This is a genomic window from Kitasatospora sp. NPDC127035 (assembly GCF_042726075.1).
Taxonomy (GTDB): domain Bacteria; phylum Actinomycetota; class Actinomycetes; order Streptomycetales; family Streptomycetaceae; genus Kitasatospora.
In genome coordinates this window covers 1-94590 of the sequence record NZ_JBHXDN010000035.1, presented here as the reverse complement: position 1 = coordinate 94590, position 94590 = coordinate 1, and the positions used below count along the sequence as shown (strand labels likewise).

79 protein-coding genes, 2 tRNA genes and 2 pseudogenes are annotated in these 94590 nt (G+C 72.3%); 32 read left to right on the top strand and 51 right to left on the bottom strand.

All coding sequences use genetic code 11. The annotated features are described in order from the left end of the window. Positions 1-290 precede the first annotated feature (290 nt). Both ACFWIC_RS23735 and ACFWIC_RS23730 read left to right on the top strand, forming a co-directional pair. The gene (locus tag ACFWIC_RS23735; RefSeq protein ID WP_380519972.1) at positions 291-1487 is read left to right on the top strand and encodes a hypothetical protein; all 1197 of its coding nucleotides are present in this window, start codon (positions 291-293) and stop codon (positions 1485-1487) included. A 337-nt stretch (positions 1488-1824) separates the two neighbouring features. Continuing rightward, a complete protein-coding gene (locus ACFWIC_RS23730; protein WP_329883489.1) occupies positions 1825-2256 on the top strand; it encodes a peptidase inhibitor family I36 protein in 432 nt (143 codons plus the stop codon). Positions 2257-2335: 79 nt separating this feature from the next. On the opposite strand, the gene ACFWIC_RS23725 is transcribed toward ACFWIC_RS23730, so the two are convergent. Next, entirely contained in the window at positions 2336-2530 is a 195-nt protein-coding gene (locus ACFWIC_RS23725) for a hypothetical protein (RefSeq protein ID WP_380519971.1), read from the bottom strand. Positions 2531-2876: 346 nt separating this feature from the next. Between ACFWIC_RS23725 and ACFWIC_RS23720 the strand changes: the two genes are divergently transcribed. After that, on the top strand, positions 2877-4067 hold the full coding sequence (locus tag ACFWIC_RS23720; RefSeq protein WP_380519970.1) for an MFS transporter: 1191 nt from the start codon (positions 2877-2879) through the stop codon (positions 4065-4067). A 132-nt stretch (positions 4068-4199) separates the two neighbouring features. Here ACFWIC_RS23720 and ACFWIC_RS23715 read toward each other — a convergent pair whose 3' ends face one another. After that, positions 4200-4382, bottom strand: coding sequence for a hypothetical protein (locus tag ACFWIC_RS23715; RefSeq protein ID WP_380519969.1), 183 nt, complete (start codon positions 4380-4382; stop codon positions 4200-4202). Between ACFWIC_RS23715 and ACFWIC_RS23710 the strand changes: the two genes are divergently transcribed. After that, complete coding sequence (locus tag ACFWIC_RS23710; protein WP_380519968.1) at positions 4372-4548, top strand: hypothetical protein; 177 nt, start codon at positions 4372-4374, stop codon at positions 4546-4548. The genes ACFWIC_RS23715 and ACFWIC_RS23710 overlap by 11 nt on opposite strands. Positions 4549-4577: 29 nt before the next feature. Here ACFWIC_RS23710 and ACFWIC_RS23705 read toward each other — a convergent pair whose 3' ends face one another. Beyond that, positions 4578-5405 carry a serine protease gene (locus ACFWIC_RS23705; protein WP_355403311.1) on the bottom strand — a complete coding sequence of 276 codons (828 nt, stop codon included), beginning with the start codon at positions 5403-5405 and terminating at the stop codon, positions 4578-4580. 152 nt (positions 5406-5557) lie between these two features. After that, positions 5558-5683: a hypothetical protein gene (locus ACFWIC_RS23700; protein WP_380519967.1), complete on the bottom strand. Its 126-nt coding sequence runs from the start codon at positions 5681-5683 to the stop codon at positions 5558-5560. A 937-nt stretch (positions 5684-6620) separates the two neighbouring features. Here ACFWIC_RS23700 and ACFWIC_RS23695 point away from each other — a divergent pair. After that, the gene (locus ACFWIC_RS23695; protein WP_380519966.1) at positions 6621-7442 is read left to right on the top strand and encodes a CPBP family intramembrane glutamic endopeptidase; all 822 of its coding nucleotides are present in this window, start codon (positions 6621-6623) and stop codon (positions 7440-7442) included. A gap of 355 nt (positions 7443-7797) precedes the next feature. Here the strand turns inward: ACFWIC_RS23695 and ACFWIC_RS23690 are convergent, their stop codons facing one another. Then, positions 7798-8532, bottom strand: coding sequence for a hypothetical protein (locus ACFWIC_RS23690; RefSeq protein WP_380519965.1), 735 nt, complete (start codon positions 8530-8532; stop codon positions 7798-7800). Between the two features lie 542 nt (positions 8533-9074). Here ACFWIC_RS23690 and ACFWIC_RS23685 point away from each other — a divergent pair. Both ACFWIC_RS23685 and ACFWIC_RS23680 read left to right on the top strand, forming a co-directional pair. Beyond that, the gene (locus tag ACFWIC_RS23685) at positions 9075-10238 is read left to right on the top strand and encodes a heparin lyase I family protein (protein WP_380519964.1); all 1164 of its coding nucleotides are present in this window, start codon (positions 9075-9077) and stop codon (positions 10236-10238) included. 169 nt (positions 10239-10407) lie between these two features. Continuing rightward, positions 10408-10797 carry a roadblock/LC7 domain-containing protein gene (locus tag ACFWIC_RS23680; RefSeq protein ID WP_380519963.1) on the top strand — a complete coding sequence of 130 codons (390 nt, stop codon included), beginning with the start codon at positions 10408-10410 and terminating at the stop codon, positions 10795-10797. Between the two features lie 196 nt (positions 10798-10993). Here the strand turns inward: ACFWIC_RS23680 and ACFWIC_RS23675 are convergent, their stop codons facing one another. Both ACFWIC_RS23675 and ACFWIC_RS23670 read right to left on the bottom strand, forming a co-directional pair. Further along, on the bottom strand, positions 10994-11671 hold the full coding sequence (locus tag ACFWIC_RS23675) for an NUDIX domain-containing protein (RefSeq protein WP_380519962.1): 678 nt from the start codon (positions 11669-11671) through the stop codon (positions 10994-10996). Then, complete coding sequence (locus tag ACFWIC_RS23670; protein WP_380519961.1) at positions 11668-12051, bottom strand: DUF4406 domain-containing protein; 384 nt, start codon at positions 12049-12051, stop codon at positions 11668-11670. The genes ACFWIC_RS23675 and ACFWIC_RS23670 overlap by 4 nt, the downstream gene beginning before the upstream one ends. A gap of 48 nt (positions 12052-12099) precedes the next feature. On the opposite strand from ACFWIC_RS23670, the gene ACFWIC_RS23665 reads away from it, so the two are divergent. After that, on the top strand, positions 12100-12858 hold the full coding sequence (locus ACFWIC_RS23665; RefSeq protein WP_380519960.1) for a DeoR/GlpR family DNA-binding transcription regulator: 759 nt from the start codon (positions 12100-12102) through the stop codon (positions 12856-12858). Positions 12859-13111: 253 nt separating this feature from the next. Here ACFWIC_RS23665 and ACFWIC_RS23660 read toward each other — a convergent pair whose 3' ends face one another. The 7 genes from ACFWIC_RS23660 to ACFWIC_RS23630 all read right to left on the bottom strand — a co-directional run bounded on the left by ACFWIC_RS23660 (position 13112) and on the right by ACFWIC_RS23630 (position 20437). Further along, on the bottom strand, positions 13112-13876 hold the full coding sequence (locus tag ACFWIC_RS23660; RefSeq protein ID WP_380519959.1) for a hypothetical protein: 765 nt from the start codon (positions 13874-13876) through the stop codon (positions 13112-13114). 276 nt (positions 13877-14152) lie between these two features. Beyond that, positions 14153-14389, bottom strand: coding sequence for a hypothetical protein (locus tag ACFWIC_RS23655; protein ID WP_355403343.1), 237 nt, complete (start codon positions 14387-14389; stop codon positions 14153-14155). 507 nt (positions 14390-14896) lie between these two features. Beyond that, entirely contained in the window at positions 14897-15727 is an 831-nt protein-coding gene (locus ACFWIC_RS23650; RefSeq protein ID WP_329952417.1) for a PIG-L family deacetylase, read from the bottom strand. A gap of 5 nt (positions 15728-15732) precedes the next feature. After that, the gene (locus ACFWIC_RS23645; protein ID WP_380519958.1) at positions 15733-16488 is read right to left on the bottom strand and encodes a hypothetical protein; all 756 of its coding nucleotides are present in this window, start codon (positions 16486-16488) and stop codon (positions 15733-15735) included. A gap of 326 nt (positions 16489-16814) precedes the next feature. Then, positions 16815-18134 carry a UDP-glucose/GDP-mannose dehydrogenase family protein gene (locus ACFWIC_RS23640; RefSeq protein ID WP_355403348.1) on the bottom strand — a complete coding sequence of 440 codons (1320 nt, stop codon included), beginning with the start codon at positions 18132-18134 and terminating at the stop codon, positions 16815-16817. Between the two features lie 67 nt (positions 18135-18201). Beyond that, a complete protein-coding gene (locus tag ACFWIC_RS23635) occupies positions 18202-18642 on the bottom strand; it encodes an NUDIX domain-containing protein (RefSeq protein WP_380519957.1) in 441 nt (146 codons plus the stop codon). 28 nt (positions 18643-18670) lie between these two features. Then, entirely contained in the window at positions 18671-20437 is a 1767-nt protein-coding gene (locus ACFWIC_RS23630; protein WP_380361579.1) for an asparagine synthetase B family protein, read from the bottom strand. A 270-nt stretch (positions 20438-20707) separates the two neighbouring features. Here ACFWIC_RS23630 and ACFWIC_RS23625 point away from each other — a divergent pair, with 270 nt between their 5' ends. Beyond that, positions 20708-22099 carry a sporulation protein gene (locus tag ACFWIC_RS23625; RefSeq protein ID WP_380519956.1) on the top strand — a complete coding sequence of 464 codons (1392 nt, stop codon included), beginning with the start codon at positions 20708-20710 and terminating at the stop codon, positions 22097-22099. Between the two features lie 92 nt (positions 22100-22191). Continuing rightward, positions 22192-22827 (top strand): hypothetical protein, encoded by a 636-nt coding sequence (locus ACFWIC_RS23620; RefSeq protein ID WP_380519955.1) that lies wholly within the window; start codon positions 22192-22194, stop codon positions 22825-22827. Between the two features lie 34 nt (positions 22828-22861). Here ACFWIC_RS23620 and ACFWIC_RS23615 read toward each other — a convergent pair whose 3' ends face one another. The 3 genes from ACFWIC_RS23615 to ACFWIC_RS23605 all read right to left on the bottom strand — a co-directional run bounded on the left by ACFWIC_RS23615 (position 22862) and on the right by ACFWIC_RS23605 (position 28517). Further along, a complete protein-coding gene (locus ACFWIC_RS23615; protein WP_380519954.1) occupies positions 22862-25579 on the bottom strand; it encodes a cation-translocating P-type ATPase in 2718 nt (905 codons plus the stop codon). A 53-nt stretch (positions 25580-25632) separates the two neighbouring features. Then, positions 25633-26574, bottom strand: a complete 942-nt coding sequence (locus ACFWIC_RS23610) for a polyphosphate kinase 2 family protein (protein WP_329883509.1) — start codon at positions 26572-26574, stop codon at positions 25633-25635. Positions 26575-26774: 200 nt separating this feature from the next. Continuing rightward, positions 26775-28517 carry a SulP family inorganic anion transporter gene (locus tag ACFWIC_RS23605; RefSeq protein WP_380519953.1) on the bottom strand — a complete coding sequence of 581 codons (1743 nt, stop codon included), beginning with the start codon at positions 28515-28517 and terminating at the stop codon, positions 26775-26777. Positions 28518-29126: 609 nt separating this feature from the next. Between ACFWIC_RS23605 and ACFWIC_RS23600 the strand changes: the two genes are divergently transcribed. Further along, positions 29127-31499: a discoidin domain-containing protein gene (locus ACFWIC_RS23600; RefSeq protein WP_380519952.1), complete on the top strand. Its 2373-nt coding sequence runs from the start codon at positions 29127-29129 to the stop codon at positions 31497-31499. A 144-nt stretch (positions 31500-31643) separates the two neighbouring features. Here the strand turns inward: ACFWIC_RS23600 and ACFWIC_RS23595 are convergent, their stop codons facing one another. The 3 genes from ACFWIC_RS23595 to ACFWIC_RS23585 all read right to left on the bottom strand — a co-directional run bounded on the left by ACFWIC_RS23595 (position 31644) and on the right by ACFWIC_RS23585 (position 33369). Next, positions 31644-31904 carry a hypothetical protein gene (locus ACFWIC_RS23595; protein WP_380519951.1) on the bottom strand — a complete coding sequence of 87 codons (261 nt, stop codon included), beginning with the start codon at positions 31902-31904 and terminating at the stop codon, positions 31644-31646. Continuing rightward, a complete protein-coding gene (locus tag ACFWIC_RS23590) occupies positions 31901-32263 on the bottom strand; it encodes a hypothetical protein (RefSeq protein ID WP_329952428.1) in 363 nt (120 codons plus the stop codon). Before ACFWIC_RS23590 ends, ACFWIC_RS23595 begins: the two co-directional genes overlap by 4 nt. Positions 32264-32733: 470 nt before the next feature. Beyond that, positions 32734-33369 (bottom strand): TetR/AcrR family transcriptional regulator, encoded by a 636-nt coding sequence (locus tag ACFWIC_RS23585; protein ID WP_380519950.1) that lies wholly within the window; start codon positions 33367-33369, stop codon positions 32734-32736. A 110-nt stretch (positions 33370-33479) separates the two neighbouring features. Between ACFWIC_RS23585 and ACFWIC_RS23580 the strand changes: the two genes are divergently transcribed. Together ACFWIC_RS23580 and ACFWIC_RS23575 are read left to right on the top strand one after the other, a co-directional pair. Beyond that, positions 33480-34442, top strand: coding sequence for a zinc-binding dehydrogenase (locus ACFWIC_RS23580; protein WP_355403370.1), 963 nt, complete (start codon positions 33480-33482; stop codon positions 34440-34442). A gap of 166 nt (positions 34443-34608) precedes the next feature. Beyond that, entirely contained in the window at positions 34609-35439 is an 831-nt protein-coding gene (locus ACFWIC_RS23575) for a DUF4279 domain-containing protein (protein ID WP_380519949.1), read from the top strand. 233 nt (positions 35440-35672) lie between these two features. Here ACFWIC_RS23575 and ACFWIC_RS23570 read toward each other — a convergent pair whose 3' ends face one another. Continuing rightward, entirely contained in the window at positions 35673-35990 is a 318-nt protein-coding gene (locus ACFWIC_RS23570) for a hypothetical protein (RefSeq protein WP_380519948.1), read from the bottom strand. Between the two features lie 277 nt (positions 35991-36267). Here ACFWIC_RS23570 and ACFWIC_RS23565 point away from each other — a divergent pair, with 277 nt between their 5' ends. After that, a complete protein-coding gene (locus ACFWIC_RS23565; RefSeq protein WP_380519947.1) occupies positions 36268-37977 on the top strand; it encodes an FAD-dependent oxidoreductase in 1710 nt (569 codons plus the stop codon). Here the strand turns inward: ACFWIC_RS23565 and ACFWIC_RS23560 are convergent. Beyond that, complete coding sequence (locus ACFWIC_RS23560) at positions 37961-39025, bottom strand: polyprenyl synthetase family protein (protein WP_380519946.1); 1065 nt, start codon at positions 39023-39025, stop codon at positions 37961-37963. The genes ACFWIC_RS23565 and ACFWIC_RS23560 overlap by 17 nt on opposite strands. 219 nt (positions 39026-39244) lie before the next feature. Beyond that, the gene (locus tag ACFWIC_RS23555; protein WP_380519945.1) at positions 39245-40339 is read right to left on the bottom strand and encodes a hypothetical protein; all 1095 of its coding nucleotides are present in this window, start codon (positions 40337-40339) and stop codon (positions 39245-39247) included. 380 nt (positions 40340-40719) lie between these two features. Here ACFWIC_RS23555 and ACFWIC_RS23550 point away from each other — a divergent pair, with 380 nt between their 5' ends. Next, entirely contained in the window at positions 40720-41268 is a 549-nt protein-coding gene (locus ACFWIC_RS23550) for an LURP-one-related/scramblase family protein (RefSeq protein WP_380519944.1), read from the top strand. Positions 41269-41438: 170 nt separating this feature from the next. Here the strand turns inward: ACFWIC_RS23550 and ACFWIC_RS23545 are convergent, their stop codons facing one another. Then, positions 41439-41807: a recombinase family protein gene (locus ACFWIC_RS23545; protein ID WP_380363126.1), complete on the bottom strand. Its 369-nt coding sequence runs from the start codon at positions 41805-41807 to the stop codon at positions 41439-41441. Positions 41808-42301: 494 nt separating this feature from the next. Between ACFWIC_RS23545 and ACFWIC_RS23540 the strand changes: the two genes are divergently transcribed. After that, the gene (locus ACFWIC_RS23540; RefSeq protein WP_380519943.1) at positions 42302-42445 is read left to right on the top strand and encodes a hypothetical protein; all 144 of its coding nucleotides are present in this window, start codon (positions 42302-42304) and stop codon (positions 42443-42445) included. Between the two features lie 44 nt (positions 42446-42489). Here the strand turns inward: ACFWIC_RS23540 and ACFWIC_RS23535 are convergent, their stop codons facing one another. The 4 genes and pseudogenes from ACFWIC_RS23535 to ACFWIC_RS23520 form a co-directional block, all read right to left on the bottom strand. Continuing rightward, a complete protein-coding gene (locus tag ACFWIC_RS23535) occupies positions 42490-42645 on the bottom strand; it encodes a hypothetical protein (RefSeq protein ID WP_380519973.1) in 156 nt (51 codons plus the stop codon). A gap of 155 nt (positions 42646-42800) precedes the next feature. Continuing rightward, positions 42801-42929, bottom strand: a pseudogene (locus ACFWIC_RS23530) (DUF4259 domain-containing protein); the annotation flags it as partial. A 56-nt stretch (positions 42930-42985) separates the two neighbouring features. Continuing rightward, on the bottom strand, positions 42986-43453 hold the full coding sequence (locus tag ACFWIC_RS23525) for a hypothetical protein (protein ID WP_380519942.1): 468 nt from the start codon (positions 43451-43453) through the stop codon (positions 42986-42988). Positions 43454-43891: 438 nt separating this feature from the next. Then, positions 43892-44725, bottom strand: a complete 834-nt coding sequence (locus ACFWIC_RS23520) for an SDR family oxidoreductase (RefSeq protein ID WP_380519941.1) — start codon at positions 44723-44725, stop codon at positions 43892-43894. A gap of 735 nt (positions 44726-45460) precedes the next feature. Here ACFWIC_RS23520 and ACFWIC_RS23515 point away from each other — a divergent pair. Then, entirely contained in the window at positions 45461-45991 is a 531-nt protein-coding gene (locus ACFWIC_RS23515) for a DUF6245 family protein (protein WP_355403393.1), read from the top strand. Between the two features lie 154 nt (positions 45992-46145). On the opposite strand, the gene ACFWIC_RS23510 is transcribed toward ACFWIC_RS23515, so the two are convergent. After that, on the bottom strand, positions 46146-46976 hold the full coding sequence (locus tag ACFWIC_RS23510; RefSeq protein ID WP_380519940.1) for a MerR family transcriptional regulator: 831 nt from the start codon (positions 46974-46976) through the stop codon (positions 46146-46148). Positions 46977-47327: 351 nt separating this feature from the next. On the opposite strand from ACFWIC_RS23510, the gene ACFWIC_RS23505 reads away from it, so the two are divergent. Next, on the top strand, positions 47328-47963 hold the full coding sequence (locus tag ACFWIC_RS23505; protein ID WP_380519939.1) for a sigma-70 family RNA polymerase sigma factor: 636 nt from the start codon (positions 47328-47330) through the stop codon (positions 47961-47963). Further along, positions 47960-48730, top strand: coding sequence for a hypothetical protein (locus ACFWIC_RS23500; RefSeq protein WP_380519938.1), 771 nt, complete (start codon positions 47960-47962; stop codon positions 48728-48730). The genes ACFWIC_RS23505 and ACFWIC_RS23500 overlap by 4 nt, the downstream gene beginning before the upstream one ends. A 443-nt stretch (positions 48731-49173) precedes the next feature. Here ACFWIC_RS23500 and ACFWIC_RS23495 read toward each other — a convergent pair whose 3' ends face one another. From ACFWIC_RS23495 to ACFWIC_RS23485, 3 genes are read right to left on the bottom strand one after another with little or no spacing between them, the layout of a single operon-like run. Then, positions 49174-49851, bottom strand: a complete 678-nt coding sequence (locus tag ACFWIC_RS23495) for a pentapeptide repeat-containing protein (protein WP_380519937.1) — start codon at positions 49849-49851, stop codon at positions 49174-49176. Between the two features lie 19 nt (positions 49852-49870). Next, positions 49871-50167, bottom strand: coding sequence for a hypothetical protein (locus tag ACFWIC_RS23490; protein ID WP_380519936.1), 297 nt, complete (start codon positions 50165-50167; stop codon positions 49871-49873). Continuing rightward, on the bottom strand, positions 50164-50634 hold the full coding sequence (locus tag ACFWIC_RS23485; RefSeq protein ID WP_380519935.1) for a DUF6313 family protein: 471 nt from the start codon (positions 50632-50634) through the stop codon (positions 50164-50166). The genes ACFWIC_RS23490 and ACFWIC_RS23485 overlap by 4 nt, the downstream gene beginning before the upstream one ends. Positions 50635-51078: 444 nt before the next feature. Between ACFWIC_RS23485 and ACFWIC_RS23480 the strand changes: the two genes are divergently transcribed. The 3 genes from ACFWIC_RS23480 (at position 51079) to ACFWIC_RS23470 (ending at position 53527) form a co-directional block, all read left to right on the top strand. Beyond that, a complete protein-coding gene (locus ACFWIC_RS23480) occupies positions 51079-51477 on the top strand; it encodes a hypothetical protein (protein ID WP_380519934.1) in 399 nt (132 codons plus the stop codon). A 151-nt stretch (positions 51478-51628) separates the two neighbouring features. Then, complete coding sequence (locus tag ACFWIC_RS23475; protein ID WP_380519933.1) at positions 51629-53083, top strand: NF041680 family putative transposase; 1455 nt, start codon at positions 51629-51631, stop codon at positions 53081-53083. A 48-nt stretch (positions 53084-53131) separates the two neighbouring features. After that, a complete protein-coding gene (locus ACFWIC_RS23470) occupies positions 53132-53527 on the top strand; it encodes a contact-dependent growth inhibition system immunity protein (RefSeq protein ID WP_380519932.1) in 396 nt (131 codons plus the stop codon). Positions 53528-53667: 140 nt separating this feature from the next. Here the strand turns inward: ACFWIC_RS23470 and ACFWIC_RS23465 are convergent, their stop codons facing one another. From ACFWIC_RS23465 to ACFWIC_RS23425, 9 genes and pseudogenes are all read right to left on the bottom strand, one after another. After that, complete coding sequence (locus ACFWIC_RS23465; RefSeq protein ID WP_380519931.1) at positions 53668-54213, bottom strand: transposase; 546 nt, start codon at positions 54211-54213, stop codon at positions 53668-53670. A gap of 76 nt (positions 54214-54289) precedes the next feature. Then, positions 54290-54904: an SMI1/KNR4 family protein gene (locus ACFWIC_RS23460; protein WP_380519930.1), complete on the bottom strand. Its 615-nt coding sequence runs from the start codon at positions 54902-54904 to the stop codon at positions 54290-54292. A 25-nt stretch (positions 54905-54929) separates the two neighbouring features. Beyond that, positions 54930-56069 carry a tyrosine-type recombinase/integrase gene (locus ACFWIC_RS23455; protein WP_380519929.1) on the bottom strand — a complete coding sequence of 380 codons (1140 nt, stop codon included), beginning with the start codon at positions 56067-56069 and terminating at the stop codon, positions 54930-54932. 17 nt (positions 56070-56086) lie between these two features. Next, entirely contained in the window at positions 56087-57289 is a 1203-nt protein-coding gene (locus tag ACFWIC_RS23450; protein WP_380519928.1) for a hypothetical protein, read from the bottom strand. Beyond that, entirely contained in the window at positions 57286-58356 is a 1071-nt protein-coding gene (locus ACFWIC_RS23445; protein ID WP_380519927.1) for a tyrosine-type recombinase/integrase, read from the bottom strand. The genes ACFWIC_RS23450 and ACFWIC_RS23445 overlap by 4 nt, the downstream gene beginning before the upstream one ends. A gap of 79 nt (positions 58357-58435) precedes the next feature. Further along, positions 58436-58624: pseudogene (locus ACFWIC_RS23440) on the bottom strand (transposase); the annotation flags it as partial. Positions 58625-58704: 80 nt separating this feature from the next. Beyond that, entirely contained in the window at positions 58705-59937 is a 1233-nt protein-coding gene (locus ACFWIC_RS23435; RefSeq protein ID WP_380519926.1) for a sensor histidine kinase, read from the bottom strand. Between the two features lie 190 nt (positions 59938-60127). Beyond that, positions 60128-60928 carry a DUF817 domain-containing protein gene (locus ACFWIC_RS23430; protein ID WP_380519925.1) on the bottom strand — a complete coding sequence of 267 codons (801 nt, stop codon included), beginning with the start codon at positions 60926-60928 and terminating at the stop codon, positions 60128-60130. 472 nt (positions 60929-61400) lie between these two features. After that, positions 61401-64262, bottom strand: coding sequence for an ATP-binding protein (locus ACFWIC_RS23425; protein ID WP_380519924.1), 2862 nt, complete (start codon positions 64260-64262; stop codon positions 61401-61403). A gap of 448 nt (positions 64263-64710) precedes the next feature. Between ACFWIC_RS23425 and ACFWIC_RS23420 the strand changes: the two genes are divergently transcribed. The 4 genes from ACFWIC_RS23420 to ACFWIC_RS23405 all read left to right on the top strand — a co-directional run bounded on the left by ACFWIC_RS23420 (position 64711) and on the right by ACFWIC_RS23405 (position 67405). Next, positions 64711-64783: transfer RNA gene (locus tag ACFWIC_RS23420), tRNA-Met, on the top strand. Next, positions 64784-64856: transfer RNA gene (locus ACFWIC_RS23415), tRNA-Trp, on the top strand. Positions 64857-65124: 268 nt separating this feature from the next. Then, the gene (locus ACFWIC_RS23410; protein ID WP_380519923.1) at positions 65125-66159 is read left to right on the top strand and encodes a hypothetical protein; all 1035 of its coding nucleotides are present in this window, start codon (positions 65125-65127) and stop codon (positions 66157-66159) included. Between the two features lie 409 nt (positions 66160-66568). Then, complete coding sequence (locus ACFWIC_RS23405) at positions 66569-67405, top strand: hypothetical protein (protein ID WP_355405971.1); 837 nt, start codon at positions 66569-66571, stop codon at positions 67403-67405. 59 nt (positions 67406-67464) lie between these two features. Here ACFWIC_RS23405 and ACFWIC_RS23400 read toward each other — a convergent pair whose 3' ends face one another. Together ACFWIC_RS23400 and ACFWIC_RS23395 are read right to left on the bottom strand one after the other, a co-directional pair. Further along, positions 67465-67974 carry an NUDIX domain-containing protein gene (locus ACFWIC_RS23400; RefSeq protein ID WP_355405970.1) on the bottom strand — a complete coding sequence of 170 codons (510 nt, stop codon included), beginning with the start codon at positions 67972-67974 and terminating at the stop codon, positions 67465-67467. A gap of 204 nt (positions 67975-68178) precedes the next feature. After that, positions 68179-69078, bottom strand: a complete 900-nt coding sequence (locus tag ACFWIC_RS23395; RefSeq protein WP_380519922.1) for a MerR family transcriptional regulator — start codon at positions 69076-69078, stop codon at positions 68179-68181. Between the two features lie 1151 nt (positions 69079-70229). On the opposite strand from ACFWIC_RS23395, the gene ACFWIC_RS23390 reads away from it, so the two are divergent. From ACFWIC_RS23390 to ACFWIC_RS23380, 3 genes are all read left to right on the top strand, one after another. After that, the gene (locus tag ACFWIC_RS23390) at positions 70230-72749 is read left to right on the top strand and encodes a BTAD domain-containing putative transcriptional regulator (RefSeq protein ID WP_380519921.1); all 2520 of its coding nucleotides are present in this window, start codon (positions 70230-70232) and stop codon (positions 72747-72749) included. Between the two features lie 103 nt (positions 72750-72852). Further along, positions 72853-73518 (top strand): O-methyltransferase, encoded by a 666-nt coding sequence (locus tag ACFWIC_RS23385; protein WP_380519920.1) that lies wholly within the window; start codon positions 72853-72855, stop codon positions 73516-73518. 234 nt (positions 73519-73752) lie between these two features. Further along, positions 73753-74871, top strand: a complete 1119-nt coding sequence (locus tag ACFWIC_RS23380; protein WP_380519919.1) for a LuxR C-terminal-related transcriptional regulator — start codon at positions 73753-73755, stop codon at positions 74869-74871. 538 nt (positions 74872-75409) lie between these two features. Here the strand turns inward: ACFWIC_RS23380 and ACFWIC_RS23375 are convergent. After that, positions 75410-75949, bottom strand: coding sequence for a hypothetical protein (locus tag ACFWIC_RS23375; RefSeq protein ID WP_329875229.1), 540 nt, complete (start codon positions 75947-75949; stop codon positions 75410-75412). A gap of 159 nt (positions 75950-76108) precedes the next feature. Between ACFWIC_RS23375 and ACFWIC_RS23370 the strand changes: the two genes are divergently transcribed. Beyond that, a complete protein-coding gene (locus tag ACFWIC_RS23370) occupies positions 76109-78187 on the top strand; it encodes a BTAD domain-containing putative transcriptional regulator (protein ID WP_380519918.1) in 2079 nt (692 codons plus the stop codon). Between the two features lie 139 nt (positions 78188-78326). Here the strand turns inward: ACFWIC_RS23370 and ACFWIC_RS23365 are convergent, their stop codons facing one another. After that, on the bottom strand, positions 78327-79070 hold the full coding sequence (locus tag ACFWIC_RS23365) for a thioesterase II family protein (RefSeq protein ID WP_380519917.1): 744 nt from the start codon (positions 79068-79070) through the stop codon (positions 78327-78329). 361 nt (positions 79071-79431) lie between these two features. Between ACFWIC_RS23365 and ACFWIC_RS23360 the strand changes: the two genes are divergently transcribed. Both ACFWIC_RS23360 and ACFWIC_RS23355 read left to right on the top strand, forming a co-directional pair. Next, on the top strand, positions 79432-81366 hold the full coding sequence (locus ACFWIC_RS23360; protein ID WP_380519916.1) for a BTAD domain-containing putative transcriptional regulator: 1935 nt from the start codon (positions 79432-79434) through the stop codon (positions 81364-81366). Between the two features lie 94 nt (positions 81367-81460). Then, the gene (locus ACFWIC_RS23355; RefSeq protein ID WP_380360018.1) at positions 81461-82126 is read left to right on the top strand and encodes an O-methyltransferase; all 666 of its coding nucleotides are present in this window, start codon (positions 81461-81463) and stop codon (positions 82124-82126) included. A gap of 73 nt (positions 82127-82199) precedes the next feature. On the opposite strand, the gene ACFWIC_RS23350 is transcribed toward ACFWIC_RS23355, so the two are convergent. From ACFWIC_RS23350 to ACFWIC_RS23325, 6 genes are all read right to left on the bottom strand, one after another. After that, entirely contained in the window at positions 82200-83321 is a 1122-nt protein-coding gene (locus tag ACFWIC_RS23350) for an HAD-IIIC family phosphatase (protein ID WP_380519915.1), read from the bottom strand. After that, positions 83318-84439 carry an acyl-CoA dehydrogenase family protein gene (locus ACFWIC_RS23345; protein WP_380519914.1) on the bottom strand — a complete coding sequence of 374 codons (1122 nt, stop codon included), beginning with the start codon at positions 84437-84439 and terminating at the stop codon, positions 83318-83320. Before ACFWIC_RS23345 ends, ACFWIC_RS23350 begins: the two co-directional genes overlap by 4 nt. Next, positions 84432-84722 (bottom strand): acyl carrier protein, encoded by a 291-nt coding sequence (locus tag ACFWIC_RS23340; RefSeq protein WP_355405959.1) that lies wholly within the window; start codon positions 84720-84722, stop codon positions 84432-84434. The genes ACFWIC_RS23345 and ACFWIC_RS23340 overlap by 8 nt, the downstream gene beginning before the upstream one ends. Further along, positions 84722-85591 carry a 3-hydroxyacyl-CoA dehydrogenase family protein gene (locus tag ACFWIC_RS23335; protein ID WP_355405958.1) on the bottom strand — a complete coding sequence of 290 codons (870 nt, stop codon included), beginning with the start codon at positions 85589-85591 and terminating at the stop codon, positions 84722-84724. Before ACFWIC_RS23335 ends, ACFWIC_RS23340 begins: the two co-directional genes overlap by 1 nt. Next, positions 85588-92007: a type I polyketide synthase gene (locus ACFWIC_RS23330; RefSeq protein ID WP_380519913.1), complete on the bottom strand. Its 6420-nt coding sequence runs from the start codon at positions 92005-92007 to the stop codon at positions 85588-85590. The genes ACFWIC_RS23335 and ACFWIC_RS23330 overlap by 4 nt, the downstream gene beginning before the upstream one ends. A gap of 109 nt (positions 92008-92116) precedes the next feature. Continuing rightward, a partial coding sequence (locus ACFWIC_RS23325; RefSeq protein WP_380519912.1) for a type I polyketide synthase occupies positions 92117-94590 on the bottom strand: 2474 nt, incomplete at its 5' end.

Here is a 94590-nt window from a genome sequence, read left to right as displayed (position 1 = left end):
GGGCCCCGGGAATCCCCGGCGCGTCGCGCGACGCGCCGGGGATTCCCGGGGCCCGGGCTGCCGCCGCGCTGCCACAGGTGTGCGGGCAGACCGGTGCGGGGCATCGCCGACACGGCTGTCGGGTCGGGTGCGGCGGTCCCGTTCGCGCCAGGCCGGTGCGCGCGGAGGCCGCGCCGGAAGGCCGACGGCCCTGACGGCTCGTCTGTCGGTGGCTGCGTCTAGGGTGCTGGCGACGATGGCGAGTCCGGGTCCTGTCCCACGTACCTCGCCGCGAGGATCTGGAGACCGGTGTGCGTTCTTTCGTGGTGGCGGATGTTCCCGAGACGGACGACGCGGAGGCGTGGCTCGCCTACGCGGACGTGCTGACCGCGGCCGGCGACCCGCGGGGAGCGGCGATCCGTCTGGAGCACGCGTGCGACGCCGAGGGTGGGGCCGCGGGTGGGGACCGGGCCCGGCTCGCCGGGCTCTACGCGGAGGTGGAACGGCGGCTCGGTCTCGGCGGGCTGCGCACGGACGGCTCCTGGCGGTTCACCTGGAGGCGGGGCTTCCTCGACGAGGCGCGGTTCGCCCTGGCCGAGGACACCGGGGCGGGGCGTCGGGCGCTGGTCGAGGGGCTGTTGGCGGACCACCCGTGGGCCGCGGCCGTCGATCTCACCGACCCCGAGCGCTGGGAGGGGGCGCTGATCGACGCGGTGCTGTCCCACCCCCTGGCCCACCGGCTGCGCGTGCTGGAGCTGCGCCTGACCGACTACCACCACTCCGCCGAGCACTCCGTCCGCTCGCTCGCCGGCGCTCCGCGTCCCCGGCTGGAGCACCTGTCCTTCGGCTACGGGTTCGAGTTCCTCTACGAGGACGGCAGGACGTCGACGGGCGGCCGGATCGATCCCATGGACTACCACGGCGACGGGCTCGTGCGGACGGCTCCGTGGGATTCGCTGCCCGCCCTGCGCACCCTCGAACTCCAGGGGGCGTTCCTCTTCGGCTCGATCCTCCACGACGGCCTGACGCGCCTTCGCGTCCGTGGTCCCGCGACCGGCGACGGGGCCTACTTCGACCTCGGGTCGACGCGGGGTGTGGAGTCGCTGGTGGTGGAGGCCGAGTGCGACGTCTTCGGAGGGTGCTGTCCTGTCGAGCAGCTCGACGAGCTGACCACGGCGGGGCTCCCGGCGCTGAAGCACCTCGACCTGGGCGGGTCGGAGTTCGACGCGACCTCGTTCCAGTTGTTCTCGGCGCTCGCCGAATCGCCGATCCTCCCTCAGCTGGAGAGCCTCACCCTTCCCGACCTGCGGATCGGGCGGTCGGACTGCGAGGGCGAGCCGCTGGCCTTCCTGGCCCGGTGTGCACCGAGCTTCGCCCATCTCGCTCTGGGGGTGCGGGGCACGGTCGACGTCGAGGGGGCCGACGGGCCGGAGGTCGGCCGGTTCTTCCCCGGAATCGGCGCCGGTTCGCGCGCGATCGGCACCTCTGTGGAGCGAGAGGGCGACTGACGTCCGGCCGGGTCGGCCGTCCGGCTCCCGTAATCGACCACCGACCACCGACCATCCGACTCCGGTTCCCGGGTCGGGAATGGCTGTGTCTCTCTCGACCGAATCGAGCGGCCGACCGATGCCTGTCGGCCCCGTGTTCGAGGAAAGAGCCTCGTAGGTAACCCTTTCGTGTGAACTCGCGCAGTCGGCCGCATGCGGAAACGATTCGGCTGGACAGGCCCTCTGTAGCCCCTCCGCATCTGCCGACGAGCGCGGTGCCGTGTGCCACTGGTCCGCCGCCCGTTCGGCCCGACGCGTCATCACCCCCTCGCACGGAGAACTACGAAGGGAACATCGCATGCGCAGCATATGTGCCCGTACGACGTTGGCGGTCGCCGGCGCGACCGTGGCCCTGGCCACGGTGCTGACCGGTACCTCGCCCGCTCAGGCCGATTCCGGCAGCAGCGCGGCCGTCGCGCGGCCCCGGGACAAGATCGCCTGTCCCCGTGGGTTCGTGTGCATCTACCCGGACATCGACTTCGTCGGCCAGCCGTACGTCAAACGCGCCGTCGACGGGAGTGTCCGGCACCTGCCGGACTACATCCGAGGGGCGGGGAGCTCGGTGATCAACAACAGCGGCCGGACCGCACGGGTCTACCAGAAGGACAACTACTTCGGGCGGCACGTGTGCGTGGGGAGCGAGGGCGGCTCGATCCACGACCTGCGCTCGTACCAGCTCAACGACGTCACGCACTCACTGAGGATCAACAACACTCCCTGCGGCGCCTGATACCTCTCGTCGACGCGCACGTCGGGCATGATCACCGTGCCGTCGCCCACCTCGGCCCGCACATCGCGCAGCGCTGTGTTCAGCACGCCGTCCGGGTCGAGCCCCGGGTCCCCTCCGCGTCGTACTCGACCGGAGTCCCGAGAATCGTCACGCCGCCGACGCCCGCTTCCGTGGCTTCGACGACCGCCTTGCGCAGCGAGTCACGGGTGTGGTGGACCACGCCGGGCATCGAGGTGATGGGGATCGGCTCGACGGCGCCTTCCTTGACGGACATCGGCAGCACCAGCTGACGCGGCTCCAGGCTGCCCTGCGGCGACCGGTCGCCGCAGGGCAGGGGTTCGCCGAAGCCCTCGCGGGCGCTGTTCCGGAAACACCGACGTCCTCCGCGATGCCGTACGCACGCGATGACAGGTCCTTCCGGACCGCTGGTTGGCGTAGATACCCTTCGGGTTGTCAGAAGGCCGTGCTTTCAGGTCCGGAACCCGCCACAGTCACTCGATCGAGAGTCCGGTTCGACCACCAACCCTCATGATCGGAACGACAACAGCCACTTGGGGAGATCGAAGGCTCCGAGCGCGTCTACCGCCTGGGCTCATGACCGGACATGAGGGAGTGAATCTGTGCGGACCGAGTTGGAACCCGAGACCGAGACCACCGAGACCACCGACAAGCGCTCCTTGCGGTACGCGCTGTTGATCGCGCTGGCGAACGGGATCGGCTACATGCCGTTCGCGCTGACCATCCCGGTCCTGCCCGGCTACGTCACGGGTCGGTTGCACGGTGGTCCGGCGGAGGTCGGCGCGGTCATCAGCGGGTACGCGCTGACCGCGTTGCTGTCCCGCCCGGTGTCGGGCGCGCTGATGAACCGCCTCGGCACCCGGGCCCTGACCATCGGCGGAACGGTGCTGACCACGCTCGCCACCGTCTGCTACCCGCTCGCCGGATCGATCTCCGAGCTGATCGGCCTGCGGATGCTGGTGGGCGTCGGCATGGGCGTGATGCTGGCCGCGGCCGGGGTCTGGCCGGTGCAACTGGTCGCCAGGGACCGGCAGAGCTGGGCGCTGGGGCTGGGCGGCACCGTCAACTACGTGGCCATCGGCTTGGGCGCTCCGCTGGGTAGCCTGATCGATCACCTGGTGGGCCCGGCGGCCGCGTTCGTGATCGCCGGGCTGATCGCCCTGCTCGTCATCCCGATCGCCCTGTGCGTCCCCGAGGTGCGCTTCCCGCCGAAGACGGAGCGGACCGGCACCGACAAGGGCCGGGCCCTGCTCGGCACCGCGCTGCCCGGCGTCGCGCTGATCTTCACCGCGTTCGGCTTCGCGGCCGTCTCCAGCTTCGCGGTCGCGAAGTTCGACGACCTAGGCATCGCCGGGGGAGCGGCGGTGGTCACCGCGTACTCCCTGACCGTGGTGCTGTTGCGGGTGGCGGGCACCTGGATCCGCTGGGAGGCCACACGGCCGGTGGCACTGGCCGGCCTGTTCCTCGTCGAGGCTCTGGGGATCGCACTCCTCGGGGTGGCGGACGGCCTTGCCGTGGGGGTGATCGGCGGTGTCCTCATCGGTGTGGGCATGTGGCAGATCTACCCGGTGCTGGGGCTGTTCGTGGTGCGCTCGGTCAGTGAACGCCAGCGCGCCACGGCGCTGTCCACCTTCGGGGCCTGCTTCACCGCGGGCCTCGCCGCCGGGAGCGGCGCCCTCGGGCTGGTGGCCCGGGCCGCCGGGTACCAGACGATGTTCCTCGTTTGCGCGGCCTGTGTCGGTCTGGGACTGCTGGTGGCAGTGGCCGCGGCCCGCGTCGCCCGGATCGACTGACGGCCTCCCGACGACGGGGTGTCCTCGGCGCGTGGTGAGTGCCTGTGAAGGAAGCCTGCACGTCAAGTTCGGCTCGGATGGGCGGCTCTACCCTGGCCTGGTGATGGGAGAGGCGGGTGTACAGCGGTGTCCTCAGTGCGGTGACCGGCTCGTGGTCGGGGCGCGGGTCGAGGCGAGGTTCTGCTCGGGGCGGTGCAGGTCGGCGCACTGGCGGGGTGTGCGGCGCTCGCGGGCGCGGGTAGCGGCGATCCAGGAGGGCCGGCGGGCGGTGTGTCCGGTGTGCGGGGTGTCGTGGACGGTGGGGGTGGAGCGCACCCTGTCCTGGCTGATCCGGGCCCGCAGCAACGTGCGGGACCACGAGCGCCTGCCCGAACACAGCGAAGCCCACCTCAACCGGGCGGCGGTCGCGCTGATGACCCGTCGGCTCGCGCGCCGCCAAGCCGGGGCCGCCATGGCCCTGCCCGCGGCAGCGGCCGCCTGAGGTGCCCGGCGTGGCCGCTCGGCGTTCGGTCAGATGCCGGTCTTGGCGGTGATCCAGGCCCGGTAGGCGCCGACGTTGGTGTACACGGAGGGATAGGCGCCGCTGCAGGTGCTGACGCCCCAGCTGACGATGCCGATCAGCCGGCCGTTCTGGGCGAGCGGGCCGCCGCTGTCGCCCATGCAGGCGGAGATGCCGGAGCCCTTGTCGTAGGTGCAGACGTGGGTGAGGTTGATGTTCTGGCCGTACCAGCGCAGTTGGCACTCGCCCAGGGTCAGGGTGGTGACGGTGGCCTGCTGGAGGGTGTTCGATCCGTCGCCGCTGCCGCTGAGCTGTCCCCAGCCGGTGAGTGTCGCGGGGCCGCCGAGGAGGTCGGGCAGCAGGGGCAGGGCGATCGGCTGGATCTGTGGGGTGTAGGTGATCGCGGTGGCGAGCTTCAGTACGGCGATGTCGTTCGGCTTGCCGGCGGCGTTGCCGTTGTAGTTCTCGTGCAGGCGGTACTCCTGCGCCGGGTAGAGGGTGCCGGTGGGGAGGATGGTGTTCGACCCGGCCGCCACCCGGATCTGGCTGGCGGCCCGGCCTTCCAGGCAGTGGGCGGCGGTCAGCACCCACTGCTGGCCGATGACCGACCCGCCGCAGATGTGGTACCAGCCTCCGGATGCCTGGTAATGCAGCGAGACCTGGTACGGGTAGGCGCCCGCCGGTGCGTCCGTCCCGCCGACCACCGCGGCAACCGGACCCGCCGGGCCGCCGACTGCGGCCGCCGGTCCCGCCGCGCCCACGAGCAGGCCGGCCGCCGCCAGCATCACCCCCAGCACCGCCGCCAGTGCCCGCCTGTACCGGCTCCGCCCTCGCGTCATGGCCCCGCCCCTCACCTTGTCCCGCACCCCGGGCGGGTGCGGCTTCTGGGGAGCCTCCCGGTCGCGGGCACACTCCCGCAAGCGTCGAACCGGCCGTTCCCGATCATCGGGAACGGCCGGTCCGCGGCCGGTGGTGCCGGTGGTGTGCCGGGTCAGGCGCCGATGCCGATGCCCAGGTGGAAGATCCCCGGGACGGAGGTCCCGAAGGTCAGCAGCGCGGTGGAGCCGAGCAGGGCGAGCGCGGTGGCCACTGTCACGGCGCGGCGGGCAGTGTTCACGAGGGGGCCCTTCCGGTGGCGTGGACGGTGGGGTGGTCAGAGCGGGGTGATGAGGGGGCCGAGGGCGTTGATCAGGCCGATGATCGCCTGGGTCAGGGTCACGGGATGCTCCTGCACGTTGCGGTTGCGGTTGCGGGATCGGGGTCGGGCGCGGTCGGGCGCAGTGGCAGGCCGGCCGTGCCGGGTGTTGCTGTTCGAGGTGGCGCAGGCGGAGGGAGAGTTCCTGGACGGCGGCGATCAGGACGCCGTTGGCGTCGACGACGTCGATGGTGGTCTCTCGGCGGCCGTAGCCGAAGGCGGCCCGCCAGTCCTGGGCCATCGGGCCGATGTGCAGGGTGTCGGGATCCCAGTCGTAGCGCCACTCGCTGACGGGCAGCTCGTCCAGGAGGGCGAGGATCTGCGCGCGGGTGAGGGGCTGCTCCCGTTCGGTCCGGGGCGGCCGGGGCGCGAGGAACGTCGAGGCCATCCCCCGGAGCAGGGCGGTGAAGCGCACCGATCCTCCGGTCCGTCGTGGTGGGCGGGTCAGGAGATCGGCTTGATGTCGTGCTTCACGTCACGGTTGCTCGTGATCAGGGGGATGACGATGGGTTCGAGGGCGGTGACGATCTTCAGGACGTCGGCCAGCCAGTTCACGGGAACTCCACGGTGCGCGAAGGGATAGCGGTCGCCGGTCATTCCATCAGCCCGGACCGCCCGTGCGCGGGGGAAGATCGAAAGTGACCGCGCCTGCCGCATTCGATCACGCCCGCGAGGGTGCGCGGCGCTGACCCGACCTGCCGGACCGTCGCCGCGAAGGCGCCGGACCCTGGGCCCTTCACCGAGCCGTGTCCGTTTAGCTACTTTTGGGAGACCTTCATAGATTTTCCTTATCTATGGGATTATTTGTCCGCCCGTCCTCGTTCGGGCACCCTTCCCCCCGCCCCTGAGGAGTTGCCCCGTGTCCGCACAGCCGCCCCCCGCCCCGGCCGGGCGCACGCTCACCTGGCCCTGGTTCTTGGCCGTGGTCGTCGTCTACCTCGCGATCCTCCAGGGCCTCGGCTCGCTGATCAGCGTCGACCGGGGCAGCGGCGACAGCCAGTTCCCCACCACCGAGTCCGTGGTCCGCAACGGCGTGATCCCCATCGGCCTGTCGGTCCTGTTCGGCGCCTGCGTGGTGACCTGGCTCGGCTGGTGGGGCAGCGTCCTGAACTACCGCGTGCCGGTGCGGCGCTGGGTCCGCTTCGTCCCCGTCTCGATGCTGGTGGTCGCCGTCCTGGCGGTGAACTACCCCAACCTCGCCGACCAGCCGGCCTCTCTGGTGCTCGCCCTGGTCGCCATGACCGCGCTGGTGGGCATCGGCGAGGAACTGATGTTCCGTGGCATCGGCGTCCAGGTCTTCAAGCGCGCCGGCCTCAGCGAGGGCAACGTCGCCCTGTGGTCCTCGGTTGTCTTCGGCGTCGTCCACGTCAGCAACGCCTTCGGTGAAGGCGCCCAGGCCATCCTCCAGGCCGTCATCGTCTCCACCTCCGGCTACTTCTTCTACCTCTGCCTGCGCGTCGGCGGAGTGCTCCTGCTGCCGATGCTGGTCCATGGCCTGTGGGACTTCAGCCTCGTCTCCAACGCGGTCGGCACCGACCCCAAGACCTCCCCCGGGATGATCCTGCCGATCGTCCTCCAGGTCGTCCTGATCGTCCTGGTGATCGTCAAGCGCCGCACCATCGAACCACCGGTCCACACCGGGGCCGGCACCCCGCCCGCCCACCGCACCGTCGGGCACTGACGCAGCCAATCCACCAGCGATGCCTCCGCCCACCCGGGCGGGGGCATCTTCCGTTCGCACGGGGCAAGCCGGACAATGTCGCCTCGCCCGCAGGGCCACATTGCCATGATGATCTTGAAGGCGGCTTGCGTGGCTCGTCACCCCCTGCCAACTCAAGACCCCCGACCGCGTCAACCACCGACCTTCCCTCTCGGTCCGCGGCCCTTGCGCGAAGAGCCGTTCGGTTCTCCGTCACTGTGACGGAGAACCGAACGGCTCCATCCCGTCGAGATCGCTGGCAAGGCCCTGGACAGGCACTACGGGTTCAGACACGGGCACCGAGCGGCAGGCGGACACCCCGCCCCGGGAAGGGGCGTCAGCCGGCCGGCCGGGGGCGCCAGGTGATCGTGGTGATGGAGGCGGTCATGAGGAGCCAGCCGAGCACGGGAACGGCCAGGGTGGCGGCGAGGGGCAGCTGGGACGAGATGAGGGTGAGGCAGCCGAACAACGCCATGGCGGCGACGAAGACGGCCATGGCGACGTAGAAGGGGGTCGCTTGCGCGCCGGTGCGTGACCAGGTCAGTCCGTGGGCGGTGAGTGCCGATCCCAGGGCGGCCAGGAGGGCGATCTCGAGGGAGATCAGCCAGGGCGTGCCCGCGTTCTGGGCGCGGTGCCCCTGGTAGGAGACCTCGGCGACCCGCCCTCGGAAGACCGTCAGGTCCACGTCCGCGCCGGCCTTCGTGGCGTTGTAGAAGGCCGAGTCGACCGTGTAGCTGTGCCTGGGAGCCTCGTCGTGTACGGCCGTCTCGCGCGCCACGGTCAGCGTGTAGATGGTCGAGTCGCCGCTGGTGGCGGCGTACCTGGCCGTCACCCTGCCACTCGCGCGCTGTGCGCAGTCCGTGCCGGGCGTGTGTTCGGCCGTGCCGCAGATCGGGGCGTTGCGGTAGGCGCTCGCCGCGTCGTTGGCGTCGACGAACCAGCCGAAGCCGAGAACCGTGGCGGCCAGTCCTGCCAGAAGGAACAGGCCCTGCGTCAGTGCGCGGGCGACCGCTCCCGGGGGCCGGGACCGGGGCCGGGCCGGCGGTCTCGTGTCCCTGATCCGAGCGTTCATCGCAACCCCCATCGATCGCGTCCACGAGCACCTCCCCGATGCCCTTCGGGAATGATTCCAGGGAAGTGCCCGGCCGGGTGAGTAACCCGTCGTCCTTGTAGCGAAGTTGTGGATATTCCGGCCCGACGGGATCGCCCGAACCTTTTCCCGGTCGACTCGTCGGGGACGAAGTGTTGTCCGGTTGGATTCGTTGGAACGGCCTCCTCCCGGTTCGCGCGGACGACATTCCGGGCCTCCTTGGGCTGGGCCGTGCCGGGCCGGGCCGGGGAAGGACGGCGCGCCCTCCACGGTCGGAAGTGTGGCGGATGGATGCCGCCGGCTGCGTCGGCCGAGCCCGTTCTCACCCCGGAGACGGCCTCCCGGCTTCCGTAACGAGTGGATGTCGGACCAGGACGGAGAAGCAGTGCGGGACTCGGTTACTTGCAACCGGCTCCCGTCGCGCTCGGCACACGCAGGAGGGCCGGTACCTCCCTCAAGACCCTTGCCGTGGACCACGGCATCGGCGAGAGGTCCGCCGTCGCTCCTCCACGCCAGGATGGTTCATGTTCCAGCATCACAGCCACGGCCGTCGGGTCGGTGCGCTCCTGGCCGCCGCGGTGGCGGTGGGAGCCGCGTCCGTCGGCCCTGCCGCCGCTGCGGCGGCCACCACCGTTCCCTTCAGCGACGGGTTCGAGTCCGGCGACACCGGCATGTGGCCCCGCAAGGGGATTGCCGGCAACGGTACGGTGGGCGTCGTGGCGGCGCCCGGCCCTGGCACCGGCAGGGCCGGCCGGTTCACCCTGGCCGACGACGGGAACTCCTTCCGCGCCGAGATCGCCACCAGCCACCTGCCGTACGGCAGTTACCGTTACTCCTTCTCCAACTACCTGCCGAATGACTGGATCCCCTACAGGTACGGGACCTTCGTGTCCCAGTGGCACGGCGGGGCGGCCACCGGGCCGCCGATCGTCCTCATGGTCAGGGCGGACCGGTGGATTCTGTTCGTCACCGTGAGCGGAGCCCAGTACGACCTCGGTCCCGTGCGGCTCGGCCGCTGGAACCGGTGGACGATCGACATCACCTGGTCCACCCCGACCACGCCCGGCTCCGTCCTCGCCAGGCTGGACGGCGCCGAGGTGGGTTCCCACCAGGGGAGAAACAACTTCGAGAAGGAAACCGTCCCGTACCACAAGATCGGCATGTACCGACCGAACTGGCAAGCTTCCAAGGGGCACGTGGGCAGCGGGTTGCCGCCGGTGGTGCTCTACTACGACGACATCTCCATCACCCCGATCCCGCCGGGCACGGGAAACCCGACGGCCGCCGCACCGTCCTCCGCCGCCGTACCGTCCCCCACCTCCCCGGCGCCCGCCGCGCCCGCCGCGCCACCCTCCGGCACGTCCGCGAAAGCCGTGACGCCGCCCCCGCCGGCCCGGCCCTCCGCAGCGGCACCGACGCCCGCGCCGTCGGCGGCGCGGGTTTCCGCCGCCGCTACCGCAGCGGTGGCGCCCTCCTCCGCCCCCGCGGTCATGGAGGACGTACCGATGGAGGCGGACACCGGCACGGACGATGACGCACGCCGTCCGGCGGTGGCGCGCTCCTCCGCCCCCTCGTCGTTCGTCCTCGCCACGGGTGGCGCGCTGCTGTCCGCCGGGCTCGTCCTCACCCACCGCCTCCGCAGGAGCAGCGCCCGGCGCCGGGCTCAGCACGCCCGGACCCTGCCCTGACACAAGGGCCGCCCGTCCGACGGGCAATCCTGCCAGGTGCCGGACCGCAGGCAGCCTGCCTCCCGACCCGACCGGCCGCCCGGCCGGTCCGAGGAAGCGCAGGCCGCTTCCGCCGGCCCATCGAACGCTCGCCGCACCGAGCGAGCCGGTCGACAGAGAAGAGCACGAAATGAGCAGACAGATACCGACCGCCGTGCTGGTCGACGAACTGAAGGCGCTCCGCGACGAGGTCACGGGCGTCTCGGAGAGCCTCATCTCCACGGCGGACGGCCTCCTGGTGGCCGCCGACACGGACACCGTCCACCCCGAGTCGGCCGCGGCGCTGTCGGCGGCCATGCTCGGCCTCGGCCGGCACGCCGCGGCCGAGGCGGGCGTGGGCGGCCTGTGCGACATCGTCACCCGCTGCCACGGTGGCTACGTGGTGGTGATGGCGATCGGCGAGCAGGCCTTGCTGACGGTCATGGGCGACGAGGGCCTCGACCTCGCCACCCTGTACCAGGGCTCGCCCACCACGCTTCGCCGACTGGGCGAGCTGCTCGGGGTGGTCCCCGTGCCCTGAGACGCGGCCCGGGCCGGTGGAGCGCGGCTGTCCGGGGCAGCGGACGCCGCTGCCGGACCACTCGCGCGCGGCACGACGGGGACCCTGACCCGGCAGGCAGGTAGTCGCACGGCACCGCGGATCGGCCAGGACAGCACTGCGGGTGCCCGGTTCGGTTCCGGGCCACCGGGCAGGGAAGGTCAGCGGGCAGGGAAGGTCAGCGGCCGCCCGCGGCGGGGGCGAAGGGCCCGTCGAGTGCTGCCCATTGCAGGAGCAGGATGGTCTTCCCGTCGGCGATGCGTCCGTCGCGGGTCATGGCGAGGGCCTCGGCGAAGGGCAGTTCGAGGACCTCGATGTCCTCGCCGTCCTCCTCGAGTCCGCCGCCGCTCCCGGTCCGGGCGGCCGGGGTGTAGGGGGCGGCGAAGAAGTGGAGGCGTTCGGTGACGGATCCGGGGCTCATGTAGGCGTCGAGGACGTGGGTGAGCGGGCCGAGGGCGACGCCCAGTTCCTCGGCGCTCTCGCGTCGGACGGCGGTGGGCGGGTCGTCCGCGTCGAGCAGTCCTGCGGCGGCTTCGACGAGCATGCCGTCCGGGTGGTCGTTGACGTAGGCGGGGTAGCGGAACTGGCGGGTGAGCAGGACGCGACCGCGTTCGGTGTCGTAGGGCAGGACGACGGCGCCGTTGCCGCGGTCGTAGGTCTCGCGCTGCTGGGTCTCCCAGCGTCCGTCGCGGCGGCGGTAGTCGAAGGTGGTGCGGCGTAGGACGTGCCAGCCCCGGGAGGTGAGCTCGACGTCGCGGACCAGGATGTCGGGGTTGCGGTCCAGACCGCGTCCGGCCCGGTCGAGGCCGGTGCGGCCGCGGTGGTCGGGGGTGTCGATACCCGGGTGGCCGGTCACGCGGTCTCCTGCGGGGTGAGGCGGGGGATCTCGGCCACGTCGTGGTAGATGGGGAGGCCGCGTCGGCGGGCGATGGCGACGTCCTGGTCCGCTCCGGTGGAGTCGCCGGGCAGGCGCAGTACGGCGTCGCAACGGGCGAGGAGGCGCTCGGCCGTGGGGTAGAGGACCTGGTCGGCGAGGGGGTCGGTGGGGCCCGCGCCGGCGGAGCGCAGGACGGGCAGGGCGATCCACTCGCCGATCGCGGGGAGGTGGCCGGCGGCGAAGACGGGCCAGGCGGCGGCTTCGAGGCGGGCGAGGTTGGCGGCCATGGCCTGCGGGTCGCCGTCGGTGCCGGATCGGTAGGGGCCGGCGATGAGGATGAGCATGGGCTTGTCGGTCATGGGCGCTACACTACATGCAGAAACGTGCAAGAACAGGAGAGAATGCGGATGCTGGCTGCCGAACGGCGCGACCACCTGCTCGGTCTGCTCGCCCGCGAGGGCAAGGTCGTCGCCAAGGAGGTCTCCGCCCGACTGGGCATCTCCGAGGACAGCGTGCGGCGCGACCTGCGCGACCTCGCCGCCGAGGGACTCTGTCAGCGGGTCTACGGCGGCGCCCTGCCCGCTTCGCCGGCGGTGGTCGACTACGCCGCCCGGCAGAGCGTGGCCCCGGACGGCAAGCGGAAGGTCGCCGCGGCGGCTGCCGCTCTGGTACGACCGGGCAGCACGCTGATCCTCGACGGCGGCACCACCGCCCTCGCCGTCGCCCACGCGCTCCCGCGTGATCTCGTCTGCACCGTGATCACGCACAGCCCGACGATCGCCGCGGCCCTGCTCGACCACCCGCAGGCGGAGCTCTTCCTGATCGGGGGGCGCGTCTTCAAGCACTCGGCCGTCACCTGCGGCGCCGCCGCGGTCGAGGCCGCGCAGAACGTCTCCGCCGACCTGTGCCTGCTCGGTGTCACCGGTGTGCACCCCGAAGCGGGACTGACCACCGCGGACGCCGATGAGGCCGCGATGAAGCGCGCCCTGGCCGCGCGGGCCGCGGACACCTACATCCTGGCCTCCTCCGAGAAGATCGGCACGGCTTCGCGGTTCCGCGTCCTGCCCTGGGAGAAGGTCAGCGGCCTGATCACCGACGCCGACCCCCACGACACGGTCGTCGAGCAACTCAGGGCGCTCGGAGTGGAGATCCTGGCGGCCGGCTGACGGCCACGACGTTCGACCGCGGTAGCCGTCGGCAGGCGCAGTATGCGGAGCGGGCACGGAGTGGGCCTGCGGCCGGTCGAGTGGGGTGTGGGAGGTGACGCCTCTCCCCGGCGGGTACGGCCCGGCCGCAGGCGCAAAGGGCCTGCGGCCGGCGGCCGGTGAAACGGAGCGTGCACCGAGCCCGCCGCCCGCGCAGGGCCGGTCTTGCGCACCGACCCCGACGGGGTTCGGGCAGCGGGCCGCTTCCGGAACCTCAGCCCGCGGTCTCGCTCCGGGCGGGCACCACGGTGTACAGGCCGCGTCCGGGGCGCTGCGCGCGACCGGCCTTGGCGAGGCGTTCCAGCTTGGTGCGGATGGTGTTGATGTTCCCCTGAAGGGTGTCCAGGCCCAGCCGTTCGGTCACCTCGCGGGCTCGCAGGGGCTCCGCGGCCTGGGCCAGCACCGTCAGGACGCTGTCCGCTTCGACCTCCTGGCGCCGCCCGGCCACCGTGGGCTCGGCCGGTTCGGCTGTTGTCCGGCCGGCGGGCGCCGCCTTCTTGGGCGCTGCGGGCGTGGCCGTGGACGCCCGCTTTGCCGCGGCGGGCCCGGTGTCCTTCGCCACCTTCTTCGCGATCTTCTTCGCGCGGGGGACGGAGGCCTTGGCCTCCTGCACGGGTGCGGCCGCAGCCTTCGGGACGGCCGGCTTCCGGACGGCGGCCTTCCTCGGGGTCCGGGCCGCAGGGATCGGCGGGACCGGCTGGGCCGCGGGGACCGGGGTGGGTTCCGCCTCCGGGGTGTCCGCCGTCGCCGCATTGTCGTGGCCGTCAGCCGCGGCCTCGGCCGGGCCAGGGGTCAACTCGTCGGCGAGCGGCTCTCGTTGCCCGCCGAGTGGCGTTCCGGCCAGAAGGCGCAACCCCTCAAGTGCCTTGGTGATGGCCTCCTCTTCCCGCACGGCGGCTGCGACGTCCTCCTCCGCTCGGCGACGCCGTTCCAACACGGCGGGCAGTCGCTCCTCAAGCAGGGCGATCGTCGATCCCACACCGTTTTCCGTAGCGAAGGCGCTCTCGATTCCCACAACACTCCCACCGTCTCAGCCGTCAGTCGTTGCAGTAATCTACGGCTCGCCGCGCCGGTTGTGGGGGGATTGGCCGAATGTCACCCGGCAGGGGTGCCGGGGCGGGGCAGACGAACCCTGCGACGACTCCGCACCTCATCCTGAAACGATCGGTCGCAGGGGGTTCGAATCCCTTCTCCACCACGTCGAACGACGGTGGGCCGCCGGCCGTGCGGCCCACCGTCAGTGCGTTCCTGCGGCTCAGTAGAGGACCACGGAGAGCCGCGCCGGGCCGGTCTCGGTGGTGGTGTCACAGAAGTAGACGACGGCCTGGTGGTTGTTCACGTAGGCCTGGCCGGCCGCGTGGCAGGAGGCGGCGGTCGGGTAGATGCCGATGTAGGTGTAGGTGGCCGCCTGGGCGGTCGGGGCGGCGATGAGGGCGCCGCCGGCCACGATCCCGGCCACGGCCGCGGTGGAGAATGCCTTGCGAAGCGACATGGTGGTCTTCCTCCCATTGGTGAGCGCCGGGGTTCCGTGCCCCTGCGCTTCGCCGAGGAGCCTCCTCCGAATGTGTCGGCGAGGCAATGGTAGAGACCAATTCCGACCGGAAGCAGTGTGGTGTTTCTGTGACGGTGCAGGTCACGGGCTTGCCTGGCGGGCTGACGATCATCTTCCGGACAGTTTTTGCACTGTCCGGAAGATGACAGTCCGCCAGTGACGGCTCTCCGTGGACCACGGTGCACCGGCCGGGGCGGTGACGCCCCGGGGGTGTGGTCGAGGTGTGGGGCGGTTCTCAGGGCTGCCGGCCGGGTGCGGTGTCCTCGTGCGCTCGCTGGTCGCAGCTCAGCGAGAAGGATCCAGCAGCATCGACCCGGCGCAGCCGGCGTAACGGATCGCCACCGCCGCCGGGTCGGTGCTGCTGTGGACACCACGCGGTGTCGCGGGGCGCCGCCGGGGTCTGGAGGGTCCCGCCGGGGTCTGAAGGGCTCCGCCGACCGGAGCGGCTCAGCGCAGGCCGGCGAAGAGGTCGTTCTCGGGGAGCTCCGCGCCGGTGGTGTCGTGGACGCGGAGGAAGGTCTCGACACCCATCAGCTGGGTGAACTTCTCCTTGCCCATCTTCAGGAAGAAGATGTTCTCGCCCTGGCTGGCGTGCGCGGCCAGCGCGTCGAACTTCTGGCCTCCGAACCCGGTGGTGTCCACCCAGGTGGTGATCTCCTCGTCGGGGAGGCCGATCTCGGGCATCTCCGACTCCTCGGAGCCCGGCTCCTCCCATTCCCCGCCGAGCTCGCGCATGACCTCCCCGAACCGCGCCATCATCGAACGCGGGGCCGTCGTCCAGTACACCTTCGGTGCCGTGCCGGCCAGCTCCAGCGCCCTCGACGTGATGCGGTTGGCCTGGATGTGGTCGGGGTGGCCGTAGAAGCCGTTCTCGTCGTAGGTCACGACGACGTCGGGCCGGTACTGCCGCACCAGGTCGGCGAGGCGGGCGGCCGCCTCGTCCACCGGTGTCGTCCAGAACGAGCCGGGCGCGTCGTTGGCGGCCCAGCCCATCATCCCGGAGTCCCCGTAGTCGAGCATTTCGAGGTGGCTGACCTTGAGGACCTCGCAGCTGGCCTCCAGCTCCTGACGGCGCATCGCGGCGACGGCGGCCGGGTCGTGTCCCGCCTCGCCGGGCTTGACTCCTCCCGGTCCGTCTCCGCAGGCGCCGTCGGTACAGGTGACCAGCACCGTCCGGATGCCCTCGGCCGCGTAGCGGGCGAGCACACCTCCCGTACCGGTGGCTTCGTCGTCGGGGTGGGCGTGCACGGCCATGAGGGTCAAGGGCCGGTCGGTCATGGGGCTCATCCTTCGGTCTGCCGAGTGTTCGGCCTCAGTGTGCGGCACGGGTCTGACAGTGAACGGTTCACCGTGTCCCTGAATCGACTGTTGGAAACGACGGGGGAGCCGAGTCCTATTCCGGTGTGCTCGCGCCACGAGCCGCCGCCGGTGGTTGGTGGGTCGCCACCCACGAGGCACGACGGATCCCGCAGAGCACCGGCCGGTTTCTGCGTCTTGCGCGCGTGCCCGTGCACGCACGGGCAACACCGCGGTCGCGCCGCTCGGTAGGCTCGGTTTCGGGCTTCCGGGCACCGCGCGGGGGCGGGCGTGGGAGACGTCCGGCCTCCCCGCCGGTGCCACGCCCCTACCGCTCCGCACATCGACGGGTCGTCGCCGTCGCGGCGGCAGAAGGGAGCGACCGGGCAGAACCACGACACCCACGCCCCGCGTCCGCCACGTCCGGAGGCGGATCGGCTCAGATTCTTCCGGCGGGCCGGGTCGAGCTCGGCCAGGTCGAAGAAGTAGCCGACGTCGAACGCGGCAACGTGATCGCGAAGGCGGTTGATCGTCTCGATCCAGAGGTAGTTCAACGCGGCGTCGAAGAGTCCGACCGAGCCCGCCATGATCATCTTGGCGAGATAGGGGGCCTTCGACCTCGCTTCATCGCTCATCCCTTCGAGAATGACGTCGGGCGTGTTCCTGAGCAGGGTTTCGCGCTGCCGTGCGCTGACGATGATGCTGTCCGTCGGCAGACCCCAGGAGTCCAGCACTGTGAACATGAGGCTTTCGAAGGCCTCCAGTTCCGCTCCCCGCGGCCTGAGCCGCTGCCCGCGAGGCCCACGGGCGCCGGCAGGTTCTGTGGGACTTCCTGAAAGCCTCAGTAGGACACCCGTCCTCATGGCCGACTACTAGCCTCACGTCCTGTCGGCGGGCCCGTCAACTCGGGGAGATGCAGCAGCATTTCGGCGGCGCTAGGCGTCCCTGCCGTGCTTTGCTGCTGGGTTTCCCAAGCGCGGTTCGACTGGCCTGTGATCTACGTCGGGGCCCCCCCCCCCCGCGGGGGGGGCCCCCCGACGCTTCGTGACCGCCCGCGGAGGCCCTGGTGTCAGGGGCGACCGAGGGCGCGGTAGGTCCAGCCGGCGGCCCGCCAGCGGTCGGGGTCGAGGGTGCTGCGGCCGTCGATGACGCGGGGAACGGCGACGCGGGCGGCGACGGCCTTGGGGTCAAGGCGTGCGAACTCGGGCCACTCGGTCAGGTGAAGCAGCAGGTCGGCGTCGCAGACGGCGCCGAGCGGATGGTCGGTGAATTCGAGCTGTGGGTGGGCCTTGCGGGCGTTGTCCAGAGCCTTGGGGTCGAAGACGGTGACGGTCGCGCCGAGTTGGTGCAGTTTCTGCGCGACGGCGAGGGCCGGGGAGTCGCGGATGTCGTCGGTGTCGGGCTTGAAGGCGGCGCCCCAGACGGCGATGTTCTTGCCGTTGATGACGCCGCCGCACTGTTCGCGGGCGAGGTCGATCATGCGCTCGCGGCGACGGTTGTTGATCGCGTCGACCTCGCGCAGGAAGGTCAGGGCCTGGTCGGCTCCGAGTTCGCCGGCGCGGGCCATGAAGCCGCGGATGTCCTTGGGCAGGCAGCCGCCGCCGAACCCGAGTCCGGGCCGCATGCCGCGGCGGCCGATCCGGGCATCGTGGCCGAGGGCCTCGGCCAACAGCTGGACGTCGGCGCCGGAGGTCTCGCAGACCTCGGCCATGGCGTTGATGAAGGAAATCTTGGTGGCGAGGAAGGCGTTCGCGGCGGACTTCACCAGCTCGGCGGTGGCCAGGTCGGTGACGATGACCGGGGTTCCGGACTCGATGATCTTGCCGTAGGCCTGGCGGATCACTGACTCCGCGCGCGTGCCCTGGCCGGTGAAGCCGAGGACGATCCGGTCGGGGTGGAGGGTGTCCTCGACCGCGTAGGACTCGCGCAGGAACTCGGGGTTCCAGCAGACGTCGACCTGGTCACCGGCCGGGGCGAACTCGCGCAGGATGTCGATCACCTGGGGGGCGGTGCCGACCGGGATGGTGCACTTGCCGACGATCACGGCGGGGCCGGTCAGGCGGGGGGCGAGCCGGCGGACGGCCGAGAAGAGGTGGCTGAGGTCGTAGGCCATCTCTCCGGGCTTCTGCGGGGTGCCGACGCCGATGAAGTGCAAGTCGGCGAAGGCGGCGGTCTCCGCGTAGGACGTGGTGAACCGCAGCTGCCCGGTGGCGGTGTGCTTGGCCAGGAGGTCGTCCAGGTCGCGTTCGAAGAACGGGGCCCGGCCGGCGTTGAGGGAGACGACCTTGTCGGGGTCGATGTCCATGCCGAGGACCTGGTGGCCGAGTTCGGCCATGGCTGCGGCGTGGGTCGCGCCGAGGTAGCCGCAGCCGATGACGGTGAGCTTCACGAACGTGTCCTTCCGGAAGGGGTGGGGCCGCCCGGCCGGCGCCCCCGACCCTCTGGAGGGCGGGGCGTCAGGCGGGCCGGGCGGCGAGGTAGCGGTGGATGCCGTGGCGGATGAACGGCGGGACGGTCAGGACGGGCAGGTGCTCGGGGGCGAAGAACTGGAGCTTGACGCCCTCCGCGAGGGGCAGCGCCTGTTCGTCGCCGTCCCAGGAGGCGGCGAAGAAGGTGATGATCTGGCCGGAGCCGACGGTGTCCTTCGTCTCGAAGAGCTCTTCCAGGTCGTCGACGGCCAGGCCCGCCTCTTCGTCGAGTTCGCGGACGATCGCGATGGCCTGGTCCTCGCCGGGGTCGCAGCCGCCGCCCAGCAGGCTCCAGTGGCCGGGCCAGGCGATGCCGGTGATGTCGTCGCGCAGGTGCAGGAGGAGTTCGCCGAGCCCGTTGGTGATGATCGCGACCGCTCCGCGCGGTTCGGCGGCGGACGGCTCGTCGGGGAGAGTCTGGGAGTCCATCCCCTCACCGTAGTGAGCTGACGGGCCGTCATGCCGCTGTCTCCACCGGCTGGTCGTTGAACCAGGCGGCCGCCATCAGGGACTGCATCCGAGTGCGGTCGAACCGCCCGCCGGGCCTCAGGCCGCCGGCCAGCAGCGGTCGCAGCGAGCGCGGCGCCTGGTTCAGGGCGGCACTGATCTGGGCGGTCGCCCAGGGCTCCAGTGGGCCGGTCAGCCAGCTCGGGACCGGGGAGGCGAAACCGAGCTTGTCCCGGCTGCCCCAGACCTCCGGCGGAAGCCCGAGCGCCTTCGCGGCGTCCCGCAGGATCCGCTTGCCGGCCGCCGGGTCACCAATCTTGTGCTCGACCGGCAGCCGGTAGCAGAATTCGACCAGGTCCCGGGCCAGGAAGGGCGAGCGCCGCTCCAGCGCGAACGCCGACGCCAGCTTGTCGCTCGTCATCACCAGCGGGCGCCAGGCGGTGGCCAGGTCCGCCAGCGTTAGCCCGCGCGCCAAGTCCCCGCCAGCCCGCCGGAGCGCGTCGGCAACGACCTCGCGCATGCGCCCGTCCGGGTCCGAGCCCCGCAGGATCAGCTTCACGATCGCCTCGGCCGGATCCAGCGGGCCGCCCGCCGCGTTCAGGAGCTTGGAGGCCAGCGGCCGGTAGGCCTCCAGCCCGGCGTCCAGCACCGCCTGTGGACCGAACAGGACGAGCGCGTGGCGGACGTAGCCCATCAGGAACTCGTCCGGACCCAGCCCCCCGACCACGACCCGGAGCCCTCGCTCGGCGATCGCCCGGTAGGCCATGTGCTCGGAGAAGGTGGCTGCGTTGCCCATCGGGTAGTCCAGCGCGTGCATGATCTCCGGCAGGCAGCGGGCGAAGTCGGCGGCGGTCGGCTCGATGACGACCAGCTCGGCGCCGATGTCCCGCGCGACGACGGCCGCCGTCGCGGACTCGTCCAGCCGGTCCTGGCCCTGGTAGCGGACCGTGACGCAGACCTGCGGCCGCATCAGGTAGGCCAGCACCGAGGAGTCCAACCCGCCCGAGAGCAGGAGTGCGAAGTCCGAGCCGGGGGCTCGCAGGGGGACGCTATCGGCCAACAGGGTCGAGAACCGGGCGAGTGCCGTGCGGTAGTCGCCCTTCCAGGGCTCCAGGCCCTCCAACTGCCACCAGGTCCGCTGGACGAGCGATCCGGTGGCGATCTCGAAGGCCAGCAGGCCGGCCGGCGGCAGGAGCTGGATACCTTGGAACGGGGTGTCGACGCCGGTCGGCGTCTCGATGGACAGCATCTCCGGTCGGACGACCAGGGGTGCGGTGCCGTAGCCGGTCAGGGTGGTGACCTCGGAGGCGAACGCGAGGCGGCCACCGTCCAAGCGCCAGTAGAGGGGCTTCTCGCCGAGCCGGTCCCGGGCGAGGAAGAGCCGGCCCTCACGGGGGTCGTAGGCGGCGACCGCGAACATGCCGTCCAGGCCGGCCAGGCAGCCGGGGCCGAGCTTGACCCAGGCCCGCAGGACCAGGTGGGCGTCCGTCTCGCCCGCCTCCAGCTGGATGCCCCAACCGGCTGCCGCCTGACGGTAGTTGTAGATCTCGCCGTTGAAGGTGAGGACGACACCGCTGGCCGGGTCCTGGTAGGGGCCGGGCTGGGCGGTGGTGTCGACGATCAGCAGGGTGTTCATGGACAGCACCGCCCGGCCGTCGGCCGAGGTGAGGTGGCGGGTGCCGTCGGGGCCGCGGTGGTGCTGAGCGAGCCCCATCGCGGCGACGGTCGTGTGGTGGCGGACGGCGTCAGCGCCGGCCAGTCCTGCGAGTCCGCACATCTGGTTGTCACCCCCGAGCGTGAATCGGTGGAGGCCCCCGCCGGAGGGTCTGTGGCCCGGTCCGGCGGACGCCCGGGGCATCAGACAACCGCGTCCGGTCAGGCCGGGGCAGGGCTCGCAGGGGGGCTCACAACTCGCGAAAGCGGTTCACTGCGTGCAGCGAAGGCAATACCCTCGGTGATCCGGCGTCAGGTGCCGGGTGTACGAATTCTCGTGCCCGGTCGAGTACGACTCCCCGTGCCCAGTCGGGGACCGATTGAGGGGGACGCTGTGGCGTCGACCACGCGCCGGGCCAAGCCGCCGAACGGCGCTCTGGCCCGGATGATCGACAAGTGCGAGGGCGCCAGCAACAAGTCGCTGGCCCTCCGCGTGAACCAGCTCGCCCGCGAAGCCGGGCTGACCACGACATATACGCATACCTCGGTCGCGAACTGGTGCCGCCGCGGCATGGTCCCCGAGTGGCCGGTGCCCAAGCTCCTGGCCCAGGCCATCAGCGAACGCCTCGGCCGGCCTGTGCAGTTGGCGGAGATCGGTATGGCGGATGCGGAGACACCGGACTCCGCGGTGGGGTTGGATTTCCCGCGAGACCCCGCCGACGCCGTGCGCGTCGCCACTTCGTTCTGGAGCACTGTGGACCGCCGCGACTTCCTCACCGGAACGGGCTTCGCCATCTCCGCGTTCACCACCCCGGTCACCCGCTGGCTGGTCACGCCCGCCGATGACGCTGCCGCCCACCGAGGCCGCGGCCGGGTCGGTGCCGCGGACCTCGCCGAGCTGCGGGAGGCTGCCGATGATGCTCGGCGGTGGGACTCGAAGTATGGCGGCGGGAACTGGAAGGCCACCTCCGTCACGGCCTGCCTGCAGGAACGCGCGGTGCCGCTGCTGAACGGTTCGTTCAGCGACGGGGTGGGTCGCGAGCTGTTCTCGGTGACCGCCGAGTTGTCCCGTCTGGCCGGCTGGACCGCCTTCGACGTCGGCCAGCACGACGCCGCCCAGCGGCACTTCATCCAGGCCCTCCGTCTCGCGCGGGCCGGCGGTGACATCGAGCTCGGCTGCTATGTGCTGACGACCATGGCGATGCAGACCTTGCTGCGGGGTTTCGCCAGCGAGGCTATCGACATGACTCAGGGCGCCTTCCAGCGTGCCAAGGGCCAGGCCGCCCCCAGGGTGCTGGCCTTCACCAAGCTCATCGAGGCCCGGGCCCATGCCCGGGACAGCAACGCCAAGGCGGCTTCCGCCGCGCTGACCGCCTCCGAGACGCTTCTCGACCAGGCCCGCGGCGGCGCCGACGAACCGGCTTGGATCGACTTCTATCACCACGCCCGGCTCTCGGCGGACGCCGCCGAAGTCTTCCGCGACCTGGGGAGGCCGAAGGAGGCTCTCGTCTGGAACGCGCAGGCCGCAGCCATGCAGCCGGGCGTGTTCACCCGCTCAGTGGGGATGCGTCTGGCCATCGTGGGGACCGCCCATCTCCAGGGTCGCAACCTCGACCAAGGCCTCGCGCTCGGAAACCAGGCCGTCGAGATCCTTGCCCGCGTGCAGTCCTCCCGGGCTCTGGACTACGTCCGCGAGTTCACCGCCGCCCTCGCCCCCTGGCGCCGGGAGACGGCCGTTCGGGAGTTCGTCCACCGAACGCGTCAGGAGCTCAGGGTCGCTGCCTGACCTGGCCTGACGCCGGGAGAACGCTAGGCTCTCGCTGCCAGATCCATGATCAGTACGGATGTTCGGGTGCGGCCCGGGGTGAGGGATGACCGATGAACGAGGCAAGCGAGTCCGATCCTGCGGGATCGGATGCGGAGGTCAGGCCGACGGAGGCCGCCGGGCCGGTCGCGGCGCCCGAGAGTCCTGCGGGCAGGCGCTGGGGGCGTTGGTGGCTGCTCGGCGGCGCCGCCGCGCTGTCGGCGGCCCTTGTGGCGACAGTGTTGGTGCTCGGTGAGGACGAGTCGGTGGTCGAGCAGTCGATCTGCGGGTTGGAACGGGCGGCCGGCACTCCGCTGAGCACCCTGTTGCCGCCCGGTCGTCCCGGCCTGGGGGAATGGGCGGTGGAACCGCGGGGCGACGAGGGGCGGATCCGCTGGTCCTGCCAGATCACGGTGGACGGTCAGGAGGCCCTCTCGATCTCGATGTTCGAGATGACCGGAGTCGAACCCGATCAGCCCGAGAGTGACCTGTCCCTGGAAGACCTGGTCGGACGTACGGTAGTCAGCTCCAGTGGGTCGTCGGCGATCGAGTACTGCTCCGACGACCGCACCCGGGTGGCGGGCTCTTTCGTGTACGAGAACATGGATCTGCTTCCGACGGACAGGGCGAAGCAGGACAGCCACGCCCGCGCGATGGCCGACGTGGCGGAGGCCGTACTCGCCGGGCGGGGACGGGATGTCTGCCGGTGACGGCAGAACGGGCAACGCCGGCCCCGGCCTGGTGTCACAGTGCGGACCGGCCCCGCCGGGCCGCGACCTTGCCCAGCTCCCACAGGAGCAGCAGGGCGAGGGGGGCGAGCAGCGCCCAGCCGAACTGGGCGAGGGTGAGCTCGGTCGTGCCGAGGATGCGCCGGAAGGCGTCCGTCTGTGTCACCAGGACCGCGAGGACGAATTCGCCCAGGGCCGCCAGGTTCATCGGCCTGCTGTCGAAGGTGCTGGTGCTCAGGACGGTGGCGCGTTCGCTGCGGCATTCGTAAGCCGCCACGATCAGGCAGAGCGCGAACGCGGTGAAGGCGATCGAGCTGCCGGTCTTCAGGCTTCCGTAGTGGTGTTCACCCAGTTTGATCAGCAGGAGCAGGGCCACGGTGACGGCGAGTCCGCTGAGTCCGACGGTGAGCATGACGGACCGGGTGAGCAGCGATTCGCCGCGCGGGCGCGGGGTGCGCCGCATCAGGCCGGGGCTGGCCAGGTCGAAACCGAGGGCGAAGCCGAAGGGCGCGTTGACGACGAAGTGGATCCACAGCACCTGCGGCGGGGTGAACGGTTCGCCGGCGGCGATGTTGAAGACCGTCGCTCCGAGGAAGGTCAGGACGAAGGTGACCAGGAGCATCAGGACGAACCGGATGTATTTGGTGAGGTTGTCGTAGAGCTTGCGCCCCTCCTCGACGGCGTACACGATGGTGGCGAAGTTGTCGTCGGAGAGGATCATCCGGCCGGCGTTCTTGGCCACGTCGGTGCCGCTGCCCATGGCGATGCCGATGTCGGCGGCCTTGATGGCGGGTGCGTCGTTGACGCCGTCGCCGGTCATCGCGACGACGTCGCCCTTCTTCTTGAGCGTGTCGGCGAGCAGGACCTTGTGTTCGGGCGCGACGCGGCCGACCACCCCGATGTCGTCGATCCGGGCGAGCCGTTCGTGCTCCGGCATCGCGGCGAAGTCCGCTCCGAGGATCGCGGCGCCGGGGATGCCGAGCTGCCGCGCGATGGCCTCCCCGGTGGTGACGTCGTCGCCGGTCACCATGCGGACCCGGATGTGGGCGGCCTGGGCGCTGGCCACGGCGTCCCTCGACTCCGCGCGGGGCGGGTCGACCATGCCGACCAGGCTGGTCATCCGCAGATCGGTGACGAGTGCGAGCAGATCCCCGTTCGCGTCGAACTCCGCCGGGTCGAGATCGCGCTCGGCCGCTGCCATCACCCGGCGGCCCTCGCCCCCCATCCGTTCGGACGCCGCGTCGGCACGGGCGCTCGGCGCGCCGTGCCACGGGACGGTCCGGCCGTCGGCGAGCGCGGTGCCGGCGCGGGCCATGACGGCGGGCGCGGCTCCCTTGACGAAGCAGCGCACGACTGGCCGGCCCGTCGCGTCCACGGCCGAGGTGAAGGTGGCCATCAGCTTGTACTCGGGGTCGAAGGGCAGTGTGGCGAGCCTGGGGTAGCGCTCCCGGGTCGCGTCGATGTCCAGGCCTGCCTTGTGGCCGAGGACGAGCAGCGCACCCTCGGTCGGGTCGCCGACCACCGTGCCGTCCACCAGCCTGGCGTCGCTGGCGATCAGGTACGGCAGGACGGCCTCCTCGACGCCCGCCGAGGATCCGGCCGCGTGGTGGATCCGTCCCTCCAGGCCGTAGCCGCTGCCCGAGACCGTGTAGCGGTCGGTGGGGGTGAGGACCTCGACGACGGTCATCTGGTTCATCGTCAGGGTGCCGGTCTTGTCGGAGTTGATGGCCGAGGTGAAGCCCAGGGTCTCCACGGACGGCAGTTCCTTGACGATGGCGTTTCGCTTGGCGAGGTTCAGGCTGCCCACGGAGAGGATCACCTGGGTGACGGTGGGCAGGGCCTCGGGGATGGCGGCGACGGCCAGCGACACGGCGCTGACGAACAGGGCGTCCCAGGCCTGGTCGCGGCTGCGGCCGAGGGCGAACATCACGACCATGGTCAGGCCGGCCGCCGCCGCGATCCACAGCGTCAGGGTGTTCAGCTCCCGGGTGAGCGGCGTCTGCTCCTTCTCGGTCGCCGAGAGCATCCCGGCGATCTTGCCGAGCTCCGTCCCGGCGCCCGTGCCGGTGATGATCAGCACACCGCTGCCGTGGGTGACCGGGGTGTTCATGAACGCCATGGTGGACTGGTCGCCCGGGCCGAGCCGGTCGCCCGTCAGGGTTCCCGCTCCCTTCACCGCCGGCACGCTCTCGCCCGTCAGCGCAGACTCGTCGATCTGCAGCGAACTGGCCCAGACGATCCGCCCGTCCGCGGGGACGGTGTTGCCGGCGGCGATGAGCACGACGTCGCCGACCACCAGCTGTTCGGCGGGGATCTCCGCCTCGGCCCCGTCCCGCCGGACCCGGGCGGTGGTCTTCATCATCGACCGCAGCGCGTTCATCGCGCTCTCGGCCTTGCCCTCCTGCCTCAGGCCGACGACCGCGTTGAACAGCGTCAGGACGATCAGCAGGACCGCGGTGCTCCACTCCTTGATCGCCAGTGCCACCACGGCGGAGGCGACCAGGATGATCTGCATGTAGCTGCGGTACTGGTCGAGGAATCGCAGCCAGCCCGGCCGCGCACTCTCCTCCGGCAGCGCGTTCGGGCCGTCCGCGGCCAGCAGTTCCGCCGCCCGGGCCGCGGGCAGTCCGACCTCCGGATCCACGCCGAGCCGTGCCGCCACCTCGTCCGGCGGTGTCGCGTACCAGGGCCGCATGGCCGGGCCCGTGTCGGACCGGTCAGCTTGCGGCGCCATGTCCGTACCTCCGAACCATCCCGTTCGTCGCGGAGGCGAGGCCCCTCCGGCGTTCAGTCACGGTGCTCGGCCTCGTACGGGTCGCGCTCGGCGCCTTCGGGGGCCTGCTGCTCCAGGAGCCTTTTGGCGGCCCGCAGTTCCTTGCGGGCCTTCTTGCCGACGGTCGGGTACCGGGGGTCGATCTCCATCAGCGTGTGCGCGAGGACCGCGGCGGCGCAGATGCGCGCGAACCACTTGCGGTCGGCCGGCACGACGTACCACGGCGCCCACGGCGTACTCGTGGCGGAGAGCATCTCGGAGAAGGCGTGCTGGTAGTCGTCCCAGCGCTCGCGCTCGCGCAGGTCCGCCGCGGAGAACTTCCAGTTCTTCTCCGGCAGGTCGATCCGCTTCAGGAAGCGTGTGCGCTGCTCCTCCTCGGAGAGGTTCAGGAAGATCTTCACGATCCTGAACCCGTTGTCGCAGAGGTAGCGCTCCCAGTCGTTGATCTCGCGGTAGCGGCGGTCCCAGACGTCCGGACCCTTCGCCGACCCGGGCAGCCTCTGCCGGTCGAGGTTCTCGGGATGGACCCGCACCACGAGGACCTCCTCGTAGTGCGACCGGTTGAAGATCGCGATGTCCCCGCGGGCCGGCAGGCGCCGCGCGTAGCGCCACAGGTAGTCGTGGTCGAGCTCCTCGGTGGAGGGCACCTTGAAGCTGCTGACGTGGACGCCCTGCGGGTTGACCCCGCTCATCACGTGGCGGATCGTCCCGTCCTTCCCGCCCGCGTCGATCGCCTGGAGGCAGAGCAGTACTCCGTAGCTGTCCTGCGCGGCCAGCTTCGCCTGGTACTCCGCCAGCAGGCCGACGCCGGTCCGGAGTAGCTCGACGCCGTCCCGCTTCTTCATCCGGGCCTTGTAGCGGGGGTCGAAGTCCTCGGCGAGGTCCACGCGTGAGCCCGGTTCCACGCGTAGCGGCTCGATGAACTTCGCGATCCGCCTGGCCTGCTTGTGTGTCATCGCCGACACCGCCTCCTCCAGGTCACGGTCACGGGTTCGGATCGTCCGTCCGGTGCGGGCACCGGGCCCGGCGCGTGCCGGTGCGCCGACGCCGGCACGGCGACCCGGCCGGCCGGCCGGTGGGGCACCGGTACCTGTCACCCTCCGGCGGGCCGGAGGGCCTGTCCAACCGGGCGCCGCCGTCCGGGCAGCCGCCCGCCTCACGGCCGGTCGGTGGTCCGCGGCCCGGGGTCGCCGCCGGAGGCCCAGACACGGTAGGCGGTGACGGCGGTGGGAAGCGTGGGGAAGATCCGGTCCGTGCCGACGGAGTCGGTCAGCCCGTACGCGTCCAGGTCGGCCCGCAGGTCCTGCTTGACCCGGGCCAGGGCGAAGACGACGCCGCGTCCGGTCAGCTCGGCCCGGAGCGCTTCCAGCGAGTCGAGTGCGGTGATGTCGACCTCCACGTTGGCCTCCGTGTTGAGGACGAACCAGTGGACGGTCCCGGCCTCCTGGGCGACCGCGGCCAGCGCCCGGCTGCGGAAGTCCTCCGCGTTGGCGAAGAACAGCGGCGAGTCGTAGCGGTAGACGACCAGACCCGGGACCGTGTGCGCCTGCGGGTAGTCGTCGATGTCGTGCATCCCGGGAACACCGGGCACCATTCCCTGGACGGCGTCGTGCGGGCGGGCCACCCGGCTCAGCAGCTCCGCCACCGAAAGCCCCACGGCCACCAGCACCCCGTACAGGATGTCGAGCGCGAGCACCCCGACCAGGCATCCGACGGCCAGCAGGAACTCCCGGCGCCGGAACCCCTTCAGCCGGCGCAGCCCCGCCACGTCGATCATCCGGATCGCGGCGAAGACGACCAGCGCGCCCAGCACGGCCGCCGGCGTGTACGTCAGCAGCGGGCTCAGGAACAGCAGCACGGCGAGCACCGCGACGCCGGCCGCCAGTGCGTACGCCTGGGTGCGCCCGCCCGCCGACTGGGCGAGCGCGGTGCGGCTGGCACTGCTGCTCACCGGGAAGCCGTGCAGGAGTCCGGCGCCGAGGTTGGCCCCGCCGAGGGCGAGCAGCTCCTGGTTGGCGTCCAGCTGCTCGCCCTCGGCGCGGGACTCGAAGGCCCGCGCGGTGAGGATCACGTCGGTGTAGCCGACGAGCAGCACCCCGAGCGCGGGCAGCACGAGGCGGTGCACCTCGCCCAGGTCCGGCAGGGAGGGACTGGGCAGCCCGGCCGGGATCTCGCCGATCACGGCGATTCCGTGGTCCTGCAGTCCGAACGCCGCCACCACCGCGGTGCCGGCGACCACGGCCAGCAGTGGCCCGGGGAAGCGGGGAACGAAGCGGTCGAGGGCGAAGAGGAAGAGCAGTGCCGCCGCGCTGAAGACCATGGTGGCGGTGTCCGCCTGCGAGAGGTGTCCCACGAAGTAGTTCAGCTGCGGACCGAACCCCTCGCCCTCCACCTCGACGCCGGTGAGCTTGGACAGCTGGTCCACCATCATGATCAGCGCCACCCCGGCCAGGTAGCCGATCAGGACCGGCCGCGAGAGGAGGTCGGCGACGAATCCCAGCCGCGCCAGCCACGCCAGCGCGAACAGCACGCCGACCACCACGGCGAGCGTGGCGGCCAGCGCCGCGTAGCGGTCCGCGTCGCCGCCGGCCAGCGGGCCGACCACGGTGGCGGTCATCAGTGCGGTCGTCGACTCGGGCCCCACCGACAGCAGCCGGGAGGATCCGAGGAGGGCGTACACGGCCAGCGCCGGGAGGATCGCCCAGAGCCCTGCGACCGGTGGCAGTCCCGCGACGCCCGCGTAGGCCATGACCTGCGGCACGAGGTACGCCGCGACGGTGCCGCCGGCCAGCAGGTCACCGCGCAGCCAGCCGCGCCGGTAGCCCCTGAGCACGGCGAGCCCGGGGAGTGCAGGTGCCGAGGGGCGCCGTCCGCCGCTCCGTGGACCAGGCTGCGGCATGAATCTCCCTCCGTGACCCGTTCATGATGCGGCAGAGCTTCGTGGATCTGCGGCAAGGCTCCCGCCCAGCGCGTCCGCGCCGGAGGCCGGAACCTTCCGACGTCCTCCTGACGGCCCACCGCGGAGGGCCGTACCACCGAGGCGTCGCCCACGCCGGGCTCCGGTGAACGGTGCAACTCGACAATGCGCATGACCACGCAGTGGATTGCTCAAAGTTGCTCGTAATGATTTGGATTTTATCAACTCTTGACAGATTGCCTGCGGGGGCGCTGTAGTTGCCCCACCCACTCCCGCTCTAGCTCTTCTGGAGCTCGCATGATGTCTTCATGGCGTGGGGGGATGCGGGCGGCCTCGGTCGGCACGGTCCTGGTGCTCGCCCTTGCCGGTCCCCCTCTGAAAGCGGCGGCTGTCGACATGCCGTCCGACCCCGTCTACTCGTCAGCCTCGGGTGTGCTCTTCCCCGGTGTCACACCGGGGCCGGCCACCGGGGCGGCGTCCCCGTCCGGATTCACGCTGTCGAACAACGCTCTTTCGGCCTCGTGGGCGGTGAACGGGAGCAGGGTCTCACTCTCCTCGTTCACGAACTCCGCGAACGGAACTCCCAACAGCGTGCCGGCGGCGATCGGTGAACTGTTCTCGTTCACCCTCGCCGACTCCACCGTCATCAAGTCCTCCCAGTCCACACTCACCTCCGCCCCGACCCTGAGCGCCCTGGCGGCCGATCCCTCTGCGGCCCGCCTTTCCCAGAATGTCGCCGGCAAGGCGGTCGGCATGAGGTTCCGCTGGACATCGGGCGGCAAGGTCCTGGACGTGACATGGAGAGCCGAACTGCGCGACGGCGCGAACAGCGTCCTGCAAAGGTTCACCATCACCCCGGTCAGCGGAACCTTCGACGTCACCAGGCTCCAGCTGATCGACATGACCCTGCCCGACAGCAGGGTGGGCGGCGGCGATGACGGCAGCCCGGTGGTCGCGGGCCCGCCCGGAGCGGAGACACTCTTCCTCGGTGTCGAGAACCCCATGGCCAAGCCCACGGTCAGCGGGGCGAACGTGACCATCGGCCTCACCCGGGCGGGCGATCTCACCCCCGGGAAGTCCTACGAGTACACCGCCTCCCTCGGCGTCTCCCCGGCCGGCGGTCTGCGGCGCTCCTTCCAGTACTACCTGGCACGCGAACGCGTCCACAGCCGCCACACCTTCCTGCACTACCAGAGCTGGTTCGACCTCAAGCCGCCGGGACTGGTCATCAACTCCTCCGAACTCACCTCCGCCATCAACCTCTTCGGCAGCGAGCTGACCAAACGCGGAGCCAACATCGACAGCTTCTGGGTCGACGACGGCTGGGACTACCTGCGTTCCCCCAAGAAGGCGGACGAGTCGAACCTCAACGTCTGGTCCTTCGACCCCACCCAGTTCCCCACCGGGTTCGGCCCCCAGAAGAGCGCCGCCGCCCAGTACGGCGGAGCGTCGCTGTCGGTGTGGATGTCACCCTTCGGCGGCTACGGAACCAGCGCGGACGCACGAAACCAGCTGAACAGGAGCAAGCCGGCCGCACAACAGTACGAAACCCACAGCGGCGGCAGGTTCAAACTCAGCGACCCCGACTACTACGCCCGCTTCCGCGCGGTGGCCTTCGACATGATGGACAATCAGGGCGTCAGAGGCTTCAAGTTCGACGGCATCGGCGGGGGACTCAACCAGTCCGGCCCCAACAGCAATTACCTCACCGACTACGAAGCCCTGCTCGATCTCACCACCGATCTCCGCGGCCGCAACAAGGACGTCTGGGTCAACGCCACCGTCGGAACCTGGGGATCCCCCTACTGGCTGTGGTACGTCGACTCCATCTGGCGCGACGGCGAGGACGCGGGCCAGACCGGCGACGGCTCCCCCCGGGAGAAGTACGTCAACTACCGCGACTCCCAGACCTTCCGGAACATCGCCACCCAGAACCCCCTCTTCCCCGTCCCCTCCGTGATGAACCACGGCATCGTCTTCTCCGACCGGGCCCCACAGTTCGGCGCCGACCACGACCTCTCGAAGCAGTCGGTCCGCAACGAGGTCTCCAACGACATCCGCTCCTACTTCGCGCAGGGAATGGGACTGCAAGAACTCTACGTCCGCAACACACTGGTACGCCCCGAGCTTCCGGGAGCACCCTGGTTCTGGGACACCCTGGCCGCCAACGCCAAGTGGGCCCGCACCAACCAGGACCTGCTCACCGACGTCCACTGGATCGGCGGCGACGCAGCAGCCGGCGACATCTACGGCACCGCCGCCTGGAACTCCACCGCCGGCACGTCCAAGGGCATGCTGATGCTGCGCAATCCCTCAGCCACGGCCAAGACCTTCACGGTGGACCCGCAGCAGATCTTCGAGCTGCCCGGCGGCACCCAGGGCGCGTACCGCTTCACCGAGAAGGACGGCCTGCGCGCCGCCTTCACCGCTCAACGCGGCACACCGACCGGCATCACGCTGCAGCCACACGACGTGGTGGTGTTCGAGGCCGCGCCCACCACCGGCACCGCCGCCTACACCGCCATCCCGCGCGACGGCTGGACAGCCACCGCCGACAGCACCGAGACCGTACGGGAGAACGGCCAGGCCGCCAACGCCATCGACGGAAAAAACTCCACCATCTGGCACACGCAGTACGGCACCGACATCACCCCCATGCCGCACTGGATCGACATCGACCTGGGCCGCTCCCGCACCGTGGGAAGGCTCGACTACCTCCCGCGCGAGGACGGCGGCACCAACGGCACCATGGCCGACTACCAGATCCTGACCAGTACGGACGGAAACAACTGGACCGCCGTGGCGAGCGGCACCTTCCCGCCCGGCCCGGGCATCAAGAACATCACCTTCCCCGACACCACCACCCGCCACATCCGACTGAAGACCACACGAGCCGCCAACGGCGCCGGCTACGCCTCAGCCGCTGAGATCAGCCTCTACCAGCGACAGGCCACCGCGCGATGACCGTGCCGGTACCGGCAACACCATCAGCATGACCGGAAGGCCGACCCACCCCATGGTGGGTCGGCCCCTGCCCGGGCCCACACGGTGCGCGCCCAAGAACCAGAGCGTTCCAGGAGCCCCGACCGAGCCGCCCGGGCGAGCGCCTCACGCGCATTCCACGCCGGGTGCGGCGGGCGGCGCGTGCGCGGGTGGGCGGGCGGCCGGCGGGTGGGCGGCGTGGACGCACGGGCCCGGCGGTGTGTGGTGCCGGGTGATCCGGTGTACGGTCCCGCGGGCGTCCACGGCCCACAGCACGTCCGCGGCGACCTCGCGCCGGGCCATGCGGACGATTCCGGGGCCGCCGTCGGGCAGGTCGACCGTGCGCCCCACCCAGCGGGACCAGGCCGGATCCGAGCTCGTGATCACCGCCCCCACCCCCACTGGGCGATCAGCGCAGACGCCGGGAGTTCGATCACACGGTTTCCCGAACTGGTGAGTTGGGACCAGATCGAGCGCGCTTCGAGGTCGGAGAGGGAGAAGACGAACGGGCCCGGGACGAGCACCGCGCGGAAGGCGCCCGCGGTCAGCAGCCCGATCAGACGCTGGAGGGCGGGGAGCGGGCCCCGGGAGCGGCAGCCGTTGTCGAGGAACACGGCCGGAGGCGCGAACCCGAGCTCGTTCGCGAGGTGCCGCAGTGCGTGCAGGTGCGTTCCCATCCCGCTCGGGTCGAAGGGGTAGCAGCGCAGGTAGACGGCTGCGGAAGTATCGGTACGAACCGGTTTCATGTGTCACGCCCCGGGAATCCGGATAATCCGGGACAGTGCCCCGGAATCGGTCATGACGACAGGAAACCGCTCGGCGACCCGCCGGGCCAGCCCCACCGGTTATCGTTCTCGTCACGGTTCGGCCGAGGAACGGGGCGATCGACGCGCACCGGGAGCGGGATCCGTCCCGCCCGATGCGCCCCGGCGGGCCATGGGGCGACCGGGAATCACGCGTCCTGGCGGTGCGGCGGTCCTTCGGTCCCGCTGTAGCTACCCAGAGTAACCGTCAGTCCAAGGATGCTTCGACGACATCACCACAGCCGATCCGGCGAGCTTTCAACAGGTGGCGCGGATCCGCGGCGAGGAACCTCCCGAGGCCACAGTGCACAACTTCTCGGCGAAGTACGTCGACCGATTCGGTGAGCGCACCCTTCAGACCTCGGAGAGCCGGGAGAAGTCGGGAAGGCCCGGGGGCCGACTGTGCTGCCACCCTACGTCGGTGTACGGGTCCGCAGGTGCGGCGCCGGCGGCAGAGGTACGGGTGCTTCCGTTTCGGGTGCGGCGCGGAACGCCTCGATCACGTAGGCGGCGAAGCGGCGGGAGGCCGTGAGCCGGGCAGGGCCCGGAGCATCGTGGAGGCCCCGGTGGGCCATGAGCATGAGGATCAGGTCGTCGACGACGAAGTCGGCGCGGAGCCGGCCGGTCTGTTGGGCGCGGCGGGCCAGTTCCGCGATGGCACGCTCGGCCTGCTCGCGGTCGGCGGCGAAGTCCGCGGCGTCGGGATTGGCGGCTATGAAGGCGTCGGCGAATCCCCGGCTGTACGCGTGGAGTTCGCAGATCCGCTCGATCAGGCTCCGGAGTCCGTGCCACGGGTCGGGGTCCGTGAGGGCGTCGCGGACGGCGGTGCGGCAGGCCCGGCGTTGCTCGGTGAAGGTCTGGGCGATCAGCGCCTGCTTGGTCGGGAAGTGCCGGTAGAGCGTGGCGTGGCCGACTTCCGCGTGCCGGGCGATGTCGCGCATGGGTGCGCCCAGGCCGCTCTCGCCGAACACGGTGCGGGCGGCGGCCAGGATGCGGGCCCGGTTGTCACGCGCGTCGGAGCGTGCAGCCCGAGACAAGTGGCCGGTCATCGTCTCTCATTTCGGTCGGGCGGACGGATCCGTCCGTTACGTTCCGATGGCGGTGCTGCCTCACGGTCGCAGCAGCGGTGTCCCTCCGTCCAACGGCCCGAGGAGCAGAGATGAAAGCCGTCGTCATCGAGAGGTTCGGAGACCCCAGTGGTCTGGAGGTCGTCGACCTGCCCGTGCCCGCACCCGCTCCGGGGCAGGTGCTGGTCGCCACGGAGGCGGTCGGGGTGGGTGGTGTGGACGCCGTTATCCGCCGGGGCGCGCTCGCCGCCTACGGCTTCCGGGCGGGCCATGTCCTGGGCAGTGAGGCCGCGGGGCCTGTCATCGCCGTGGGTGAGGGCGTGGACCGTGAGTGGATCGGGCGGCGTGTGTGGGCGTTCACCGGTCTGTCCGGCGGGTACGCCGAGCAGTCCGTCGCCTCGGTCGACGACGTTCTCGAACTTCCCGACGGCCTGACCGGCGTCGACGCGGTCGCCCTCGGCGGCTCCGGGGTGGTCGCCCATTTCGCGCTGGAGCGGGCCCGCTTCGTTGCCGGGGAGACGGTCCTCGTGCGGGGTGCGGCCGGCAGCATCGGGATCACGGCGGTTCAGCTTGCCGCCAGGGGCGGCGCGGGTACGGTGGCGGTCACCGCCTCGTCGGCCGGGCGCGGCGAGCGGCTGAAGGACCTGGGAGCCACGTACGTCCTGGACCGCGCGGGTGAGGGCGGCCCGGACACGCCGGCGGGCTTCGACGTCGTTGTCGACGTGGTGGGAGGCCCCCAACTGCCTCGGTTCCTGGACAGGTTGAACCCCAACGGGCGGTACGTGGCCGTCGGTGTGGTCGGAGGGCAGCCTCCGGCGGACTTCGGCATGCGCCTGATGGACGCCTTCCGCAGGTCGCTGTCGTTCGCCACCTTCAGCTCCGACACCGTGCCCGGCCCCGACCGGCAGGCCGTTCGGGCCGCCCAGTTCGCCGACGCCGCGCGCGGGGACCTGCGCACGGTCGTGCACGAGGTGCTGCCGCTGGACGAGGCGGCCCGGGCCCACCGCGCGATGGACGCGGGAGAGGTGTTCGGGAGGGTCGTCCTGGCGCCCTGAACCCGCACGGGGCGGCGGCGCTCACGTCTTGATCCGGGCCACGGGGCGTCGACGGCACCGGGCCGTCGTCCGCCGCCGTCACGGCCCTCCCGGCCGCACGCCGTCAGGACGGCGCCGACCAAGAAACCTGCTGGCCAGGTGCACGGTGACCTGTCATGGTGTCGCCGTGCCTGACGAACCGATGGAGCTACCGCCGATGCCGCCCTCGAAGTGGTCGGCCGGATCCCTGCGGATCACCAGCTGGACCATCTGTGCGAGTGAGATCTCGGTGCGGCTGGGCATCAGCCCCGACAGCGAGTACGAGCGGGGAAGCCTCTCAAGTCCACGGAACCCGCTCAGCCAGCGGCGTGAGGCCGCCGTCTGGATTCTCGCGAGTGGCCTGGACAACGACCGATGGCCCGAGGAGCACGTGGCCGAACTCCTCCGACGTCTGGCCGGCAAGCACGACGCGGTGGCGAGCCTGGCCGCCGACTGCAAGCTGGAGCTGTTCCTCGGCTTCGGCAGTGAGAACGGCCAGGGCGGATGCGCTCTCCCCTCCGCTCTCCTCCGAGAGGCCGGAGACCTCGGCCTCGACATCGCGCTCGACCTGTACCCGCGGGCACCCGACGACCACGCCGGGCCCGACGCCGCGACCGACGACCCTGATCGGCCCGACACCGAGGCGGGGTGGGACGGCCCCTACTATCGAGTCCGCAACGACGACTTCGAGGTCCGCTTCCTCCTGGATCCGTACGAGGATCTCGACGGCGTCTGCAACGCCGATGCCGAAGTCCTCCTCCCCGACGGATCACGGTGGGGCGCGACGATCCTGACCGTCGACGAAGTCGGCCGGCTGATGAACCGGTGGGACGGCACCGGAGAAGCACTGGGCGGCCGGTACTTCTCGTGCTCCGACGGCGTGATCGTCCGTTCCGCAGGCATAGCGGGGATGGTGGATGTGATCGTTGGGCTGCTGGAGACGGGAGAGCTCCGGCACACCCTCGAACGACTGGACTGATCGGCGTGACGGCTACCGAGCCTTCGACCTCCGTGTTCGCTCGGCCACACCCGTCGTGCGTCGGACGGTTCGCGGATCCGTAGGCGGAAAGCGTCCTGCGGTCACTGGGCCTCGCGCGGCGCGGATCATCTCCAGGTCCGTGTACGGGTCCGGTTCCCGGTAGCGGCGCCGCTTAGCCGAATTGATCGTAGGTCGGCTCGGGGTTTCAGAAGGAGCAGGAGCCCGGCCGCTCACTACGAGGTCTCCTGCTCGAACGGCTCGTCGCTCCAGCGGAACCAGGCACGGTCACCGTCGACATGGAGCAGGAACTCGGCCACCGGGCCTGTCGGGGCGGCCAGCTCCAGGGTCCGGCGGATCTCATCGGTGACGGCTTCCCACTCGCCGATGTCCTCCTCTTCGGCCAGCACGAGCTCGCGATCGAACAGCGGCTTCACCGCGGCGAAGCCGGGAGCGGGCAGGAACCGGCCTGACACCCAGGGGAAGTCGACGTCCTCGATCACGATCTCGCCGACAACCTCACCCTGCTTCCGCAGCTGCCAGATCTCGCCCATCAGCAACACAATCGTCGCCTCTCCCACGAACCGGAACCGTCCGAAGAAGCCTTTCACACAGCTCTGACACCCGCTGAGCACCAGGGACGGCGGCCTGACGGCCGGAAGAGGCGCCCCCGCCTGCCCCGGCACCCGCACTCCCACGCGAGCGCGTCCACTCACCCCGCCGTGCCCGCCGGTCGCGGACCGGGCGGACGGCTGACGAACCGTCTGCTCTATCGTTCCCGTACGGGTCGGGTGGGGCCGGTGAGCGGTGGTCGGCCGGAAGGGGTGCGGGGTGTCGGGGGGTTCGGGGCGGACGGTCGTGGTGCTGGGTGGTGGGGTGGCCGGGCTGACGGCGGCCATGGAGCTGGCGGAGCGCGGCTTCGAGGTGACCGTGGTGGAGCCCTCCGGGTGGGGCGGCAAGGCCCGTAGCGCCTCGGTCCCCGGGACGGGGACCGGCGGGCGGCTCGACCTGCCCAGCGAGCACGGGTTCCGGTTCTTCCCCGGCTTCTACCGGAGCCTGCCCGACACGATGCGGCGGATCCCCCTGGAGGGCTCGTCCTCGGGCGTGGAGGGCAACCTGCGGGAAGCGCCGCAGATGCTGTCCGCACGGTCGGGGCGGATCGGCGAGACGGTCGCCGACGTGTCCCTGGCCACCGGCCCGAGGACACCCCTGCAGATCCTCCGCGCCCGGGGCATGAGGCTGGGCGCCGAGGGCGAGCTGAACGAGGAACTGCTGTACTTCGCCAACCGCATGCTGGTCTACATGACCAGCAGCGCCGAGCGGCGGCTGGGACAGTGGGAACGGACCTCCTGGTGGGACTTCACGGCCGCGGACGGCGCCTCCGAGGAGTACCGCAAGGTGTGCGTCGTCGGGGCGACCCGCACGGTGGTGGCGGCCAGGGCTGAGGTGTGCAGCGCGCACACCGTCGGGGGGTTCCTGGAGGCCTTCGGCTACGGCTTCCTGGGCCGGGGCGAGGCCCAGGCCGCCGACCGGGTCCTGAACGCGCCGACCAGCACGGCCTGGATCGACCCCTGGGTGCGGCACCTGGAGCGGCTCGGGGTGCGGCTCGAACTCGGCTGGCGGGTGGAGCGCCTGAGGGTGCGGGGGCGCGCCGTAGTCGGCGCGGTGCTGCGCGGCCCGGGCACCCGGCGGCGGGAGGTGGACGCCGACTGGTACGTGTGCGCGCTCCCCGTCGACCGGATCGGGGCGCTGCTGGAACGCGGCCTGGCCGAGGCCGACCCCGAGCTCAAGAAGACGGCGGGCCTGCGTACCGACTGGATGGTCGGCCTGCAGTTCTACCTCACCGAACCCACCCCGATCACCCGCGGTCACGTCATCTACCAGGACTCCCCGTGGGCGCTGACCTCCATCAGCCAGGCCCAGTTCTGGGACACCGACTTCCGCGCCACCTACGGCGACGGGACGGTCGCCGACTGCCTGTCGGTCGACATCTCCTCCTGGGACACCCCCGGCATCCTCTACGGCAAGCCGGCCCGCGAGTGCACCCGGGCCGAGGTCGTCGCCGAGGTCTGGGCCCAGCTCACCGACGCCCTCGACGACGGGCGTCGGCGGACCCTCCACGAGGGTCTGCTCCACTCCTGGCACCTGGACCCGGCCGTCAGGAACCTCGACGGCCCCGGGCCCGCCACCAACGACGAGGCCCTGCTGATCAACACCACCGGTTCCTGGGAGCTGCGCCCGACGGCGGAGACGGCCGCGGCGAACCTGTTCATGGCCGGCGACTTCGTCCGCTGCCCGGTCAACCTGGCCACGATGGAGGGCGCGAACCAGAGCGGCCGGGCGGCGACGAACGCGCTGCTGCGGGCCGCCGGCCACGGCGGCGAGCCGGCCGTCGTCCACGCCCTGTACGAGGCGGAGGAGCTCCGCCGGCTGAAGGAGGTGGACGCCGCGCTCTACCGGCAGGGCAGGGCGCACATCCTCGACACCCCGCCGCCGTGGTCCTCCCGCACGGGGGACAGCCGCTTCAGTACGACCGGTTGACGATCAGTTCGCAGAGCGCGTCGAGGTCGTCTACGGCTCCGGGTACCGTGCCCGGTTCGTCGATGAGCTGCCGCAGCCGGCGCCGGGCCTCCTCCGCGTGCCCGGCGGCGCGCTCCACCGTCCAGTGCCGGCCGCCGGCTTCCTCCACCAGCAGGGCCAGCGCCGCCTCCTCGGCGCGGTCCGGGGCGGCCGGCAGGGAGTAGCGGCGGGCCAGTTCGTCACCTGCCGCGGTGTCCGAGGCCATCGCGGCGACCACCGGTACCGAGAGCTTGCGCGCCCGCAGGTCCGCGAAGACCGGCTTTCCGGTGACCGCATCGTCGCCCCAGATCCCCAGCACGTCGTCCACCAGCTGGAACGCCATCCCCAGGTCGTGGCCGAACGCGGCCAGGGCCTCGACCTGCGCCGGCCCGCCGCCGCCGTAGAGGGCGCCCAGCCGGCAGGCACAGGAGATCAGGGACGCCGTCTTGCCCGACACCATCTCCAGGCACTCGGGCAGTCCGATGCGCGGCTCACCCTCGAACAGCACGTCCAGGCCCTCACCCACCGCGAGCTGGACGAGCGTGTCCAACAGGGCCGCCGTGGCCTCGCCCGCGACCGCCTCGCCTGAGAACGCCCCGCCCGCGACCGCTTCGCCGCCGGGGCCTGCGAGCACCTCGAACGCCACCATCAGCAGCGCGTCGGCCGACCTGGTCGCGGCGGCAGGACCGAACACCTCCCAGGCGGAGGCGCGGTGGCGACGGACCGCATCGCCGTCCAGGACGTCGTCGTACAGCAGCGACAGGTTGTGCACCATCTCCACCGCCACGGCGGCGGGTGCCGCGAGGTCCGGCTCCCCGCCCACCGCCCGGGCACAGCTCAGGGTCAGGGCCGCCCGGACGTTCTTGCCGCCGCGCCCCCCAGCCGGGGACCCGCCGGACCATCCGAAGTGGTACGCCGCCACCTCCCCGAGCGCACCGCCCAACTGCCCGACCCAGTGCCGCAACTGCGGTTCGCAGGTGGCCGCCGCGCCCCGCAGCAGCGACTCGGCCCGCGTACGATCCGACAACACCCAGCCCACCCCGTTCCCCCGGCCGTCCCCGCCCCGGGCGGCACCCGGGCGGCACCCGGGCGAGCCTACGCGACCGCCCGGGCGTGCCGCCCCTCGCCGAGCAGGCCGGCCCGGTGCCCGGCGCTCCCGCCTCGCCCGGGGACACCGCCCCCGGTGTCGTCAGCGACCGGACGACCGGACGACCGCGCGCCGGGCGGACCCGGCGCGCGGCCGCTCGGCTCAGTGGCGCGGACGGCGCCGGGAGGCGAGGACCACGGCACCGCCGACCACCAGCAGGAACGCCGAGGCGCCTGCGACCCGGGGGAGACCGGGCCCGGCTCCGGTCTCCGGCAGTTCCCCGCTCGGAGACGGATGCGGGACCCGGGTCGGGGTAGGGGTGGGAGCCGGTGTCGGCGTCGGACGGGGAGTGGGCGACCCGGAGGGGGACGGCGACGGAGACGGTGTGGGTGTCGGTGTGGGGGACGGGCTGGGCGTGGGCGTGGGCGAGGGAGACGGCGTGGGCGTGGGGGACGGGCTCGGCGACGGCGTCGGGGTGGGTGAGGGCGTGCCCGCCCGGCAGCTGACCTCGACCTCGCCCAGGCGCAGGTTCGTCACCTCCCCCTGGTAGAGCTGGTTGCCGCCGGTGTCGTTGAGCGTGCCCCGGACGTCGATGTCGAGCCAGGCCTCCGCGGTGTCCTGCCGGTTCTGTGCGGCCGGGTCCTGGTGGGGCGCGACGGTCACGGTGAGGGTGCTGGGTCCGATCTCGGGCCTGTCGAGGTCGGCGCCGGTGACGGCGAGGGTGGAGGTGCCGATGGGGACGAGCTGCCCGAGGACGGTGATCTGGCCGGCGTCCGTCCGGTTGTAGGCCAGGGCGTAGGGCCCGACGGGCGGCGGCACGCACTCGGCGTAGGAGTCCATGGAGGCGACCGTGCCGCTGGGCGCGATGCGGATCAGGTCCTTGCTGCCGAGCCGGACGACGAGGTCGGTGAGCTGGGCCTGGGCGTAGTACTTCGCGGCGTCGGCGGCGGTCCGGGTCGTCATGGTGCTGATGGTGATGCGGCTGAGCATGCCGTCCGGGTCGCTGAAGTCCCCGTCGTCGGTGTCGCCGACGAACGTGCTGAGCGCCGTGCCGTAGGTCCCGCTGTACGGGGTGAAGCCCAGGGGCGGCACCGAGGGGGTGGTCAGCTGCACCAGCTTCGCGCCGGCGAGCGTGCCCGGTGGGAGCACTGCCGCTGCGGGGGTCTGGCCCTGTCCGAGGAGCACCACGCTGGCGAGGCCGGCGGCCGTGACCGCCCCGGCGACGGGGAACGCCGCCCTGCGTACGAAATCGTCCATGCGGCAGCAGTAACAGCCCCGCGGCGAACCGCCGGACAGGCTCGGCGTCCCGAACCCGTTCGGCCGCCGGAGCTCCCACCGGCGGCCTAACCAGGCGCGGGCCCGCGTCGGCCCGGCCCCCTTCTCCTGGCGCCCTCCCCGTCCGCCTCGCGCCCCGGAGGCCGGACGCCGCCCCGCCGGGACCGGCCGGGCCCCGGTCCATGTGCACGCCGTTCACCTGTACGGCGCAGCGCGCCCGGCCGTCGGTGGCCCGGCCGGTCCCGGCGGGGTGCGATGGCAGTACCGGAAGGACCTGCCGGCCGGCGGGGGCGAGCGGCCGTTGATCACGACCGGCGCCGAGGCGGGGTGAACCGCCCGCCCACCGGGGAAGGGAGCCGAGGATGTTCGGCGAACGACGGGCCCGCCACCGGGCCAACAACGCCTTCGACGACGGCGAGGGCGTCACCCGCTACCGCATGCAGCAGAAGGTCTTCTCCATCGGGGACGACTACTGGATCGACGACGAGGCCGGTGACCACGTCTACAAGGTCAACGGAAAGGCAATGCGCCTGCGCCGGACGTGGGCCATCGAGGACCGCGAGGGCCACCGCGTCGCCGCCGTGCAGAGCCGGCCGATGCGGATCAAGGACTCGATGGAGATCGAGGACGCCGACGGCCACCGGATCGCGCTGGTCAAGAAGGGCCTGGTGGGGCCGGTGCGGGACCACTGGCGGATCAAGCAGGAGGAGGGCGGCGACCTGACCGTCCACGGCAACATCGTCGACCACGAGTACACGATCGAACGGGACGGCTACAAGGTCGCCGAGGTCTCCAAGAGGTGGTTCCGGCTGCGCGACACCTACGGTCTCGGCATCGGTCCCGACACCGATCACGCCACCGTTCTGGCAGCCGCGATCGCCATCGACGCCATGGCCCACCCCGGCGACTGACCGCCCGCGGCCGAGGACGCTCCGAACGGCTCGGCGCGGGCGAAGAAGATCAGGGTCCGGTCGGTCGCAGCCGCCGGCGTGCGGGTCGCGCGAACGGATCACCGAAAGGGTTCGGGACGTGTTCAGAGGGGGTTCCAGGGCGCCCCCGAAGTCTCCTCCGGGCGGTGCGGTCAGGCGCGGGCTTCGGCGCGGGTCCGGCGCCGGGGGAGTTCCACGACCTGGGTGCCGGCCGCACGGAGGAACTGTGCGACGGAGTCCGCGGTGGCACCCTCCAGGGAGAAGACCCAGAGGCCGGGCACCAGCACGGTGTCGACCAGACCCTTGGAGGCCCGGGCGAGCAGGATGCGCAGCTGGGGGCGCAGCGCGGAGGACGAGGTGCCGTTGTCCAGGTAGAGCCTGGGGGTTCCGAGGCCGAGCTGCTGGGCGTGGTCCTCCAGCGCCCACCGGTGAGCGGCCATGTCCCAGTGGTCGTAGGGGTAGCAGCGCAGGTAGACCGCGCTGCTCCCGATCAGGGTGGGCTGCTCGTGGGTGATGGTCATCGTCGCTCCTCGCCGGTACGGCAGGCGTGTGGCGCACGCCGCCGGGCGGTGCCCTGGACGGCTCGGTGCGCGATGGCCGCGCATTCGTCCGGGGTGGGATCGGCTACGGCCAGGTGTCACACGGTGGCTTCGGGTGAGGATGGCGACGGGGTGTGTGCGACCTCGGGAAGTGCCTTCCATCATGGAGCGGCGGAGCGGATATGTCTATACCAATGGGGCATGCACGGAACGGTCGGTGCACACCGGTCCCGCTCCGCAGCCGCCGGCCCCCTACTGCCCGCCGGTCCATCGGCGCGGCACGCCGTCCTGACCGGACCGGCACACCCCACCCCCGGCGCGGACGCTGACATTCTCCTTCGTCCCGACCTGCTCACAGACGGGGGAGGGCCGTACCCCGGCCGGCTCGTCGTACCGGGTACTTCTGCTGTTCGGGGTGCAGCGGTGGACGGCCCCCAGGTCGGATCGCCCGAGTCCAGGGCTGTGACGAAGCAGCGGTGCGCAAGCACGCGGAGGTCCTGGCCGTCGTCGCCGCGCCGAAGCTCCTGCCGGCTGTCGGCGGACTGACCCCGCACGCCGGGCCCGACCCGTACAAGGGCCTGGCCGAGAGGCTGCTGCGCGAGCGCCGCCTCGGCATCTGACCGACGAGTTGGGCCCGGCGTGCGGGGTTTGGCATCACCCAACGTCACTCCGAGGCGGTGTCCGCCTCGTCCAGCGCAGCAGCACGCTTCTCCTCCTCCTTCTCGGAGAGGGCGTAGTCGTTGGTCGGCTTGACGATGGTGTGCGTGATGATCTGCCCGCTGATCTGCTTGGTCTCCAGCCTCTGCTGACCTTCTGCCATGTCCTCACTCCTTCTGCCGTGTCCGGTACGTCTGTCCTCCGGCATGTTCCCACCCGGGAGCACTGCGTAACGAGATGATGACGAGACACCGGTGAACCCGTCGGCTCGAACCGATCACCCGAACCGTCCGCGCAGACCGGCATCAGATAGCCGCGGGCCTCGACGGCGCGGTTCTGCGTGCTGCGGATGAGGTTCTCGCGTTCGTCCAGGGCCGTCTCGTCGAGGGTGTCGGCGAAATCCGCCGCCGTGTCGTCCTCGAAAGGGCCGATGCCCCAGGTGCCCATGCCGGTCTCCTCGTGTCGCCGTTCTGCGATCCGATCCGGCGGCCGGCGGCCGGCCGTCACGCGGTGCGGATGGCGGCCGCGGGGTGTCGCGGTGTCCGGACGAGGGTAGCGGCGGCTGCGGCGATGTAGAGGATCTGGAGGAGGGTGCGCGGGCCGAGGGGGTCTCCCTGGGCGGTGTTCCTGCGGGCGGCGGAGACGTTGGCAGGGAACACGGCGATCATGAGGGCGATGAGTCCGCCGGCGGCCCATCGCGCGGTGGCGGGGATGATCAGGCCGATCGCTCCGGCGGCTTCGAGCAGGCCGGTGATCGTCACGAGCAGGCCGGCGCGGGGCATCCACGGCGGGACCATGTCGACGAGGTCGGGCCGCAGGGCAGGGGCGAAGTGCGCGATCGAGGTGAGCAGGAACATGGCCACCAGCCCTGCCCGCAGGGCGGGCTGCCAGCCGGCGAGCGCGTCCGCTCCCAGTAGACCCGCCAGTCGGGCTGCAGTGAACCCGACGACCAGCGCGATCAATGGCTCCACCGGAGCGCTCCTTCCAGCAGGTGCTTCCCGGCGACGCGCGCCCGCCCGCTTCGTCCGTCCTCCAGTCCACCACCGGGCACGCACGCCCGCCACCGAGAGCGCGCCCGGCGCGTCGGCCGTGGTTGTTCGTCCCCGCGGTGCCGCGCTGGTCGAACATCACCAGGCGGTAGTCCTTGAGAACGGGCTCCAGCCTGATTGCCGCCCGCTTGATCGCGGGGATGCTTCTTCCGGGGCCGCCTCTTGATGACGCGCGGCTCATGTTGGTAGCGAGGGAGTAATGAGGGCGGCGAGGTGGCGCACCTTCCTTTGCGGCGAGCCCGAGGCGACCTGGCTCGAACGCGCACCGAACGCGCACCGAACGCCGAGGACGTCCTCAAGGCTCACACCGAGGTCGTAGCCCCGGCTGAGTACAGATGAACGGGGCCAGGACCGGGCGGCTCAACGGAAGGCGGAGGCATTCTCTGAAACCCACTGACGGAATGGCTTGGCCGGGGAGCCGGTCACCCGCGAGACCGTGTCGCGCACCTTCAGCAGCTCGTCGTTGACGTCCCCGCCCGTCACATCGAGCACCGCATCGGCGGCCTCGTCTCCCAGGAACGCGGCCATGTGACGGTGGGCCTCCTCCCTGTTGATCTCAACGAACGGCACCTCCCGTTCCAGTACTGCCGCGATGACCTCCACCTGCTGACGGGCGGTCACCCGCTCCGGACCGGTCAGGGCGTACGTCCGGCTCTGGTGGCCGGACTCGATCAGTGCCACCCGTGCCACCGACGCGATGTCCGCGGGGTGGATCGTGGGGAGCCCGATGTCCGCGTACGGCACCCTGACCGGTTGGTGCTCGCGGATGGACGCCGCCCACCACAGGGCGTTCGAGGCGAACTGCGTCGGCCGCAGAATCGTCCAGGCCATGCCGCCGTCCTTGAGCAGTCGCTCGACAGCCAGGTTCTCCTCGGCGGGGCCCAGGTGCGGATGGGTCTGGACGGTGATGGACGACACGAGCACCACGTGCTCCACACCTGCCTGCCAGGCGGCGTCGAGGATGTCGGCATCTGGGCCCATACGCGACACGAGGAACAGCGAGCGCGCCCCCTCCAGTGCAGGCTTGAGCGAAGCAGGTTCGGCGAAGTCGCCCTCAACGGCCTCGACCCCTTCGGGGAACGAGGCCCGCGCGGCATCGCGAGTGAGACCTCTCAACGGCCCGGCGCCGCACGCGTGCAGATCCTTCAGCAGAGCACTTCCTATGTTCCCGGTGGCTCCCGTGACGAGGATCATGAGCGCCTTCTCCCGTCGTCAGATGATCAGCTGGAGGACACGCTAGAAGCTCAATCGCACTTCAGGTCAAGGAGAGTCCTGACAGATTCGTGCTGCCGGGCACAGGCATGCGGGTCTCGGTACTCGGCTGGGCACTTCACCGAGGACGCCGGCCGTCCACCGTCCCGATGGACGGCCGACCCAGGAGACCACCGGACGAGCTCACCTGCCCGAGGTCCTCCGAGCCCGGCGCCACCTCGACCGGCTCACCCGTCGTCGCGACCATAGAATCCAGCACGCCTTCGACCTCGCCTGGTAGATCATCGACGAGTGGTCCGCCGGTGGCATGCCGTGAGAACTCGGGCGGTGGTGGACCCGCCGTCCTGACCACATCGAGCTCCACTCCGCCGGCACGAAGACCCCCTTCGAGGACCTCTTCGCCCGGTATCCTTCCCCGGGACCGCGGTGCTGACGGACGTGATCCTCGACCCGCCGACGGAGGCCGTCGATCCCGAGGAGCTCTATCTGGCCGCGACGGCAGAGCCGAGCTGAGCCGGGGATTCGTGCGGATCTGCACCACCCGCCGCCAGGACCCGCTCTGCCTGCGCTTCTGCCGGCCCCACAGAGCCCGGAAAGGCTCCCGATCAGCCGTCGGACTCGTGACGAGCTCGCTGCCAGGCACTGATTGTCCTTACTTCGGCCCCCGCGTCCGGCCCGGGCGGGTAGCTTGCCGGTATGACGAGTGATGACATTCCCGTGACGGTAGAACAGATCGGCGCTGCCCTGGCCGCGTTGGGCGTCTACGAGGGCAACAACACGCCGGTCGAGCACGCCGAAAGGGCCGCGCAGTTCGCCAGCCCCGACGTCTACCGGCTGCGTCTGCTCAACACCCTGCTGGGCGCGGTGCAGGGACAGGCGAAGCTCGCCGACGAGGCGGAGGAGGACGGCGAGGACCTCTTCACCGCATGGTTGGAGCAGCTGAACGGGGCTGGAGCCGGGGACGACCCGGTCAGGCAGATATCGTTCCTGGGCTGGCAGGTCCGGCGGGTGGGTATCCCGCTCTTCCTCCTCGCCAACGATCCGGACACCGGGGCCATCGTGGACGCGGCCGCGAAGGCTGCCGAGGCGCTGCACATCATGCTGGGCGTGATCGGCACACTTGAGGAGGCGGACCCGGCCGTCGACTTCGTCAACATCATCAACCAGGGCGGGATGCTGAGGGCGGGCCGAGAGCTACTGGTAACCGCTCTCGACAACACCGACACCGCGCTGGACACGTTCAAGTAGGTCGGCCCGTAGCGGCCCATGCCCATGCCCAGGCCCATGCCCATGCCCAGGCCCCGGCCCCGGTCGGCCGGGGCCGCCTCCGGCGGCTCGCCCCGGACCAGGTCCGGGGCGGCCGTGGCCGGGCCGTCCACGGGCCCGGAGGTCGCCCGGGTCCCTACGCGGCGGGGCCCGGGTGGAAAGGTGCGGCGACGTCCATGACGTGCTCGCCCGGCTCGGCGGTTGCCCAGTTCGGGTAGTAGACCTCCCGGTTGGAGGCGCTGCGGGTGTGCCCGTGGCCGGTGAGCCAGGCACCGACGGCGTCGTGGACGGCGGCGCCCGACGCGGGAGCGTCGTCGCGCTTCGTCAGTGCGGTGTACGCCTCGCGGTGCGCGGCCTCGATGCGAACCCCGATGTGCCCTGCCGGTTCGACCGGACCGTCGGTGGGGGCGCAGACTTCGACCGGGCCTTCGGAGTCGACGTCCACCAGTCCGTGGTAGACGGCGAAGAGCGGTCCGGACAGGCAGGCGTTGGCATGCCGCAGGTGGGTGAGGAGCAGTTCGGCCGCTTCGGCGAGGAAGACCGGCAGGTGCGCGGCGTTCACGTGGCGTTGGATGCTGAGCACCTTCTGCTCGGGGAGGTCCCGTTCGGCGATCTCGTACATGGTCTGCGGCCTTCCTGCCAGGACCGCCCGGGTGTAGGTCACCGTGTCGCGGCGGGTTGCGTGCGTGCGCGCCTGTTCGTGCCAGTACGCGTCGAGCAGGGGGACGCGATCCGCTGCGCCCGCGTCGAGTACTGCGGCGATCCGGGCCAGTGGCATCCCCAAGGCGCGCAGCAGCGCGATGTGGCGGGCGCGTTCCACCTGGGTGGGGCCGTAGCGGCGAAGCCCGGTGCGCGGGTTGACGTGGGCGGGCGGCAGCAGCCCCCGTGCGTCGTAGAGCCGCAGCGCCTTGGGGCTGAGCCGGGTCGCGGCGGCGAGTTCCCCGATGGTGATCGTCTGTTCCTGCACGCGGACCACTGTGCCCCCTGCCCCAGGGGCAGGAGCAAGTCCACCATCGGGCGCGGCGTCCCCTCGGCTCCGGACGCCCGGGTCGGGAGGCGGAGGCGTGGGATGCGGCCCCGGACGCGGGGCGTCGCCGGGCACGCTCCCAGGGGCAGGGCAGGGCAGGACGCTTGGTGACCGAATGATCGGGCTGAATGCCGGGCAGCCGGTCAAGGTGCGTGCTCTTGCGGCAGATCCGGTCAACTTCTGGCCGGCCTGCAGATCCACGGTGCCCAGCCGGTTTCCTGGTCCCGAACAGGCCACGAGGCCGGGGCCGACCGTCGGCCCAGGCTTCCGGGGCGGGAGGACGGACGCCACATGGTCGGCATCGACGGCGGCGGTCGCGCTGATGCGCACGATGACGCCCCGATCCCTCAGGATCACCAGGACCCTCCCGAGCAGGTACCCGAGGGCGGGGACCTCGTACCGAAGACCTCCCTGCCCAACGACCTGGTCGCCCTGATGGTGATGCACGGCGAGGCGTACTGGGAGTACGCGCGCCTGCACCTCGGCGATCCCGACGCCGCCGACGCGCTGGTCGACGACGTCTTCGCGGACCTCGCCGCCAACTGGGACCTGGTGCTGCGCCAGGAGAACGCGGGGCAGTTCTGCTGGGGTGTGCTGCGGGCGACGGTCGACGACACGCCGGAGCGTGTCGTCCGGCCGTCGGCCTTCACCTCCGCCGCGTTCGCGTTCGCCATGGCCGACGCCCGGGAGGCGTTCCGGGCGCTGGAGAGCGGGATCGGCCTGTTCGCGGCGATCGGCGACCTGCCGGACAGGCAGCACGACGTGGTCGTACTGACCTACGTGCTCGGCTATCCGGTCGTCACCGCTGCACGGATCATGGGTATCACCAAGAGCGGGGTGTACAGCCTGCGCCGCGATGCCCGCCGCCGGCTCGCCTCGGCGCTGGGTCTGGACGAACAGAGCGCCGAGACGGCGGAAGAGCAGTGATCGACATCCACGGCGCCGTCGACGCGCAGTCCGGCGCCGTCCGCGAGGCCTCGGACCCGGGCCCGGCCTGGTCGCCGCTCGCGGCAGTGCGTCTGCCGCAGCCCGAGGCCAGGGGCCGGGCCTCCGCCTGTCTCGACGGCGCGCCGGCCAGGGTCGCGGCGCGCCTGGCGGCGCGGACGCGGGCCTCGCAGCGGCCTTTACCGTCGGTCGCGGTCCGTCTGGACCGGGCCGGGTTCGAGCTGCTGGCGCTGTGTCACCTGGTGCTGGAGGACGCCCGGTCGCCGGGGTGGATCGCGGCGCTGACGGACGCGCCGGAGATCGAGCCGTACGGGGCGCTCGTTCTCGGAGCGCTGTGCCACCTGGCTGTCCACGAGGGGGAGGACGAGGACGGCGCGGTCATGCGCCGGGCGCTGGCGGACGGGCCGCGGACGTGGTGGCAGCTCGGGGCCGGGGCAGGATGCTTCCAGGCCGCCTACGCCCTCGCCTGTCTGTGTGCCGGGAGGGGGGACCAGCGCGAGGCGCGGCACTGGCAGGACCAGGCCCGCCGGTTGGCGGGGGTGCGGGACGTGCGTTCGGCGGTCCTGGCCGCCTTCGCCGGGTTCCGGCCCGGCCACGGCCTGTGCGCCGACATCCGCCAGGCCCTGGCGGCCCTGCCCACCAGCCACGACCCGGACTTCGGGCGCACACCCGCGATCGATCCCGAGGCGCTGGCCGCGGCACTCCGCCGGCACCGCACCGGCGCTTGCTGCCGACCCGCGCTGCCGTAGCGGGCTGAGGAGGACGTCTGGGCGGCGTTGCACGCGGTGACGCTGGCCGACCTGCCGTCCTGGTCGCGAAGCAGACCCTGAAGGTACCCGCCGACGGCGCCTCGTTCGTCAGCACCGCGACGTACACCGACTTCGGCCCCGCGGGATCTTCGCCGCGCCGATCGACGTCGACTGACCCGCCCCTACCGGGCGGGAATCCCCCGGGTGTGACTGGTCGAGGGTCGAGGGTGGATCCTGTCCCGGGGCGGGTCAGTTGATCTGGTCCGGCACACTGGCGCCAACGCCGAGGGAGGAGGCCAGATGATGCACCTGCACCCGGCGATCGTTCGCCTGACCCGGATGGTTTCGATCTCAGCTTGTGCTTTAACCAGCGATCACATCGCAGTCTGCCCTGGGCAGTTCGATGTCGTTGCACCAGCGCGAGCGGGTGCGGCCCGCCCTGGTCACACCGGCACTGCGCTGCGGTCCGGCGACGAGCCTCCTCGGACGCGGTACACGCCGGGCGCGATCTCGTCCGATTCGGCGAGCATCTGTTCGGCGATCTCTGCGGGCCACACGGTGCTGTGAAGGCTCCAGACCACCGAAGTCAGGTTGGCCCCGGTCAGGTTGGCCCCGGTCAGGTCGGCCGAAGTCAGGTTGACCCCGAACAGGCTGGCCCCGAACAGGCTGGCCCCGAACAGGTTGGCTCCGGTCAGGCTGGCCCCACCCAGGTCGGCCCCGGTCAGGTTGGCCTCGGTCAGGTTGGCCTCGGTCAGGCGGGCTCCGATCAGGCGGGCCTCGAACAGGTTGGCCCCGGTCAGGTCGGCCCCGGCCAGGTCAGCCACGGTCAAGCGGGCTCCGATCAGGCGGGCCCCGGCCAGTCGGGCCCTGCTCAGGTCGGCCCTGCTCAGGTCGGCCCCGGCCAGGCGGGCGTTCTCCAGGTTCAATCGTTCACCGGGAGCGCGAGGAAGTGTGAGGCTGACTGCGGGGGCGGGGGCCTCCTGCGGTGCTTCCTGTTCGGCGCGTTCGACGATCGCGCGCGCCGTCTCCGTCAGGGCAGCGGCGGGAGCGTCCGGGCACGCGAGGAACAGCACGCCGCGCAGTACCTCGCTCGCTCGTGTCATCTCGTCGTCGTCCACCACGGTCTCCACGGTAGGGCGGTCATGTCAGGCCTGCACAGATCGGGCACTGCGAGCCGGGGGTGCGCTCCCAGGTGAGCAGAAGGCCAAGTCCGGAGTTCTCGGTGAAGCGGAGTCTCTGCTCCGGGGTCTGCTTCTTTTTCGGTGCGGCGTTGTTCAGCAGGTAGGTCAGGAGCCGTCGCCAGTGGTCTTCGGCGCGTTCCCAGTCCGGCACCGGGCCGGGGCCCGTCGCCGTCCCGGGCGGGTGCAGGTCGCCGAAGGCCAGGACGGCCTTCTCGACGTCGCCGCCGCGCTTGTGCAGTTCGTGGAGGCTGATCACGGGTTGCTCCCGCCCGGCGGCGGGGGCGCGGGCATGGAGAGCTCACGGACGCGGTCGAGGACCTGCTCCATCGGCAGGGCCTGGCGGGCCTGGATCTGCGCGGTGACGAGATACCCGGCCATGCCCCCGACGAACGACGGGATCGCGGCCCAACCGGTCACCGCCAGCAGCCACGCACACCACTGCGGCCGCACCGCGGCGGGCGACGTGATGCCCACCATCACGTTGTACGCGTTCACCCACCCCGTCAGGAAGCCGTTCAGCACGAACAGCGCCACGCACAGGGCCAGCACCCAGCTCGCCCGTGTCAGCAGCCAGTAGGGCAGCCGGCCCAGCGCGTGCCGCTGCGCCCACCAGTCGCGCAGCTTCCGGGCTCGGCTCGGGGCCGGTGGGCCGGGTCTCTGAGGGGGAACGGGCGGGGCCGCAGGCGGTGGTGCGGGCGGCGGTGGTGGTGTCGGCGCGGGCACGCCCACACGCTAGCCCTTGCTGGGCCGCCCGCGCGGCCTAACCGGAGGATCCGCCAGTGCGCGCGACGGGCCCCGGCCGGGGCGCGATCCACCAGATGCGGTGGGGGTAGGGGAGGTAGACCTTCCAGGCACCGGTGCTGCGCTCGCGCCAGTACGGGGGCCGGCCGGGGTCGCCGGCGTGGTCAATGATCCGCAGCAGGGTCCGGCCGATGTCGGGGCCGGGGCGGTGGGTCCAGGCGGTGGCGGAGCGGTGGAACTGGCTGCTTGTGCGACCTAACGGCTTGGTCCTCGTCAGCCTGCCCATCAGCCCTTAGCTTGTGATCTATCCATCGGCGTCCTGGCCCACTGAAGTTGGGCCACTGCATGGTTGGTGCCACTTGACCTTGAACCGCCCAGACCAGGGCCTGACGGGGCAGTGTCAGTATCGTGCTGGATGATCCGGCCATGCTGATTGCGACCAACGAGCGTGGCCACGTGGTGAAGCACGCCACCAAGCCCGCCATCGGGACGATGCTGGCCAACCTGCGGCGAGGCAACGCCCACATGGTCGTGGAGCGGGTGGACGGGGAACGGTCCGGCGACTGGTACATCCAGGTCCTGCTGTGCGAGAACAACACCTACCAGCTCGAATACCGGAACGGAGTGGCCGAGCAGCACTTCCAGACCCTGACCGTGTCCCAGGAGAAGGTGCTCACGGCGTTGCTTGGCTGGGCTGCCGCGAAGCCGGGCTGGCAGGACGGCTTCATGTGGAACAACATCGGCGAGCAGTTCAGCTCCAAGGGCCACGCAGCGCCGGAGTCGACCGACGGCATGAAGCAGGCAGCGAAGCCCAGAGCCGTCTGACCAGGGCGGTCAAGATCCGGTGGCACGAGACGAGCGGCCTTGAACAGGTCGATCTGGCAATCACTCGTCCGGGTGTTTTCGGGACAGCGGAACGGTCCTCGCGTGACCCTGAACTCGACCAAGAGTTTCGGGACTTGAGGCAAAGGCCGCGATGGTGAGTCTGGTGGAACAGGGCTGGGTGGACGAGCCGTTCGCCGCAGCGTCTCACTTCCGGGAGGACTTCTACGGCTGTCTCACTGCCCGCCGGGACGAGCTGTTCGAGCTGACGGACGCGTTGCTGTGTGCGGACGGTCCGGTGACGTCGCCGGTGGAGCTGACGCTGGTGGCCGAGCACCGGCGTGGGCACGGGGCGCTGTACGACGCGCTCAACCACGGCAGCCTCGACGTGGTGCGGCTGCGGAGCACGCTGGCCGCGCTGCCCCAGCCGAAATCCGCCGACGGCCGGCTCGTCTTGGCCGTCGACGTGAGCAACTGGCTGCGGCCGGACGCCGAGTGCAGCCCAGACCGGCTGTTCTGCCACACCTTCGGCCGCGGCCGCGACCATCACCTGATGATCCCGGGCTGGCCGTACTCGTTCGTCGCCGCCCTGGAGGCAGGCCGCACCTCCTGGTGCCAGCTTCTCGACGCTGTCCGCCTTGGCCCCGCGGACGACGTCGCCGAGGTCACCGCGGTCCAGGTCCGCCGCGTGGTCGAGAACGTCATCGCCGCAGGGCGCTGGGGTGAGGGCGATCCGGATGTCCTAGTGGTCTTCGACGCCGGCTACGACGCCCCACGCCTAGCCCACCTGCTGAAGGATCTGCCGGTGGAAGTGCTGGGCCGGATGCGCTCCGATCGGGTCATGCGACGGCCGACACCCACACAGTTGGAGTACTCCCTGGCCTATCCCCAGGGCGGGCGCCCCCCGAAGCACGGCAAGGAGTTCCGCTTCGCCAAGCCCGAAACCTGGGGCGCACCCGACACCGTGACCGTCCAGGTCACCGACCGCTACGGCACGGCGTCCGCGATGGCCTGGGACCGCCTGCACCCGCGACTCACCACCCGCTCCGCCTGGATCGACCACGACAGCGAACTCCCCCTCATCGAGGGCACGCTGATCCGCCTTCAGGTCGACCACCTACCCGGCGGAGGCGACCCGCTACCGCTCTGGCTCTGGTCCTCGGCCACCGGCCTCAGCGGCCCCGCTGTCGATCTGCGCTGGCAGGCGTTCTTACGGCGCTTCGACCTGGAGCACACCTTCCGCATGATCAAGCAGACACTCGGCTGGACCCGCCCCAAACTCCGCACACCAGAAGCGGCGGACCGCTGGACCTGGCTGATCATCGTCGCCCACACCCAGCTCCGCCTCGCCCGGCCACTCGCCGAGGACCTACGCCGGCCGTGGGAGCGGCCCGCCGAACCGAACAGACTCACCCCGGCCCGGGTCCGGCGGGGGTTCAGGAACATCCGCCCGACCTTGCCCTGCCCCGCCCGAGTTCCCAAACCCAACCGGCCAGGCCCCGGCAGACCACCCGGCTCGAAGAACCGGCAGCCCGCCACCCGCTATGACGTGGGCAAAACCGTCCGACGTCCCGAAACCATCAGCGAACGCGACCGAACCAGACCATAAAGGACAAGCTCAGACCGCGTTTGAGATCTGACGTGGGACGATCGGTCGGTGACTCGACTCGTGGACCGTGACCGCTCTCTTGAGGAGCTTGAGTGTGACCGCTGGCTGGCCCCATCGGGCGGCGAAACCCGCCTGATCGCGACCGCTCGCGAGCTTCGGCGCAAGCCGATCGGCGGCCTGACGGTCGAGGACCTGCGGCTGCTGATCAGGCAAGACATCGGTCTTGCCTACCTCCTGCCGCTGGCGGTGGAGGTCCTGTGGGGCGACCCACTGGCGGAAGGCGACATGTACGAGGGCGATCTGCTGGCAGCCGTGCTCACCAGGAGTACGAAGGCCTGGACCGAGTGCCCCGAACTCCGGCGGGATGTCCGCCTGATCGTCTCGCAGTTGGCCGACGTGCCGCCTGCCCTGAAACGCGAGGTTGAGGAGTTCTTGGCTCTGTAGCTCGCCGACAGCAGCTGCCGTCAGTGCGGTGCCGACAGGCTGTCTACGAAGGTTGCGGCACGAGCGGTCGAGGGCCGGGACTCGCCGCGGCCCGGCCCGGGTGAGTCGGCGGACCATGATGCCGATCATCGCCCAGCGGATCATCGTCCCGGAGTGGGCCGGGCTGGTCTCGTAGTCGCGGGCGAGGCGCCGGTGGGCGGTGAGCCATGAGGTGTGCGCTCTACCGCCCATCGCTTGGGCTTGACCTGGAAGCCGTGCCGGTCGGGGTCCTTGCGGACGATCTCCAGGTCGCGGCCGAGGACCTGGGCGGTCCATTCGACCAGGCGGCCGGCGAAGCCCTGGTCGGCCCAGACCTTTTTGACGCCGGGGTGGTCGAGCCGGGTCCACAGCAATGGCTGCTTCGCGCCGTCGCGGTCCTGGATGCTCGCCGCGACGACGTGGACGGCCAGCAGCAGGCCGAGGGTGTCGGCGACGATGAACCTCTTGCGGCCCTTCACCTTCTTGCCCCCGTCGAAGCCCCTGGTCTCGACGGGGACCGTGTCGGCGGTGCGGACGGACTGCGGGTCGATCAGGCCCGCGCTCGGCTCCACGTCACGGCCGTCCGCCTCCCGGACACGGCCGCGCAGAGCGTCATGGATCCGCTCGACGGTGCCGTCGTCGTGCCACCAGGTGAAGTACCAGTACACCGTCGGCCACGGCGTTCTGTGGAATCTGCGTTGTCAAGCCTGTCCGGATGTGACGGTGGCTCAGCCTTGGTAGTGCTCAGCGGGGGAACGCATCTGCGTAAGGATCGGGCTCGTTAGTGAAGGGGTCTCGGCGGGCCTTCCAGCGGATCTGCTGCTCGCGCCAGTGGACGAATCCCGGCGAAGGGTCTCCCCAGAGGGAGGCGTCGCTCAGGGGGCATGCAGCGAGGTCGGCAGTGAAGATCCGCAGGAGGAAACGGGCCATGCCGCAGTCGAACAGGGTCCAGTCTGCGGACCTGCCACAGACCAGGACCGGCCAGCGGTCGGGATCGGGGTCGGTGGTGATCCAGCACAGGAGATCAGGCCCGACGGTTGTGCCCCAGGGGAGGATATGAGCCGGGTCCACGTCGGGACGCCGTTGCGCCGGCGTGCTCTCCCAGGTCCCCTGACCACTGGAGACGCGGTCTTCAATGGCATCGGGCTCCCATTGGATGCCGTCCTGGTGAAGAGGAAGGAAGACGTCGAGCACGCCGTCGATGCCGCCGCCGCCGTAGACGGACATGAACGCCTTGTAGTCGCTGGGCAGTGCGATGCCCAGCCGTTCCTCGACTGAGGGCCAGTCCATGGCCTCGTCGACGCCGAACGTCGGAGCCATGAGCTGGGTCAATGCTGCGATATCCGGGTGTTCAGTCACGGCCTCAACCTTCCAGTCGGCGGGCTCAACCTAGCGGCTCCCGTCGAGAACATGACCGGCGGGTGCTCCCCCCGTTCCACGGATCGGCCTCGATGATCGGTAGTCGTATGGCGCCGGGAGGAAGGTCGAGCTCGCGTGGTGTGGGCCCAGCCGGTGTCGGGACATCAGCAAGGCGTTCGAGAAGGCGGTCGAGTGCGGCTTGCCCGTCGTTGACGGCAGCGCGTTCGTCGTCGGTGAGCGGGATGGCCGCGAGCATCTTCTGCAGGTTGTCCTTGGCCTCCAACAGTTGGCCTTTGCTGGAGGCCTTGGGCGTGTAGAAGTCGCAGCGCGCGCAGGCCATGTGGTGCTGGCACTGTTCGAAGAAGGTGTGAGTGCACCAGCCGTGGCCGAGGTCGTAGTACTGCCAGGGCTCGCCTGCGGCCGCAGCGCCGGAGGCGACAGCGTCGCGGTCGACGAGGACCTCGATGGTGCGGACGTTGCGGGCCAAGTACCCGGCGTCGTTGTAGGCCCTGGCCAGGGTGTTCGGGGTGATCTTCGCGTAGTGGGCGGTCGCCTCGGGAGTTCGGTGACCAAGCCATTCCTGCAGCTCGAAGAGGGTCATGGGCTCCTTGGCGTTGTAGAGCTGGCTGGCGATGGTGGACCGGGCCCGGTGGCTGGTGATGTTGCCCCGGACGTCGGCGGTGGGGACCCCGGCCTTGCGGCAGAGCATCGGAATGACCGCTGTGTTGATGTAGTGCTTGGCGACCCGGCGGGCTCGGTGGGCGAACAGGAAATCCGCGAACTCGCCGGTCTTGGGGTCAAGCATCGGCGGCTGCACGGGCCTGACGGCTTGCCATGCCTCGATGGCCTTGCCCAGGAGCGGGTCGACGGGTTTGGTGAAAGCAGTGCCGGTCTTGTGAGTGGGCACGTCGAGCAGGCAGATCGCGTCGCGGGCGAGAACCTCGCCCGAGTCGCCGGGGATGGGCATCCCATCGTGCTGCCAGCGGATGCAGCCGACCCGGAGCCGGGTAATCTCGTCACTGCGCTGGCCAGCGAACAGCCAGACCAAGGTGATGGCGCGGATCAGCTCGACCGGGTAGGTGCGGCCGTCTGCGGTCGGCAGGTCACCCGGCTCGACGTTCAGGCCGGCCCACATCAGCTTGGCCCAGATGTCGTCGGCGATCACCCGCGGGTCCGGGCCCATCAGCGTGCGGACGCTTCGGGGCGTCCGAAGGGATGGGCGGGGTCGAACCGGCGCGGGATCCACTCCCATTCGTGCAGGTCGCGGAAGAACGCGCGGGGCACCTTGAGGTATCCGGACTTCGACTCCGCAGTGAGCGGTTTGCCCAGGCGGCCCTGCGAGCGCATGCCGTGCGTCCACTGGGAGAAGTCGCCGACGGCCATTCGGTCGACTGCCGCGACCCAGGATGCGCAGGTCTGCCGGGTCCACTGCGCGGGCTCGGTGATCTCGGGGTGCTCGGCGGCTAGCCAGCGGCCGATCTTGGCGAGCACGCTGCGGTAGCTTCTGCGGATCTTCGGGGTCAGCGTTGAGGTCGTGTACCAACGCTCGACCCACCCGGCCCACGCGGCCGGCGCTCCCTCCAGCGCTGCGGGACCGGCTTCGTGGACGGATGGCGGCGGATCCGCGTGGCCTAGCGCGGCGACGGCCCGGTGGATACCGTGGAGATCGGTGCCCCACTGCCCGCTCATGGCCGGGCTTTCGCGCAGTGCGGCCAGGGCCTCGGTGGACAGATCCTCCAGCTGGGGGCTGCGGTTCAACAGCAGCACCTGGCTGATAGCCGCGGTCAGTTTCTCGGCGTCGCGGCGATAGCCCCAGTCGGCCAGGACCGCGCAGATCTGCTGGATCGCCGCGTCGACGACCTCCGCCCCGAAGACCCGGCGGGCCAGGCTCGGCCGCATGAACCGTCCGAGCCGGTCGAAGGCGGTGAACTCGCCGATGAGATGGGCGTAGGCGATCACGAACGGCCGGGCGTTGGGGCCGATCTGCCCGCCCCACGTTCGACGGAAGTTGGCACCGTCCGTGTCTATCAGGTCAACCCAGTCGTGCACTGACCAGCCCCAGAAGGCCCGCCGCAGTTCGCCGCAGCGCAGGAGCACGAGTCCTGCCGCATCCCGGGCGTACCGGCCCTGATGCCGATCGCCGGGCGGCCAGTGCAAGGCGTTGAAGGCGTCAATCAGCGGCCTGACCAGCCGGGCGATCGGCCGCAGCGGCACCGCCTCGGTGAGATCGTGCTGCCGGAGCTGATCGATGCCGAGCGTCCGCAGTGTCTCCGCCTCGGCCTCTGTGAGCAGGCCGTGTCGGTCGTAGCGCGCGGGGTCGATCGGCCATGCCCACGCCGGAGTGCCGGTCGGCCGTATGCCCGTCGGGCCCGGTCGCGCGGTCACTTGGCGACCCTCCCTGCGTCCTGGGCGGCCCGGGTGAGCATGTCCACGCGCCAGGAGTGGATCTGCTGCATGCCTCGGTTCAGCTTCTCCGCCAGGTCCCGGCCGGAGAGGTGGATGTAGGCCAGTGTCGACTCGGTGCTGCGGTGGCCGGCGAAGGTGGCGATGGCGTGCAGTTCCCAGCCCATCCGGGCCAAATCGGTCAGGCACAGATGCCGCGTGGTGTGGGTCGAGAAACGGGGCAGGTCGGCGGCGAGCGCCACGCGACGGATCACCTTGGACCAGGTCCAAAGGGTCAGCGGCTGGCCATAGTTGCGGCGCGACTCCGACAGGAACAGCGGTCCGCGGGCCCTGCTGATCGTGGCCCGGTGCGCGAGGTAGCCGGACAGCAGCACCCCGGTGGCGGCCGAGTACGGAACGACGCGCTCGCGCCGGGTCTTCGTTGTCTCGGCGCGGACCCGCAGCGTCCGATGCGCGGGATCGAGGTCGTCGGTCCGCAGCGAGCACAACTCCTCGCGCCGCAGGGCCGCGTCGTAGGCGAGGGCGAGCATCACGCGGTTCCGGACCGGCTCGTCACGCACGACGTCCAGCAGATCGAGCCACTGCTGTTCGCTCGGAATCCACGGCAGCTTCGTCAAGCGCGGGACCAGGCCGCGCTGATGACCGCCGAACTTCCGGCCTGGTGTGTAGCGGCCGCGGCCGACCGGGTTGGACTCCCGCAGCCCCTCCTCGATTAGGTAGTCGTAGAACAGCCGCACCGGCACCAGCCGCTGCTGCAGGGTCGCGTTCGCCAGGCCGACCCCGGAGTCGATCGCGACGACATTAGGCCCGCGACGGCTCGGCCGTGAGCTCAGGTCTTTCACGAACGCGGCCACATGCAGCCGATTCGCGGTGACCGGGTCGACCTCATCGCGCTCGCAGACGAGCAGGTACTCGGCCAGGCCTCTCGCGTACGCGTCGATCGTCCGCGGCGCCCGCCCCAGATCCGTCCACACCTTCAGCCACTCAGCCGCCCGCCCATGCCGGCCCAGGACCGGCCACTTCTCCTCCAACACCACCGCGCCGCCCAACAGGTCTCCTCAGTACGTGGAAACGCCGCAGGATACGAGGCGCACCCTGTAGCGCTTGATTCCACGTAACTACTAGGAGGTCCTTCGGCAACTGCCGCCAGGCACACCCGGTGCGGACCACGTAGAAGATCGCGTCGACGATCCGCCTCCGCGGGTGCTTCTCCCGTCGACCGCCCTTCGGACCCACCCGCGCCGGCGGCAGCAGCGGCTCCACCAGCGCCCACTGCTCATCCGCCAGGTCCGACGGATACCCCACCCTCAACACCACTCACGGTGAGCTCAACGAACCCCAGCAAGGGGACACGACAGATCTCAAACGCGGTCTCGATCCGGCGGGGCCGGCGGGGGTCAGAGCGGGACGCTGGCGAGCATCCGGAACCGGCCCGTCCCGGCGTCCGGGACGGTCAGCTCGCCGTCGTGGGCGGCCAGGCGCTCGCGCAGTCCGCGCAGCCCCGTCCCGCTGCCCTGGGACGGGATCGGCACGGCCGGCACCCCGTCGTTCTCCAGCTCCAGCACCGCCCGGTTCCCCTCGCGCCGCAGCCGGATCGAGCAGTGGGCGGCCTCGCTGTGGCGCAGTATGTTGGTGGTGGCCTCGCGGATCACCCAGCCGAGCACAGACTGCACGGGCAGCGGCAGTTCGTCGGCGTCCTCGCCCAGGTCGATCGCGCAGGCCACGTTGGCGGCGCGCAGGACGGCCCGGGCGCCGATCGCCTCGGCGTGCAGGTCCGCCGTGCGGTAGCCGCGGACGACGTCCCGGACCTCGCGCTGGGACTCCTGGGCGATCCGCTGCACCTCGGTCATCTGGTCGGCGGCCTCCGGCCGGCCCCGGCGGGCCAGTTGGACGGCGAGCTCGCTCTTCAGCGCGATGGTGGTGAGGTTGCGGCCCATGACGTCGTGCAGGTCCCGGGAGAACCGCAGCCGCTCCTCGGCGACGGCCAGCCGGGCCTGGGCCTCGCGGGCGGCGTCCAGCTCCCAGACGACGGACTGCAACCAGGCGAAGCTGCGGCAGCTGAAGCCGACGGCGGCGAGCGTGATCAGGTTGCCGAGCAGCAGACCGGCCGTGGTCGGGGCGCTGAGCCCGGCCAGCAGGGCCGCAGGGACGATCAGGAGCTGGGCCACCGCCCCGGCGAGGCACGCCCGGCCCACCGGCAGGCCCACGCTCGCCGGGCAGAAGGCGCTGGCCAGCAGGGCGGAGACGACCACGGCTGTGAACGGCGGCGCGTACGGACTGCCCGGCCCGCCGCCGGCCGGGCCGAGCAGCAGCACGGCCCAGGAGCCGGCCACTGCCACGACGCCCACGGCGACGAGCCAGCGCAGGTGGTCGGTGGGCCGCTTCAGGTAGTGGTCGAGTGAGGTGCGCAGGGCCCGCAGGGTCAGCAGGGTGGTGCCCAGGACGACGACCAGGCAGACCCGGGCGATGCCGTCGGTGTCCGGTTGGACGTCCGGGGCGGCGGCGATGGCCAGCATGATCAGCGGGAGCATGACCAGCGGCACGAGGTAGAGCGACCAGCGGAGGTAGAGCTCGGTGCGCTGCGGTTTGCTGTATCCCTTCCAGAGGCGCCTCGGCGTCAGGACGGCCATCTCTTCCGTGCCCCCTTCGATCAGGATTGTGCCGTGCTCTTCCTATCAGTCGGGGGAGCGGGATTTGCCGCGGTCAGGGCCACTCGCTCCGAGTCGCTCAGCACCGGGCCCCGCTTCCCGGCCGGCATCCGCGACCACGCCCCGGCGTCGTGAACCTGCCGGGCCCCGCTGGGTGGGGCAGGAAAGCCTGTCAAGGAGAGCGCGGACTCTTGGGCGGTCGAAGTCTGCCGATCGTTGCCAGGACGAACGTGACACTGATCAGCAGCGTCCATGCGCCGATCTTCGCGGGAGCGACGGGCTCCCAGCCCTGTAGCTGGTGGGGGTACCGCCAGGCACCGGAGTAGGTGGCCAGGTTCTCCGCCAGCCAGAGGAAGAAGCCGATGAGGAGAAACGACAATGCGAGAGGCATGCGTCGCCGGTCGCCGCGGACGCGGTAGCTGACCGTCGTGCCGGCGGTGACCGCCAACAGCATGGCGGCCAGTGGCCAGCGCGCGTCGGGCAGCCAGTGATGGGTGAAGAAGTTGACGTAGATCAAAGCCGCAACCACAGCTGTCGGCCAGCGGCGGTAGCGGGTGAGCCGCAGGTCGAAGAGGTGCCAGGCACGGCACACGTAGCTGGCGACAGCCGAGTAGAGGAACCCCCCGTACAACGGGACGCCTCCGATCTTCAGTACCGCCGGCTCCGGATAGCTCCACGAGCCGAGGTGCACCTTCACCAGCTCGAATACCAGTCCGATGACGTGGCAGACGGCGATGACGGCGACGTCGCGACCAGTCTCCCAGCCGCACCGCCAGAACGTCAGGGTGAGCAGGATGCCGTAGACGACGAGTATGTCGTAGCGGGCCAGGGGCAAACTCGGCAGCGCGGTGGAAGCCGCCACACCTGCGAGCAGCGCGATGGCGTAGGCACAGGCGCGGGTCTGTCTCCAGGCGAAGTCGGTGAGCTCTCGACACAGCTGGGCCAGGTAGCTGGCGGGGGTGGTCACGTGCATGGGTGGCGGTCCAGAGTCGTTGGTCCGACGCGTCACCGGGTACTCGGGGACGGCGGCGCTTCACGTGCCGAGCCCGCAACGCGTACCAGCGGCCTGCGCTTCCGTAAGGTCTGCTGCTCCAGGGCTCGAACAGGCGGGTGGGTCATCGGGAGGGCCGCGGCTCCGCAACCGGTGCTTCGAGGCCTTGGGGTGGTCACATCCTCCGGTGTCAAGCGGCGGGCGTCGTCAGACTCCTTGCCGATCAGCTGTCATCCTGAAGTCGTACTGAACGGAAGCGCGCCCTGCCGGCGGCGGTTGAACCGCCAGGCACACAGCCGCGACCCGGTGGACCCGACCGTCCAGGAGGTCCGCCGCCTTCTCCGGGCGCAGGCGAATCCTCCGAACGCAACGCCGAGCGGACTGCTTCACCGGCGGCCGGAATGCCGCAGTCGCCACCAGGCCGCCGCCCGCCGCCGTCACTACCGGCGGCGTCTCAGCCGGGTGGGTCGGTGAGGTCGGCGCGGGTGGTGCGGAGTTTGGCCAGGACGCGGGCGACGTGGTTCTCGACGGTGCGGGTGGAGAGGAAGAGTGCGGCGGCGATGTCCTTGTTGGTGGCGCCGGTGGTGAGGAGGTCGCGGATCTGTTCTTCGCGGGGGGAGAGGCGGTCGCCGTAGCCGGCCCGGCCGCGGGGGTTGGAGGTCGCTTTGCCGAGTTCCCGTAGCGTGCGGTGGCAGCGGGCGGCGTCGGAGGTGGCGCCGAGGTGTTCGAAGGTGGTGATCGGTGCGGTGAGGCGGGCGGAGACGTCGTCGAGGTCGGTGCGGGTGCGGGCGGCGCGTTCGGTGGCGAGGGCGGCGGGGTAGGGGCGGCCGATGGCGGTCCATCGTGCGGCCGCGAGGTCGAAGGCGGCCATCGCGGCGCCGGGGTCGGTGGCGGCGAGCAGCAGGCCGTGGCACAGGTGGTGTTCGGCGACGGCGCCGGGCGCGTCCCGGCCCTCGGCCCCGGTGGTGTGGCGCGCGGTCAGGGCCTCGGCTTCGTCGGTGCGGTCGAGGGCGAGGAGGGTTTCGACGGCGGTGGGGACGAGGTCCCAGGCGTGGGCCCAGGCCTCCTTGCGGTCGAGGAAGGCGAGGAAGTCGTGCGGGTCGGTCAGAGCCCGCCAGGCGGCCTGGGGGTCGTCGCGGTTGAGGTGGAGGCGGGCGGCGCCGGCGGCGGCGCCGAGCGAGTCCAGGTGGACGCCCTCGCGGATGAGGACCTGTTCGAAGGCGTCGGCGGCCTGCGCGGTGCGGCCGCGGGCGGCGGCGACGAGACCGCGGACGGTCGCCAGCAGCCCACCCGCGTCCAGCGGACGATCCGGATAGCGCTCGTGGAAGGATTCCAGGCCCCGTTCGGCCTCGTCCCAGCGCCCGGCCTGCCAGTCGAGCACGACGCGGAAGGTGCGAAGATGCAGGTCCAGCGTCTGCATGTTGGTGCGTGCCACCAATGCGGTCGCCTCGGCGAGGGCCTGCGCGGCCGACCGGTCGTTGCCGACGGGGAGAGCGCCCCCGACACTGGCCGTGAGGAAGATCGCCGTGCCCTGGAGTATCTGCACGTCGTCACTCTCGCGGGGCAGCATCGCCACCAGCTCGGCGGCGGCGGGATCGGCGGCCACGCACTGCTGGCCGAACCTGGCGAGGTGGAGCAGCATCTGCGCGTAGTGGTCCTCGCCGGCCGCCGGCAGGGCGAATCCGCGTTCGACCATGGCCCGCTGTTCGGCGAGTGAGAACCGGCCGGTCCTGGAAACACCCAGCAGGCCGAGCATCCTGGCCGTGGAGACCGGGTCGCTCTCCTCCACCTCGGACAGGGCGGTCAGCATCTCCTCCTCGCCCCCCGGATCACCCTCCTGGTACATCAGCGCCATCGCGACGGCCGATCGCATCTGGCCGCGAGCCGCAGTGGGCAGGCCGGGCAGCAGCATGATCCGGCGCAGCGCCGCCACGGAGGCGGTGCGGTCCGTACGGAAGTGTGCGGCCACGGCCATGGCCAGGGCCGCGCGGGTGAGCTGTTCGGAGGTGAGGCCGGGCTGGTCGAGGATCTCCTGGAGCAGTGCGGCGGCGGTGCCGTGGTCGCCGACCGCGGTGGCCTGGTCGGCGGCTGCCTGGGCGCGGGGCAGCCAGGCCGCCAGGTCGCCCAGGGCGCGGGAGTGGTGGGCGATCTGCACGAGTGGTGGCGGCTCCTGGGACAGCAGCACCTGAAGGATCCGCCGGTGGGCCCGGTTGCGTACCGGCCCGGGGATTGCGCCGTAGACGGCCTCCTGGGCGAGGGCGTGCCCGAACCCGTAGGAGTCCGGGCCCACCGGTCGCAGCACCGCCCCGCCCAGGGCCTCCAGCAGGGCCGCCTCGCCCCGGTTCCCGTCCAGGCCCGCCACGTCGGCCAGCAGCGACTGTCCGGCCGGGACCGCCAGGACCGCCGCAGCGTTCACCAGCGCGGCGGCGTCCGGGCCCAGCCGGGCCCTGCGTTCGGCCAGCACCTCGCTCAGGCTTCGTGGCACCCGTAGCACCGTCAGGTCCGTGCCGCGCGGCACGGCGGCGAGGGTGACCAGGTCCTCCTCGATCACCAGCGGCAGACCCCCGCTCCGCTGCAGAAGGGCCCGCACCAGGGTCGGCTTCGGCCGGTCGCCGAGTACGTCCCGCGCCATGGCCCGCAGTTCCGGTTCGCCGAGTGGGCCGAGCCGGATCTCGGCCCCGCCCGTGCCCGGCGGACGGCGGAACGCGGCACCCAGCACCGGCCGGCCGACCGGGAGGTCCTCCGCCCGGTAGGTCAGTACCAGCGCGGCGTCGGCGGGCATGTCCCGTGCGAGCAGGAGGAGGAGCTCACGGGTCGCCTCGTCCGCCCAGTGGACGTCTTCGACCACCAGCACGGTCGGGGCCACCGCCTCCAGCAGCGTCCGTACCCCCGACGCCACCCGGGACCGCTGCCCGCTCGACCCGGGGGAATCCGGCGGTGCCGGCGGTGGGGGAGGCAGCGCGCCGGCCAGGTCGGGCAGCAGCGGCGCCAGCGCCCCCGCCGACACGTCCAGCCGCTCCACGGACGGCAGCCACGCTCCGACCCGGCGCAGTGCGTCGACCACCGGCCCGTAGGCCAGTGGTTCACGCAGCGGATGGCAGCCGCCCACCAGTACCCGCAGGCCCTCGGTGCCCAGCACCGTGGACGCCTCCGCGACCAGCCGCGACTTGCCGATCCCCGCCTCGCCCTCCACCAGGACCACTGCCGGGCGTTTCCCGGACACCGCGCCCAGCAGTGCCCGCATCTCGCGTTCGCGACCCGCGAACGCGTACCCGCGCACACCGCTGGAGGCCTTGCCGTCACCGAGGTCGTTCACAACCGGCTCCTGTCAGACCTGCGGCCTCCCCACGTGGGGAGGAGTTCGGCCTCTTCGTCCACGGTAGTCACTGCCGCCCCGGCCGGGACGGGAGGGACCGCCGTACCGGATCACGTCCACCGTAGTTCGGCCTGTAGCAGACCGCCGAGACCTCCCGTTTCCGCCGGGCGCACCCGTCGACCGCTGACGGCCGCACGCGACCTGCTGCTGCGCGGCATGCCCGACAACGACGCTCACCGCGAGCTCGACGCGAACGTCTTCGGCGACCTCGGGAAGCCGCAGCGCGGGACGGTGCAGGCGGATGTGTGACTGGTGGACGGCAGAGGATCGGACGCCGGCCGGCTTGCTTCGCCGGGGCCGCCTGACATGCTCTGTGGCGCACCGGAAAACCGGGTGACGCCCGGTGGGGCCGTGCCGCAGAATCAAGGCACGCGGCCACCAGGGCCGACAGCCCGTAGCTCAGTTGATAGAGCACCGCCCTCATAAGGCGTAGGTCGCCGGTTCGAGTCCGGCCTGGCTGAGCGGGTGTAGCTCAACTGGACGAGCAGCCGTCTCCAAAGCGGCAGGCTGGGGGTTCGAGTCCCTCCACCCGTGCACACGAGCCCGTGCTCCCGGCCCCGGCGGGTTCGCTGCGCCGCTCGTCGGGCCCCCTGCCGCCGGCGTCGACCCGGGTCGGGGAGTGTGGGTTCCCGGTCGCGGTGGCGAGACGCGGCCGTCTGCATTCCGGGGTGGCGGCGGGGCAGCCATGTCATTCCGGGGTGGTGGCGGGCAGCCACGTCCGGATTCGACGGCGGCCCCGGCCATGGTGCCGTCGGCCCTCGTCGAGGCCTGGTGTCGGACGACACTCCTAGACTCCCCGGCTATGGAAGAGATCTTCGAGCTGGGCCGGATCACGTGCCCGTCCGGTGACCTGGTGATCATCGACGGCGGTTACCTCGGCATGTGGAGCGGGGACGAGTCTCCCGCCGGGATCGATCCCGAACAGTTGGGTGTCCACGACCCGGCCATGGCTGACGACATCGTCCGCGCGGTGGACTTCGAGATAGTGGGGCCCGACGCCGAGGCTGCCGCGAGGTCCTTCGACCGGCAGCCGGGAACGACGCTGTACGACATTCCGGCGTCCGGAGTCGCGGAGGTGGCGGGGCACTTCGAGGCGCACTGCCGTGAACGTGGCCTCGATGCCCGGGTGGAGGCTTTCGACGGCCGGGTGCCGCATCGGGAGCGGGTCCGCCGATGTGGGGTGGCAGGCGGCGGGAGCTTCCTTGCCTTCGGCGTTCCGGCCGTCGCGCTCGGTGGTCTGCCCCGCGATCGGGCTCTTCCCGTGGAGGCGACCCGCGTCGGCGACGGATCGGGGTGGGCGGAGATGCGGGTCAGGGTCACCGATGTGCCGGTGGCGAAGTCGGTCCCGCTGGGGGACATCTGCGTGGACTGGGCGCGAGTGGCTTTCGGCGACGCCGACTCGCTCGGGGCCTGGGAACACGACGAGCCGTTGGACGGTCTGGCCGATGTGGCCTTCTGGGGTGGCGCACAGGACGAGGTGGCCCGAGATTTCGGTGCTCCCCGGCTCGGCGCGACTGGCGAGGAGGATCTCTACGGCTGGGCCGACCTGGAGATCGCCGAAGCAGTGGAGAAGGTCGAGGCGTTGCTGGCCTGGAAGGACGCGCATCCCCGACATGGCCTGGTGTTCGACTTTCGGCCGCACTCCCACCACTGGCAGGCGATGCGCGAGGTGCGTTCCTCGGCCCTGGAGGCGGGCACCGTCGAGGTGGGCGGCGCCCAGGTGCTGTTCTCGATGACCAGTTGGGGTGACGGATGGTTCCCCGTCTTCGCCGACCTCGACGAGAGCGGCGGTCTTGTGGCGGTACGACTCTCCTTCACCGACGAGGACGCCGAGTGAGGCGCTGCCCGGACACCCGCTTCCTTTGCTGACGAGGATCCGTGAGCGAATTCCCCGAGCGTGCTCGTCGCGCTGGTTTGTTGACTGCCGGCCGGGCCCGCGTTGTGTCGGAGGGAGGGACGTGTCGCCCCGCCCTCCGGGGGCCAAAGGAAAGTTAGGGCAGCCTACCTAAAGTTTGCTTGGCCGTATCCGCCAGTACCTGCCCGGGAGATCGAGGTTGCCCAGGTGCGGTCACCGGAATTGCCCGGACATAACGATCCTCCTCCGAGACTGTCCGAAATTCGACTGTCGGCCTAGGCTCTGGCCCGTGTCGATCCTTCGAAGACTTCGCGCTTCAGGCCCGCGAGTGCGGCCGGAACTCGACGACGCCGCCCTCGGTCGCGTGCGGCGCCAGCTGAATTCCGCCGCTATGCCGGGCCAGGATGCCATTCGCATCGAGCAGGTCGAGCGGCTTCTCCAGGAGGCCGGTACGGACTGGGACCGTCGCGCACACCGGTTGGCCGTCCTCGCCGAGGCCGCCGCGCCCTCGTCGCTCGCCCGCTTCTGGCGGCTGCGCCGCCCGAACAACGCCAACCCTCAGGTCTTCGAGGCGTGGGTAGAGCTGGTCCGCGGCCGGTACACGGGACGGATGGAGGACGCCCGCGCCGCCACCGACCACTGTTACGGTGCCGCCGAAGCGTCGCCCGACGACCCGACCCCCTGGGTGGTGCTGCTCGGGATCCTGCGCCTGACGCGCGCGGAGTCGCGCGAGCTGTTCGCCGTCTTCCACGAGGTGCGCGCACGCGACCCCTGGAACCGCGAGGCGCACCTGCAGATGCTGCGCTACCTGTCGCCGGAGGAGTGCGGTTCGCGCAGCAGGCAGTCGGAGTTCATGGACGCGTTCCGGGCCGTGGTGCCCCCGAACACGCCGGCCGTGGGCGTGGAGCTGACCGCACTGGTCGACGAGCACGCCCGGATCGCCGCCCGGGGTGGCATCGAGGCGCTGCTGGTCCGCCGCCAGTGGACGAACGAGCGTGCCGCCCGGGTGCTTGACGCGGCCGTGGCCGACTGGCCCCGCCCCGGCCACCTACGGCACGCGGCCGCCCTGGCCGACCTCAACGTGCTCGCCTTCGCCCTGGTCCAGGCGGGCCGTTCGCGTGAGAGCGCAGACACCTTCGACCTGCTCGGTGACGTGGCCACCGCCTGGCCGTGGTCGCTCGACGGCGACCCGCTCCGCCAGTTCGGTTACTGGCAGTCCAAGCGCTGACCCGGGGTGTCCGCCCGGAGGTGGCCTCCGCGTCCGGTACGGGGTGGCCGGCCCGGCCCCTACTCGGGGTCGGTGTCCTCGTCGAAGTCTCCCAGGTGCAGCACGGGCTCCGGGTGGGGCCCGCCGACTGCCGTCAACAGCCTGGTCAGGTGGGAGGCCATCCCTTTGGGACGGACCGTCTCGGAGGTGGCTCCCAGTTCCTCGGCAGCCCACCAGCGGTACCCGTAGCAGGCCTCGGCCGTGTCGATCCTGATCGTGCTCGCCTCGGCGGCAGTGACGCGGGCCAGGCGGTACTCCTCGTACTGGTCGAAGCGCTGCCCGTCGACGGTCAGGAGCGACTGCCGTGTCCAGACGACCGTACTCAGCCGCTCGACGGGCAGGGACAGCGCCGTCTCCTCCCGCACCTCGCGCACCGCGGCCTGGGCGTAGTCCTCCCCGTCCTCCACCCCGCCGCCGACGGTGAACCACCACTGCGCGCCCGGCCTGCGGGGGTCCCGGCCGCAGAGCAGAAGGAGACGATCACGCTCGTCGATCAGAAGGACACGGGAAGTCCACCTCTTCAGCATCATGGGCACCGACCCTACAACCGTGGACCCGAGCACCCCCCCAGAGCCCCCTGCGAGTGCACCGGTCGGTACCGGTCGGCACCGAGAGCGTGAACTGCCGGGCGAGGGACACCCCTCGGGCGGTACGGGCGGGTCGCCTTCTCCGAGGTCGCCCGGAAGGTGACCGCGATCCGGGCCTTCTCCGCGCGGGACTTCCGGCGGACCGGCTCAGTCGCGGTCGGCGAGTTCCTGGGCCAGTTCCGCGCAGCGCACCCGGGCCGGGGAGAAGCCGTGAGGCAACCTGGTGACGGCCTCGAACACGCTCATGCCGCCCTCCTCGGCCTCCGTTTCCGCAGTGTCCTCGGCGGCCTCCGGGTGAGCGGCGTCCAGGGCGTCGAGGAGGGCTGCTTCCTCCTCCTCGATCCCCGACTCCTCGATCACCGCCATCAGGGTCTTCTCGAACGCGTGGCGCCGGGCGGCCGTCTCGGCAACACGTGGGTCGTCGACGGCGACGGTGTCGTCGAGTGCTTCCTCGGCAGCGTCCACGCGGTCGGACTCGGCCCGGAGCTCGGGGTGGGCGGCCAGCGCCATGAACCGGGATGCCTGCACGGCCGCGCCGAGCGAGCCGAAGATCCGCTCGGTGACGAGTAGCGTGTCCAGATCGTCCTGGCGCAGCGAGCCCTCGGGGAGGTTCTTCAAGCGACCGGTGACTGCCTCGGAGAGCAGGCCCATCCGGCTGCCTTCGGCACGCATCCGCTGTACGCGGGCCTGCTGGCGGGCGAGTTCTGCCGCCCGGGCGGCAAGGTCCTCCTCCAGCCGAGCCAGGGTGGCCTCTATGCCGCCCCCCTCGCTCTCGCCGGTCTCGGAGACGGTCTCGGAGACGGTTGCGGTGTTGGTGAAGGCGTCACGGATGTCGTCCAGGGTGATTCCCGCTTCGGCCATTTTCCGGATCCACAGGAGGCGGACCACGTCCTGGAAGCCGTAGCGCCGACGGCCGTCGCTGCCCCGTCCGGGCTCGGAGATCAAACCCATGTCGTGGTAGTGCCGGATCGCTCGCGGTGTCGTGCCTACGAGGGCCGCCACGTCACCGATCCTGGCCTGACGTGAAACGAAGAACGACGTGGGCATCGGCGGAGGGCCTTTCGCGAACGAATGAGGACGGCTCCACCTGACCACATGACGCTACGGAAGCTGCAACCCTGCGCGAGCCTCCCGCCGGTCGTACAGACCGTCTTGGTTCGTACGAGAGAGGGCGGGCACACCGGAGCGGCCTTGACGGCCGGGGCGGGCCCGTGGATTGCCCACCTGGAAGCCTCCGCATCATGCGTTCATCTCCCCGGGCTCCTGCGCGGATGAATGGTGCGTATGCGGGCGACCCTTTGGTGCGTGCTTTCGTCGATGTTTGCAGGGTGTTCGCGTCGTGCAGAGAGTAACGATTTGATAACGCAGCGGGATGAAAGCGCGGGGGGCGCATCTCTAGAACGTGCCGGGCCTGTTGGGGCCGGTGGTTTTCGAGAGTGGAGGGGGGTTCCATGATGTGGGAAGCATGCTCCGTCGGCAGGTCGCCGGTGTCGACTCTGCACGAATTACTGGTGTCCGAATGGCGCGCGGGCGGAACGGCGGCCACCGGGTCGCGGCGCGTCGGGTCGCGCTCCGCCCGGGCCGCCCGGGGCGCGAGGTTCCGAGCGGTTCTGGTAGCGGGAGTCGCGGCGTTACCGGAAGGGGGTGCGGTGCGTGATGTCGCTTCGCCGGGGGGCGCCGGCCGCCGGGAACCCGCGCGCCGCCGGCTCGGCGGCCGCGACGGCGCGGCAGGCCGAAACGGCGTGAAGGGCCACGAAGGTCCGACCGGCGACGGCGGTACAACGGGACGGCCATGGCCCGGTCAGGGCCCGCACGGTGACCGGGTGCGGCGTCGCAAGCCGATCACGGTCCAGGTGGTGGCGCTGTACGCGTTACCGGGGGTGCCCCCGCCCGGCCTGCCCGGAGCAGAGGTTGCCGGCGGCATCGAGGGGAAGGCGCTGCTCGCCCGGCCGGGGGGTGGTGTCACACTCCCGGCAGCCCGCCCGTTCCGCACCGACGCGCAGATCGTCCGGAGCCGGTCGCGCACCCTGGGAACTTCCGACAGGCCGGACGGCTCTCGCGAACGGCACCACCTCCGAAGTCACGGCGGCCGGCCAGCACCTGGTCGAGGGCCGCACCGACCCGGATGTGGCGGTGTCGGCGGCCGTCCGGACCCTGAAGCCGGACGTCCCCACCGGGCCGTCGACGCAGCAGCAGGAGTGGCTCAAGCAAGGGACCCGGCACGGATCGGGGAGTTCGACGAGATCTTCGCGGACACCCTGCACAGTGCCCACGGGCAGGTGTTCGTGGTCGTCGCCCAGACGCGCCCCGGCGCCGGGAACTCCACGGTCCGGGATCCGGCCGCCACGGCCGACAGCAAGGCGCCCGACCACACGGGAGCCCTGGGGGAGACCCGGCTCGTCGACTTCGACGAACTCGCCCCGCTGCAGAGCGGTTCGGACCCGCCGCCCGCGCGCCGCCCGTCGGATCCTGCGGATCGACCCGTAGGACGACGAGCGAAGAGGAAGGCTGTGCGTCGCCTGCTCGGCAGGCCTGATCCCGTCGCCCTGTTCTGCCGCCATGAATCGAGGCCGTCTGTGCAGTTCGGTATGCTCGGCCCGCTGTCCGTCCGGGTGGACGGAGGGGAGCGTGAGGTGCCCGCGCCCCGGCAGAGGGTGGTGCTCGCCCTGCTCCTGATCAACGCCAACCGCGTGGTGTCGGTGGACCGGATCGCCGCGGCGGTCTGGGACGGCGGCCGGCCGCCGAGCGCCGCGGCCACCGTCCGCACGTACGTGATGAGGCTCCGCCAGGTCCTCGGCGGTCAGGCCGGCAGACGGATCCTCACCAGCGCCCCCGGCTACCGGATCGAGCTGGACGAGGACGAGACCGACCTCGGACGCTTCACCGCCCACCGCGCGCGGGCCGCCGCCCACATCCGGGCCGGCGAGCTGGAACCGGCCTCGGCGGAGTACTCCGCCGCCCTGGAGCTGTGGCGCGGGGAACCACTGGTCGACATCCCCTCCCGCACGCTGCGCGAGGTCGAGGGCCGCTACCTGCACGAACTACGCCTGCAGACCGTGGAATCACGGCTGGACGTCGACCTCGCGCTCGGCCGGCACGCCGAGATCATGCCCGAGCTGTGGCGCGAGGTCCAGGAGAGCCCGCTGCGCGAAGCCCTCGTCAGCAGACTGATGCTGGCGTTGTTCCGGGCCGGCCGACAGTCCGAGGCGCTCGCCCTGTTCCAGCTGACCCGCACCGCGCTGATCGACCAGCTCGGCGCCGAACCCGGCCCGGAACTACGGGAGATGCAACGGCGCATCCTGGCCGCCGACGACTCCGCGGGTACCGAGGCCCCGAAGGCCGACACCGCCGGGCCGGAGCCGCAGCGCCCCGGCCCGTACCCCGGCGAGCCGCGCCGGCCCCGCCCCGCCCAACTGCCGGCCGGCCCGCCCGAACTGGTCGGCCGGAGCACGGAGGAACGCGAACTCGCCAACCGGCTGCTGGCCGAGTTGCCGACCGCCGCGGTCACCGTGGTCACCGGCAGCGGCGGTATCGGCAAGAGCGTGCTCGCGCTCCGCGTCGCGCACGGTGTCCGGGACCAGTTCGGCCACGGGCAGCTCTACGCCGACCTCGGCGGCACCGAGAATCCCGCCGAGCCCGGCGAGGTGCTCGCCCGCTTCCTGACCGACCTCGGGGTCGCCGCCGAGGCGATCCCCGCCGACCCGGACCAGGCCGCCCTGCTGTACCGCTCGCTCACCGCCGACCGCCGGGTCCTGGTGGTCCTCGACGACGCACGCGGTGCGGCGCAGGTCCGGCCGCTGCTCCCCGGTGGCCGGGCCGGCCGGGTGATCGTCACCAGCCGCGACCGGCTCGCCGACCTGGACGGAGCCCACACCATCCTCCTCGAACCCCTGGACGAACCCGCCTCCCTGGAACTCCTCGGCTCGATCGTCGGCCATCGGCGCGTCGAGGCCGAGCCGCAGGCCGCCCGTTCCGTCGTCCGGCGGTGTGCGGGCCTCCCGCTCGCCGTCCGCATCGTCGGCGCCCGCTACCTGGGCCGCCCGCACTGGGACCTCGGCCGGCTCGCCGCCCGGCTGGCCCGCTCCGCCCGCCTGCTGGACGAACTGCGGGTCGGCGACCTCGGCGTCCGGATCGGCCTGGAACGCGACTACCGGACCCTGCAGCGGGACGCCCCGCGGCTGCCGTCCTTACCCGACCCCGCCGCCGCCTTCCGGATGCTGGGCGCCGTCGGGGCCGAGCACACCGACGCCCGCATCGCGGCCGTCCTGCTGGACTGCCAGGTCGACACGGCGGAAGCCGTCCTGGAGACCCTCGCCGACGCCCACCTGCTGCACGCCCGCGGCTTCGGCCGCTACCATCTCGACGATCTGCTGCGCGCCTACGCGAGGGAGCGGGCCGAGGCGGAGGACCCGCCCGAGCGCCGCGCCGAGACACTGCGCCGGCTGCTCGCCTGCTACCTGCGGATGGCCGAGGAGCAGCTCGACCCGGCCGCCGGCCACGACGAGGCGGGCCCGGTCCGCGGCCCGTCCTTCGGACCGTCCTTCGTCCCCTGGGCGCCCGCCCCCGACTGCCACCCCGACGCCGAGGACTGGTGGCGCGCCGAGCAGGCCAATCTGAGGTCCGCGCTGGAACTGGCCGCCACCGCCGGACTCGACCCGGTCGGCCACCGGCTCCGCTCGGTGCTCGGGCGGACGTCGCCGAGTCTCCGCGGGGCATAGCCCCCGCCCGTCCTTCCCGCTCCGCACCCCGCCGGGCCCGCCGAGCCCGCCGCACCCCGCCGACCGGCGTCCGGACCCGGACGCGCACCCGACAAGGAGTCCCATGGCCCAACAGGTGACACCCACGCAGGAACTGCTCGACTACATCAGGGGGACGTCACTCAGGGACGACGAGCTGCTGGCGGGACTTCGGGCCGAGACCGCCGCCCTACCGGCCGGCGAGGCCATGCAGGTGATGGCCGAGGAGGGGCAGCTGCTGGCGCTGCTGGTCGCGCTCACCGGGGCCCGGTCGATCCTGGAGATCGGCACGTTCACCGGGTACAGCACCCTCTGCATGGCCCGCGCCCTGCCGCCCGGCGGGGAGCTGGTGACCTGCGACCTCACCGAGCGCTGGCCCGCCATCGGGGCCGGGTACTGGGAGCAGGCCGAGGTCGCCGACCGGATCGAGCTGCGGATCGGCGACGCGGTGGAGACCCTGGCCAAGCTGACGGCGGAGCGCGGACCGGAGTCCTTCGACCTCGTCTTCATCGACGCGGACAAGGCCAACTACCCCCGCTACTACGAGGGATCGTTCGCCCTGTTGCGGCCCGGCGGCCTGCTGGTGGTGGACAACACGCTGTTCTTCGGCCGGGTCGCGGACCCGGCCGCACAGGACCCGGACACCGCGGGCGTCCGCGAACTGAACGCCGCTCTGTACGCCGACGAACGGGTGGACATCTCCCTGCTGACCGTCGCCGACGGCATCACCCTGGTCCGCAAGCGGCCCTGACGCCGGAACGGGCGGCCGTTCCCGGCCGGAGGCGGCCGTTCGTTCCGACGTCACCCGGCGCCCGGATGCCGGGCTACCTGGTATTCATCAACTTCCTTTCCGCAGCTCAGAAATGATGATCCATCAAACAACCTGTTCGCCGGTCACCGTCAGGGCGGACCTTCCCGGTCGGTGATGACCGGCAACATCCCATGTTCGCCGGGGGCCCGCCAACCTCGGCCCTATGGTGAGGAGATGACATCATTCCGTGCCAGGGAACGCCGCATGATGGGAGAGATCGACGATCTGGCGGCGGCGAAGCTTCCGTTGGAGCAGTTCTTCCGGCAGCTCCTCACCGTCCTCGGACCCACCCTCGGGTCCGAGGCGGGCTGCCTGCACGGGGCCGATCCGGTCACCGGCTTCCTGACCTCCACCGTTGCCGACGGCCTGCAGCCGACCGCCTTCGAGCACGCCATCTGGTTGGAGATGTGGTCCGACGACACCACCCGGTTCGCCGACATCCGGGCCGCCGGCCGCGTCGTGGAGACCGTCCACCGGGCCACCGGGGGCCGTCCCGAACGCAGCGTGCGCTACCGGGAGCTGCTCGCCGAGAACGGACTGGGCGACGAGCTGCGGATGAACTTCGATGTCGGCGGCGGGCGGTGGGGAGCCGCCGCACTGATGCGCGAGGCCGGATCGGCACCCTTCGGCGCGAGCGAGCAGAGACTGGCCGAACGGGCCGCCCGGGCCGTGGCCGCCACCCTGCGCGACTACGCACTGCCCACCGCAGGCACCCCCGACGGGCAGGACGTCCGAGCGGACCCGCTGGACGGACCGTACTGGCTCGGGGTCGCCGTCATCGGCCCCACCGGTCAGCTCGCCTCCGCGGACTCCGGGGCCCGGCAACTGTTCGAGGAGCTCGCCGAGTCGCAGTACCGCCCCGCCGGAGTACCGACGGCACTGGTCTACCTCGCCGAGCGGGCTCGCACCCACGCGACCTCCGCGAACGCGGGCGCCCACGCCTGGACCCGGCTGCGCCGCCCCAGCGGCCAGTGGCTCACCGTCCGCGCCTCGCTGCTCGACCAGTGCCCGCGGGGCAGCGTCGCCCTGGTCGCCCAGCCCGCGAGCCCGGTCGACGTCATCCCGCTGTCCCTGCTGGCACACCGGTTCTCCCCCCGCGAGCAGGAGGTGGTCCTCCAGGCGGTACGGGGCCTGAGCACCAGGGACATAGCCCACCGGCTCTTCCTGAGCCCGGCCACCGTCCAGGACCACCTGAAGTCGGCCTTCACCAAGACCGGCGTGCGCAGCCGCCGCGAACTCGTCGCACTTCTCGCTGCCCCGTACACCGCCGGACTCGGCCGCCCCCCGGCCTGACGCCCCCGCCCGACCGCCCCGCTCCCGTCCTCGTCTCGCCACCGCCCCGACCCGACCCGCCCCGACCCGGAACCCGGTGCGAGCCCGGACAGCACGAAGGCCCCAGGTCGCCGGCCTGGGGAAATGCTGTGGAGCGGTCCGCAACAGGCCGTCTCCCTACCACAGGGAGGAGGTCGTCGCGCCTCCCGCAAACCTGGGATGTCACCGGTCGCCGCCGGATGGGAAGGTCTGTCCCGGTGCCGCCCCTGAAGGGGGGTCCGCCCCGCACCCATGACGCCCTCCCGGCAGAGGAGTTCCTGCCCCATGCCACGCGCCCCTCACCCCGGAGTACCCGCCGACCGACGAGACCCCCGCCCCGCCTCCCGCAACGCCGAGGACCCCGAACGCCGGACGGCCCGGCCGTCCGAGGGTGACCGGGCCGCTCGTACCGGAGCCCTCGCGCCGTGCCCCGAGGGCTCCGGTCCGGAACCGGAGGAGGAGGCGGTTCGGCCGGGCGGACTACTCGCCGCCCCGCCCGGCCGTCACCACCGCGCCGCCGTCAGTTCCAGGGGTTGGCCTGCTGGTCGTTGATGGCGGTCCAGAAGCGGGCGTTGGGGGCGATGTTGCCGTACGCCCAGAAGCTCCACCCGCCGACGTAGTCCAGGTTCGGGCCGTAGCGGCCGTCGTGGAACTCGGCCTGGCGCCAGCCGGTGCCGAAGGCCGCCTGGCAGACGCTGTTCGCGGCGGCCTGGCTGTTCAGCCGCGAACCCTTCACCGGCTGGCTGAGCGCGACGGTGCCGCCGGACCAACCGTTGTAGAAGCCGATGCTGATGCCGTCCGGCGCCGGGCTGCCGTCCACGGTGATGCAGAGGACCGGCAGCGAGACGGACGGGAGGGTGTCGCCGTTGTACGGGTCGCTCGGCGTCGAGTGCGCCGGGCCGCCGACCTGGACGGTCCCGTCAGGGCCCGACGCGAGCACCTTCCAGGTCATTCCCTTGTGGGTGGCCGGCCCGGCGGCCTGCGCGGTGCTTGCCGAGAGGGGGACGAGGGCCAGGCCGAGTGCGACGGCCAGGGCTGCGGCCTGCTTCATGCGCTTCATCCAGCTGCTCCTTGAGTGTGGGGGAGCCGGCCCCAGCGGGGCCGGTGAGAGAAGACTCCCAACCGGATGCACAAAGTTGACACGAGTCCGTCATTGAGTGGTCACGAGCTTCGAAGGTATCCGGGTCGGCTCGACGTCGGCCATCCACGGGAGGGACGCATGGAGTTCAGGATTCTGGGGCCACTGGAGGTGTGGACCGACGACGGTAGGCGAGCCCGGACGGAAGGGGCCAAGCAGGAGCGGATGCTCGGCACCCTGCTGCTGAACGCCGGGGCCGTCGTCCCGGTGGCCCGCCTGGTCGACGCGGTCTGGGGCGACGAACCGCCGGCCACGGCCCACCGCCAGGTACGGAACCTCGCCGGGCTGCTGCGGCGCAAGCTCGCCGCCGCCCAGGACGGGCCGCCGGTGCTGCTCACCGACGGCCCCGGCTACCGGATCGCACCGAACGGCCACCAGGTGGACGCCCTGACCTTCGCCCACCGGGTGTCGGTGGCGCGCCGACTGGCCGAGCACGGCGAACCCGCGGCAGCCGTCGAGGAGTTCCGATCGGCGCTCGGCCTGTGGCGCGGCCCGGTGCTGGACGGGCTGTCCGGCAGCCTGGTGGCCGCCGGCTCGGTGGCACTGAACGAACTGCGGCTCACCGCCTGGGAGAACTGCCTGGACCTGGAGGCCGAACTCGGCCGGCACCGGCAGACCGTCCCGGAGCTGACCGCGCTGGTCGCCGAACACCCGCTCCGGGACCGCCTCGTGACGCAGCTCGTCCGGGCCCTGCACCGGGCGGGCCGGCAGGCCGACGGACTCGCCGCCTACCGCCGGTTCGCGCGACAGCTGGCTGACGAACTGGGCCTCGACCCCGGGCCGGAACTCCAGCTCCTGCACCAGGAGTTGCTGAAGGACGGGCCCGCCCCGGCCGCCCGCCCGCCCCGCACCCGGCAGCAGGTGCCCAGGCCCGCCCAACTGCCGCCCGCGCTGGCCACCTTCGTCGGGCGGAGGGCGGAACTCGGCGCCCTGGACGGCCTCGCCGACCCGGCCGGATCGGCCGGCTCGGTCGGCGCCGCCGGCATCGGCGTGGTGACCGGCGGTGCCGGGACGGGCAAGACCGCCCTCGCCGTGCACTGGGCCCACCAGGTCCGCGAGCGCTTTCCCGACGGTCAGCTCCACGTCAACCTGCGCGGGTTCGCCTTCGGCTCGCCGCTGGCTCCGGGCGAGGCGCTGGCCCGCTTCCTGCGGGCCCTCGGCACCGATCGCGAGCGGATACCCGGCACCGTCGACGAGAGCGCCGCCCTGTACCGGTCGCTGCTCGCCGACCGCAGGGTCCTGGTGCTGCTCGACAACGCCCGCAACGCCGAACAGGTCCGCCCGCTGCTGCCCGGCTCGGCGGGCTCGCTGGCCCTGGTGACCGGTCGGGACGGGCTGGCCGGGCTCACCGCCTGCGACGGCGCCCGGCGGCTGGTGCTCGACGTCCTGCCCCAGCCCGACGCCGTCGAACTGCTCGCCCGGATCGCCGGCGCCGACCGCACCCGCGCCGAACCCCGCGCCGCCGCCGAACTCGCCGCCGCCTGCGGCCACCTGCCGCTCGCCCTCGGCATCGCCGCGGGCCGCCTCGCGGAACGACCCCACCGCACCCTGGTGGAACACGCCGCCGAACTGCGCGACGCGGAGGACCGCTTCACCGCGCTCCAGATCGACGGCGACGCCACCTCCGCCGTCCGGGTCGCCTTCGACCTCTCCTACCGCGCCCTGCAACCCACCGCCCAGCGGCTCTTCCGACTCCTCGGCCTGGCCCCCGGCAACTGCGTCAGCACGGCCGCCGCCGCCGCACTCTCCGGCTCGGCCACCGCCGCGACCAGACCGGTACTCGAACACCTCGCCGCCGCCCACCTGCTCAACCCCGCCGGCCCGGACCGCTACCGCCTCCACGACCTGCTGCGCTGCTACGCCGCCGAACGCGCCACCGCCGAAACCGGCCCCGCCGACCGCGCCGCCGCCCGGGAACGCCTCCGCTCCTGGTACCTGCACCACGCAGAGGCGGCGGCCCGCCTGCTCACCCCGCAGCGCCGGCGCCCGCCGCTCACCGCCGCGGGCCCCTGGTACGAGCCGCCGCGCTTCACCACCCCGGCCGAGGCGCGGCAGTGGTGCGAGAGCGAGCACTCGTACCTGTCGGAGACCGTCCGGTACGCCGCCGAGCACGGCCTCGACGCGCGGCCCGTGCCGGCGCCGGGCAGCGCGACCGGCTGACCCCGGCGCCGCCACGGGCGGTGCACCTCGGGCGGTGCACCTCGGGCGGTGCCCGCCTGGCCGCTGCCGGCCGCGCCGGCCGGGCTCGCGGACAACGCGTTGCGGGCCTCGGACGGTGCGCGCCGATCCCGGGCGCGTCCTATCCCAGGCGGGTGCTGAGCAGGTCGATGACCTCGGCGGCCCGGTCGACCAGGTAGAAGTGGCCGCCGGGGAAGAGGGTGAGGTCGAACTCGCCCGAGGTGTGGGCGGACCAGCGGCGGACCTCGTCGACCGCGGCGCGGGGGTCGTTGTCGCCGAGCAGCGCGCTGATCGGCGCGGAGAGGACGGCGTCCGGACTGCCCCGGTAGCCGGCGACCGCGCGGTAGTCGCCGCGGACGGCGGGCAGGATCATCTCCAGCAGCTCCGGATCCGCCAGCATCCAGGCATCCGTGCCGTTCAACCTCTTGATGTCGGCGACGAGTTCCTCGTCGGTGGGATCGATCGGCACCCCGGCCGGCGCGGTCGGGGCGGAGCGGCCGCTGACGAGGAGCCGGGCGGGCGGGCGGCCGGCCCGTTCCAGGCGCAGCGCGACCTCGAACGCGACCAGGGCCCCCATGCTGTGGCCGAACAGGGTCAACGGGGCGTCGCTCCACGGGTCGAGGGCCGCCGCGATCTCCTCGGCGAGGCGTCCTATGTCGTCGATGACCGGCTCCGTGCGACGGTCCTGGCGCCCGGGGTACTGCACCGCGACGACCTCGGCCCGCAGGCTCAGCGCGGTGGCGAGGGGACGGAAGAACGCCGCGGATCCCCCGGCGTGGGGGAAGCAGACCAGTCGGTGGGCGCCGGCCGGTGCCGGCTCGAAGCGCCGGCACCAGAGGCTGTCGAGGGTCTCGGGGAGTGTCATGCCGGGGGGTCCTTCCGGTGGGAGTGGCGGCGCGGACGCGGCGAGGCGGCGTGCCGCGAGGAGCGAGCAGCGGGTGTGATGAACGGATGTCAAGCCAGCTCAGGAGGGCCGGTCGTGATCGAGTGCCGACTTGTCATGCATGGCTGACGGTGGATCACCGCAAACCCGTCTCCTCACGATCAGTCAGAATTGGCTCGTTTCCGTGATCTGCGGCCGGCCATCCCGAGAAGCGGTTGTGGACGATAGGGCGCCCCCATACATTCACTTGAGTCATCCCGTTGATACTGAGCGCGACCGTCGGGGGAGTCCGGTCGCCGCTTCGGGCGGGGCTATTTCCCTGTGCCAGGAAACGAGGCCACTCGTGCAGTTCAGGATGCTCGGACCGCTTTCCGTCCAGGTGGACGGGCGTGAGTGTGCGGTGTCGGCACCGCGCCAGCGGGTGGTACTCGCGCTCCTGCTGATCAACGCCAACCACGTGGTGTCGGTGGACCGGATCGCGGCGGCGGTCTGGGACGGCGGACCGCCCCCGAGCGCGTCCGCGACCGTGCGCACCTACGTGATGAGGCTCCGTCAGGTACTGGGGGCGGTCGCCGGGCGGCGGATCCGGACGCAGGCGCCGGGGTACCTGATCGACCTGGCCGAGGACGAGACCGACCTCGGCCGCTTCACCGCGCACCGCAGCCGGGCCGCCGCGCACGTGCGGGCGGGCGAGCTGGAACGCGCCTCGGTCGAGTACGCGGCGGCGCTGGCGCTGTGGCGCGGCGACCCGCTGGTGGACATCCCCTCGCGCGGCCTGCGGGACGTGGAGGGCCGCTACCTGCAGGAACTGCGCCTGCAGACCCTGGAGTCGCGCCTGGACGCCGACCTCGCGCTGCGCCGGCACAACGAGATCCTGCCCGAGCTGTGGCGCGAGGTCCAGGAGAGCCCGCTGCGCGAGGCGCTGGTCAGCCGGTTGATGCTCGCGCTGTTCCGGGCCGGCCGGCAGTCGGAGGCGCTGAGCCAGTTCCAGCTGACCCGGGCCGCGCTGATCGACCAGCTCGGGGCGGAGCCGGGCAGCGAGCTGCGCGAGATGCAGCGCCGGATCCTGGCCGCGGACGACCTGCTGGGCGGCGAGGGCGGCGGCTCCACGGCCGACGGCCCGCCGCCGTGGATCGGGCGCCGCCCCCGGCCCGCCCAACTGCCGGCCCGGATAGACGTGTTGGTCGGCCGGGACGGCGAGCACGCGGACCTGGCGCGGCGGCTCACCGCCGACGCCCTGCCGGGCGGCGCCGCCACGGTCACCGTGGTCACCGGCGCCGGCGGGGTCGGCAAGAGCGCGCTGGCCCTGCACGTGGCCCACGCCGTGCGGGAGCGCTTCGGGAACGGCCAGCTCTACGCCGACCTGGGCGGGCGGGACCACCCGGTGGAGCCGATCGAGGTGCTCGGCCGGTTCCTGGTGGACCTCGGCGTGCCCGAGGCGGAGGTGCCGGCCACCGAGGAGCAAGCCGCCCTGCTCTACCGCTCGATCACGGCCGACCGCCGGGTGCTGGTGGTGCTGGAGGACGCGCGGAGCGCCGCGCAGGTGCGCCCGCTGGTCCCCGGCTGTCCGGACAGCCGGACGCTCGTCACCAGCCGCGACCGGCTGGCCGACCTGGACGGCGCCCACATCGTCACCCTCTCCGCGTTGGACGAGGCGGCTTCGCTGGACCTGCTCGGCTCGATCGTCGGTCGCCGGCAGCCGGAGGCGGAGCCGCGCGCCGCCCGGGCGGTGGTGCGGTACTGCTCGGGCCTGCCGCTGGCGGTGCGCATCGTCGGGGCCCGCTACCTGGGACGGCCGCACTGGGACCTCGACACGCTGGCCCGGCGGCTGGCGGGAGCGCCCCGGCTGCTGGACGAGCTGAGGATCGGCGACCTCGGGGTGCGGGCCGGCCTGGAGGTCGGCTACCGCGCGCTGGGCGAGGACGCGCAGCTGCCGCCCGAGCTGCCCGATCCGGCGGCGGTGCTGCGGCTGCTCGGCGCGGTGGGTGCGGAGGACGTGGACGCCACCGCGCTGGCGGCGCTGCTCGACTGCGCGCCCTCGGCGGCCGAAGCCGTTCTGGAAGCACTGGCCGACGCACACCTGGTGCGGGCCTGCGGCGGCGGCCGGTATCACCTGGACCACCTGCTGAGGGCCTACGCCCGGGAGCGGGCGCTCGCGGAGGACCCGCCCGAGCGGTGGACGCAGGCGAAGTGCGGCGGGCCGGTCAGGCCCCACCGGCACGTCGTGAGCAGGCCGGCCGGCCCGGGCCGGCCGGATCCGCGGCCGGTCAGGTCGTGACGGCCCGACGGCGGGCCGCGGCCCGCGTTGACGTACTTGACGCATCAGGTCCTCCGACCCTTCGACTTTCCGACCCATTCCACTGAGGAGTCCCATGGCCCAGCAGGTGGCAGCCACCGACGAGCTGCTCGACTACATCCGTCAGGTCTCGCTGAGGGACGATCCGCTGCTCGCCGAGCTGCGCGCCGAGACGGCCGGCCTGCCGGCCGGCGAGGCGATGCAGGTGATGGCCGAGGAGGGACAACTACTCGCCCTGCTCGTCGGGTTGACCGGCGCGCGGTCGGTCCTGGAGATCGGTACCTTCACCGGCTACAGCACCCTCTGCATGGCCCGCGCCCTGCCACCCGGCGGAACGCTGGTGACCTGTGACATCACCGAGCGCTGGCCCGCGATCGGTGCCGGCTACTGGGAGCGCGCCGGGGTCGCGGACCGGATCGAGCTGCGGATCGGGGACGCGGTGGAGACCCTGGCCAAGCTGACGGCGGAGCGTGGACCGGAGTCCTTCGACCTCGTCTTCATCGACGCCGACAAGGTCAACTACCCCCGCTACTACGAGGATTCCCTCGCCCTTCTGCGGCCGGGCGGGCTGCTGGTGGTGGACAACACGCTCTTTTTCGGCCGGGTGGCGGACCCGTCCCACCGGGACGCGGACACCCTGGGCGTCAGGGAGCTGAACACGGCGCTGCACACCGACGAACGGGTGGAGATCTCGCTGCTGGCGATGGCCGACGGCATCACGCTGGTCCGCAAGCGCCCGTAGCGCGACGGCCCGGGCGGCGCCCTGCGGGCGGCCACCCCGAACCACGGGGGGCCGCCCGCGGCGGGCCGCGCCGTCAGCCGGTGGCCGCCAGGTCGGCGGCGACCAGCTCCACCGTCGGTGAACCGGCCCGGGGGCCGGGCACCAGATGCAGGAACTGGACGTCCGCCGCCGCGGAGTCCCGGTCGGCCGCCGCCGTGCAGCCGCAGTCCGACTCCTCGAAGCCGGCGAATCGGTAGGCGATCTCCATCATCCGGTTCCGGTCGGTGGCCCGGAAGTCGGCGGTCAGGTGGACCCCGGCCCGGGACGCCTGGTCGATCAGCCAGTCGAGGATGGTCGTCCCCGCGCCGTAGCTGACCACCCGGCAGGAGGTGGCCAGCAGCTTGAGGTGCCAGCTCCCGGCCCGACGCTCGACCAGGAGCACGCCGACCGCGCCGTGCGGCCCGAAGCGGTCGGCCATGCTCGCCACCAGCACCTCGTGCCCGGGATCGGAGCGCAGCTCGCGCAGCCGCCGGTCCGAGTAGTGCACGCCGGTGGCGTTCATCTGGCTGGTCCGCAGCGTCAGTTCCTCCAGCCGGGCGATGTCCTCGGCGCCGGCCCGGTCGATCCGCATCACCAGCTCCAGCGAGCGCAGGAACTCCGTGTCGGGTGCGGTGGACGCGGCCCGCTCGGCGTCCCGCCGGAAGCCCGCCTGGTACATCTCGCGCCGCCGGCGGGAGTCGGCGGTGCGGTGCGCGGGAGTGAACTCCGGCAGGTCGAGCAGGTCGGCGGCCCGCTCGGCCGGGTAGCAGCGCACCTCGGGCAGGTGGAAGGCCACCTCGGCCCGCTCGGCCGGCCGGTCGTCGACGAACGCGACGGTCCCCGGCGCGAAGTTCAGCCGGTCGGCGATCGCCCGCACCGACGCCGACTTGGTGCCCCAGCCGATCTGCGGCAGGACGAAGTACTCGGCCAGGCCGAGCTGTTCCAGCCGGGCCCAGGCCGGCTCGTGGTCGTTCTTGCTGGCCACCGACTGCAGGATGCCGCGGGCGTCCAGCTCGACGACGACCTTGCGGAGCTCCTCCGGCACCCTCACGTCGTCGCCCTCCGACAGGGTGCCCTGCCAGAGCGTGTCGTCCAGGTCCCAGACCAGGCACTTGACGGTCGCCCCGGTAGCTTCGGTCGCCTCTGTCACCTCGGTCGCCTCGGTCACTTCGGTCACCGCTCCTCCCTCCCGTACGAGGCCAGCACGTGTTCGGCCAGCAGCAGGCGGCACAGTTCGCTGCTGCCCTCGATGATCTCCATCAGCTTGGCGTCCCGGTAGGCGCGCGCCACCACCGTGCCGTCGCTCGCACCGGCCGAGGCCAGCACCTGCACCGCCGTCGCGGCGGCCCGGGCGGCCTGTTCGGCGCTCACCTGCTTGGCCAGGACGGTGGCGACCACCTGCTCGGCCGAGCCGGAGTCCCAGCAGCGCGAGGCGTGCTCGCAGATCCGGGTGGCGGTCCGCTCGGCCACCAGCAGGTCCGCCAGGTGGCCGGCCACCAGCTGGTGCTCCCCGATCGGGCGGCCGAACTGCTCCCGCCGGGCGGCGTGCCCGGCGGCGGCCCGCAGGCAGGCCCGCAGGATGCCGACGCAGCCCCAGGCCACCGACATCCGCCCGTAGGAGAGCGCGGTGGTCACCAGCAGCGGCAGCGGCAGGGCTGCGCCGCCCAGCAGGTTCCCGGCCGGCACCCGGACGCCGTCCAGCTCGATGTCGCAGTGACCGGCGGCCCGGCAGCCCAGCGGGTCGGCGATCGGACGGATCCGGACCCCCGGGGTGTCGGTGGGCACCACGACGGCCGCCGCACCGTCCTCGTAGCGGCCGAAGACCACCAGCAGGTCGGCGTAGCGGGCGGCGGTGATCCACTTCTTCCGTCCGTCCAGCACGAGACGGCCGCCGCCCGCCCGGACGGTGGTGGACATCGCGGACAGGTCGCTGCCCGCGCCGGGCTCGCTGAACGCGACCGCCGCCAGCTGCCCGGAGGTCAGCCCGGGCAGCCAGGCGCGCTCCTGGTCCGGCAGCCCGAACCGCGCGATGGTCCAGCCGGCCATCCCCTGGGAGGTCTGCACGCTGCGCAGTGAGCTGCACAACGCGCCGGTTCCGGCAGTCAGTTCGCCGTTCTGCAGGCTGCTCATGCCGAGTCCGCCGAAGCGCTGGGGCAGCTGGGCGCAGAGCAGTCCCTCCGCGCCGAGTTCCCGCAGCAGCGGCTGCGGGATCAGCCCGGCCAGGTCCCAGCCCTCGGCCCGGTCGCCGACCGCCGATTCGATCCGGGCCAGCGCCCGGGCGAGGTCGTCAGCCATCCTGGCTCCCGGCGGCCTGCCGCAGACGGGTGACCAGGGCGGTCATCACCGTGACCGTGCGGAAGTTGTCCAGCCGCAGGTCGGCGCCGCGGATGCTGACGTCGAACGACTTCTCCAGGTGCACCACCAGCTCCATCGCGAAGAGCGAGGACTGACCGCCGTCCTTGAAGAGGTCGGTGTCGGGCTCCCAGGTGGTGCGGGTGCGGCTCTCCAGGAAGTTCAGGATCTCCTGCTGGACGGCCTCGGTGTCCTCGACGGTCCGCTCGCTGCCGACGGTGCTCATCAGTTCTCCTTCTCGTAGGTGTAGAAGCCCGAGCCGCTCTTGCGGCCGAGCTTTCCCTCGCGGACCTTCTCCAAGAGCAGGTCGCAGGGCCGGCAGCTGTCGTCCCCGGTGCGCTCCCAGAGCACCTGGAGCGAGTCGACCAGGTTGTCGATGCCGATCAGGTCCGCCGTGCGCAGCGGTCCGGTGGGGTGGCCCAGGCAGCCCTGCATCAGCTCGTCGACCGCCTCCACGCTCGCGGTGCCCGCCTGCACCACCCGGGCCGCGGTGTTGATCATCGGGTGCAGGACCCGGCTGGTGACGAAGCCCGGGGAGTCGTTCACCACCACGCTTTGCCGGCCGAGTGCGCCCAGCAGCTCGCGGACCGCGGCCATCACGGCCTCCCCGGTGCGGGGGCCGCGCACCACCTCGACCGTCCGGATCAGGCTGGGCGGGTTCATGAAGTGGGTGCCGAGCAGCTCGGCCGGACGGGCGACGGCGTCGGCCAGCTCGTCGATCGGGATCGACGAGGTGTTCGAGATCAGCGGCGTGCCGGGGAGCACGGCCGCGGACACCTCCTTGAGCAGCACGGCCTTCAGCCCGGCGTTCTCCGTGACGGCCTCGATCACCGCCCGCGCCCCGGCCAGCGCCGGGAGCGAGTCGGTCGTGCGCAGCTCGCCGGCCTCGACACCGGACGGCAGCCGGCCCATCAGTTCGGCCAGCCGCAGGCCCCGGGCGATGCCCTCCTCGGCGCGGACCAACTGCCGCGGATCGGTGTCGACCAGCGTCACGGGGACGCCGTGGCCCAGCGCCAGCGTGCTGATGCCGGTGCCCATCACACCGGCCCCCAGGATCACCAGCCCGGCCGGCGGCGGCGGTGCGGTGTCGTTCATGAGTCCTCCCCATCGTCGTGCCCGGTCCCGCGCAGGACGGCGCTCAGCCACTCCCGCACGGTGTTCGCGGTGGTCTCCACGTGTTCCTCCATCAGCGACCAGTGGTCCCCCGGGACGTCGGCGACGGTGTGCGCGCCGGGCCAGGAGGATCGCCAGTCGACGGTGCTGCCGGGGGCCGGCTCGGCCAGCGGGCTGGAGGCCCGCACCAGCAGGACCGGCGCGTCGATCGCCGGCGGCCGCCAGCCCTCCAGGAGCTGGAAGTAGCGGCCCATCGCGGTCAGCCGGGTGTCGTCCAGCGGCGCGGCCCGGTCCTCGCGTGCGAACATGCCGCTGATCAGGACGTCGTTGAACTGGGTCATCGCCCGGTCGCCGGACAGGTAGGTGTCCAGCAGCACCACGGCCGCCGCCGGGGTGCCGAGCTGCTCCAGCCGGACCGCCGCCGCGTGCGCCAGGGTGCCGCCGGAGGAGGAGCCGACCAGGACCAGCGGCCGGCCCCCCGCGCCCTCGCGCACGGTCCGGGCCTGGAAGTCGATCAGGGCGGAGAACTCCTCGGGCAGCGGCTCCCCCGGGGTGAAGCCCGGCGCGTCCAGCGCGCTGACGCCGTGGTGGCCGCGGAAGTGCGTGCCGAAGCGGGCGTACTGGTGGGCGCCGCCGAGCGCCACGATCGAACCGAAGCAGACCAGCTGCGCCCGCGCGGTGTCCTCCCGCGGCGGCTCGACCAGGTCGAGCAGCACCGGCCGGTCGGCCGCCGCCAGGAGCTCCGGGCCGGTGGCGCAGGACGGGCGCAGCGCGGACGCCAGCCCGAGGAGCCGGATGCCGGTGTCGATCCGGCCCAGCTCGCAGGCCTGTCGGAACAGCGTGCCGACCGGTTCGGCGCCGCCCGCGCCCGCCGGGCCGCTCGGGTGCCCGGCCCGGTCGGCGGCGGGTCCGGTGGCGGGGTCGGACGGCGCGAGCGCCGAGGCCAGGTCGGTGAGCAGCCGGTCGGCCAGCCGGGTCGGGGTGCCGGTGTCGAAGACCAGGGTGGGCCGCAGCGGCAGGCCGGTCGCGCCGGCCAGCCGGTTGCGCAGCTCGACCGCGGTGAGCGAGTCGAAGCCCTGCGCCAGGAAGGCGGTGTCCATCACCACGCCCTCCGCGTCGGCGTGGCCCAGCACCTCGGCGGCCTGCCGGCGCACCAGCTCCGCCAGCAGCGCGGCCCGGTCCGCCGCGTCGGCGCCGGCCAGTCGCAGCCGCAGCTCCGCTCCCGCGTCGGCGGCGCCCCGCGCGGTCCCGCCGGGGTGACGGCCCGGGGCACGGGGCGACCGGCGCACCAGCGCGCGCAGCAGATGGGGGACGGGGGCGTCGGCCGGCGCGGTGAGGTCGAGGCGGATCGGCACCAGGGTGGTGGCGTCCGTCCCGAGCGCGGCGTCGAACAGCGCCAGCCCCTCGGCACTGGACAGCGCCGAGGCGCCGCTGCGGGTGATCCTGCGCAGATCGGCCTCGGCCAGCGGGCCGGTCAGGGCGCTGCGCTGCTCCCACAGGCCCCAGGCCAGCGACAGCGCCGGCCGGTGCTCGCGACGGCGCAGCGCCATCAGGGCGTCCAGGCCCGCGTTGGCCGCGGCGTAGGACGCCTGGCCCGGGCTGCCGAAGACGCCAGCGGCGGAGCTGAAGGCCACGAAGGCGGTCAGGTCGGCCTCGGCGGTCAGCTCGTGCAGCAGCCAGGCACCGCCGAGCTTCGGGGCCAGCACGGTGGCCAGCCGTTCGGCGGTCAGTGACTCCAGCACGCCGTCGTCCAGGACGGCGGCGGTGTGGACCACGGCGCGCAGCGGGTGCGCCGTGGGGATCGCGGCCAGGGCCCGCGCGAGGTCCCGGCGGTCCGTCACGTCGCAGGCGGTGAGGGTGACCTGCGCCCCCGCCGCGGTGAGCTCGGCGGTCAGTTCGGCGGCGCCGGGGCCGTCCGGACCGCGTCGGCCGAGCAGCAGGAGGTGCCGCACGCCGTGTTCGGCGGTCAGGTGGCGGGCCAGCAGACCGGCCAGGGTGCCGCCGGCGCCGGTGATCAGCACGGTGCCGTCCGGGTCGAACGCGGCGGCGGGTGCGACCGCTGCGGTGGGCGCGGACTCCTCCGGTTCGGTGCTCGCGGATTCGGTGCTCCTGGGCTCCGCGCCCGTGTTCTCCGTGCTCGCGGGTTCGCCCGCGGGTTCGGCGGGCCTGGCGAGCCGGGCCGCGTACAGCACGCCGTCGCGGACGGCGAGTTGCGGCTCGCCGTCGGGCAGGGCGAGCGCCGGGAGTGCCAGGGCGGTGCCCTCCGGACCGTCGGTGTCCAGCAGGACGAACCAGCCCGGGTGCTCCAGCTGGGCGGCGCGCAGCAGCCCCCAGACCGCCGCGCCGGCCACGTCCACCGGCTCGTCGCCGAGGTCCACCGCGCCGCGGGTCACCACGACCACCGGCGCGTCGGCCTTCGGGGCGGCCAGGTGCTCCTGGAGAGCGGCGAGTACGGCCGCCGTCGCGTCGAGGGCATGGGCGGCGGGGTCGGCGGCCGCGTCCGGCGCGGGGCAGGGGAGCAGCAGCAGCCGGGGCGCGTCGCCGGACGGGGCACCGGGCGGCAGCAGGTCCCCGTCCGGTCGCAGCGCGGCCCAGCCCGGCGCGGCGGCGGCCGGGGCGGGCAGCCTGGTCCAGTCGAGCCGGAACATCGACCGGGCGGACGGGCGCAGCGGGCCGAGGGCGGCGGCGCGCATGACCAGCGAGCCGACCTCGGCCACCGGCCGGTCGTGGCGGTCGGTGATCCGCAGGCCGACGCTGTCCGTGCCGTCCGGGCGCATCCGCACCCGGAGCACCTGGTCCTCGCTGGGGCGGAGGGTGACCCGCTGCCAGCTGAACGGCAGCGGGACACCGGCCGTCCCGTTCCCGTTCCCGTTCCCGGGGCCGGAGTCGCCCCCGGCGGTGCCCCGGGGGCGCACGCCGACGCTCTGCAGGGCGGCGTCCAGCAGCGCCGGGTGGAGGGTGAAGCCCGTCTCCGGGGCGACCTGTTCGGGCAGCGCGACCTCGGCGAACACCTCGTCGCCGCGCCGCCAGACCGCCCGCAGGCCGCGGAACGCGGGCCCGTAGTCGATCCCGCGGGCCCGGAAGCCCGCGTAGCAGTCGGCCGGGTCGACCGGCACCGCGCCGGCCGGCGGCCAGCTCCCGCTCGCGGCGCCGGACGGTTCCGCCGGGCGGTCGCCGTCGCCGTCGCGGTCGCCGTGGCTGTCGCCGTCGGCCGGGCCGAGCAGACCGCTCGCGTGCAGGGACCACGGCTCGTCCGGCTCGCCGCCCTCCTCGCGGGAGTGCAGTTCGACGGCGCGCTCGCCCTGTCCGTCCGCGTCTCCGACGGTCAGCCGCAGCTGGACCGCGGCGTCGGGCCCGAGGACCAGCGGCGCGGCGAGCGTCAGCTCCAGCACGCGCGGGCTGCCCAGCCGGGCGCCGACCGTGGCCGCCAGTTCGAGGTGGGCGACACCGGGCAGCAGGACGGTGCCCGCGACCGCGTGGTCGGCCAGCCAGGGGTGGGTGGCCAGGGAGAGCCGGCCGGTGCAGACCAGCCCTCCGCTGTGCGGCAGTTCGACCAGGGAGGTCAGCAGCGGGTGCCCGAGCGGGCTCTGCCCGGCCGAGACCGGGTCCCCGTCGGCCGCCGGCGCGTCCAGCCAGTACCGCTGCCGCTGGAACGGGTAGGTGGGCAGTGCGTGCGGGCCGGCGGGGGCGTCGGCGACCACCGGCCGCCAGTCCACCGGGAGCCCCCGGACGTGCGCCTCGCCGAGGGCGTGCAGCAGTCGTCGCTGCCCGCCGTCCTCGCGGTGCAGCGTGCCGAGCACCACGGTCTGCCCGACACCGACACCGACACCGACACCGACACCGGCGCCGCCGCTGGCCTCGGCCTCGGCCTCCGCGGCGGTGGCCTCGATGCCGAAGGTGAGGGTCGGGTGCGGGCTGATCTCCAGGAAGCTCCGGTGCCCCTCGGCCAGCAACTGCCGGACGGCCCGGTGGAAGTGCACGGTCCCGCGCAGGTTGCGGAACCAGTAGTCGGGCGTCAGCGCGTGCGCGGCGACCCGGCCCACCTCCACGGTGGAGATCATCGGCACACCGCCCGCCAGCGGGGTGATCCCGGCCAGCGCCGAGTGCAGACCCTCGCGCAGGCCGTCCACGGCCGCCGAGTGCGCCGCGTACTCCGCGGGCAGCCGCCAGCACGGCACGCCGTCCTCGGCCAGCTCCGCCAGCAGGGCGGCCACCTGCTCGCCGTCCCCGGCGACCACCACCACCCGGGGGCCGTTGACCGCCGCGACCTCCACCGTCGGCCGGGTGGCCAGCCGCCCGGCCAGCTCCTGCGGCGCCAGCAGCACGGTGGCCATCGCGCTGCCGCCGCTGACACCGGCCAGGGCCCGGCTGCGCAGCGCGACCACCCTGGCCGCGTCCTCCAGCGACAGCAGGCCCGCCACACAGGCCGCCGCCACCTCGCCCTGGCTGTGCCCGACCACCGCGGCCGGGCGCACCCCGTGCGCCAGCCAGAGCGCGGCCAGCGAGACCAGCACCGAGAACAGCACCGGCTGCGCGACCTCCACCCGGTCCAACGGGTCGCCGGCGCGCAGCAGTTCGCTCGGCGAGAAGTCCACGTACGCGCTCAGCGCCTTCTCGCAGTCGGCCATCCGCTCGGCGAACACCGGCGAACTGTCGAGCAGCTCGGCCGCCATGCCCGGCCACTGACTGCCCAGGCCCGGGAAGACGAAGACCGGCCTGGACGCCCCCTGCGACGCGCTGCCGCGGACCACCCGGGGGTCGGCCCGGTCCTCGGCCAGCGCCGCCAGCGCGCCGAGGAGGTCCTCGCTCCCCTCGCCGACCAGCACCGCCCGCTCGGCGAACCGGCTGCGCCCGAGCGCCAGCGCCCGCCCGACCGCGTGCGGGTCGACCGGCGGCGCGGCGGACAGGTGCTCGAACAGCCGGGCCGCCTGGGCCCGCAGCGCCTCCGGGGTCCGCGCCGACAGCGGCCAGCCCGCCGGCCGCCCGGACGGCGCGACCGGTCCGGTGGCGGGCTCCGGCGGCGCGGCCTCCAGGATCACGTGCGCGTTGGTGCCGCTCGCCCCGAAGGAGGAGATCCCCGCGCGGCGCGGCCGGCCGGTCCGGGGCCAGTCCCGTGCCTGGGCCAGCAGCTCGACCGCGCCGTCGCTCCACTCCACCTGGGCCGAGGGGCGGTCCAGGTGCAGGCTGCGCGGCAGCCGGCCGTGGGTCATCGCCAGCACCGTCTTGATCACCCCGCCGACGCCCGCCGCGGCCTGGGTGTGGCTGATGTTGGACTTCAGCGAGCCCAGCAGCAGCGGTCGGTCCGCCGGGCGGTCCTGCCCGTAGGTGGCGAGCAGTGCCTGGGCCTCGATCGGGTCGCCGAGCCGGGTGCCGGTGCCGTGCGCCTCGACCGCGTCCACCTCGGCCGCCGTCAGGCCCGCGTCCGCCAGCGCCGCCCGGATCACCCGCTGCTGGGAGGGGCCGTTGGGCGCGGCGATGCCGTTGCTGGCACCGTCCTGGTTGACCGCCGAGCCGCGCACCACGGCCAGCACCGGATGGCCGAGCCGCCGGGCGTCGGAGAGCCGCTCCAACAGCACCAGCCCCACGCCCTCGCCGAAGCCGGCACCGTCCGCCGCGTCCGCGAAGGGCTTGCACCGGCCGTCCGGGGCCAGGCCCCGCTGGCGGCTGAAGCCGACGTACAGGCCCGGCGTGGACATCACGGTCACCCCGCCCGCCAGCGCCAGGCCGATCTCACCGGCCCGCAGCGCCTGGCAGGCCAGGTGGATCGCCACCAGCGAGGACGAGCAGGCGGTGTCCAGGGTCACCGCCGGGCCCTCCAGGCCCAGCGTGTACGCGATCCGGCCGGAGGCGATGCTCGGCACGCTGCCGGTGCCCAGGAAGCCCTCCAGCTCGGCCGGGACGCTGCGCAGCCGGGCCGCGTACTCGTTGTACATCACCCCCGCGTAGACGCCGGTGGCGCTGCCGCGCAGGGTGTGCGGGTCGATGCCGGCCCGCTCGACCGCCTCCCAGGAGGTCTCCAGGAGCAGGCGCTGCTGCGGGTCCATGGCCAGCGCCTCGCGCGGGCTGATCCCGAAGAAGCCGGGGTCGAACGCGGTCGCGTCGTGCAGGAAGCCCCCCTCGCGGGTGTAGAAGGTGCCGGGGGTGTCGGGGTCGGCGTCGAAGAGCCCCTCGATGTCCCAGCCGCGGTCGGTGGGGAAGCCGGAGACCGCGTCGCGCTCGGCGAGCAGCAGCTCCCACAGGTCCTCCGGCCCGCGCACCCCGCCGGGGTAGCGGCAGGCCATCGCGACGATCGCGACCGGCTCGCCGGCCCGGTCGGTCAGCCGCCGGTTCTCCTCGCGCAGCCGTTCGTTGGCGAGCAGGGAGGCGCGCAGGGCCTCGACCACCTCGTCGGTCTGCATGGTCTTCTGCTCCCTCTCGGACGTCGGCCGCGGGTCGGCCGGTGGTACGGGTGCCGGTGGCACGGGTGCCGGTGGTACGGGTATCGGCGGGATCGCCGCCGCGGGGCTGTCAGGCACGGTCGCCGTCCATCGCGAGGCGGACCAGGTCCGCGACGTCCATGGCGCGGATCGCCTCCTGCTGTCCGGGATCCCCGTCGGCCGGATCCCCGTCGGCCGGGTCGGCGTCCGGGGCGGGCTCGGCGGACGCCGGCTCGGCGAGTGCCAGCAGGCTGTCCAGCAGCCCGGCCGAGCGCAGCCGCTCCAGCGGGACGGCGGCCAGCAGCCGGCGGACGTCGGCCTCCCCGCCGGCCGGGGCACCGGCCCCGGACGGCGCCGGGACGGCGGGCAGCAGCCGCTCGGCCAGGTGGTCGGCCACCGCGGCCGGGCTCGGATAGTCGAACACCAGCGTGGCGGGCAGCCGCAGGCCGCTGGCCGCGTTCAGCCGGTTGCGCAGCTCCACCGCCATCAGCGAGTCGAAGCCGACCTCCTTGAACGCCCGGTCCGGGTCGACCGCCTGCGGGCCGTCGTGGCCCAGCACCTCGGCGACCCGGGCCCGGACCAGCTCGACGAGGGCGGTCAGGCGCTCGTCGGCGCCCATCACGGCCAGCCGGCGCCGGAGCGAACCGGCCTCGGCCGCGTCGTCCCCGGCGGCGATCCGCCGGGGCAGTGCGCGCACCAGCGCGCGGAACAGCGCGGGGACACCGGCCGCGCCGGTCTGCGCCCGCAGCTTCCCGAGGTCCAGCTTGACCGGCAGCAGCAGCGCCCGGGCCGAGCCGAGCGCGGTGTCGAACAGCGCCAGGCCCTCCTCGGCGGAGATCGCCGCCACCCCGCCCCGGTCGAGCCGGCGCAGGTCCGTCTCGTCCAGCCGGCCGGTCAGGGCGCTGCGGGGCTCCCACAGGCCCCAGGCGAGCGACTGCCCGGCCAGTCCGGCGGCCCGGCGCTGCTGAGCCAGGGCGTCCAGGAAGGCGTTGGCCGCCGCGTAGCTGCCCTGGCCGGCGCTGCCGACCGTGCCGGAGGCGGAGGAGAAGAGGACGAACGCGGACAGGTCCAGCCCGCGGGTGAGCTCGTGCAGGTGGAGCGCCGCGTCGACCTTCGGCCGCAGCACCGGGTCGATCCGCTCCGGGGTCAGCGACTCGACGACGCCGTCGTCCAGCACGCCGGCCGAGTGCACCACGGCGGTCAGCGGGTGCTCGGGCGAGACGCCCGCGAGCAGCTCGGCCACCGCGGCGCGCTCGCCGAGGTCGCAGGCCGCCACCGAGGCCCGCGCGCCGAGTCCGGCCAGTTCGGCCGCCAGCGCCACCGTCGCCGGGTCGTCCGTGCCCCGCCGGCTCGCCAGCAGCAGGTGCCGCACACCGTGCGCGGTCACCAGGTGCCGGGCGACCAGCGAACCGAGCACCCCGCCCGCGCCGGTCACCAGGACGGTGCCGCCCTCGGCGGGCGTGAAGGCCGCAGGTTCGGCCGCCGGTACGCGGGTCAGCCGGGCGGCCAGCACCGTGCCCCGGCGCAGGGCCAGTTGGGGCTCGTGACCGGCGGCGAGCGCGGGCAGCAGGGCGGGCAGCGCGGCCGGGTCGTCGGTGTCCACCAGCACGAACCGGTCCGGGTGCTCGGACTGCGCCGAGCGGACCAGTCCGCGCACCGCCGCCGCCGCGAGGTCGGCGACGCCCTCGGCCTCGTCGACCGCGACGGCCGCCCGGGTGGCCAGGACCAGGGTCGACTCGGCGCGGTCCTCGTCCGCCAGCCAGGTCTGGAGCAGCCGCAGGGTGTCGGCCAGCGCGGCGCGGACGCCCGCCGGGTCCTGCCCCGCCGGCGCGCAGTGCACCAGAACACCCGCGGGCGCCGCGGCGGCCGGCGGCAGCGCCGCGCCCAGCTCGACCGCCGCCCAGTCCGCGGCCGGCGCGGCGGCCGGCTCCAGGGCGACCTGCTGCCAGTCCAGTTGGAAGAGCGAGTCGCCGGCCGGTCGCGCGGCGCGCAGCGCGGCCAGCTCGACCGGGCGGATCACCAGCGACTCGACCGAGGCCACCGGGCGGCCGGTCGGGTCCGCCACCGTGATCGCCACCGAGCCGGTCGCGTCGTAGGAGAGCTTCACCCGCAGCACGGTGGCGCCCGCCGCGTACAGCCGCACGCCGGTCCAGGCGAACGGCAGCCGTGCCGTGCCCGGCTCCTCCTGCTGGTCGGCGCCGTCCTTCGGCACCAGCCACAGGCCGTGCAGCGCGGCGTCCAGCAGGGCCGGGTGCAGGCCGAACGCGGCCGCCTGGCCGTGCTGGTCCTGGGGCAGCCGCACCTCGGTCCAGACCTCGTCCCCGCGTCGCCAGGCGGCGGTCAGGCCCCGGAAGGCGGGGCCGTAGCCGTAGCCGAACGACTCGAAGCGCTCGTACAGGCCCTCCACCGGGACGGGCTCCGCGCCGGGCGGCGGCCACGCCGCCAGGTCCTCCTCCGGAGCGCTCGCCGGTGGTGGGGTGGTGAGGGTGCCGGTGGCGTGGAGGGTCCAGGTGGTGGTGTGTTCGGGGCGGGAGGAGATGGTGAGGGTGCGGTGGTGGGTGGTGT

What these genes read in the sequence shown, in the direction of transcription:
- ACFWIC_RS23730 (WP_329883489.1), top strand. Translation starts at nt 1,825, where the DNA reads ATGCGCAGCATATGTGCCCGTACGACGTTGGCGGTCGCCGGCGCGACC.
- ACFWIC_RS23725 (WP_380519971.1), bottom strand. Translation starts at nt 2,530, where the DNA reads ATGTCCGTCAAGGAAGGCGCCGTCGAGCCGATCCCCATCACCTCGATG.
- ACFWIC_RS23705 (WP_355403311.1), bottom strand. Translation starts at nt 5,405, where the DNA reads ATGACGCGAGGGCGGAGCCGGTACAGGCGGGCACTGGCGGCGGTGCTG.
- ACFWIC_RS23690 (WP_380519965.1), bottom strand. Translation starts at nt 8,532, where the DNA reads ATGAACGCTCGGATCAGGGACACGAGACCGCCGGCCCGGCCCCGGTCC.
- ACFWIC_RS23685 (WP_380519964.1), top strand. Translation starts at nt 9,075, where the DNA reads ATGTTCCAGCATCACAGCCACGGCCGTCGGGTCGGTGCGCTCCTGGCC.
- ACFWIC_RS23680 (WP_380519963.1), top strand. Translation starts at nt 10,408, where the DNA reads ATGAGCAGACAGATACCGACCGCCGTGCTGGTCGACGAACTGAAGGCG.
- ACFWIC_RS23670 (WP_380519961.1), bottom strand. Translation starts at nt 12,051, where the DNA reads ATGACCGACAAGCCCATGCTCATCCTCATCGCCGGCCCCTACCGATCC.
- ACFWIC_RS23665 (WP_380519960.1), top strand. Translation starts at nt 12,100, where the DNA reads ATGCTGGCTGCCGAACGGCGCGACCACCTGCTCGGTCTGCTCGCCCGC.
- ACFWIC_RS23655 (WP_355403343.1), bottom strand. Translation starts at nt 14,389, where the DNA reads ATGTCGCTTCGCAAGGCATTCTCCACCGCGGCCGTGGCCGGGATCGTG.
- ACFWIC_RS23650 (WP_329952417.1), bottom strand. Translation starts at nt 15,727, where the DNA reads ATGACCGACCGGCCCTTGACCCTCATGGCCGTGCACGCCCACCCCGAC.
- ACFWIC_RS23645 (WP_380519958.1), bottom strand. Translation starts at nt 16,488, where the DNA reads ATGTTCACAGTGCTGGACTCCTGGGGTCTGCCGACGGACAGCATCATC.
- ACFWIC_RS23635 (WP_380519957.1), bottom strand. Translation starts at nt 18,642, where the DNA reads ATGGACTCCCAGACTCTCCCCGACGAGCCGTCCGCCGCCGAACCGCGC.
- ACFWIC_RS23630 (WP_380361579.1), bottom strand. Translation starts at nt 20,437, where the DNA reads ATGTGCGGACTCGCAGGACTGGCCGGCGCTGACGCCGTCCGCCACCAC.
- ACFWIC_RS23620 (WP_380519955.1), top strand. Translation starts at nt 22,192, where the DNA reads ATGAACGAGGCAAGCGAGTCCGATCCTGCGGGATCGGATGCGGAGGTC.
- ACFWIC_RS23615 (WP_380519954.1), bottom strand. Translation starts at nt 25,579, where the DNA reads ATGGCGCCGCAAGCTGACCGGTCCGACACGGGCCCGGCCATGCGGCCC.
- ACFWIC_RS23610 (WP_329883509.1), bottom strand. Translation starts at nt 26,574, where the DNA reads ATGACACACAAGCAGGCCAGGCGGATCGCGAAGTTCATCGAGCCGCTA.
- ACFWIC_RS23605 (WP_380519953.1), bottom strand. Translation starts at nt 28,517, where the DNA reads ATGCCGCAGCCTGGTCCACGGAGCGGCGGACGGCGCCCCTCGGCACCT.
- ACFWIC_RS23590 (WP_329952428.1), bottom strand. Translation starts at nt 32,263, where the DNA reads ATGAAACCGGTTCGTACCGATACTTCCGCAGCCGTCTACCTGCGCTGC.
- ACFWIC_RS23585 (WP_380519950.1), bottom strand. Translation starts at nt 33,369, where the DNA reads ATGACCGGCCACTTGTCTCGGGCTGCACGCTCCGACGCGCGTGACAAC.
- ACFWIC_RS23580 (WP_355403370.1), top strand. Translation starts at nt 33,480, where the DNA reads ATGAAAGCCGTCGTCATCGAGAGGTTCGGAGACCCCAGTGGTCTGGAG.
- ACFWIC_RS23570 (WP_380519948.1), bottom strand. Translation starts at nt 35,990, where the DNA reads ATGGGCGAGATCTGGCAGCTGCGGAAGCAGGGTGAGGTTGTCGGCGAG.
- ACFWIC_RS23555 (WP_380519945.1), bottom strand. Translation starts at nt 40,339, where the DNA reads ATGGACGATTTCGTACGCAGGGCGGCGTTCCCCGTCGCCGGGGCGGTC.
- ACFWIC_RS23550 (WP_380519944.1), top strand. Translation starts at nt 40,720, where the DNA reads ATGTTCGGCGAACGACGGGCCCGCCACCGGGCCAACAACGCCTTCGAC.
- ACFWIC_RS23545 (WP_380363126.1), bottom strand. Translation starts at nt 41,807, where the DNA reads ATGACCATCACCCACGAGCAGCCCACCCTGATCGGGAGCAGCGCGGTC.
- ACFWIC_RS23535 (WP_380519973.1), bottom strand. Translation starts at nt 42,645, where the DNA reads ATGGCAGAAGGTCAGCAGAGGCTGGAGACCAAGCAGATCAGCGGGCAG.
- ACFWIC_RS23520 (WP_380519941.1), bottom strand. Translation starts at nt 44,725, where the DNA reads ATGATCCTCGTCACGGGAGCCACCGGGAACATAGGAAGTGCTCTGCTG.
- ACFWIC_RS23505 (WP_380519939.1), top strand. Translation starts at nt 47,328, where the DNA reads ATGGTCGGCATCGACGGCGGCGGTCGCGCTGATGCGCACGATGACGCC.
- ACFWIC_RS23480 (WP_380519934.1), top strand. Translation starts at nt 51,079, where the DNA reads ATGCTGATTGCGACCAACGAGCGTGGCCACGTGGTGAAGCACGCCACC.
- ACFWIC_RS23475 (WP_380519933.1), top strand. Translation starts at nt 51,629, where the DNA reads ATGGTGAGTCTGGTGGAACAGGGCTGGGTGGACGAGCCGTTCGCCGCA.
- ACFWIC_RS23435 (WP_380519926.1), bottom strand. Translation starts at nt 59,937, where the DNA reads ATGGCCGTCCTGACGCCGAGGCGCCTCTGGAAGGGATACAGCAAACCG.
- ACFWIC_RS23430 (WP_380519925.1), bottom strand. Translation starts at nt 60,928, where the DNA reads ATGCACGTGACCACCCCCGCCAGCTACCTGGCCCAGCTGTGTCGAGAG.
- ACFWIC_RS23410 (WP_380519923.1), top strand. Translation starts at nt 65,125, where the DNA reads ATGGAAGAGATCTTCGAGCTGGGCCGGATCACGTGCCCGTCCGGTGAC.
- ACFWIC_RS23405 (WP_355405971.1), top strand. Translation starts at nt 66,569, where the DNA reads ATGCCGGGCCAGGATGCCATTCGCATCGAGCAGGTCGAGCGGCTTCTC.
- ACFWIC_RS23400 (WP_355405970.1), bottom strand. Translation starts at nt 67,974, where the DNA reads ATGATGCTGAAGAGGTGGACTTCCCGTGTCCTTCTGATCGACGAGCGT.
- ACFWIC_RS23395 (WP_380519922.1), bottom strand. Translation starts at nt 69,078, where the DNA reads ATGCCCACGTCGTTCTTCGTTTCACGTCAGGCCAGGATCGGTGACGTG.
- ACFWIC_RS23385 (WP_380519920.1), top strand. Translation starts at nt 72,853, where the DNA reads ATGGCCCAACAGGTGACACCCACGCAGGAACTGCTCGACTACATCAGG.
- ACFWIC_RS23380 (WP_380519919.1), top strand. Translation starts at nt 73,753, where the DNA reads ATGACATCATTCCGTGCCAGGGAACGCCGCATGATGGGAGAGATCGAC.
- ACFWIC_RS23375 (WP_329875229.1), bottom strand. Translation starts at nt 75,949, where the DNA reads ATGAAGCGCATGAAGCAGGCCGCAGCCCTGGCCGTCGCACTCGGCCTG.
- ACFWIC_RS23370 (WP_380519918.1), top strand. Translation starts at nt 76,109, where the DNA reads ATGGAGTTCAGGATTCTGGGGCCACTGGAGGTGTGGACCGACGACGGT.
- ACFWIC_RS23365 (WP_380519917.1), bottom strand. Translation starts at nt 79,070, where the DNA reads ATGACACTCCCCGAGACCCTCGACAGCCTCTGGTGCCGGCGCTTCGAG.
- ACFWIC_RS23355 (WP_380360018.1), top strand. Translation starts at nt 81,461, where the DNA reads ATGGCCCAGCAGGTGGCAGCCACCGACGAGCTGCTCGACTACATCCGT.
- ACFWIC_RS23345 (WP_380519914.1), bottom strand. Translation starts at nt 84,439, where the DNA reads ATGGCTGACGACCTCGCCCGGGCGCTGGCCCGGATCGAATCGGCGGTC.
- ACFWIC_RS23340 (WP_355405959.1), bottom strand. Translation starts at nt 84,722, where the DNA reads ATGAGCACCGTCGGCAGCGAGCGGACCGTCGAGGACACCGAGGCCGTC.
- ACFWIC_RS23335 (WP_355405958.1), bottom strand. Translation starts at nt 85,591, where the DNA reads ATGAACGACACCGCACCGCCGCCGCCGGCCGGGCTGGTGATCCTGGGG.
- ACFWIC_RS23330 (WP_380519913.1), bottom strand. Translation starts at nt 92,007, where the DNA reads ATGCAGACCGACGAGGTGGTCGAGGCCCTGCGCGCCTCCCTGCTCGCC.